Annotated in this window: 82 protein-coding genes, 1 tRNA gene and 1 pseudogene; 54 read left to right on the forward strand and 30 right to left on the reverse strand. The window is 62.1% G+C overall.

The genetic code is table 11. The annotated features are described in order from the left end of the window. Positions 1–2 precede the first annotated feature (2 nt). Positions 3–287 (forward strand): annotated as a pseudogene (locus GJA_RS17760) (IS3 family transposase); the annotation flags it as partial. Between the two features lie 22 nt (positions 288–309). Here the strand turns inward: GJA_RS17760 and GJA_RS17765 are convergent. Further along, positions 310–609, reverse strand: coding sequence for an IS3 family transposase (locus GJA_RS17765; protein WP_038494789.1), 300 nt, complete (start codon positions 607–609; stop codon positions 310–312). Between the two features lie 32 nt (positions 610–641). On the opposite strand from GJA_RS17765, the gene dinD reads away from it, so the two are divergent. Continuing rightward, positions 642–1,259 (forward strand): DNA damage-inducible protein D, encoded by a 618-nt coding sequence (dinD, locus tag GJA_RS17770; protein WP_242404571.1) that lies wholly within the window; start codon positions 642–644, stop codon positions 1,257–1,259. Positions 1,260–1,392: 133 nt separating this feature from the next. Here dinD and GJA_RS17775 read toward each other — a convergent pair whose 3' ends face one another. The 4 genes from GJA_RS17775 to GJA_RS17790 form a co-directional block, all read right to left on the reverse strand. After that, positions 1,393–1,764, reverse strand: coding sequence for a helix-turn-helix domain-containing protein (locus tag GJA_RS17775; protein ID WP_038494792.1), 372 nt, complete (start codon positions 1,762–1,764; stop codon positions 1,393–1,395). A 12-nt stretch (positions 1,765–1,776) separates the two neighbouring features. Then, positions 1,777–2,076 carry a type II toxin-antitoxin system HigB family toxin gene (locus GJA_RS17780; protein ID WP_038494795.1) on the reverse strand — a complete coding sequence of 100 codons (300 nt, stop codon included), beginning with the start codon at positions 2,074–2,076 and terminating at the stop codon, positions 1,777–1,779. Between the two features lie 268 nt (positions 2,077–2,344). Next, entirely contained in the window at positions 2,345–2,836 is a 492-nt protein-coding gene (locus GJA_RS17785) for a YybH family protein (protein WP_038494798.1), read from the reverse strand. Positions 2,837–2,931: 95 nt separating this feature from the next. Further along, complete coding sequence (locus GJA_RS17790; RefSeq protein WP_038494802.1) at positions 2,932–3,669, reverse strand: GntR family transcriptional regulator; 738 nt, start codon at positions 3,667–3,669, stop codon at positions 2,932–2,934. Positions 3,670–3,868: 199 nt separating this feature from the next. On the opposite strand from GJA_RS17790, the gene GJA_RS17795 reads away from it, so the two are divergent. Together GJA_RS17795 and GJA_RS17800 are read left to right on the forward strand one after the other, a co-directional pair. After that, positions 3,869–5,137, forward strand: a complete 1,269-nt coding sequence (locus tag GJA_RS17795; RefSeq protein ID WP_038494804.1) for an MFS transporter — start codon at positions 3,869–3,871, stop codon at positions 5,135–5,137. Between the two features lie 5 nt (positions 5,138–5,142). Then, positions 5,143–6,057, forward strand: a complete 915-nt coding sequence (locus GJA_RS17800) for an amidohydrolase family protein (protein ID WP_038494807.1) — start codon at positions 5,143–5,145, stop codon at positions 6,055–6,057. A gap of 2 nt (positions 6,058–6,059) precedes the next feature. Here GJA_RS17800 and GJA_RS17805 read toward each other — a convergent pair whose 3' ends face one another. Beyond that, on the reverse strand, positions 6,060–6,953 hold the full coding sequence (locus tag GJA_RS17805; protein ID WP_242404572.1) for a bifunctional helix-turn-helix transcriptional regulator/GNAT family N-acetyltransferase: 894 nt from the start codon (positions 6,951–6,953) through the stop codon (positions 6,060–6,062). 570 nt (positions 6,954–7,523) lie between these two features. On the opposite strand from GJA_RS17805, the gene GJA_RS17810 reads away from it, so the two are divergent. The 8 genes from GJA_RS17810 to GJA_RS17845 all read left to right on the forward strand — a co-directional run bounded on the left by GJA_RS17810 (position 7,524) and on the right by GJA_RS17845 (position 16,721). Further along, complete coding sequence (locus GJA_RS17810; RefSeq protein ID WP_081905473.1) at positions 7,524–8,555, forward strand: CysB family HTH-type transcriptional regulator; 1,032 nt, start codon at positions 7,524–7,526, stop codon at positions 8,553–8,555. Positions 8,556–8,641: 86 nt separating this feature from the next. Then, positions 8,642–9,724 (forward strand): ABC transporter substrate-binding protein, encoded by a 1,083-nt coding sequence (locus GJA_RS17815; RefSeq protein WP_038494813.1) that lies wholly within the window; start codon positions 8,642–8,644, stop codon positions 9,722–9,724. Between the two features lie 54 nt (positions 9,725–9,778). Beyond that, on the forward strand, positions 9,779–11,374 hold the full coding sequence (locus GJA_RS17820; protein ID WP_038494816.1) for an ABC transporter substrate-binding protein: 1,596 nt from the start codon (positions 9,779–9,781) through the stop codon (positions 11,372–11,374). After that, positions 11,371–12,354 carry an ABC transporter permease gene (locus GJA_RS17825; RefSeq protein WP_038494819.1) on the forward strand — a complete coding sequence of 328 codons (984 nt, stop codon included), beginning with the start codon at positions 11,371–11,373 and terminating at the stop codon, positions 12,352–12,354. Before GJA_RS17820 ends, GJA_RS17825 begins: the two co-directional genes overlap by 4 nt. A 109-nt stretch (positions 12,355–12,463) precedes the next feature. After that, a complete protein-coding gene (locus GJA_RS17830) occupies positions 12,464–13,351 on the forward strand; it encodes an ABC transporter permease (protein WP_038500297.1) in 888 nt (295 codons plus the stop codon). Then, on the forward strand, positions 13,348–15,135 hold the full coding sequence (locus GJA_RS17835) for an ABC transporter ATP-binding protein (protein ID WP_051781057.1): 1,788 nt from the start codon (positions 13,348–13,350) through the stop codon (positions 15,133–15,135). Before GJA_RS17830 ends, GJA_RS17835 begins: the two co-directional genes overlap by 4 nt. Before the next feature lie 65 nt (positions 15,136–15,200). Then, entirely contained in the window at positions 15,201–16,382 is a 1,182-nt protein-coding gene (locus GJA_RS17840; RefSeq protein WP_038494821.1) for an LLM class flavin-dependent oxidoreductase, read from the forward strand. Between the two features lie 33 nt (positions 16,383–16,415). Next, positions 16,416–16,721 carry a hypothetical protein gene (locus GJA_RS17845; protein ID WP_038494824.1) on the forward strand — a complete coding sequence of 102 codons (306 nt, stop codon included), beginning with the start codon at positions 16,416–16,418 and terminating at the stop codon, positions 16,719–16,721. Positions 16,722–16,790: 69 nt separating this feature from the next. Here GJA_RS17845 and GJA_RS17850 read toward each other — a convergent pair whose 3' ends face one another. From GJA_RS17850 to GJA_RS17860, 3 genes are all read right to left on the reverse strand, one after another. After that, the gene (locus GJA_RS17850; protein ID WP_038494828.1) at positions 16,791–17,810 is read right to left on the reverse strand and encodes an aldo/keto reductase; all 1,020 of its coding nucleotides are present in this window, start codon (positions 17,808–17,810) and stop codon (positions 16,791–16,793) included. Between the two features lie 221 nt (positions 17,811–18,031). Continuing rightward, positions 18,032–19,336, reverse strand: a complete 1,305-nt coding sequence (locus tag GJA_RS17855; RefSeq protein WP_051781059.1) for an FAD-dependent oxidoreductase — start codon at positions 19,334–19,336, stop codon at positions 18,032–18,034. A 331-nt stretch (positions 19,337–19,667) separates the two neighbouring features. Further along, positions 19,668–22,199 carry a TonB-dependent receptor plug domain-containing protein gene (locus tag GJA_RS17860; RefSeq protein ID WP_051781061.1) on the reverse strand — a complete coding sequence of 844 codons (2,532 nt, stop codon included), beginning with the start codon at positions 22,197–22,199 and terminating at the stop codon, positions 19,668–19,670. A gap of 237 nt (positions 22,200–22,436) precedes the next feature. Between GJA_RS17860 and GJA_RS17865 the strand changes: the two genes are divergently transcribed. Both GJA_RS17865 and GJA_RS17870 read left to right on the forward strand, forming a co-directional pair. Continuing rightward, positions 22,437–22,512: transfer RNA gene (locus GJA_RS17865), tRNA-Lys, on the forward strand. A 140-nt stretch (positions 22,513–22,652) separates the two neighbouring features. Then, entirely contained in the window at positions 22,653–23,267 is a 615-nt protein-coding gene (locus tag GJA_RS17870) for an IMPACT family protein (protein WP_038494833.1), read from the forward strand. Here the strand turns inward: GJA_RS17870 and GJA_RS17875 are convergent. Next, positions 23,264–24,397: an ROK family transcriptional regulator gene (locus GJA_RS17875; RefSeq protein WP_174525986.1), complete on the reverse strand. Its 1,134-nt coding sequence runs from the start codon at positions 24,395–24,397 to the stop codon at positions 23,264–23,266. The genes GJA_RS17870 and GJA_RS17875 overlap by 4 nt on opposite strands. A gap of 156 nt (positions 24,398–24,553) precedes the next feature. Between GJA_RS17875 and GJA_RS17880 the strand changes: the two genes are divergently transcribed. The 8 genes from GJA_RS17880 (at position 24,554) to GJA_RS26310 (ending at position 33,138) form a co-directional block, all read left to right on the forward strand. Further along, complete coding sequence (locus GJA_RS17880) at positions 24,554–27,106, forward strand: TonB-dependent receptor (protein WP_038494836.1); 2,553 nt, start codon at positions 24,554–24,556, stop codon at positions 27,104–27,106. Positions 27,107–27,110: 4 nt separating this feature from the next. Further along, positions 27,111–28,280: a YdcF family protein gene (locus GJA_RS17885; protein WP_038494839.1), complete on the forward strand. Its 1,170-nt coding sequence runs from the start codon at positions 27,111–27,113 to the stop codon at positions 28,278–28,280. A gap of 173 nt (positions 28,281–28,453) precedes the next feature. Then, on the forward strand, positions 28,454–28,855 hold the full coding sequence (locus GJA_RS17890; protein ID WP_051781063.1) for a hypothetical protein: 402 nt from the start codon (positions 28,454–28,456) through the stop codon (positions 28,853–28,855). 321 nt (positions 28,856–29,176) lie between these two features. Then, on the forward strand, positions 29,177–30,574 hold the full coding sequence (locus tag GJA_RS17895; RefSeq protein WP_038494842.1) for an L-cystine transporter: 1,398 nt from the start codon (positions 29,177–29,179) through the stop codon (positions 30,572–30,574). A 234-nt stretch (positions 30,575–30,808) separates the two neighbouring features. Next, complete coding sequence (locus tag GJA_RS17900) at positions 30,809–31,540, forward strand: hypothetical protein (protein WP_339325665.1); 732 nt, start codon at positions 30,809–30,811, stop codon at positions 31,538–31,540. Next, positions 31,461–31,784: a hypothetical protein gene (locus tag GJA_RS28620; RefSeq protein ID WP_339325666.1), complete on the forward strand. Its 324-nt coding sequence runs from the start codon at positions 31,461–31,463 to the stop codon at positions 31,782–31,784. Before GJA_RS17900 ends, GJA_RS28620 begins: the two co-directional genes overlap by 80 nt. A gap of 27 nt (positions 31,785–31,811) precedes the next feature. Further along, entirely contained in the window at positions 31,812–32,627 is an 816-nt protein-coding gene (locus GJA_RS17905) for a ferritin-like domain-containing protein (RefSeq protein WP_038494845.1), read from the forward strand. A 154-nt stretch (positions 32,628–32,781) separates the two neighbouring features. After that, entirely contained in the window at positions 32,782–33,138 is a 357-nt protein-coding gene (locus GJA_RS26310) for a hypothetical protein (protein WP_051781065.1), read from the forward strand. A 248-nt stretch (positions 33,139–33,386) separates the two neighbouring features. On the opposite strand, the gene GJA_RS17915 is transcribed toward GJA_RS26310, so the two are convergent. The 4 genes from GJA_RS17915 to GJA_RS17930 all read right to left on the reverse strand — a co-directional run bounded on the left by GJA_RS17915 (position 33,387) and on the right by GJA_RS17930 (position 40,386). Next, complete coding sequence (locus GJA_RS17915) at positions 33,387–36,614, reverse strand: efflux RND transporter permease subunit (protein ID WP_038494848.1); 3,228 nt, start codon at positions 36,612–36,614, stop codon at positions 33,387–33,389. Positions 36,615–36,617: 3 nt separating this feature from the next. After that, complete coding sequence (locus GJA_RS17920; protein ID WP_038494849.1) at positions 36,618–37,793, reverse strand: efflux RND transporter periplasmic adaptor subunit; 1,176 nt, start codon at positions 37,791–37,793, stop codon at positions 36,618–36,620. A gap of 373 nt (positions 37,794–38,166) precedes the next feature. Continuing rightward, the gene (locus tag GJA_RS17925; RefSeq protein WP_038494852.1) at positions 38,167–38,592 is read right to left on the reverse strand and encodes a divergent PAP2 family protein; all 426 of its coding nucleotides are present in this window, start codon (positions 38,590–38,592) and stop codon (positions 38,167–38,169) included. A 138-nt stretch (positions 38,593–38,730) separates the two neighbouring features. Beyond that, positions 38,731–40,386, reverse strand: a complete 1,656-nt coding sequence (locus GJA_RS17930) for a hypothetical protein (protein ID WP_061301626.1) — start codon at positions 40,384–40,386, stop codon at positions 38,731–38,733. Between the two features lie 424 nt (positions 40,387–40,810). On the opposite strand from GJA_RS17930, the gene GJA_RS17935 reads away from it, so the two are divergent. The 10 genes from GJA_RS17935 to GJA_RS17980 all read left to right on the forward strand — a co-directional run bounded on the left by GJA_RS17935 (position 40,811) and on the right by GJA_RS17980 (position 50,200). Then, positions 40,811–41,845 (forward strand): DUF475 domain-containing protein, encoded by a 1,035-nt coding sequence (locus GJA_RS17935; protein ID WP_038494858.1) that lies wholly within the window; start codon positions 40,811–40,813, stop codon positions 41,843–41,845. A gap of 131 nt (positions 41,846–41,976) precedes the next feature. Further along, complete coding sequence (locus GJA_RS17940; protein WP_038494861.1) at positions 41,977–42,552, forward strand: TerD family protein; 576 nt, start codon at positions 41,977–41,979, stop codon at positions 42,550–42,552. A gap of 190 nt (positions 42,553–42,742) precedes the next feature. After that, positions 42,743–43,453 carry a TIGR00266 family protein gene (locus tag GJA_RS17945; protein ID WP_038494864.1) on the forward strand — a complete coding sequence of 237 codons (711 nt, stop codon included), beginning with the start codon at positions 42,743–42,745 and terminating at the stop codon, positions 43,451–43,453. Between the two features lie 103 nt (positions 43,454–43,556). After that, a complete protein-coding gene (locus tag GJA_RS17950) occupies positions 43,557–44,579 on the forward strand; it encodes an ATP-grasp domain-containing protein (protein ID WP_038494867.1) in 1,023 nt (340 codons plus the stop codon). Further along, entirely contained in the window at positions 44,576–45,736 is a 1,161-nt protein-coding gene (locus GJA_RS17955; protein WP_038494870.1) for a phosphoribosyltransferase domain-containing protein, read from the forward strand. Before GJA_RS17950 ends, GJA_RS17955 begins: the two co-directional genes overlap by 4 nt. Beyond that, complete coding sequence (locus GJA_RS17960) at positions 45,714–46,466, forward strand: HAD family hydrolase (protein WP_038494873.1); 753 nt, start codon at positions 45,714–45,716, stop codon at positions 46,464–46,466. The genes GJA_RS17955 and GJA_RS17960 overlap by 23 nt, the downstream gene beginning before the upstream one ends. After that, positions 46,463–47,575: a cysteine protease StiP family protein gene (locus GJA_RS17965; RefSeq protein ID WP_242404573.1), complete on the forward strand. Its 1,113-nt coding sequence runs from the start codon at positions 46,463–46,465 to the stop codon at positions 47,573–47,575. The genes GJA_RS17960 and GJA_RS17965 overlap by 4 nt, the downstream gene beginning before the upstream one ends. After that, positions 47,568–48,575 (forward strand): HpcH/HpaI aldolase/citrate lyase family protein, encoded by a 1,008-nt coding sequence (locus tag GJA_RS17970; RefSeq protein ID WP_051781067.1) that lies wholly within the window; start codon positions 47,568–47,570, stop codon positions 48,573–48,575. Before GJA_RS17965 ends, GJA_RS17970 begins: the two co-directional genes overlap by 8 nt. Then, complete coding sequence (locus GJA_RS17975) at positions 48,572–49,780, forward strand: TerD family protein (RefSeq protein ID WP_038494877.1); 1,209 nt, start codon at positions 48,572–48,574, stop codon at positions 49,778–49,780. The genes GJA_RS17970 and GJA_RS17975 overlap by 4 nt, the downstream gene beginning before the upstream one ends. 45 nt (positions 49,781–49,825) lie before the next feature. Continuing rightward, a complete protein-coding gene (locus tag GJA_RS17980) occupies positions 49,826–50,200 on the forward strand; it encodes a hypothetical protein (protein ID WP_038494880.1) in 375 nt (124 codons plus the stop codon). Positions 50,201–50,254: 54 nt separating this feature from the next. Here GJA_RS17980 and GJA_RS17985 read toward each other — a convergent pair whose 3' ends face one another. Next, positions 50,255–51,514, reverse strand: a complete 1,260-nt coding sequence (locus GJA_RS17985; protein WP_144241584.1) for a hypothetical protein — start codon at positions 51,512–51,514, stop codon at positions 50,255–50,257. Between the two features lie 402 nt (positions 51,515–51,916). Between GJA_RS17985 and grxC the strand changes: the two genes are divergently transcribed. Further along, the gene (grxC, locus tag GJA_RS17990; RefSeq protein WP_038494887.1) at positions 51,917–52,177 is read left to right on the forward strand and encodes a glutaredoxin 3; all 261 of its coding nucleotides are present in this window, start codon (positions 51,917–51,919) and stop codon (positions 52,175–52,177) included. A 3-nt stretch (positions 52,178–52,180) separates the two neighbouring features. Here grxC and GJA_RS17995 read toward each other — a convergent pair whose 3' ends face one another. Continuing rightward, positions 52,181–52,579, reverse strand: a complete 399-nt coding sequence (locus GJA_RS17995; protein WP_038500321.1) for a nuclear transport factor 2 family protein — start codon at positions 52,577–52,579, stop codon at positions 52,181–52,183. Positions 52,580–52,680: 101 nt separating this feature from the next. Between GJA_RS17995 and GJA_RS18000 the strand changes: the two genes are divergently transcribed. Beyond that, positions 52,681–53,583 (forward strand): LysR family transcriptional regulator, encoded by a 903-nt coding sequence (locus GJA_RS18000; RefSeq protein WP_038494890.1) that lies wholly within the window; start codon positions 52,681–52,683, stop codon positions 53,581–53,583. Here GJA_RS18000 and GJA_RS18005 read toward each other — a convergent pair. The 5 genes from GJA_RS18005 to GJA_RS18025 all read right to left on the reverse strand — a co-directional run bounded on the left by GJA_RS18005 (position 53,572) and on the right by GJA_RS18025 (position 58,077). Continuing rightward, entirely contained in the window at positions 53,572–53,790 is a 219-nt protein-coding gene (locus GJA_RS18005) for a type II toxin-antitoxin system RelB/DinJ family antitoxin (protein ID WP_038494893.1), read from the reverse strand. The genes GJA_RS18000 and GJA_RS18005 overlap by 12 nt on opposite strands. A gap of 99 nt (positions 53,791–53,889) precedes the next feature. Then, positions 53,890–56,241, reverse strand: coding sequence for a coiled-coil domain-containing protein (locus GJA_RS18010; RefSeq protein ID WP_038494895.1), 2,352 nt, complete (start codon positions 56,239–56,241; stop codon positions 53,890–53,892). A 166-nt stretch (positions 56,242–56,407) separates the two neighbouring features. Continuing rightward, a complete protein-coding gene (locus tag GJA_RS18015) occupies positions 56,408–56,671 on the reverse strand; it encodes a hypothetical protein (RefSeq protein ID WP_061301625.1) in 264 nt (87 codons plus the stop codon). Positions 56,672–56,766: 95 nt separating this feature from the next. Next, a complete protein-coding gene (locus tag GJA_RS18020; RefSeq protein ID WP_038494901.1) occupies positions 56,767–56,967 on the reverse strand; it encodes a hypothetical protein in 201 nt (66 codons plus the stop codon). 96 nt (positions 56,968–57,063) lie between these two features. Then, positions 57,064–58,077, reverse strand: a complete 1,014-nt coding sequence (locus GJA_RS18025; RefSeq protein WP_038500324.1) for a serine/threonine protein kinase — start codon at positions 58,075–58,077, stop codon at positions 57,064–57,066. A gap of 102 nt (positions 58,078–58,179) precedes the next feature. Here GJA_RS18025 and GJA_RS18030 point away from each other — a divergent pair, with 102 nt between their 5' ends. Next, the gene (locus tag GJA_RS18030) at positions 58,180–58,890 is read left to right on the forward strand and encodes a UPF0149 family protein (RefSeq protein WP_038494904.1); all 711 of its coding nucleotides are present in this window, start codon (positions 58,180–58,182) and stop codon (positions 58,888–58,890) included. Between the two features lie 40 nt (positions 58,891–58,930). On the opposite strand, the gene GJA_RS18035 is transcribed toward GJA_RS18030, so the two are convergent. The 6 genes from GJA_RS18035 to GJA_RS18055 form a co-directional block, all read right to left on the reverse strand. Beyond that, the gene (locus GJA_RS18035; RefSeq protein WP_038494906.1) at positions 58,931–59,734 is read right to left on the reverse strand and encodes an ATP-binding cassette domain-containing protein; all 804 of its coding nucleotides are present in this window, start codon (positions 59,732–59,734) and stop codon (positions 58,931–58,933) included. A 7-nt stretch (positions 59,735–59,741) separates the two neighbouring features. Then, positions 59,742–60,785 carry a FecCD family ABC transporter permease gene (locus tag GJA_RS18040; protein ID WP_051781071.1) on the reverse strand — a complete coding sequence of 348 codons (1,044 nt, stop codon included), beginning with the start codon at positions 60,783–60,785 and terminating at the stop codon, positions 59,742–59,744. Continuing rightward, entirely contained in the window at positions 60,782–61,681 is a 900-nt protein-coding gene (locus tag GJA_RS18045; protein WP_038500331.1) for a heme/hemin ABC transporter substrate-binding protein, read from the reverse strand. Before GJA_RS18045 ends, GJA_RS18040 begins: the two co-directional genes overlap by 4 nt. Next, positions 61,681–62,751 (reverse strand): hemin-degrading factor, encoded by a 1,071-nt coding sequence (locus GJA_RS18050; protein WP_038494910.1) that lies wholly within the window; start codon positions 62,749–62,751, stop codon positions 61,681–61,683. Before GJA_RS18050 ends, GJA_RS18045 begins: the two co-directional genes overlap by 1 nt. Positions 62,752–62,786: 35 nt before the next feature. Next, complete coding sequence (locus GJA_RS27495; protein ID WP_144241586.1) at positions 62,787–63,011, reverse strand: hypothetical protein; 225 nt, start codon at positions 63,009–63,011, stop codon at positions 62,787–62,789. Between the two features lie 247 nt (positions 63,012–63,258). Next, positions 63,259–64,167, reverse strand: a complete 909-nt coding sequence (locus GJA_RS18055; RefSeq protein ID WP_038494913.1) for a DMT family transporter — start codon at positions 64,165–64,167, stop codon at positions 63,259–63,261. A gap of 199 nt (positions 64,168–64,366) precedes the next feature. Here GJA_RS18055 and gcvA point away from each other — a divergent pair, with 199 nt between their 5' ends. After that, positions 64,367–65,293 carry a transcriptional regulator GcvA gene (gene gcvA, locus GJA_RS18060; protein ID WP_038494916.1) on the forward strand — a complete coding sequence of 309 codons (927 nt, stop codon included), beginning with the start codon at positions 64,367–64,369 and terminating at the stop codon, positions 65,291–65,293. A 32-nt stretch (positions 65,294–65,325) separates the two neighbouring features. Here the strand turns inward: gcvA and orn are convergent, their stop codons facing one another. Further along, positions 65,326–65,910 (reverse strand): oligoribonuclease, encoded by a 585-nt coding sequence (gene orn, locus GJA_RS18065; protein WP_174525985.1) that lies wholly within the window; start codon positions 65,908–65,910, stop codon positions 65,326–65,328. A 47-nt stretch (positions 65,911–65,957) separates the two neighbouring features. Between orn and GJA_RS18070 the strand changes: the two genes are divergently transcribed. The 15 genes from GJA_RS18070 (at position 65,958) to ppnP (ending at position 83,830) form a co-directional block, all read left to right on the forward strand. Then, positions 65,958–67,232, forward strand: coding sequence for a M48 family metallopeptidase (locus GJA_RS18070; protein ID WP_038494922.1), 1,275 nt, complete (start codon positions 65,958–65,960; stop codon positions 67,230–67,232). Positions 67,233–67,244: 12 nt separating this feature from the next. Beyond that, complete coding sequence (locus tag GJA_RS18075; protein ID WP_242404574.1) at positions 67,245–67,592, forward strand: 4a-hydroxytetrahydrobiopterin dehydratase; 348 nt, start codon at positions 67,245–67,247, stop codon at positions 67,590–67,592. Then, positions 67,589–68,515 (forward strand): ribosome small subunit-dependent GTPase A, encoded by a 927-nt coding sequence (gene rsgA, locus GJA_RS18080; RefSeq protein WP_051781074.1) that lies wholly within the window; start codon positions 67,589–67,591, stop codon positions 68,513–68,515. Before GJA_RS18075 ends, rsgA begins: the two co-directional genes overlap by 4 nt. Positions 68,516–68,799: 284 nt before the next feature. After that, positions 68,800–69,210, forward strand: coding sequence for a hypothetical protein (locus GJA_RS18085; RefSeq protein WP_038494925.1), 411 nt, complete (start codon positions 68,800–68,802; stop codon positions 69,208–69,210). A 151-nt stretch (positions 69,211–69,361) separates the two neighbouring features. Next, positions 69,362–72,178 (forward strand): ATP-binding protein, encoded by a 2,817-nt coding sequence (locus GJA_RS18090; RefSeq protein ID WP_038494928.1) that lies wholly within the window; start codon positions 69,362–69,364, stop codon positions 72,176–72,178. A 162-nt stretch (positions 72,179–72,340) separates the two neighbouring features. Continuing rightward, positions 72,341–73,270, forward strand: a complete 930-nt coding sequence (argF, locus tag GJA_RS18095; RefSeq protein WP_038500340.1) for an ornithine carbamoyltransferase — start codon at positions 72,341–72,343, stop codon at positions 73,268–73,270. 57 nt (positions 73,271–73,327) lie between these two features. Further along, positions 73,328–74,563, forward strand: a complete 1,236-nt coding sequence (locus GJA_RS18100) for an argininosuccinate synthase (protein WP_038494931.1) — start codon at positions 73,328–73,330, stop codon at positions 74,561–74,563. 166 nt (positions 74,564–74,729) lie between these two features. Next, a complete protein-coding gene (locus GJA_RS18105) occupies positions 74,730–76,541 on the forward strand; it encodes a methyl-accepting chemotaxis protein (RefSeq protein WP_038494934.1) in 1,812 nt (603 codons plus the stop codon). A gap of 3 nt (positions 76,542–76,544) precedes the next feature. Beyond that, positions 76,545–77,021 carry a chemotaxis protein CheW gene (locus tag GJA_RS18110; protein ID WP_038494936.1) on the forward strand — a complete coding sequence of 159 codons (477 nt, stop codon included), beginning with the start codon at positions 76,545–76,547 and terminating at the stop codon, positions 77,019–77,021. Then, complete coding sequence (locus tag GJA_RS18115) at positions 77,018–78,304, forward strand: CheR family methyltransferase (protein WP_038494939.1); 1,287 nt, start codon at positions 77,018–77,020, stop codon at positions 78,302–78,304. Before GJA_RS18110 ends, GJA_RS18115 begins: the two co-directional genes overlap by 4 nt. A gap of 9 nt (positions 78,305–78,313) precedes the next feature. Further along, complete coding sequence (locus GJA_RS18120) at positions 78,314–79,003, forward strand: chemotaxis protein CheW (RefSeq protein WP_038494942.1); 690 nt, start codon at positions 78,314–78,316, stop codon at positions 79,001–79,003. After that, the gene (locus GJA_RS18125; protein ID WP_038494945.1) at positions 79,000–81,351 is read left to right on the forward strand and encodes a hybrid sensor histidine kinase/response regulator; all 2,352 of its coding nucleotides are present in this window, start codon (positions 79,000–79,002) and stop codon (positions 81,349–81,351) included. Before GJA_RS18120 ends, GJA_RS18125 begins: the two co-directional genes overlap by 4 nt. Continuing rightward, complete coding sequence (cheB, locus tag GJA_RS18130; RefSeq protein ID WP_038494947.1) at positions 81,348–82,376, forward strand: chemotaxis-specific protein-glutamate methyltransferase CheB; 1,029 nt, start codon at positions 81,348–81,350, stop codon at positions 82,374–82,376. Before GJA_RS18125 ends, cheB begins: the two co-directional genes overlap by 4 nt. A gap of 78 nt (positions 82,377–82,454) precedes the next feature. Beyond that, complete coding sequence (locus tag GJA_RS18135) at positions 82,455–83,501, forward strand: diguanylate cyclase (RefSeq protein ID WP_051781076.1); 1,047 nt, start codon at positions 82,455–82,457, stop codon at positions 83,499–83,501. Positions 83,502–83,515: 14 nt separating this feature from the next. Then, a complete protein-coding gene (gene ppnP / locus GJA_RS18140; RefSeq protein ID WP_038494950.1) occupies positions 83,516–83,830 on the forward strand; it encodes a pyrimidine/purine nucleoside phosphorylase in 315 nt (104 codons plus the stop codon). 50 nt (positions 83,831–83,880) lie between these two features. On the opposite strand, the gene murB is transcribed toward ppnP, so the two are convergent. Next, entirely contained in the window at positions 83,881–84,909 is a 1,029-nt protein-coding gene (murB, locus tag GJA_RS18145; protein WP_038494953.1) for a UDP-N-acetylmuramate dehydrogenase, read from the reverse strand. A gap of 183 nt (positions 84,910–85,092) precedes the next feature. On the opposite strand from murB, the gene GJA_RS18150 reads away from it, so the two are divergent. Both GJA_RS18150 and GJA_RS18155 read left to right on the forward strand, forming a co-directional pair. Further along, positions 85,093–85,578 carry a YajQ family cyclic di-GMP-binding protein gene (locus GJA_RS18150; RefSeq protein ID WP_038494955.1) on the forward strand — a complete coding sequence of 162 codons (486 nt, stop codon included), beginning with the start codon at positions 85,093–85,095 and terminating at the stop codon, positions 85,576–85,578. A 179-nt stretch (positions 85,579–85,757) separates the two neighbouring features. Next, entirely contained in the window at positions 85,758–87,017 is a 1,260-nt protein-coding gene (locus GJA_RS18155) for a nitronate monooxygenase (RefSeq protein ID WP_038494958.1), read from the forward strand. An 80-nt stretch (positions 87,018–87,097) separates the two neighbouring features. On the opposite strand, the gene GJA_RS18160 is transcribed toward GJA_RS18155, so the two are convergent. After that, complete coding sequence (locus GJA_RS18160; RefSeq protein WP_038494961.1) at positions 87,098–87,535, reverse strand: VirK family protein; 438 nt, start codon at positions 87,533–87,535, stop codon at positions 87,098–87,100. 239 nt (positions 87,536–87,774) lie between these two features. Here GJA_RS18160 and GJA_RS18165 point away from each other — a divergent pair, with 239 nt between their 5' ends. Then, complete coding sequence (locus tag GJA_RS18165; RefSeq protein WP_038494963.1) at positions 87,775–89,349, forward strand: M20/M25/M40 family metallo-hydrolase; 1,575 nt, start codon at positions 87,775–87,777, stop codon at positions 89,347–89,349. The last annotated feature ends 113 nt before the right edge of the window (positions 89,350–89,462 follow it).

Below are 89,462 nucleotides of genomic sequence, written 5' to 3' on the forward strand. Positions count from 1 at the left end.
AATTCAGTAGCTACGACTGGCGCGACTTCCTGGACCAGCACAATCTTCAACAAAGCATGAGCCGGCGTGGCAATTGTCATGACAATGCTGTTGCCGAGAGCTTCTTCCAATTGTTGAAACGGGAACGAATTCGGCGCAAGACCTTTGACACCCGGGAGGAAGCGAAGCAGGAGATCTTTGATTACATCGAGATGTTTTACAATCCAAAGCGCCGGCACAGTTTCAGCAATGGCTTGTCGCCGGTCGAATACGAAAAGCGGTATTTCCAACGGCTCTTGAGTGTCTAGCAGACTCGTGGCGATTCATGGGTCACTTCATTTCGCGAGCAAAGAAGGCCGAGGCCTTTTTTAAGATGGTGACGTCCTGCCGAAGTTGCTGGTTTTCCAGCTCCAGTTGGCGGATTCTTTGCTGCTCGGCGGTGAGCGGCTTGCCGATGCCAGGCTGCCCGTTCTGTTCGGCATGGTATTGCTGCAGCCAGCGACGGATCGCAGTCTGGCCGATGCCCATGCTTTCGCTGACGTTCTGGACGCTCTGGCCCTGCTCATTGATCAGCCGGACCACTTCCAGTTTCAGGGTTGGCTCGAAGGTTCTACGTTTTCTTGTTGTCATGCTTTTTCCTCAGATGATGGATTTTCCACCTATTGAGGTGTCCGGGCAAATTAGACCACTACATTAATGTCACCCGATATGGTGCCTACCTAATTGCTCAAAACGGCGACTCGAAGAAGAAGCAGGTAGCGTTTGCTCAGACATACTTTGCTGCTCAAACACGCCGCCAAGAGCTACAGACGCAGCACAGCGAAGAAATCACCGAGCAGCACCGTCGCATCGCCCTACGAGACGAAATTACGGGGCACAATAAAGACTTAGCCGACGCAGCCAAGGATGCAGGAGTAATTCAGCCGATCGAGTATGCTGCATTTCAGAACGCAGGCTATCGCGGCCTATACGATGGACTGGACGTAGCAGGCATCCGAACAGCCAAACATCTAGGCGGAAACGCCAAGATCCTCGACCACATGGGCAGCACAGAACTTGCGGCCAATCTCTTCCGCGCCACCCAGACCGAAGAAAAACTGCGTCGCGAAGGAATTAAAGGCAAGTTCAATGCAAACGCTGCCCACTATGAGGTCGGCCAAAAGGTACGCAAGGCAATTGCTGATATCGGAGGCACCATGCCTGAAGAACTTGCTCCCGCCGAAGATATCAACAAAGTTCGACAACGGTTAGGCAAAAATAAGCCAAAGGAAATCAAATAATTACGGGGTCGCAAAAAGCTAGTTTTGCGCGGGGTCTAGATAATGACAGTCACTTCCTATGGTAATCCCCCCATTTTTAGATCGCGCTAAAAGTAGAGCTTAAGCCACCATGGCTTTCATATTTTCCGGTACATCAAGCAACCACAGTCGCTGGCTGTTTGATAAGGCACTCTGCAGGAATACCCAGACCTTCATGCAGGCGCCAGATCATCGCAAGCGTCAGCGGTCGAGTACCGTTCAGAATCTCGTAGACGCGGTTCGAGCGGCCAATCATTGGTTGCAGGTCTTTGGGCGTCAGACCTTGCTGCTCCATTCTGAATTTGATCGCATCAATTGGATTGGGCAATTCCATTGGAAAGTGCTTGGCTTCGTAAGATTCAACCAGCGTGGCCAGCACATCCAGGCGATCGCCCTGGGGAGTGCCCAGTTCGGCGGACATCAGCCCGTCTATCTCTTTGAGCACTGCCGCGTGGTCAGCGGCAGTTTTGATAGGTTTGATTTCCATTTTCAACCTCAGTTAAACAGCTTGCGCATCGATGGCGTCGTACTGCTTGTGCGTACCGATAAACTTGATAAATACGATGCCGTGCGGGTAATTGACCGACGTGATAAGCCGATACTTGTTCCCTGCGATATTGAATACGACACGTCCGTTTTTCAGAATGCTGGCGGTTCTGAAGTCAGCCTTAATATCTGCCGGCGCTGACCACTGAGCTTTTAAGACAAATCCGTACCAAGCCGTTAAAGGGATCTTGGCATCTGCGTATGCCGGCTGCTCGTAGAACGATTTTACGGTTGGGAGTGAGAGTATTCTCATGAGTTCAATATTAGTCCCAAAATGGGACTTCCACAAGCGAAATTTGCACTGTAGCGAGGATGACTGCGCCGGGATGGTTAAATTCCTGATCAATCCAGCCAGGCGGGATGGATGTAAGCGCACAGTCAAAGCCGCCCTGCCTCTGGCGCTGACAGCATGTGTACATCAAGATTCGTTCTTATTGCCCCCCTTGGGAAAGTTCCATATTTCTCTCCGCAGTGCCCCCACTATCCTGCTCATCCCAGCAACCAAACCAGCCGCTCACCCGCTACGCCGGCACCGGCACAATCGTCGCGATGCGCCAGCCGTCAGGGGTGCGAATCGCCGTCTCACTCATCAGGAATATCGCGGTCACGGCCAGCTTGCCGGCAGCGCCGAAGGTCACTTTGGTCGGCGCGTAGATATGGGCCGCATCCGCGTTCAGCGGCACGATACGGATCGCGTCCTGCTGCGGCTCGAAACGCCAGGTTCCCTTGAAGATCGCGCGGAAATGCTCCATTACCGCTTCCCTGCCCCAGAACTGATAGGAGCGGGCGATAAAACTGACCGGATCGGGCTGGCCCGGCGCGGCATGGGCCAATACACGATCGATCGCATCGATATCGTGGGCGGTCGCGGCCGCCGCCTGGCGCAGGAACAGGTCGCGGATTTCTTGCGTATCGGCGGCACTGGCATGATCCGCCGCGACAGCCGGCACGGCGGACACGCATGCGCTCATGAAAAGAATGACGCTCGCGGATTGTTTCAGGAAAAATTTCATTTTTGCCTCCCCCAAATATGCTTATATGCCCTTATTCTACATTTATTTACCGTCGACACTACCTGACAAACGACTGCACCCGTTGAGCCCAACCCTTAACGTATCTCGACCTGGTAGCGGAAACCGTCCGCCGGACCGCGCGAGCGGCGCCATTCGAGCGGCTGGCGGTCGTAGCCGAAGGCAAGGCGCTCGATGATCACCACCGGTTGTCCGGCCTGAATTTCCAGCAGCCCGGCCTCGCTGTCGCTGGCGCAAGCCACCGTCAGCGTTTCCTGGGCCGAGGCGATCACCTTGCCGCAACGCTCTTCATAAAAGGGATACAGCAAGTCGGGAAAGTCCGTTATGTCGATCTTGGCCAGCGCGGAAAACTGCGCCTGCGGCAGCCAGATTTCTTCCAGCAAGACCGGCTTGCCATCCACCAGCCGCAGCCGGTCGAGGCGTATCGTATGGGCTTTCTTGCCCAGCCCCAGCGCATCGGCGACGGCGGCCGGCGGCGCCGTCAGCGTCCGTTCCAGGATGCGGCTTTGCGGCGCTACCGGCTGCCCTTCCTTCACTTGATGGCGGAAGAAGCGGAACAGCGATGCGTCGAAGCTGGGCCGGCGGATGAAGGTGCCGCGCCCCTGGTTACGTTCCAGCATGCCGTCGGCGACCAGCGTTTCGACCGCCTTGCGCACCGTGCCGATCGCCACGCCATACAATTTGGTCAGCTCGATTTCGGTCGGAATCGCCAGACCCGTCTGCCACTCGCCGCCGGCGATCCTGGCCAGCATATCGTCGCGCAGACGCTGGTAAAGAGGCAAACGGTCGTCGTACGCGGGAACGGTTTGTTTCATGATGGGTAAACAAGACTATAAGACACGATGCCCAGCACTGTATCTGGATATCGGCCGCCAGTCCATCCCGCGGCGATGAACACAGCCCGATTGACAAAGACTTTTAAGCCGATTACCATTCATATAAACATACATATGTTTAGATGAATAAATAAAATCCAGGCGCACCGTGCGGAGCGCTGGATCCAAGGAGATGGCAATGTTTAACTGGTATCGGCAAGTATCCGCGCGCGAGCGCAAGACCTTCTGGGCCTGCTTCAGCGGCTGGGCGCTGGATGCGCTGGACGTGCAAGTATTTACGCTGGCGATCCCGGCGCTGATCGCCGCCTTCGGCCTCGACAAGGGCCAGGCCGGCATGGTCGGCGCCGCGACGCTGGTGTCGTCGGCGCTCGGCGGCTGGGTCATCGGCGCCGTGTCGGACCGGCTCGGCCGGGTACGCACGCTGCAATTGACGATCGTGTGGTTTTCGCTGTTCACGTTCCTGTGCGCGTTTGCGCAAACCTTCCCGCAACTGATCGTGCTCAAGGCGCTGCAAGGTTTCGGCTTCGGCGGCGAGTGGGCCGCCGGCGCCGTGCTGATGGCGGAATCGGTGCGCAGCGAACATCGCGGCAAGGCGATGGGCACCGTGCAAAGCGCGTGGGCGGTCGGCTGGGCCGCCGCCGTGATCCTGTATACCATCCTGTTTTCGTGGCTGTCGCCGGATCTCGCATGGCGCGCCATGTTCATGCTGGGGCTGCTGCCGGCGCTGCTGGTGGTGTACATCCGGCGCTCGATTCCGGAACCGGCCAAGGTAGCCAAACCCGTCGCGGCGCCATCGGACGGCAAGGTTGCGCTGGTCGGCATCTTTTCGCCGGCGCTGCTGAAAACCACGCTGATCGGCAGCTTGCTGGGTATGGGCGCGCACGGCGGGTATTACGCGCTGATGACCTGGCTGCCGACTTACCTGGGCACCGAACGCCATCTGTCGGTGCTCGGCACCGGCGGCTACCTGGCGGTGATCATCGCCGCGTTCTGGCTCGGCTGCATCGCCAGCGCGCAATTGCTCGACCGCATAGGCCGCCGTCGCAACGTGGCGCTGTTCGCGGTCTGCTCGACCATCACCGTGCTGGTCTATCTGTTGCTGCCGGTGGGCAATACGGCGATGCTGTTCCTCGGCTTCCCACTCGGCTTCTTTGCCGCCGGCATCCCGGCCAGCCTCGGTGCATTGTTCAATGAATTGTATCCGGCCGCGATACGCGGCGCCGGGGTCGGTTTTTGCTACAACTTCGGCCGCATCGCGTCGGCCGGCTTTCCGCTGCTGGTCGGCTACATGAGCCGCTCGATGCCGCTGGGCCAAGCGATCGGCATCGACGCCGCCATCGCCTACGGCCTGGTGGTGATCACCGTGCTGATGCTGCCGGAAACCATGGGCAAGAAACTCGACGGCGCGCCCGATGCGCCGGCCACTCACTCGCACCCCGCTGCCTAGCCACGATGAGCACCCGACGCGATTTTACTTTTACCCTGATGCGCTCGGCCGCGGGGGCGGCGCTTGCGCCGCTGGCCGGCTGCGCGACCACGCAAAGACCGACTTCCATGACCGCTATCGATTGCCATGCCCACGTGTTCCTGCACAGCCTGCCCATGCCGGACCCGCGCCGCGCGCCGGCGGGCTACGATGCCACGCCGGAAACTTACCTCGGCTTGCTCGATGCGCACGGCATGTCGCATGGCGTGCTGGTGCAGCCGAGCTTTCTCGGCCTCGACAATAGCTATCTGCTCAGCGTGCTGCGCGCCCATCCGGACCGCTTGCGCGGCATCGCCGTGGTGGCGCCCGGCGTCACGCCGCAGCAGCTCGACGACTTGCAGCACGCCGGCGTGGTCGGCATCCGCCTGAACCTGGTCGGCTTGCCGACGCCGGACTTTTCCAGTCCGGGCTGGTCCGCGCTGCTGCGGGAATTGGCGGCACGCGACTGGCAAGTCGAGGTGCACCAGCTGGCGCAGGAATTAAAGCCGGTGCTCGATCCCTTGCTGGCGGCCGGCTTGAAGGTTGTGGTCGACCATTTCGGCCGCCCCGGCGCGGCGCTCGGCGTCGACGATCCCGGCTTCCGCTACCTGCTGTCGCTGGGCCCATCGCGGCGGGTGTGGGTCAAGCTGTCCGGCGCCTACCGCAACGGCCCGCATGGCCGCGGAGAAGAAACGGCGCGCGCCGCGATGCCCTTGTTGTTGTCCGCCTTTGGCGTGCAGCGGCTGATGTGGGGCAGCGACTGGCCGCACACGCTGTTCGAGAAAGCAGCGCATTACGGCGCCGAGAAAAAGCTGTTGGAAGCATGGTTGCCGGACCGCGAACAGCGGCAGGCGGTGCTGTCCGACACGCCGGCGCGGCTGTTCCGTTTTACGGCCGCCTGAAGTCACAGATCCAGCGACCAGGTTTCGGCGATCAAGTCCTTGCCGTAACTATGGGTGGCGTGTTGTTCGATCAGCTGGAAGCCGGCCCGTTCATAATTGCGGCGGGCTTCCTGTTGCACATTGTTGGTCCCCAGGATTAACTTTTCATAACCCGCCAGTCTGGCGAAGCGCACGCATTCGGCCACCAGCGTCTTGCCGATGCCGAGCCCCCTGGCGCCCGGTTCGACGTACAGCAGGCGTATCTTGGCGCTCACGGCATCATGCCGGACCACGAACACGGAACCGACGATTTTGCCCGCCTTCTCGGCGATCCAGCCGTGGTCCGAGACGGGATCGAAGTCGCGGATATATTGTGCGGCGATCTCGGCGACCAGCGCTTCGAATTCCTGGTTCCAGCCATACTCTTGCGCGTACAGCACGCCATGCCGGTGCACCACCCAGCCGATATCGCCCGCTTGCGGATCGCGCAGCAGATACGGCGCCGGGGGCTGCGCGCCGGCGTCCAGCAATTGTTCGACCTGCGCCATCGCATCGACCAGTTGCACCTGTTCCGGCACCGACAGCGGTTCCAGCATGGCGATGATTTCAAGCCGCGAAGCATCGCTCAGCGGAACTATCGTCGCCACTCCGTGCCCGGTCAGTTGCAAGGTCGCGATGCGGCCATCGACCGTGGAGCGGGACTTTGTCACCAGGCCCTTTTTCTCGAATCCGCCGACCACCCGGCTCAGGTAGCCGGCATCGAGTCCCAGTTCGCGGCACAGGTCGGCAGTCGCCAGCGCCGGCCGCTGCGCCAATTCGAACAGGATGCGTACTTCCGTCAACGAAAATTCGCTGTCGAGCAGGTATTCATGCAGCAGCCCCATCTGGCGGGTATAAAAACGATTAAAGCGGCGCACGGATTCCGCCCGGGCCACAAGTTGCTGATCTGACATTGCATCGCTCCAATTAATTGCTTAAGGCAATATAATATATGCCAAAAGCAATTAGTTGCGCAAGTACTCCATTGCCGGCCGCTACTCGCCCGTGCAACTTTTCGGCTGACGCCGCAGGCATCGAAAAACCATACCGAAAAACAACATCATTTTTTGGCAACAGTCTACAGTCGTCCCGCGACTATCTTAGTTGGCTCTGCAAAAGGGAAGCTTGCCAATTCAATATATAAACGGCGCAAGCCGGCGGCGCCCACCCCTTTTCATTTCCAAAAAATCAGCAAAACGCGTCCCTGGCGCACGGAGTTTTCGCATATGAATATGCGTTTCCGGAGCCGCGGCGATACGGCCGCCGGCCCATGACAAAAACAGATATGCGGCGCCAAAAAGCTTCGTTCTCATCTGTTGTGCCCGGCTTTAGGCTTGCATTTCGAGACCCATGCGGTATTGCGGCACAGGCTCATTTGCGCACTATTTTGTGACGCACCGTACAGAAGCGAGCCGCTCTCCCGCCGGGTGCGCGATATTGGAACCCCCATGAATTTTCAACAATTACGGACCATCCGCGAACTGCCCCGCCACCGCTTCAACCTGACCCGGATGGCCAGCGCCATGGGCATGACGCAGCCTGGCATCAGCCGCCATATCCGCGACATTGAAGAAGAGATGGGCATCGCCATCTTCGAGCGCAGCGGCAAGCGCATCACCGGCCTGAGCGACTCGGGCCGGGCCATCCTGCCTATCGTCGAGCGCCTGCTGATCGAGGCCGACAAACTGCAAGGCGCCAACCTCGAATATTCGACGCTCGCCAGCGGCGTGCTGGCCATCGCCGCCACGCATACCCAGACCCGCTACGCGCTGCCGCAAGCGGTGCTGGGATTTCGCAGCGCGTTTCCGCAGGTGCGCATCGCGCTGCGGCAAAACACCCCGGAAGACATCGCGAAGTCGGTGATCTCGGGCCAGGCGGACATCGGCATCGCCACCGAAGGCCTGGCGGCCTATCCGGAACTGGCCGCCTTCCCATGCTACCGCTGGAGCCACCAGGTGCTGGTACCGGACAGCCATGCGCTGCTGGAGCGCGGCCCGCTGACGCTGCGCGACCTGGCTGAATTCCCGCTGCTGACCTACGACCATGGCTTCACCGGCCGGCGCCATATCGACCAGGCGTTCGCCGCCACCGGCTTGCGTCCCGACGTGGTGCTGACGGCGATGGATTCCGACGTCATCAAACACTATGTGCAGCTCGGCCTCGGGGTCGGCGTGCTGGCGTCGGTGGCGTTCGACGCCGAACATGACCAGGGCTTGCGGGCGCTCGACGCCAGCCACCTGTTCGCCGCCAGCACCACCTGGCTGGCGGTCCGGCGCGGCGCCTACCTGCGCAGCTACACCTATGAATTCATGCGCCATTTCGCGCCGCAGCTGACGCGCCTGGCCATCGACCGCGAGCTGCGCGGCGAGGCGCACGGCGCATCCGCGCCGGTGGCCCGGGCCGGCGCGCCTGTGCCCTGGCAAATGCTGGCGGCGGCCGCAACAGATATGCAAAAACAGCATATCGACATCGCATTTTAATCGTGGCGATCCATATGCCCGTCACCTGCGCCAGCTCTCCGGCAGCAACCCGCCGATCCACTGAACCTCACACAGGAGCACACCCCATGTCCGCACCCATCGACACGCTCTGGTACACCCGCTGCCCGGCGCCCACGCCGTTCGGCATCGCCATCCAGCAAGGCTGGCTGGCGCAGGAATTCGCCGCCGACGGCTTGCACATCAAGGCCTTGCAAGACGCCGACGACCCGAATATACGGCGCTCGCATTTCACCCACTCGCAACCGCACTCGTTCCGCCAGGGCGGCAATATCCCGGCGCTGTGGGCGCGTGCCTCCGGCGCCGCCACGCGCGTGATCGGCCTGACCTGGGTCGACGAATTCCAGGGCTTGCTGGCCTTGCGCGGCAGCGCCATCGCGAGCCCGGGACAACTGCGCGGCAAGCGCTTCGGCCTGCCGAAAAACCTGGCCTCCGGAGTGGTCGACTTCCACCGCGCCACCGCGCTGCGCGGCTTCAGCACGCTGCTCGACGTGGCCGGCCTGACGCTCGACGACGTGCAACTGATTGACCTGCCCTACGCCCCGCTCGGACTGGCCGACGCCAGGCCGGTCGACGACCAGGGTTTTGCGCGCTTGCTGCGCACTCACGGCCAGCAAGAGTTCAGCCGGGAAGCGCATGCGCTGATCAGCGGCGAAGCCGATGTGGTGTTCGCCAAGGGCGCGACCGGACTGGCCGCCGCCAACCTGGCCCAGGCCGACGTGATTATCGACATCAGCCAGCAAGGCAACCGTTTGCTGCACGCGAATAACGGCGCGCCGCGCCCGCTGACCGTCGACCAGGCCCTGCTCGATGCCCGCCCCGACCTGGTGGCGCGGGTGCTGGCGCAAGCCATCGCGGCAGGCCGCTGGGCCGAAGCCCATCCGGCCGAAACCAGCGCCTACATCGCGCGCGAAACCAAAAGCCCCGAGCTGTGGGTGCGCCATGCCTATGGGCCGCGACTGCACCACAGCCTGCACATCGACCTGGCCCCGGACTCGGTGGCGGCGCTCGACAATTTCAAGCACTTCCTGCATCGCAGCGGCTATCTGCCGGCCGACTTCGACATCCAGCAGTGGATCGATCCGCAGCCGCTGCGCCAGGCGCTGCAACTGCTGGATGCCCGCGGCAACAGTGCCGGGCTGGCCGCCTGATCCGGCTCATCCAACGCATCCACCCCATACGCCAGCAGAAAGAGCCATCCGCACATGCCCTCATATTTACACCGTTCCTGCGCCGCCGCGCTGTTTTTCCTGGCCTTGGCGAGCGGCGCCGCGCCGGCCGCGCCGGTGGCCGGCGGCACGCTCAACTTTGTCGTCACGCCGGAACCGCCGTCGCTGCTGAACCTGGCCACCAGCGCGGTGCCGGTGCTGAAAGTAAGCAGCAAGGTCACCGAAGGCTTGCTGGCCTACGATTTCAATTTCAATCCGACCCCGCAACTGGCGACCGCATGGAGCATCAGCCCGGACGGCAAGCGCTACACATTCACGCTGCGCCGCGGCGTCAAATGGCATGACGGAAAACCGTTCACGTCGGCCGACGTGGCGTTTTCGCTGGAGCTGCTGAAAAAAGTTCACCCGCGCGGCAAGAGCACGTTCGCCAACCTGGCCGCAGTGCGCACGCCGGACCCGTACACGGCGGTGCTGGAACTGTCGCAGCCGGCGCCGTACCTGATCAAGGCCTTCGCCGCATCGGAGTCGCCGATCGTGCCCAGGCATATTTACCAGCACGGCGACGCGCTGTCGAATCCCAATAACATCGCGCCGATCGGCACCGGCCCGTTCAAGTTTTCCAAATGGGTGCGCGGCAGTTACATCGAGTATCTGCGCAACCCGGACTACTGGGACAAGCCACGGCCCTACCTGGACAAGATCATCGTCAAGTTCATTCCCGACGCGGCAGGACGCGCGATCGCGTTCGAGAACGGCAGCGTCGATCTGGGCGGCGACACGCCGGTGCCGCTGGGCGACCTGGCGCGGCTGAAAACCAATCCGAAGCTGGGTCTCGAAACGTCCGGCTACCAGTTCGAGGCCGGCCCGCTGCGGCTGGAATTCAATCTCGACCAGCCGATACTGGGCAAGCTGGCGGTGCGCCAGGCGATTGCCCACGCGCTGCAGCGCGAGATCATCAAGAGCGCGGTGTTCTATGGCTACGCGACTGTGATTTACGGCCCTATCCTGCCGGCCAGTCCCTACTACAGCGACAGCGCGGCGCCGTACCGGTTCGACCTCAAGCAAGCCAATGCGCTGCTCGACCAGGCCGGTTATCCGCGCCGCGCCGGCGGCAACCGTTTTACGCTGACGCTGGACCCGCTGCCGATCGGCGACGCGCCGGCGCGCACGGCCAACTACATCAAGTCGGCGCTGGCGCGGATCGGCATCGGCGTGACGATCCGGGCCCAGGACTTGCCGGCCTACCTGAAGCGTATCTACACCGACCGCCAGTTCGATTTCGCCGTCAACGGCATGAGCAATCTGTTCGATCCGACCGTCGGCGTGCAGCGGCTGTATTGGTCGCAGGGCTTCCGCCAGGGCGTGCCGTTCACCAATGCGTCGCACTTCAGCCATCCCGAAGTCGACCGCCTGTTCGCGCTGGCGGCGGTGGAAACCGACCAGGCCAGGCGGCTGGCCCAGTTCACGCAGATCCAGCAAATCCTCGCTCGGCAACTGCCCGACATCAACCTGGTCGGCCCGCAGCAAGTGACGCTGTTTAACAAGCGGGTGCACGACCATACGCCGACGCCGAACGGCCTCGACGGCAATTTCGCCACGCTGTATTTAACCCCCATGAATTTGACCCCATGAACCGTCTGCCACGCTTGATCAAGGCGCTGCGGCGCGCGCTGCTGTACGCGCTGCCGACCGTGCTCGGCATCGTCATCCTCAACTTCCTGCTGCTGCAACTGGTGCCGGGCGACGCCGCCGACGTGCTGGCCGGCGAATCCGGTTCGGCCACGGCGGAAACGATGGCGATGATGCGCAGCCATTTCGGACTCGACCTGCCGCTCTGGCACCAGTTGCTGAATTACCTGAATCACCTGGCCCATTTCAGCCTCGGCTTTTCGCCGCGCTTCAATATGCCGGTGATGGAACTGATCTGGAGCCGGTTGCCGAACACGCTGCTGCTGATGGCCGGCGCGCTGCTCATTTCGGTGCTGCTCGGCATCCTGTGCGGCGTGGTGATGGCGGCGTGGGCCGGCAAGTGGCCGGACCGCGTGCTGACCTTATTGTCGCTGCTGCTGTATTCGACGCCCGGCTTCTGGATCGGCCTGATGGCGGTGGTGCTGTTTTCGGTGCACCTGGGCTGGCTGCCCAGCGACGGCAGCATGACCATCGGCGCCGCGCTGACCGGCTGGGACGCGCTGCGCGACCGCCTCAGCCACGCGCTGCTGCCGGCGCTGGCGCTGTCCAGCGTGTTCATCGCCATCTATGCGCGGCTGACCCGGGCCGCGATGCTGGAAGTGCAGACCCTCGATTATGTGCGCACCGCCGAAGCCAAGGGCCTGCATCCATTCTTTATCCAGCTGCGCCACGTGCTGCGCAACGCACTGATCCCGGTCACCACGGTGGCCGGCATCCACCTCGGTAATTTGCTGGGCGGCGCGGTCGTCATCGAAACCGTGTTCAGCTGGCCCGGCCTGGGCCGGCTGGCGCTGGAAGCGGTGCAGGGACGCGACTACGCCGTGTCGCTCGGCGTGCTGCTGCTGTCGTCGTTCATGGTGATCTTCGCGAATCTGCTGATCGATGTGCTGCAAGCGTGGCTGGACCCCCGAATCAAGGCTTGAAACGATGGAACCGACGACTATTGACGAACCGGCCCGGACTGCCGCCACGCCCGCGCAGCAGCACAATCCGCACAATCTGCGCATCAATCTGGCGCCGCCGCTACCGGCCATGCGGCCGGCCGTCCCGGCGCCCGCCAGCGCGGTGACACGGCGCCCAGGCAGCCAGGCGCTGCGCCGCTACCTGCGCAACCCCGCCGCGATGGCCGGCGCCATCTTGCTGCTGCTGATCGTGCTGATGGCCCTGGCCGCGCCCTATTGGTATCCGGGCGACCCGCTCGACATGGTGGCGCAGCCGCTGCTGTGGCCGGGCCAGGATACGCAATACTGGCTCGGCACCGACTCGCTGGGACGCGACATGCTGGCCGGCGTCATGCACGGCGCCCGCGCCTCGCTGCTGATCGGCGTCGCGGCGGCCGCCGTCGGACTGTCGATCGGCACGCTGGCCGGCGCCTGCGCCGGCTATTTCGGCGGCCGCATCGACAGCGCGCTGGTGCGCTTGATGGAGCTGTTCCAGGCCACTCCGTCATTCCTGCTGATGATCGTCATCGTGTCGATCGTGCCGCCGACCATCGGTATCATCGCGCTGACCATCGGCATCACCTCGTGGACCACGGTGGCGCGGCTGGTGCGGGCCGAATTCCGCTCGCTGAAACAGCGCGACTTCGTGCTGGCCGCGCGCAGCCTCGGCTATAGCGACAGCCGCATCATCTTCGTCGAAATCCTGCCCAACGCGCTGCCGCCGATTATCGTCACCACCTCGGTGATGGTGGCCAGCGCCATCCTGATGGAATCGGCGCTGTCCTTCCTGGGCCTGGGCGATCCGAACCGGGTCAGCTGGGGCAGCCTGATCGGCAGCGGCCGCGACATGCTGCGCAGCGCCTGGTATTTGACGGCGATTCCCGGCAGCGCGATCATCGTCGCGGTGCTGTCCCTGAACCTGGTGGGCGACGGCTTGAACGACGCGCTGAACCCACGCCTGCGGAGCCGATCAGAATGAGCCTGCTGCTGGAAGTGAACCAGCTGGACGTGCGTTTCGGCGCCCACCATGCGGTGCGCGGCCTGGATTTTTCCATCGCCGCCGGCGAGACGCTGGCGCTGGTCGGCGAGTCCGGCTGCGGCAAATCGAGCACCGCGCTGGCGCTGATGCGGCTGCTGCCGGCCAGCGCCCGCGTCAAAGGCCAGGTGCTGTTCGAGGGACAAGACCTGGTGACGCTGCCGCCGCCGGCGTTGCGCGCGCTGCGCGGCAATGCGATCTCGATGATTTTCCAGGAACCGATGACGTCGCTCAATCCGGTGCTGACGATAGGCCGGCAAATCGTCGAAGTGCTGCGGCTGCACCAGCCGCTGTCGGCTGGCGCGGCGCGCCGACGCGCGATCGAATTGCTGGAACTGGTCAAGCTGCCCGAACCCCGCCGCCGCATCGACGACTATCCGCACCAGTTGTCGGGCGGCCAGCGCCAGCGCGTGATGATCGCGATGGCGGTGGCGTGCCACCCGCGGCTGCTGATCGCCGACGAGCCGACCACCGCGCTGGACGTGACGATCCAGGCCCAGATACTGGAATTGCTGGATGCGCTACGGCGCGAGTTTTCGATGGCGCTGCTGCTGATCACCCACGACCTGGGCGTGGTCGGCCAATGGGCCGACCGGGTCGCGGTGATGTATGGCGGCGAAAAGCTGGAACAGGGGACGACCGGACAAATCTTCACGCGGCCGCAGCACTCTTACACGCGCGGCTTGCTGGGCGCGTCGCTGACGCTGGAGCGCAACCTGCATTATCGCCAGCAGCGGCTGCTGGAAGTGAGCGCCAGCATCGATCCGCTCAGTGGCCAGCGCAGGTTTATCCTCAGCCACGGCAGCCAGCCGCCGGCACGGCAAGCGCAGACCGAGCTTCGGCTGGCCAGCTCCGGGACCGAAGAACCTGCAAGCGCCGGCCAGCCGCTGCTGCGGCTGACCGGACTGGCAACCCACTATGCGTCGGAACAAGGCCTGGTGCGGGCGGTCGATGGCGTGTCGTTCGACATCGCCGCCGGCGAAACCGTCGGCCTGGTCGGCGAATCCGGCTGCGGCAAGTCGACGCTGGGCAAGACCATCTTGCGCCTGATCGAACCGTCGGCCGGCCAGATCCTGTTCCGCGGCGCCGATATCACGCGCCTCAGCCAGCGCCAGTTGCAGCCGTTCCGGCGCCAGGCGCAAATGATTTTCCAGGACCCGTACGCCTCGCTGAACCCGCGCCACAGCGTCGCCGATATCCTCGACAGCGCGCTGCGCGTGCATGGCGTCGGCGATCGCGCGGAACGGCAGCGGCGCGCAAGCGGCATCATCGACCGGGTCGGCTTGCCGGCGGCGGCGCTGCGGCGCTTTGCGCACGAATTCTCCGGCGGCCAGCGGCAGCGCATCGGCATCGCCCGCGCGCTGGTGCTGCAACCGTCGCTGCTGATCTGCGACGAGCCGGTGTCGGCGCTGGACGTCTCGGTGCAAGCGCAGATCCTCAACCTGCTGGTCGACCTGAAGCAGGAATTCGGCTTGTCCTACCTGTTCATCTCGCACGATTTGTCGGTGCTGCGCTATATCGCCGACCGCGTGCTGGTGATGAATGGCGGCAAGATCGTCGAAAGCGGCGACCATCGCAGCATCTGGCATACGCCCGTCAACCCGTACACGCGCAGCCTGATCGGCGCCGTGCCGACCTCGGCCTTTGCCGCCGGCATCGGCCAGCGACAACCGCCGCCCGTGCACGAGCAGACGCTGCCGTTCTCGTATTACCGCTTCGCGCTGTGAACCCCAACGCCTCGGAATCCGGCCAGTCACGACTGGCCCAACTCACCCACCTTACGGAAAACATCATGTCGATCGCCAGCGCCATTCCTTCTTCCACCACCGCCAGCGGCTTTGCCGCGCCGGCCGATTTCCCCGACAGCCCGGTGTCGCAAATCCTGCGCCAGCCGATGATGCTGGGCCTGTTCCTGCCGATCCAGGCCGGCGGCTGGAGCGCCTCGCACCTGCAGCGCAGCACCAGCTGGACCTTCGATTACAACCTGGCGCTGGTGCAGCGGGCCGAGGAATTCGGCTTCGACCTGGCGTTCGCGCTGTCGCAATGGCTGCCCAAGGGCGGTTACGGCGGCGTCTTCAACGGCGAGGCGATCGACTCGTTCACGTCGCTGGCGGCGATGACGGCAGTCACCAAACGCATCATCCTGGTGGCCACCACCCACGTGCTGTACGGTCCCTGGCACCCGCTGCACTTCGCCAAATACTGCGCCACGCTGGACCATGTGTCGAAAGGCCGCTGGGGCATCAACGTGGTCACCGGCCACCGCGCGGTCGAGCATGAAATGTTCGGCTGGCAGCGCATCGAACATGACCACCGCTATGCGATGGCGGCCGAATTCCTCGACGCGGCGCAGCACCTGTGGGCGGCCGACGATAATTATTCGGTGACGCCGGCGCTGTCGTCATGGAAGCTCGACAAGGCCTTCGTCACGCCGCGGCCGCAGTATGGCCGGCCGCTGCTGGTCAACGCCACCGGTTCCGACGCCGGCATCGATTTCGCCGCGCGCCATTCCGACCTGGTGTTCATCACCAGCCCGGGCGGCGGCGCCATCGCCGACGCGCTGGCCTCGCTGCCGGCGCATACCGCCAAGGTCAAGGCGGCCGGCGCCGCCGTCGGCCGCAAGCTGCGCACGCTGATCAACCCGATGGTGGTATGCCGCGACACGGAACAGGAAGCGTGGGCCTACCACGATGAAATCGTGGCCCATGTCGACCCGGTCGCCAGCATGCAGAATTTTAATAGCGACGCGCACGCCTGGCGCGGCCGCAAGGACCATGGCCAGGACGCGGCGCGCGCGGTCGGCGGCAATATCCGCCTGATCGGCAGCCCGGAACAAATCGTCGAGCAGATCATCGCCCTCAAGGAGGCCGGCATCGACGGCATCCAGTGCAGCTTCTTCGACTTCAAGCCGGACCTGGAGTTTTTCGGCGAACGCGTGCTGCCGCTGATGAAGCAAGCCGGCCTGCGCCTGTAACGGAAAATCATCGACCATGACCGCCCTGCCTCAATGACCGTCCTGCACATCTGGCGCAGTAATTTCATCCCGCTGCGCACGCCTGCGGTGCGGCGGTACCTGGCCGGCACCGGCATTTCGATGCTGGGCAACTGGCTGCAGCAGACGGCCCAGGCGCTGCGGGTGTACCAGTTGTCGGGTGGTTCGGCGGCGGCGCTGGGCACGGTATCGTTCTGCACCGGCCTGCCGCCGCTGCTGTTCAGCTTTTTCTGTCGCCGTTCGTCAACCGCATCGCCCGCATGGGCCGCGCTGCTGATGCGCTGTCAGCAGACGACGCTCACTACCGGGACAGGTTCTTAAGAGTGCCTGACAAAATGTTCAGGGCAATGCAACGCCGCTATGGACGTTTTGTCTGGCGCTCAAGCTTCCTCAAGCTTCATTGCGCGGCTTGCGGCCGACAATCACGTGGCTGGGATCATTAAAACCGGGCGTCGATGGATGGCCGGTAACCACCAGGCTGTCGACCAGCGCCTCGTCCTCGGCGGTGAATTGATACTTCAGCGCGGGCAGGTAATCGTCCCATTGCTGTTCGGTGCGCGGGCCGGTGATGGCCGACGTGACCAGCTGGTTGTTCAGCACCCAGGCCAGCGCGAACTGGCCGGCGCTGATGCCGCGTGCCTCGGCGTGCTGCTTGATCTGCTGCGCCAGTTGCAGCGACTCCGGGCGCCACTCGGTCTGGTGGATGCGCTGGTCGTTGCGGCCGGCGCGGCTGCCTTCCGGCGGCGGCAGCGTTGGATCATATTTACCGGTCAGCACGCCACGCGCCAGCGGGCTGAACGACACCACGCCGACGCCATAATATTCCGCCGCCGACAGGTGTTCCGCTTCCGGCTGGCGGTTCGCCAGGTTGTAGCATGGCTGCGTCGCGGCCGGCCGGTCGACGCCGAGCAAGTCGGCGGTGCGCACGAATTCGGCCAGTTTCCAGGCCCGGTGATTCGACACGCCCCAGTAACGCAGCTTGCCGGCCTGGACCAGGTCGCTCAAGGCGCGCACGGTTTCTTCCGGACGCGTTTCATGGTCTTCGCGGTGCAAATAAAACAAGTCGATGTAATCGGTGCCCAGCCGTTGCAGACTGCTCTCGACCGACTGGATCAGGTTCTTGCGCGACGCGCCCTTGTCGTTCGGTCCGCTGGCGCCGGGATTCTGGTTGACGAACTTGGTCGCCAGCACCCACTGCTTGCGCCGCTCGGCGATCAGGCGCCCCACCACCTCTTCCGACTGGCCGCCGTTGTAGACGTTGGCGGTATCGATGAAATTGACACCCTGCTCGAACGCCTTGTCGGTGATGCGGCGCGCCACCTGTTCATCGGTCTGGCCGCCGAACATCATGGTGCCGAGGCACAAGGACGACACCTTGATGCCGGTCTGTCCCAAATTTCTATACGTCATGAACTACGCTCCTGTTGAATGAATGGGCGAAACGGCCAGCCGCCGCTTCAGCTGCGCTGACTATATCGGCAAAGATTTCACGTCCAAACGAATTTTTTCACGCTTGTTTATGATTCCCCGGCGCCGCAACTGCGCGGCGCCGTAACAACATATCCCTATGCCCAATGATTGGTTTCCCGGGCGCCGCGGCTTGACCATATTGATACTCGCCGCCGCGCCAACTAGGCTGCCTGCCTGGTTTTGTTACTTTGAACCCACAGGGACTGGCCCGGCGCGCTGCGCACGTCCGGCCAGTCGTGCCGCGACGTCGCGGCGTGGCCCTGTTCGAATGCGGCAATCGACTTGCGCACCGCCTCGAAGCCGTGCTCCAGCATCTGCGCCTCGTAGTCGTGCAGCGCGTCCAGCAGCCCCTTTCCGCCATCGCGGTGGGCCAGGATCTGGCGCAGAAAAAACGCCGCATCGGCCATCGCCGTGTTGGCGCCCAGCGCGCGGAAATACGTCATGCTGTGGATCGCGTCGCCGAGCAGCGTCACCGCCCGGGTCGGCCACGGCTCGACCGGCAGCGAGGTGCGGATCGGCAGCACGCCGAGGGTCGAGGTATCGCTCAGGTCGAACAACTGACGGTAGGCCGGATGCCACTGCTCCACCACCTGGTTGATGAAGCCGCGCAGTTGCGCACCGTCGTAGCCGAACAGTTCATCGTCCGGCGGCAGTTGCTCGCGCAAGCCGCTGAGCGCCCACATGATGTAGCTTTTGGCATTGTCGAACAACAGGCCGCCGTGCTCGCCGAGGGCGGCCGTGTCCTCGCCGCCGATCACGCCGATGGCTTCGTGACCGGGACGGAATTCATGACTGGTGAAGAACAGGTTGTAGCCGCTGTCCGATTTCACCGACACGGTTTTTTTATAGAATAATTCCGGCACGCTGCGCTTGACCGCGTCCGTCAATGCGATCTTGCCGGCCAGCCGGCGCGCGCCGGTATCGACCCAGCGCGCATGCGGCACCAGTTGCCGCCGTACCCGCGAATTGGCGCCGTCCGCGCCGACCAGCACGTCGCCGACCACGCTGCTGCCGTCGGTGAAATAGGCGACCACCTTGCCATCGGCGCGCTCCTCGTACCGGTCATAGGTTTTCTGGTAGTGCAGCACGCCGTCCAGGCCGGACAGCAGCACCTGGCGCAGCGTGATGCGGCTGACCGATTTTTCGCGCTCGCTGTGTTCCAGTTCCGGGTCCGGGGTACGGCGCGGCAGTTGCTCCAGTTGTTCCGACAGCAGCGCGTATTCGCCCGGCGCGGCGGCGTAGGTCGATGCGAACGACTGGTACAGCGCATCCGGCAGGCAGGCCTTCAGCGCATCGATGCCGCGGCTGCGGATTTGCAGCCGGAAGCCCTGCAAATAATCGGTGCGCGCCGCGTCGCGTTCATACACGGCGACGCCGATGCCGTGCTTCTTCAAGCCTTGCGCCAGCAGCAGGCCGCCCGGGCCGGCGCCGATGACGATGACTTGCAATCCTTGGTACTCGCTCATGCTTTACCTTTCGCTGCTTCAAAAATGCTACTTAGAGCCTATCCCATTAGATGAATACGCCCTCTTCTGGCGCTCCTCAGGAACGGGGACTGCGTTGATCGTCGTCGCGTGGCCCGCCACGCGTCCTCCTCACGCCTGGTCCGCGCTCCCGATGCGCGGCCAGAACAAGACGCTCACTACCGGGATAGGCTCTTAAATGAGCGGAGCCTGTTTCAGCGCGATCAACTGCTCGACCGTTTGTTCATGACAGAGACAGCGCGCCGGCGCCCAATGCGCCGATAAAACTATGCCGCGATATCAGCATGGCGCTCTCCGCTTCGATGCCAGTGCATCACCAGCTCACATCCAGGCGGGCATAGTAATAACCGCCGTCGATGCCGTACGGCGAATACCAGCTATACGACGGACTGGTGACGGGAATCGCGAAAAATTTCTTCGCTTCCGCATTCAGCTCGTTCGGCCGCTTGCCGAACAGGTTGTCGGCGCCAATCGACAGGCGCGCATGTTTATTCAATGCGTAGCCGAGGTTCAAGTTGGTGATCAACGCGGCATCGACCACTTCGTCGCGCGCGGCCGCCACCGAACTGGCGTTGCTGACCTTGGAATAGCGGGTTTCCTTGATCGTCAGGTCGAACTTGTCGACCTTCCACAGCGCGCTCAGCGACGTGATGTTCTTCGGATTGTTTTCCGTCAGCGCGCTGATGGTGGCCCGGTTATAAGAAATGCCGCTGTCGGCCAGCACCGCCGGAATGCCGGCCAGGCTGTTGACCTTGGTCTGGTTCTGGTTGCTGGTGAAGATCCAGTCGATCTTGCCGTAACCGGCCGGCAGCAGCGTGCGGTGGTCGATCACCAGGTCCAGACCACGGGTGACGGTGCTGGCCGCGTTGGTGAAATAGGTCACCGAGGTGATCGCCTCGGCGCCCAGGCCGGCGCTGTTGAGGATATTGTTGACGGTGGCGCCTTGCAGCGTCGGCGTCGAAATGATGCGGTTGCGGATCGCGATCTGGTAGGCGTCCAGGCTGATATTGGTCGACGCCGACGGTTTCAGCACGATCCCGACACTTTGATTGACCGAGCGTTGCGGCTGCAAGTCCTGCGCCCCCAGCGCCCTGGCGACGACGCTGTTGGCCGGCGCCGACAGCGCGAACGACTGGCGCAGCGCGCCCGTCAGCGGATCGGTGGTGTAACCGCCGACCTTGGTGGTGTAATACTGCTGCTGCAGCGTCGGCGCCGAAAAGCCGTTGCTGAGCGTGGCGCGCAGCGCGACCCCATCGCTGACTTCATAACGGGTCGACAGCTTGCCGGTGCGGACGTTGCCAAAGTCGTTGTAATGCTCGAAGCGGGCCGCCGCCGCGCCGCTCCACTTCTGCGTGAAGGCCTGGCTGAAATCGGCGTACAGCGCGTCGTTGGTGCGCGCATGCGAGCCGGCCACGTCGGGCGAGAACCCGGCCATGCCGGACGCGCCCGAATTGGGCCGCTGTCCGGTCAAGGGGCCGGAAGTGAACGCGTAGCCGCCATTCGCATACGAAGCCCACTCGCCGGCCTGCTGCTGGAACTGCTCGCGGCGGTGCTCGTAGCCGGCCGCTACCGACAGCGGCTTGGCGAACCAGCGGGTCTGGACGTTGCGCGTCAGGTCCAGGTTGGTGACCCACTCACCCGATACCAGCGCGCCGTCGTAAAAGTCATGCTGGCCCTGGTAAGCCGGTCCCAGCGAGCCGTTCAGGGAATCGCGGGTAGCGATGTCGGCCTTGTCGTGGCCATAACTGCTGCTCAAGTCCCAGTTCCAGCCCAGCAGGCCGGTGCCGCGCGCACCGGCCACCAGTTGGTAGTCGTTTTCCCGGGTTTCAAACTTCGGGATAAAACCGTCCGGATAAACGTCGGCATAGTTTTGCGGCGAATTCGCCGGCCGGTAATAACCCCAGCCTTGCGAGCGCCGGTTGCCGGCCGTTCCATACGAATACAGCGTCACGTTCGGCCCGACCGGCAGCTCGGCGTTATAAGCCAGGTTATAGGTTTCGCCGGCCGGTTTACCCATGATCATCTTGTAGCGCGACTGGCTGGTCTCGCGCGGGTCGTCGCCGAAATACAGCTTGGTGGCCTGTGGAATCGGGCCCTGGTCGTTGGTGGCGCGGTGCGCGTCGGCGCTGGCGCTGATGCTGATGAAGCCGCCGTCCTGGCCCAGCTCGAAACCCTGGTTGAACAGCAGGTTATTGGTCTTGCCCTTGCCGTCGAAATCGCCGACGGTGTCGCCGTACTGGCCGTACAGATAGCTCAGGGCGCCGCCGCTGCCATTGGTCTTCAGGATGATGTTGATCACGCCGCTGATGGCGTCCGATCCGTACTGCGCGGCGGCGCCGTCGCGCAGGATTTCGATATGGTCGACGGCGCTCGCCGGTATCAGGTCCAGGTCGGTCGGCGACTGGCCATTGATGATCAGCGGCGTCTTGTGGCGGCGCTTGCCGTTGACCAGCACCAGCACGCTGTTGGCGTCCAGGCCGCGCAGCGTGGCGGTGGCCACGGCGATGCCGGTCTGGCCCTTGAAGCCGGGCGTATTGCTGTACGACGGATACAGCGTGGCCAGCGCGTCGCGCAGGTTTTGCTTGCCGGTCGCGGCCAGTTCCCTGGCGCCGACCACGTCGATCGGCGACAGGCTCTTGGCAATGCTGCGCGCTTCGCCGCGGGCGCCGGTGACCACCACCACGTCCTGCGCCCGGACCGCCGTGGCATCGGCCGCGGCGGCGCCCTGCGCACTCTGCCCGAACGCCGGCGCAGCCGCGCACAGGCCGCCGACCAGCATCGACAGCACCGGCAAACGCGGCGCACGAGCGTGAGATTTTTTTGTTGCGACTGACGTAAGCGGCATTGCAAAACTCCCGTGAGAATGTGTGACAATTTGAAGGCTGATCGACTATAACAACAGCTTTTGTCGACGAAAACGAATCTTTTTGTCGCGTCTTATTACATTTCGTTAGCACGGTTTTTGCCGCGGCGACGGCAGCTTGGGGGGGATGGCGCGCGCTTGAAAGCGGCGCTGGATCGCGCCACGATGTGGCGGGCGCTTGCAAAAAATGGCGCGCGGCGCTATCATGGCGGCCCTTCCGGGTCGTTAGCTCAGCTGGTAGAGCAGCGGACTTTTAATCCGTTGGTCGCAGGTTCGAATCCCGCACGGCCTACCAAGAATTTGCAGTACTAAGAGCCTATCCCAGTAGATGAATACGCCCTCTTCTGAGATAGGCTCTAAAAAAGCCAACCGTACGCGGTTGGCTTTTTTTCGTCCGCAGTGCGGTACGCTGTCCCACTCAACCATGCCGATGCCATGCCCCAGACCCTACTCGCCGCCGCGCACAGTGAATTGCTGATCAAGAAAAGCCGCTTCCTCGGCTGCGTGCAGCCGGTGGACGGCCGCGCGGCCGCGCAGCAAGTGGTGGCCGGACTGTGGGCGCGCCATCCCGGCGCGAGCCATGTGTGCTGGGCGCTGCTGGCCGGCGGCCAGTCGGCGGCGGTCGATGACGGCGAACCGGGCGGCACCGCCGGCCGGCCGATGCTCGACGTGCTGCGCCACCAGGACCTGGAGGGCGTGCTGGCCACGGTGGTGCGCTATTACGGCGGCATCCAGCTGGGCGCCGGCGGCCTGGTGCGGGCCTATACCGACAGCGTGGCGCAAGCGCTGTTAACCGCGCAGAAGGTGCGCATCGTCAAGCTGCGCACGCTGCGCTGCCAGTTTCCGTATGCGCTGGAAGGCTTGCTGCGGCGCGAGCTCGAACTGGCCGGCGCGACCCTGCTGCACGTCGCGCATGGCGCGCAGGTCGGCTTCGATTTCAGCCTGCCCGACGATGCCGCGCAGGCGCTGCTGGCGCGCCTGCGCGAAGCGGGACAGGGACGCATCGCCTGGCTGGACGCGGACCAGGATGGATCGTTGAGACGGACTTAAAACTGATTGGCGGACAGCGCATGCGTCAGCGCGTGGATCGGCAGCAAGGCCGCTCCCAGGGCGATCGAACTGCGGCCGAGGTTGGACACCCGCACGCTGCAAGGGGAGCGGTGCTCGCCGACGATCAGGCGGCCGTTGTTCAACCTGGCGGCCAGCCGCGTCAACAGCGAAAAAGGCAGCGAGCCGGACAAGATAATCTCGGCCGGATCGAACCACACGACAGCGCTGTTTAACGCCGTCTCAAGCTGTTGCGCCGCCCGGTCCAGCCAGCCCTCGATCAATGCTTCGTAGCCGCGCGTCTGTTGGTCGAAACTGGCAACCGATTCGATGGCGCAGCCGGCCTCGCGCAGCATCGCCAGCAAATCGAGCGTGGTGGGACGCGGCTGCGTTCCCGGATAGAGCATGCCGATGTCGCCGGCGCCGCCCAGTCCTCCGCGCAGCAGGCGGCCGTCTTCGATCACGCCCGCGCCGACGCCGTAACCGAGCAGTATCACCACCACGGTGGAGGTTTGCCGCACCGGCCCGCCGCGGTAATACTCGGCCAGCGCCGCCGCGTTGGCGTCGTTTTCCAGCATCACGCGCAGGCCCAGGGTGTCGTCCAGAATCTGCCGCAGCGGCACATCGCGCCATCCGGGCAATTCCTTGACCACATGCCAGCGCTTGCCATCGCGCGCCAGGGCCGGACCGGGTATGCCGATGCCGATCCCCAGGAAGCGCCGGCCCAGCAAGCGGTGCTTGACCGATTCGTCGATAATCCTCTGGTCCAGCAGCCGCGCAAAATCGACCGGGTCCGGCGCGACCACGGCTTCGCTGGTCAGCGAGATCAGGTCGCCGGCAAAATCGACGAACGCGATTTCCAGCATCCCTTTATGGACTGCCGCGCCCACCGTATAACCGCCGTCGGCGGACAGCGCCAGCGGAATCGTCGGACGCCCGCGACGCGGCGCATCCGGCGCGGCCAGCTCCTCGACCAGGCCCAGGTTCAGCAGTTCATGCGACAGTTTTGTCACCGTCGAGTTGCTGACATCCATGGCCAGCGACAGTTCGGTGCGCGCCGTCGGCCCCTTGGTCCGCAAATGCCACAGCAGGTGCTTTGCCTCTGAATTCAAGTTCAGGCGTCCAATATTCACACGATTATCCTGTCCGGCAACATGACCATGGTGGGGGAAAAAGAGACATAATAGTTGATTTTTTATTTATTTCGCAAGTAATAAATAAAGCTGTCATATGCCCTCGGTAGTATCGCCATCGACTTCGGTCCACGCTAACTATCACTTGAGGAAATCATGTCTAAAAGAAAGTCGACGCGTACGCAAGGTTGTGCCCTTGTCGCGTTATGTGCGATTGCCGGTCCCGCTCTTGCCCAGGCGACAACGCCCGAATCGGCTGCGCTGCCCCAGCAGCAAGATGTCGTCGCGCAAGCGCCGGCCACCAATACTGCGGAACCAGCGCCGGACCAGCCCGATGCGTCGGTGGTCGTCGTGACCGGATCGGCGCGTCCGCAGCGGCGTTTCGATGTGTCTTACGCGGTCAATGCGCTGTCGCAAAAAGAGGTGCAAAAGCTGGCGCCGCAAAATATGGCGGACTTGCTCGGCAAGCTGCCTGGCATCCAGGTCGAGGCGACCGGCGGCGAAGTGCAGAACATCACCCGCGTGCGCGGCATTCCCACCGACGATGGCCTGGCCTTGTTCCAGCAGGACGGCTTGCCGCTGTTTACTGAAATCAACGGCTTTTTCTTCCGGGGCGACAGCCTGAACCGCTACGACCTGATGACCAACCGGCTCGAAGTGGTGCGCGGCGGACCGGCGCCCATCTATGCCAGCCAGGCCGCGGCCATCATCAACAGCAGCACGGTCACCGGCACCGAAAAAACCAAGGGCAAGGCGCAAGTAACGCTGGGCACCACCGGACTGGCCCGGGTCGACGCCTACCAGGCGGGACAGATCGACGAGCGCACCTTTTACGCGGTGGGCGGCTTCCTGCGCCAGGACGACGGCCACCGCGATAACGGTTTCCCGAACGACCGCGGCGGACAGATTCGCGCCAATATCAAGCGCATCACCGATGCCGGCGTCCTGAAATTGAGCGTCAACTACCTGAACGACCATAACCAGTTTTACCTGCCGATTCCGATTGCCGACCCGCGCAATCCGTCGGTCTCGCTGAACAAGTACATCGATTATTTCGATGGCACGATGAACTCGCCATCGCTGCGGAACGTCAGCCAGAAATACCTGGACGGCTCGGGCAAGCTGCAAACGGACCAGCGCGACCTGGCCAATGGACGACACATTCAATTTGGCAATGTGGGCGTGCAATTCGACGGCGACATCGGCGACTGGCGCCTGTCGGCCAAGGGCGGCTACACCAAGGGCCGCCTGGATTTCGACGCGTACTACTCGACCTCCAATCCGGCGGATGCGGCCACCTTCGCCAACAGCTTTAAAAAGGCCGCCAGCGCCGCCTTCGGCCCGGTCGACCATTTCGGCTACGCGATTGCCGGCAGCAATGGCGCCCAGGTCTACGATCCGGCCGGCGCCTCGGGCCTGGTGGTGCAGGGCCAGTACCGCGCCGCCAGCTCCAGCTTTTACTCGGCGCAGAGCGACGTCAACCTGACCAGGAACTTCCAGACCGCCCATGGCAGCCATGACGTCAAGTTCGGCCTGTATACCAGCGCCTACGGCCAGACCAGCAAGACGGTCTACAACGATATGCTGACCGAAGTCAGCGGCAAGCCGCGCACGCTCGACCTGATCGCCTATGCGGCCAACGGCGCCATCCTCGGTTCGGTGACCGACAACGGCGTGCTGCACTACAGCTCGACCCTGAACCAGGGCGACAGCGACGCCAGGATGGGCGCATTCTATGTCAACGACACCTGGGAAGTGTTTGACGGATTGCGGCTCGACGCCGGCGTGCGCGCGGAACACTATCGCTACAACGGCTATGCGCTGCTGACCACCCAGACCAACCTGGGCGATCCGAAGACGCTGGCCGACGACACCACCCGCTCCTTCACCGGCCTGCGCCAGGATCACACCTATGGCACCAGCACCAAGAACTGGACCGCCGGCGCCAATTACGATTTGTCGGAAAAGCTGGGCGCGTATGCCCGCGTGTCGCACCTGGAAGTGCCGCCGTCGCTGCAGGTCGCGGCGAGCGTCGACCCGCTGGTGCTGACCACCAAGGCCAACCAGTATGAAGTCGGCCTGAAGACCAAGGGCGACCGTTCCTATCTGTACGTGACCGCGTTTTACACGCAGTTCAATCCGCTCAATGCCTCGTTCACCGCCTTCAATCCGGTGACCGGACGCAATGACCAGACCGTGCCGTTCTTTGGCGAGGCCATCGTCAAGGGCGCCGAGTTCGACGGCGCCTGGTATCTGACGAACCGTTTTTACCTGAATGGCTCGCTGACGCTGCAAGATCCACAATACAAGAACTTCGTCAGCAGCGTCGGCGCCGATCCTTCGCAAGTGGTCGGCAACCAGATCATCCGCGAACCCAAGATCTTCGGCAACATCCGCCCCAACTACAGTTTTAATGTCGGCGACAAGCAGGTGGACGTGTATGGCAGCTATTCCTACACCGGCAAGCGTTACGTCGATTTCTTTAACGCAACCGAACTGCCAGCCTACCATTCGATCGGCGCCGGCGTGACCGTCACGCATGGCGACTGGACCTTCCAGCTGGTCGGCGACAACCTGACCAATGCCAAGGGTTTAACTGAGGGCAATACGCGCACCGATACCTTGTCCGGCCAGGGCAGCCAGCAGGCGATTTACGGCCGTCCGGTATTTGGCCGCAGCGCGCGGCTGGTACTGAGCAAGGCGTGGTGAGCAGATGATACGGTCGATCTTATTGGCGGCTGCCTTGCTGTCGATGGCGCAAGCGGGGCTAGCCGCGCCCGTGCATGACCTGCATTGGTCGCGGCTGGGGAACCAGCTGTTTCCCGCCTTGACGGACCTGGGGCTGGGCCGAGCCAACGCAAAACCGGATATGGCGTCCTTGAGCAGCCTGCTCGATAGCCGCACGGTCCGTATCGACGCCTGCCGGCATGTGCCGGGCTGCGTGCTGCACGCGGCGCTCTGGAGCGATGCCGAGATCGCTGGCCTGGCGTCATCGGCCGCCAGCCGCCCCGCAGCGGCATGGCGAAAAGGGGCGCTCGCCGACGATGGCGTACCAGCCCAGGTGGTGCGCGAGCTTCGCGGCCTCAACAGCATCATCCAGGTCTACGGCCTGGGACAGGCGCCACGTTATCCATTGATCGACGGCCCGCTCGAACCGGCCGGCGCAGCGCGATTTAATGATGACGTTGCCGATGCAATACTGTTGAGCGAGGCAAGCGCAAACGATCCCGCCGCCAGCCTCGATCCGAGCATCGGCCTGGCCTTGGCTTTGCTTGACGTCAATGACCGGAACGAGGCGGCGGACTTCGAACCGCTCGACGCACAATTCAATGCCGGGGCGCTGGCACTGGCCCATACGATAGACTGGAAGACATACCGTTACAGCGCCATCGTGGTACCGGGCATGGGGCCGGAGAACTTGTCGACGCCATTGAGCGCGCGCGGCAAACTCCGGGTGCGCCTGGCGGCCAGCCGCTTCCTGCAGGGCGAGGCGGCATTTGTGATGGTCAGCGGCGCCTCGGTGCATCCGAAAGGCAGCCGGTTCGTGGAAGCGGTGGAAATGCGCCGCGCGCTGATCGAGCGCTTCGGCATTCCCGCCAACCGCATCATTATCGAACCGTATGCGCGCCACACCACGACCAACCTGCGCAATGCCACGCGCAGGCTGCTGGCGCTGGGCGTGCCGCTGAACCGCGAGGCGCTGATCATTACCGATGCCGATCAGAGCAGCTATATCGACAGTGCGGAATTCAGCAAGCGCAACCAGCAGGAACTCGGCTACCAGCCGGGTGCGATAGGCGCCCGCCTGTCGCCGACCGAGCTGGTCTTCAAGCCGGACGCGTCGTCCGCGCGAATCGACCCGGCCGACCCGCTCGATCCGTAAAACGCGGGCAGCTTCGCTGGCGATGTTCAAAAGGGGGAGGCGCGCAAGATTGCGCCTCCCCCTTATTTGATTATGCACCGGCATTGAACTTATCCATCTGCATGGCGCCACCGGCGGCGCCACATACGGTATATTAATCGCCGAATTGCTATTTAATTTAGCGGAATCCTGCCATGGCTTTAATGATCATCGCGGTTTGCCTGATGTGCGTAGCGGCATGGCTGGGCGGCGCCGCGCCCACTCCGTATTGCCGCAGAACGTGCCAGGGGCGCGGCTGGCGCAAGACATTTCCCGAAGCATCGAAACAGCAAATCCGCGAATTCCTCGGGCTGTTTGCCCAAGCCTTCGCATTCCGCCACGCCGGCCAATTGCAGTTCCGCCCGGACGATACGCTGCTGCAGATTTACCGCACCGTGCATCCCGGCCGCCGGATACCGGACGCGCTGGAACTCGACACCCTGGCGTGCAACTTGAAACGCCGTTATGCGCTGGACCTGGGCGCCCTCTGGAACGAACACTTGACGCTGGGAGAGTTGTTCGGCCGCTCGCTGGCCGCCAGGGCGTCAGCAAGATAGGCACGCCGCCTGGCATGAATGACTGGACGATGCCTTTCTAAATATCCCATGGAAACCATTTTTTAGTTAATAATAATTTCCAACAAAATTATTTAATATTGGAAATACTCCGCCTATTTTCCATTTTTCACATAAACATATGATTTAATATTCGTAGCCTTATTTCACCATTATCCAAATCATCCTGTACAGTGCCCGGATTTAGTCGCTTGATTTGCGCATCATTGTCGATTTACTGAAAACACCTGCAAAACGCTATTCACATCCAATAGCGGCATCAGCATGTTGACGTTTTTCGGATAAATCAAAATAAGGGCCCTCATGGAAATCAACCTCATCATCAACCTGGCCGTCGCGCTGGCCGTCTGCGGCTGGCTGTACCGCCTGCAAAGCCGCCATGCGTCGTTCACGGTGCGCGTCTTTACCGGCATGGGCCTGGGTATCGCGCTGGGCGCGGCGCTGCAATTCTTCTACGGCGCCAGCTCGCCGGTAGTGGCCGGCACCAACCAATACCTCGGCATCGTCGGCAGCGGCTACGTCAAGCTGCTGCAAATGATCGTGATGCCGCTGATTATGATTTCGATCATTGCGGCGATCCTCAAATTGAAGGGCGCCAGTTCGCTCGGCAAAATCAGCGCGCTGACCATCGGTACGCTGATGGTGACCACCATGATCGCGGCCGGCATCGGCATCCTGATGGCCAGGCTGTTCGGCCTGACCGCCGTCGGGCTGACGTCCAGCGCCGCCGAAGTGGCGCGCGGCCTGTACCTGCAAGGCTCGGTGAGCGCGGCCAAGGCGATTTCGCTGCCGGGCATGCTGATCAGCTTCATCCCGGCCAATCCCTTCCTCGACATGACCGGCGCGCGCAAGACGTCCACCATCGCGGTGGTGATCTTTTCGATTTTCGTCGGCATTTCGGCGACCGGCATCGCCGCCAAAAAACCGGAAATCTTCGCGTCCTTCGAACACTTCATCAAGGTAACGCACGCCATCGTGATGCGCATGGTGACGCTGGTCTTGCGCCTGACGCCATACGGCGTGTTCGCGCTGATGACGCAAGTGGTGGCCGAATCGAGCTACACCGACATCCTGAACCTGATCAGCTTCGTGGTGGCGTCGTATGGCGCGCTGCTGCTGATGTTCGGGGTTCACCTGGCCATCATTTCCGGCGTCGGCCTGAGCCCGGTGCGCTACGTCAGGAAAATCTTCCCGGTGCTGGCCTTCGCGTTCACCTCGCGCAGCAGCGCCGGCGCGATTCCGATGAGCGTGCAAACCCAGACCCGGCGCCTGGGCACGCCGGAAGGCATCGCCAACTTCGCCGCGTCGTTCGGCGCCACCATCGGCCAGAACGGCTGCGCCGGCATTTATCCGGCCATGCTGGCGGTCATGATCGCGCCGACCGTCGGCATCGATCCCTTTACCTTGAGTTTCATCCTGCCGTTGATCGCCATCATCACCATCGGTTCGGTCGGCGTGGCCGGCGTCGGCGGCGGCGCGACCTTTGCCGCGCTGATCGTGTTGTCGGCGATGGACTTGCCGGTGGCGCTGGCCGGCCTGCTGATTTCGATCGAACCGCTGATCGACATGGGCCGCACCGCCCTCAACGTCAGCGGTTCGATCACCGCCGGCACGCTGACCAGCCGGGTGATGGGCGAAACCGACCTGGCCGTGTATGACAGCAACGCGGTGAGCGACCTGGACCAGGCCGAATTCGCCTGATCCCGCCAACGTTGCAGTGCGCGCCGGACAGCCCTGTCCGGCGCCGGTATCCCCCCATCGTTTGCGCTGCATCAAGCAGCCCTTCCCGTTCTGCCGAATATCGTTCAAATCCCGAAAAACGCCGAACCAGCGGCGTCATCCCCAGTCTAATTTTTTGCCAGCCGCATCAGCGCTGTTCAAGACGACGGTAATAACGACGGCAATGGCAACGACAACGATAGGGGAAGCGACGTTATGGCGTTTAATTTGTACGATTCCAAAGGTTGTCCGCTGGAACAGCAGCATTTCACGTGGCGCGAGCTGGTGCAGCAGCCGATCAGCAAGCTCGACGACGACGCCTATACCCGCGTGCGCATCATCCTGATGAACAGCATCGAGCATGCGGCGCTGCGCTTCCAGCACATGGCCAGCCGTTTGTCGGGCGATTTGCAACTGGTGCTGGCGCGCATCCGCCGCGTCGAACAGCAACAGGCGGTCATGACCGGCTGGCTGCTGGGCGCCGACCACTCGCCGCTGGAAACCACCATCGCCAACGAACAGGCCGCCATCGGAGTGACGGCGGCGCTGGCGCAACAGGAACCGGACGCCGCGCTGGCCCAATCCTGCCGCCATACGCTGCTGGAAAACGTCGATCACCTGTACCGCTATTCGGCGCTGCTCGACCGGCTGGAAGGCAAGGACGCCAACAACATTCTGCAAAGCTATACCGACATCCTGCCCGGCCGGCCGACCCGCGAACAGCACCGCGCGCCGCACGACGACTTGCGCCCGCCGTACCAGCGCGACACGGCGCGGCCGGCCACCAAGCTGCATGTGCTGATCCTGAACGCGCTGGCGCAGCGCAGCCGCGATTCACAGTTGCGTGGAGCAAGAAAGCAACCACCATATGAAAGCCATCTGGGAACGTTTCCTCGATTACGAACTGGGCCATTTCCACCTGGTCAGCACGCTGTATGCTCGGCATGAACAGCGCGATCCGGCGCTGCTGATGCCGCCCGAACTGCCGGCGCCGCTGCCCTTCCGCAGCCAGCGCACATTCATCCGCCAGGTACTGGCGCAGGAACTCGGCTTGCCGGCCCGCGCCCATGCCGCGTCGGACGCCTACCGCGCGCAGATGAACCGCGACGGTTCGCCCAGCGATTGCGTGGCCGCCGGCTACGCCTGGGTGCCCGGCACCGAATTGAACCGCACGCTGATCGCCATCGACTGATATCGGTACACTGAAAAGGGAGACAAGATGACATCAAGCGACGCAGCCGGCATCAACCGCACCGGCATCCACATGTCGCCGCTGGACAGCCGCGCGATGCAGCATGCCGACGGCGCCGCCGGACAAGCGTATTTCAACGATGCCGGCAGCAGCGCCTTGCGCACCGGCTACATCGTCGGCGCCGACCGGCTCGGCTCGGTACCGCTGCCGGTGGCCAGGCGCGCGGCGGCGCAAGCCGGCGGCAGGCCGGACGGCACGCCGCTCGTCAAGGATCACCGTCAAGGCGGCCGGCAGGCGGGCCGGCAAGCGAACCGGCAAGATATGCTGCTCGACAAGCTCGGCGAACGGCTGGCGTTCGAACGCACCGCCACCCGCCTGTACGATGCGCTGATCACCAAGTGCGTAGCGATGTCCGACAGCTCCATCGGCATGACGGTCGAGGATTTGCGCGACATCCGCGACGACGAGGCGCGCCATTTCCTGACGGCGGCGCGGGCCATCGAATCGCTGGGCGGCGACGCCACCGCGCAAACCCCGAGCGCGGACATGGTCGGTCTCGAAGCGATGGGACTGGTGCAGGTGCTGGCCGATCCGCGCACCACCATCGCCCAGTCGCTGCACGCGATCCTGACCGCCGAACTGGCCGACCACGTGGGTTGGGAAGCGTTGATCGCACTGGCTTCCGAACATGGGCAAATGGACATGATCAACGATTTCAGCGTGGCGCTGGATGAAGAATTGGGTCATTTGCTGCTGGTGCAAGGCTGGTATGAAGTCGCCATCGGCCTGCCTTCGGCGGCGGCGCCGAACAGCGATGCATTACCGGCGCTGGCGCCCGACTGAGACCGCCGCATGCAGACAAAGTATCACCTGGCACCCTGGATCGAATTCTCACACCGCAGCAGATACATGCACCCCGCAGCATCCTCCCCCTAAGCAAGCGAGGCAATCGCTAAGCAAGCCAGGCAATATTACCCACACCAAGAAAGGAAGCATCATGATAACAATCTCGAATGCGTCGAAAATCATCCTGGCCGCGGCACTGCTGAGCGCAATGCTGGGCGGTTGCCGCAAACAGAATACCGAACAGACCACCGCACCCGGCACCACCGCAACGCCGCCGGCCGACACCACCACGCCAGGCACCGGCAGCGGCACCAGCGGCACCGGCGGTGCAACGGGCACAGGCACGCCACCGGACAATAGCGCCACGCCGGGGACTACGCCCGGTACCACGCCAGGCACGACACCCGGCGCCATTCCCGGCACCACGCCGCCCGGCAGCACCAATCCGGACGGCACGCCCGCCACGCCACCTGGCGGCACGACGACGCCACCACCACCCAGCCGCTGAATGCGCATTGCCGGCCGGTTCAGATGAAGTCTGGCTGCTTTGCCCGGGCGAAAAACCATCAAAGCTGAACCGTTCTCGATGCGCCGGATGGTTCAGTGTTGCATGCAGCCAAGGGCTGAGTCCTGCATGGCACCGGACTCAGCTTTTTAGCATCCGGCCTGTCCATCAAAAAACCCCACAAGTCGGCGGGCAACTTGTGGGGTGTGCGTTTGTGTGCTTGGCAGTCAAGCACCGACTCCGTGACGCGCTTATTGGCTATCGATCACCTGCCCGGAAGCCAGCGTGCGCTTGCCGCGGCCGGTCAGCAACCTCACCAGGGCCACCAGCAGGCGGAAGCTCAGGCGCACGAAAACCAGCGTCAGCACCCCTTCGATAAACGTCAGCAGGAACGCAAGCGACACATGCATGCGCTCGGCGCGCCGGTGGAACTTGGCGATCGCGCCGTCACGCGAAATTTCGATGCTGTCATAGAAGGTCGGCACCACCAGCAAGGTCAGCAGCGTCGATGTGATGGTGCCGCCGATGATGGCGATCGCCAGCGGACGGTAAAACTCGCCGCCCTCGCCCAGCCCCAGTGCGACCGGGAACATGCCGGCGATCAGCGCGAAGGTCGTCATCAGGATAGGACGCAGACGCATGCGGCCGGCGTGCATCAGCGCATCTTCGCGGCTGTAACCTTCCGCTTCGCGCTTGCGCGCCGCATCCAGCAACAGGATCGCGTTCTTGGCCACCAGGCCCATCAGCATGATGATGCCGATGAAGCTCATCAAGTTCAGCGTGTTCTTCGTCACCCACAGCGACAGCACCACGCCGATCAGGCTCAGCGGCAGCGACAGCATCACCGCCACCGGCGCCGTGAACGAACCGAATTGCATCACCAGGATCAGGTACATCAGGCCGATGCCCATGATCAGCGCCAGGAACATTTCAGTAAACAATTCTTGCTGATCCTGGCCGGCGCCGCCCAGCGACAAGCCGTAGCCCGGCGGGAAATCCATCGACTTGGCCAGCTTCATCGCATCCGACGTCACTTCGCCATTCGACCGGCCCTGGGCATTGGCCGACACGGTGATGGTGCGCTTGCCGTTCTTGTGCTCGATGCCGGACGGTCCCTTGCCCATCGTGATGCGCGCGATCTGATCCAGCGGCACCATTTGCGAGGTACCAACGACATTGATCGGCAAGCGCTCGATGTTTTCCGACGCCACCCGGTCGTCCGGGTGCAGGCGTACCGCCACGTCGCGGGTTTCGCCGGTCGGATCGACCCAGTCGCCCACTTCGACGCCGGCGAACGCCACCCGCAACGCCTGCGCCGCGTCATTGACGGAAATGCCCATCGAATTGGCCAGGCCGCGGTCCATTTCGATCTTCAATTCGTCTTTCGGATCTTGCTGCGACAAGCCGACATCGACCGCGCCCGGCACCTGGCGCAGCTTGTCCATATAGGCGTTGGTAATTTCCATCAGCTTGCGTGAATCCGGGCCGGTAAACTCGACCTGGATCGGTTTTTGCGCGCCGTTGTTCAAGTCGTCGAGCACCACATATTCGGCGCCGACCAGGCGCTTCATCTTTTCGCGCAACTCGCCGGCCACTTGCTTGGCGCTGCGCTTGCGCGTATTGCGCTTGCCGATATCGATATAGATGCGGCCGCCGCCGGCATTGATCGAACTATTGGTTTCTTTCGTCTCGGGCAAGGTGCGCGCCAGTTCGGCGGCCTTTTCCATTTTCAGGCGCGCATATTCGATGCTGCTCGACGCAGGCATGCGCACGTCGATCATCAGGTTGCCCGAGTCGGACGCCGGCAAGAAGCTGGTGCCGCCCCACAAACCCTGTATCGTCAGCGCGCCGATGAAGGTGGCGAAAGCGATCGAGCCCATCGCCCGGCGGTGATGCAGCGCCCAGCCGATCACGTTGCCGTAACGGTCGGCCTGGTGGTCGAACCAGTCGTTGAAGCGCCCCAGCACCTTGCTGATGCCGGTTTTCGGCGCATGGTGATGGTCGGCCGGGTCGCCCCAGTAAGCCGACAGCATCGGATCGAGCGTAAACGAAATCCCCAGGCTGACGATCACCGAGCAGGTCACCGTCAGCGCGAACGGCCGGAACCACTCGCCCGAGACGCCGGGCATGAACGCCACCGGGATGAACACGGCAATGATCGAGAAGGTCGTCGCGGCCACCGCCAGGCCGATCTCGGCCGTGCCTTCCAGCGCCGCCTTGCGCCGGTCGGAACCCATCTGCATGTGGCGCACGATGTTTTCGCGCACCACGATGGCGTCATCGATCAGCACGCCGATCGCCAGCGACAGGCCGAGCAGCGTCATGAAGTTCAGCGTAAAGCCGCACAGCCATACCGCGATAAAGGCGGCGATCACCGACGTCGGCAGGCTGAGCGCGGTGATCAGCGTCGAGCGCCACGAATTGAGGAAGGCGTACACCACGAAGATGGTCAGCACCGCGCCCAGCACCAGCGATTCGATCACATTGTTCAAGCTGCTCTGCGCATCCTTGCCGCCGTCGCGGGTCACTTCCAGGCTGGTGCCCTTGGGCAGGGTCTTGTTGATTTCAACCACCATGTCGCGGATCTTGTTGGCCACGCTGACCGTGCTCGCTTCGCGGGTGCGGGTGATCGACAGGCCGACGTTCGGCTTGGCGCTGCGGATGCTCAGGCTGTCGACTTCGGCAAAACCGTCCTCGATGCTCGCCACTTGCACCAGGCGCACGATTTCATTGCCGCTGCGCTTGACCACCACGCTCTGGAAATCGGCCGGCGACACGATGCGGCCGACCAGTCGTATGCTTTTCTCATCCAGCTCGCCGCGCACCTTGCCGACCGGCGCATTGGTGTTCTGGTTGTGCAGCGCATTGACCACGTCGCTGACCGAGACATTGTATTCGCGCAGCTTTTCGGAATGCAGCAACACGCTCAGCTCGCGTTTCAACGAGCCGCCGATATTCACCAGCGCCACCCCGTCGATCGCGCGGAAGCGGTCCGACAACACGTCTTCGGCCAGCCGCGAAATCTCGGCATGGGATTGGCTATTCGACGACAGCGCCAGTTGCATGATCGGCTGGGCCGACGGATCGATGCGCCGCAAGATCGGTTCGCGCATTTCGATCGGCAATTTATAGCGCACCGACGCGATCGCATTGCGGATATCGTCGGACGCCTCGATCAGGTTGGCCTTGAAGCCGAACTCGATGCGGATCACGGCCGAACCCTCATTGGCCGAGCTGTACACATCGGTGACCCCGGAAATGCTTTGCAGCGCTTTTTCAAGCCGGTTGACGATTTCGCGCTCGACCGTATCGGGCGATGCGCCAGGATAAGGAATGCTGACCACGATGAGTGGAATGTCGACGTCCGGGCTTTGGTTGACGCGCAGTTTTTTCAGCGCCAGCAAACCCACGCACATCATCACCAGGATCAGCACGATCGTGGCGAGCGGCCGCTTGATACTAAAGTCGGATAAGAACATGGTTTAGTTTCCCTTGCCGGCCACAGCCGATGCCGATGTCGAGGCGACCGCGGCCGGCGCCGCCTTCGGCGCGACCAGGTCGACTTTCTGGCCGTCCTTGAAATTGGAACCGGGACGCCGCATCACGCTGTCGCCGCCGGCCAGGCCGGAACGCACTTCCCAGTCGCCGGTACGGGCGTCGCGCACGCCGATCACCAGCGCCACCTTGTTCAGGGTCTTGTCTTTCAGGCGCCACGTGTACGCCTTGTCGCCAACCTGCAGCAGCGCCGATTCCGGCAACATCAGCGCCGACACGCTGCTCGTTTCGATGCGGCCTTCCGCATACAGGCCGGCCACGCCGGGCCGCGCGGCATCGCTAAAGTCGACCAATACCGCGACCTGGCGCGTGACCGGATTGGCGGCCGGATCGACGCGCCGCACCTTGCCGTTAAAGCTCTGGCCCGGATAACCGTTGATGGCGAAACGCACCGCCTGGCCGACCTTGACTTCGCTGATCTTGTCGGCCGACACCAATCCTTCAAAGCGCATGCTGCTCGGATCGATCACCTTGATCAATTCCTTGCCGATTTGCGCCGTGTCGCCATTCGACACCTTGCGCTCGCTGACGATGCCGTCGAACGGCGCCCGCACCAGCGTGCGCTGCAATTGCTGGCGCGCCTGCACCGAACGGGTCTTGGCCGCGGCCAGGTCGCTTTGCGCATTGTTGCGGCGGATTTCCGCGTCTTCCAGCGCCTGGGTCGACGTCATGCCCGACGTGCGCAGGGTTTTCATGCGTTCGAACATGCGCTGCGCCTGCTCCAGCGTCTGGTTGGCGGCGCGGGTGGCTTCCTCGGCCGAATTGAGGCTGTCGCGGATCGCCGTTTCATCGAGCCGCACCAGCAAATCGCCGCGCTTGACGGCTTCGCCATTTTCTTTCAATACCTGCAACACCACGGCCGACACTTCCGCCCGCAAATCGGCGTTGCGCTCCGGCTGCACCGAACCGGTGACCGCCGGCCCGGAAGCCAGGGCGTTATTCTGGATCGTCAGCAAGTCTTCCGACGCGATCAACAATACGGCTTCGGCGCTTGCGCTGGCTGTTTTATCACCGGCCTTACCCTTGCCGGTGTCCTTGGCTTCCTTGCCACATGCCACCAGGGCGGAAGCGATCGCCAGGACAATAATAGTTTTGCGCAACATAGGGTAGTTCTCCGAAATTTATTGATCTGTGATTCAGGCGGAATTCAGGCGGAATTTTTTTATTAAAGCAGCAAGCGCCAGAGTATCCATGTCGCTAGTAGGGCTGTCAATCAGCGGATTCCTGGAATGTGGGAATTCATGCCTGAAACGCAGATTTCGGCTACTGAAATGCAATCGAGTGGTTTTTTAGTGAAACCCGCCGCCGGGGAGACGGTTGTAGGCAAGGTATGCAAGATATGCAAGATATGCATACAGGACGCCAGACCCGCCGGGCGGCGGGCTGAATAAGACAGCGCCTGGCAATACGTTCAACAGTACGAATGGTCGGCAAGGCAAGGCAACGCCGCCCTGGACGTATTGCCGGACGCTCGCCTTACCAGCCGCGTCCCAGCACGGCATTGATACCATGCGCAATCAAAATACCGGTGCACAAACCGCCGGCGATCTCGACCAGCGTGTGGCCCATGCGCTCGCGCAGCCATCGATGGCCGCCGTCCTCCTTGGCCAGGCGATTGATCGCGGCCGCCTGCTTGCCGACGTGCTGGCGCAAGCTGTTGGCGTCGATGATGACGATGAACAACAAAGTCACGGCGACGCCAAAGGCCGGCGAACTGATCCCTTCACGCAAGGCGATCAGCGTCGCCATGCTCGACACCACCGCGCTATGGTTGCTGGGAAAGCCGCCATTGCCGACCAGCCCGAACGCCCATTGCCGGGTACGTATGCTGTTGATCAAGAACTTGATCGGACCGACCAATGTCCAGGTAATCAGGGGCGTGACGAGGTAGGCGATATCCATACGGTGTTCCTTGTGCAATATAAATAATAAAAATAATCCACAATTATCGCAGATCGCCTGCCGCTGGCGAACCAGCCGGCGACCTCGCCGCCGCAAAACGCCGCCAACCTGCCTGCGTGCCTACGCGCTGATTGCCGCTTATTGCCTTGCCAGCCACAGTTTAAAGTCGGCAACAAAATCGCTTTCGCTGATGCCAAAACTTTCTTCAAACGCTAGCTGATGATTCTGGCCGGCATGTCCGCTCAGGCGATAATAGTTGGCCAGTCCGGTGAAAAAATGCTCGCCGCTGACAGCCTTCAGATACATCAGCATCAGCGTCGCCATTTCGTAGTTGCCGCGATGATCTTTCATCATCTTCAGCCAGCCGGGACCACTACCGGCATCCACCAGCTCCTCTGGCGTCAACCCGGTCTTGTTACCGGTACGCCACCATTTGAGCGAGGCCTGGCGCCATGCATAGACGGCTTCCGGTTCGCCGTCGCCCAACGGCATTTGTTCCGAAAACAGGTATTCGATCAACTTGGCCGGCCCCTCCATCATCCAGTGCGGCGGACGGAAACCGGACTTGCCATCAGCCAACTGGTACTGGATCTGATGCGTCAATTCGTGCATCGTGGTGCGCACCGCCCGCTGATTCGCCTTATCGGGATTGTCCTTGCTGTTGAACTTGATCGCGATCTGCCCGCGCCGGTTCGACATGCCGCCGCTGACTTCGCTTTCCGTTTCGGCGATCGCCTCTTTGGTGTGCATGTCTTGCGCCAGCACCTGTTTATAGTCTTCGGCCCCGGCCGCCAGATAGACCGTGACATCGTGCCCGACCCGGACATGCCACAGCTCGCCCATCAAGTCATCGAAGCGCACGGTGGCCTGGCGCACCAGCGGCAGCGCGTTTTGCTCGACCCGGTCGGCGTAGCCGTCCCTGACGTAGCCGCCCATGCGCACAGTGATATGCGGGCTCACTGCAGCGCCGCCCGCCTGGGCAGACGCGGCCGGCGCCGGACGCTGACTCCATTGACGCTCAGCCATGGCGGCCAATTCGCGTTCGCTTATGCCGAGCTGGGAAGTGAACGCATCCGACGCATTAAAATCGCTGCGCCCGCTGGCCATCAGATACGACTTCATGGCACGATGAAATCGATCGCCCAGGCGGTCGCGCAAGATGGCCATGGCGATCCGGCTTTTCGGCGAAGGACGCAGCACCACGCGCTCCACGCTGCCGGCTGGCGCCGGCGGCCGGCGCTTCGCCGTATCCCACAAGGGTATGTCCTTTTCGAGTTCCGCCGGCGGCGGCAGGCGCAAGGCGTCGACCGATTCCCGGGCAAGCGTATCGGCCAGCGCGGACGGCAGCCACGCCGGCAATCGGCTCAGATTGCCTGCGCTCAGGCGGTCAAACGCCTGGTACATGACGACCCTGAGCGGATGCAGCAGCGCCCTGTCGCGCAGCTCGGCTTCGGTCAAGCCCGCTTCGAGCAGGATGCGCGCGGCCGCCCCATCCACCACGTCGGCGGCCGAGGTAGCGATTACCCAATGCCGCGTCTGGTCTGGGCTGATGTCGTATTGATCATGCAATAATGCATACGCCGAGGCCAGCGCCGCGTCGGTACGCGGCAGCCAGTCGCGGGCCACGGCCAAGGACCAGCGATCCTTGCCGACGGCCATCTGGACCGTCGACAGGGGAGCCGCGGCAGCGGTGTGCGGGACCAGCAGCGCGCCGGCCAGGTACAGTGAAAACAATACAGGCGAAAGCAACTTGGCGGCGCGGCGCGCTTGCACAGGAAATGAAGGGGACATCATGTGAATTAACAGGTTTATTGTTTTTGGTTTGCAGACCCCATCCCCGCAAGGTCAGGATCATCGTCTCGTCATCAGGCGGCATACGCATCCATGCCGAGCAGCCCGCGCGGCGTCCAGGCATTGGGCGGCCAAGCATTGCCGCGTCAATATTCTACGCGATGCAAGGTGTGCCAATCAGAAATAAATGCGCGAATGGGATTCAATTTTAAGCAGCGCCCTGCCACAAAAAAAAACGCTGCTGCAGCGTCCATGTGTGCTCGAATTTCCGCAATGACGCGCACGCCTCAATCGTTAAATTCGCATGCGCGAACTTAACTAATATAAAATCATGGCGTCATATACAACAATTATTATGTATCAATAAATACAAGTACGGCCGACGGTACATTCATTACGACAACTAATTTTCCAACGGGGTTCATTCATGCGGCATTTCACGCTTTCTTTTATTGTCACCTTCATCTTGATGGCGGTCGCCGGCTGGTGGGGTTACAGCCATGGCGGTGTGTCCGGCATGATCCAGGGGCTGTGGATCGCCGCCGTGCTCGGCGTGATGGAAGTGTCGCTGTCGTTCGATAATGCGGTGGTAAACGCCTCCGTGCTGCGCCACTGGAATGCGTTCTGGCAGAAACTGTTTCTCACCGTCGGTATCCTGGTGGCGGTGTTCGGCATGCGCCTGCTGTTCCCGCTGCTGATCGTATCGGTCGCCACCGGCCTCGGCCTGCTCGACGTGTGGACCATGGCCACCACCACACCGACCGAATATGCGCGTCACCTGACCGAACACCATGCGCAAGTGGCGGCCTTCGGCGGCGCCTTCCTGTTGCTGGTATTCCTGAACTTTTTGTTCGATGAAGAAAAACAATTGCACTGGCTGGGCTGGATCGAAGAAAAAGTGGGCTCGCTCGGTTCCGAAGGCTTTGCCATCCTGCTGACGCTGGGCGCGATCTTCGGCTGCGTCACGCAAGTTCCGGAAGCCAATAAGTACAGCGTGCTGGCGTCCGGCGTGCTGGGCGTGGCGATCTATGTCGCGGTGGGCTGGATCAGCAAGCTGCTGGAAGAGGAGGAATCCGATCCCGCCATCGGCAAGATGATTTCGCGCGGCAGCATCGGCGGTTTCCTGTACCTGGAAGTGCTGGATGCGTCGTTCAGTTTCGACGGCGTGATCGGCGCGTTCGCGATCACCAACGATGTCGTCATCATCATGCTGGGCCTGGCCATCGGCGCCATGTTCGTGCGTTCGATGACGGTGTTCCTGGTGCACAAAGGCACGCTGGACGAATTCGTTTACCTGGAACATGGTGCCCATTATGCAATCGGCATCCTGGCGCTGATCATGCTGGCCAGCGTCAGGTTCCATATCCCGGAATGGTTCACCGGCCTGTCCGGCGTCGCATTCATCCTGGTGTCGCTGTGGTCGTCGATACGTTATAAAAAACAACAGCCGGCACAGGATTGAAAACGGGGACTTCATCCCCACATCGAGGAAATGCAGCGAGCATGCATACACGACATGCGCCGCTCGCCGCATGCCTGACATGACAAACCCCACAGTGATTGTGCGGTGTTATTTAAATAAGGAGATTCACCATGGCAATTAGTTTGCAAAAAGGCGGCAACGTCAACCTGAGCAAGGAAGCACCGAACCTGAAGAAGATCATCATCGGCCTCGGCTGGGATCCACGCTCGACCGACGGCGCCACCTTTGACCTTGACGGCAGCGCCTTTCTGCTGAAAGCTGACGGCAAAGTCCGCGGCGACTCCGACTTTATTTTCTACAACAACCTGAAATCGGCCGACGGCTCGGTGCTGCACACCGGCGACAACCAGACCGGCGAAGGCGACGGCGACGACGAACAATTGGTGATCGACCTGGAAAAAGTTCCAGCCGGTATCGAGCGCATCGCCATCACCGTGACCATCCATGACGCCGACGCGCGCCGCCAGAATTTCGGCATGGTGTCGAAAGCGTACATCCGCTGCCTGAACGCCGATGGCCAGCGCGAAATCGCGCGCTACGACCTGTCCGAAGACAGCTCGACCGAAACCGCGATGATTTTCGGCGAAGTCTACCGCCACAACGGCGAATGGAAATTCAAGGCGATCGGCCAGGGTTTCAACGGCGGCCTCGGACCACTCGCACGCTCGTTCGGCGTCAACGCATAAAGGGCGGCTCTAAAAACCTGCTGCGCGGCCCGATTTCCGGCCTGCGATGCGCAGTGTGCCTGCGTACACTTGCGCTTCTCTGCCGGAACTTGAGCCGCTCGCTACGGTTTTGAGAGCTCCCTGAAGGCAAATTCAATGCTGTTACAGCCGCCGTGACATCGCTCAGGCGGCTTTTTTTTGGGAGATTCCTATGCCAGTATTTACCACCACCGGCGACGTCGATCCATTTTTGCACGTCAGCCTGAAACAGGGCGAAACCATCTATTGCGAATCGGATGCGATGGTGATGATGGAAACCGCGCTCGACTTGAAGGGCAAGATGACCGGCGGCATCGGCAGCGCCATCATGCGCCGCTTCGCCAACGGCGAATCGTTTTTCCAGCAGCATATCGAAGCGGTGCGCGGCAACGGCGATTGCCTGTTGTCGCCGACGCTGCCCGGCGCGATCGAAGTGGTCGACGTCGGCGCCCGCCAATATTTGCTGAACGACGGCGCCTTCGTCGCCGCCACCTCCGGCACCGAAATGAAGGTGCGCACGCAAAGCCTCGGCAATGCGCTGTTCGCCCAGTCGGGCGGCTTTTTTGTCATGGAAACCTCCGGCAGCGGCCAGGTAGTGGTGTCCGGTTTCGGTTCGATGTTCCAGCTCGACGTCGAACCGGGCAAGGATGTGGTGATCGATAATTCGCACGTGGTATGCTGGGACAATACGCTGAAATATGAAATCTCGGTGACCACCGGCGGCGGTAGCGGCGGCATCGGCGGTTTCCTCGGCAATATCGTCAACAGCGTCACCAGCGGCGAAGGCATCGTGCTGCGTTTTTCCGGCGCCGGCAAGGTCTTCGTCTGCTCGCGCAACCGCGATGCGTTCCTGAAATGGACGCAAACCGGCAAGCCCGGTTAATCGAGCCGGCATTCAAACCCTGCCCCAGGCAGGTCGGGTTGGCGTCGACCAAACGCCAACCGCCGATTTTCCCCTACCAACCCGTCCCACTCACAGGTCTCGAATGCAACGCGTCTGGTTCAATAAAACTTTTTCCTCGGTCGGCACGGCCATCAAACTGATACGCGACGCCGATGGCGAACAGCGTTATCACATCGTCTGCAGCAATACCAACGCCCACGCGGCGGCCTTCCTGGCGGCGCATGAATACGCGGTCGAGCCGGCCGGCCTGACCGGCCAGGCTTACCTGGACTGGTGCCTGGTCTTTTGCCGCGAGCGCGGCATCACGATTTTCTGGCCCGGCAAGGAAGCGGGGCTGATAGACGCGCAGCGCGAACGATTCGCCGCCATCGGCGTGCGCGTGCTGAGCGTCGCCAGCGCCGCAACGCTGCTCCTGATGCATGACAAGGCGCGCTTTTGCGCCGGCCTGGATTTGCCGCTGGCGCCGCCGGCGCAATTTCGCGCCGTGTCGACCATCGCGCAATACGATGCCGCCTACGCCGAGCTGCGGCCGCTGCACGATACACTGTGCATCAAGCCGTCCGAATCGGTGTACGGCCTCGGCTTCGCGGTGCTGGATGAAGAGCGCAACGGCGCGCAATTGCTGCTGGCCGGCGCCGCCTACCAGATCAATGCGCAAGAGCTGCGCGCCGGCCTGGCGCAGATGGCCAGCTTCAAGCCGCTGCTGCTGATGGAATACCTGGACGGCCATGAATACAGCGCCGATTGCGTGGCCGACCATGGCCGGCTGGTGTGCGCCATCCCGCGTAAGAAACCGCATACCGGCGGCGCCGGCCAACTCATCGACAGCCGCGCCGACATCCTGGCGTGTTGCGAAAAACTCGCGCGCGACTATCAGCTGAACGGCGTGTTCAACATCCAGTTCCGCGAAGGCCGCAATGGCCTGGCGCTGCTGGAAATCAATCCGCGCATGTCGGGCGGCATCGGCATGGCGTGCGCCGCCGGTCCCAACCTGCCGTATATCGCGCTGGTCGGTTTCGACCGGGGCTTTGACCAGGTCAGCGTGCCGCCGGTACAGGACGGCAAGCGCATCGGCGAACTGGCGTACGCGGTGGAGCTGCCATGAGCGGCCGGATTACCCGCCACATGCCGACCGGCGCACTGACTGTGCAAGTCGACCAGGCGCGCTTCCCGCTCGATGACCTGATCGGTTTTGCCGCGCGCGCCAACGCCAGGCGCGGCTTCCTGTTCCTGTCCAAGGTGCTCGGCAAGCATTGGCCAGTCACTCCCCGCGTCATGCAAAGCCTGCATGACGACCTGGCCGCGCAAATCCCCGGCAGCCTGCAAGGCACGGTGGTGTTCATCGCGATGGCGGAAACCGCGATCGGCCTCGGCCAGGGCGTGTTCGAAGCGTGGCTGCGCGCCAATCCGGGCCGTCAGGCGCTATTCCTGCACAGCTCGCGCTACCGGGTCGGCAGCGTGCCGTTCTTTGAATTCGAAGAGTCGCACAGCCATGCGCCGCGCCAGTTCCTGCACCTGTCGCCGCAAGCGAGCGCGCTGTTCGACAGCGCCTCCAGCCTGGTGCTGGTCGACGATGAGGCGAGCACCGGCAATACCTTCGTCAACCTGGCCCACGCCTGCCGCGCGCGCTATCCGTCGCTGCAGCGGCTGCACCTGGCGCTGATCACCAACTTCATGGGCGAGACCGCCAATGCCGGGTTGTCGGAGCGCTTCGGCATGCCGGTCACGGTCGGCGCCGCGCTGTCCGGCCAATACCATTTCACGGCGGGTGAGCAGCCGGCGCCGGCGGCCGCGCCGGCCCAGCGTTTTGAAGCCGACGCCGAACGCGGCGCCAGCGCATCTTTCGGCCGCATCGGCATCGAACGGCCCCTGGCCGCGCCGGCGGCGCTGGCCGAAAAATTAGCGGCGCAGATCGGCGACGATGAAAGCGTGCTGGTGCTCGGCACCGGCGAATTCATGCACCCGTCGTTCTTGCTGGCACGCGCGCTCGAAGCGCTGGGCAAGAACGTGGTGCTGCAATCGACGACACGCTCGCCGATCCTGTCGTGGGGCGATGTCGGCGCTATCGTGTCGTGCCCCGACAATTACGGCGAAGGCGTGACCAACTACCTGTACAACGTCGCAGCGGGACAATACCGGCACGTCTTGATTTGTCACGAAACACCGGCCAGCGACGCCCTGTTTCAACTCGCCGGCCAATTGCATGGCCGCCTGTTCCACTTTCAGTCAGAGACCCAAATTGAAGAAATTCCTGTTCGTTGACCTCGACGACACCCTGTTCCAGACGCCCAAAAAATGCGCCTCGGAAGTCGACCTGCAAGCGGCCGCCTACCTGAAAAACGGCGACGCCTGCTCGTTCACGACGCCGCGCCAACGCGCCTTCATGGAATTCGCCCACGGCGGCATGACCCTGATCCCGGCCACCGCGCGCAACGCCGACGCGTTCAGCCGGGTCGACTTGCCGTTTTCCAGCTACGCCGTGCTCGATTACGGCGGCATCGTGCTGCAACCGGGCGGCGCGCTGGACGGCGGCTGGCTGTCGCTGATGCAAAACGATATGCAGCTCGCCCTGCCCGGCCTGCGCGAAGCGATGCGCGTCATCGACGACTTCCAGGCCAAGGCCGGCTTGCCGTCGCGCGCGCGCCTGATCGAAGATTACGCGACGCCGTTTTATGTCGTCGTCAAGGACCATGAGGCGCGCGCCGAACGGCTGGCCGACATCGAACAGCAAGTGCTGCAGGACTGGCTCGCCACGGAAGGCGCCGACTACTTCATCCACCGCAACGGCAACAACCTGGCGCTGCTGCCGAAAAGTTTGAACAAGGCGCGCGCGGTATCGTACCTGCGCGCCGAACTGGAGGCGGAGCACGGCCCCATCCTCAGCTTCGGCATGGGCGACAGCCGCTCCGACGCGCGCTTCATGGCGGCCTGCGACTACGCCATCGTACCGAAGGGCACCCAGCTGGCGGCGCTGACGGTGGCGGCCTTATGATGGTGAATAAAAGCGCCGTCGATTTTTCCGGCAGCTACCGCGCCGACGATGTCACCTTCCTGTTGAAACCGATCGCGCTGGAACCGATCCTCGACATCGACGAGAAGGAAAGGCTGATCCAGTCCGGCCAGCGCCACTACAGCGAAATGCTGTCGCCCGAAGCGCTGCCGTCGCCGGCCTACCTGGAACTGTTCCGCAGCGCCTATGCGGCCAACCGCCGGCAAATGGCGCGCGACTGCCTGCGCCTGGCCGCGCTGATCGCGGTGCGCCGCGACGGCCCCATCGCGCTGGTGTCGCTGGCCCGCGCCGGCACGCCGGTCGGGGTGATCCTGGCCCATCTGCTGCGCCGCGTGTTCCAGCGCGACTGCCAGCATTACTCGGTGTCGATCATCCGCGACCGCGGCATCGACGCCGTCGCGCTGCGCCACATCCTGCAACAGGGCCATGCCCCGGAGTCGCTGGTATTCGTCGACGGCTGGACCGGCAAGGGCGTGATTTCGCGCGAATTGCGCCATGCCGTGGGCGCATTCAATGCAGCCCACGGCACGGCCATCGACGGCGGCCTGTACGTGCTGTCCGACCTGGCAGGCACGGCCGCCTGCGCCGCCTCGGCCGACGATTACCTGATCCCGTCGAGCATCCTGAACGCCACCGTGTCGGGGCTGGTCAGCCGCTCGGTGCTGAACGCGGCGATCGGCCCGGACGACTTCCACGGCTGCCTGTATTACGGCCAGTTCGAGGCGCACGACCAGTCGCGCCAGTTCGCCGACGGCCTGGTCGCCGACGCCATTGGATTGGCGCAAACGGAAGGCGTGCCGCGGGCGCAAGCGATCGACGCCGCGGCCATGGCGGCCCGCTCCCACGCTTACATGGCGGCGGCACAATCGCAGTACGGCATCGGCGACATCAACCTGATCAAACCCGGCATCGGCGAAGCCACCCGGGTCTTGCTGCGGCGCGCGCCGCAGCGCCTGATCGTGCGCGACACGCATGCGCCGGACGTGGCACATTTACTGCTTTTGGCGCAAGAGAAATCGATACCGGTGACGGTGGAACCGGCGCTGCCCTACCAGGCGGTCGCCCTGATCAGGAGTGCAGTCGATGGATAATTCCAGCTATCAGCACAGCGCCCATAAACCGGCGCTGGGCGCCTCTTTATATGTGCCGAGCATCCACAAGGATTTGCTGGCGATCGCCAACGGCGACAAGATGGGCCATTTGCGTTCGGTGATCTTTTGCACCGAGGACGCAATCGCCGAACGCGACCTCAGCTACGCGCTGTTCAACCTGTCGCTGGCGCTGCAAAACATGGCCGAGGAATCGGACACGCTGCGCTTTGTGCGCGTGCGCAACGCCGACATCCTGGGGCGCGTGCTGCTGATGCCGGGCGCGCATAAACTGGCCGGCTTCGTGCTGCCGAAAACCACCCGCCACAATTTCGACCATTATTTCAGCCAGGTGCGCCACACCCAGCACTTGCTGATGCCGACGCTGGAAACGGCGGAAGTGTTCGACGACGAGGAAATGAAGCTGTTTTGCCGCCAGTTGAATGTACCGCAGGTGCGCCACCGCATCCTCGCGCTGCGCATCGGCGGCAACGATTTATTGGCGCTGCTCGGCTTGCGCCGCCCGACCAGCGGCACCATTTACCAGACCCCGCTGGGCCAGGTGATCGCACGCCTGGTCACCACCTTCCGGCCGCACGGTTTTGCGCTGACCGCGCCGGTGTTCGAACACCTGTCGCAGCACGCGTGGCTGGACGCCGAAGTGGCGCAAGACATGGCGCACGGCATGATCGCCAAGACCGCCATCCATCCCGACCAGGTGCCGCACATCGAACGCCATTACCAGGTGGCGCAAGCGGACATCGAGCTGGCGTTGCGCATCATCGACCCGGACAGCCCGGCCGTATTCCGCATGCAGGAATCGATGTGCGAAGTGGCGACCCACAGCAACTGGGCGCAACGCATCATCGAACAGGCGCGCCTGTTCGGCATCCGCCACGCCGGTGATACCATGACGGCGGACCACACCATGAACCCGCCAGTACCGAACATTCAGCACATTTCGCACATTCCGATTACCGATCAAGGGGAGATACGACCATGACCAACTTCACGCGCGGCCAAAAAGGCAAACTCGCCGACCTCGGCCTGAACGGACCATTCCAGGTCACACTCGAGATCGCCTCCGGCGCGATGGAAACCGACGTCAGCTGCTTCGGCCTGGATGCTGGCGGCAAATTATCGGACGACCGCTACATGGTGTTTTTCAACCAGAAGAATGCGCCGGATAACGCCGTCACGCTGGACTTGAACGGCGCCCGTTCGGTGTTCCAGGTCGACCTGGCGCGCCTGCCGGCCAGCATCGACAAGCTGGTGTTCACCGCCGCCGCCGACCAGGGCGCGATGCGCTCGCTGGGTCCGTCGTCGCTGCAACTGGGCCAGGCCGCGCAATTCGCCTTTTTCGGCAGCGACTTCCAGGATGAAAAAGCCGTCATCGTCGGCGAGTTGTACCGCCGCGACGGCAGCTGGCGCTTCGGCGCCGTCGGCCAGGGTTTTGCCGGCGGCCTGGGGGCGCTGCTGAAGCATTTCGGCGGCAGCGAGGCGGCCCAGTCGCCAGCACCGGTCCCGGCCGCGGAAGCGCCGAAGATCTCGCTGTCGAAAATCCGCCTCGAAAAACGCGGCGATAAAATCTCGCTCGACAAGCGCGACAGCCAGGGTTACGGCCGCATCCGCGTCAACCTGAACTGGAACCAGGGCCCGGCGCCGGCCCAGCAGCAAGATAGCGGCGGCTTCCTCGGCAAATTGTTCAGCAAGCCATCCAGCCCGGCCAACGGCATCGACCTCGACATCGGCTGCCTGTTTGAAATGAGCAACGGCGCCAAGAGCGCGGTGCAAGCGCTGGGCAATAGCTGGGGCGCGTACGAGCGGCCGCCGTACATCCACCTGGAAGGCGACGACCGCACCGGCAACGTCAGCGACGGCGAAAACATCTTCATCAATGGCGTGCATTTCGACCAGATCCAGCGGGTGCTGGTGTACGCCTTCATCTATGACGGCGTGCCGAACTGGGCCGCGACCGACGGCGTGGTGACCATCGACATCCCCGGCCAGCCTTCGGTCGAAGTGCGAATGGACAGCGACAGCAAGCTGTCGATGTGCGCCATCGCCATGCTCGAGAACCACGGCGGCAACCTGCAAGTGACAAAATTGGTGGAATACTTTGGCGGGCAAGGTAAAATCACGGCGCACCAGGCGATGGATCAACGTTATGGCTTTGGATTGAACTGGACCGCCGGGCGCAAGGACTAAACTGCGAGGACTCGCCTGCAACGCCCTCACCCACTCGACGACACTATGACAACAACATCCAAAAAAGTCACACTGGTTCTGATCGGCTTCATCATCGCCGCCCTGCTGATTTTTGCCGCGTATTGCTGGATCACGCTCAGCTTTTCGTATTCCGAAGGCGAACGGGCCGGCTATCTGCAAAAATTTTCCAAGCGGGGCTGGATCTGCAAGACGTGGGAAGGCGAAATCCTGCTGACCGCCTTGCCCGGCACCATCCCGGAAAAGTTCCAATTCAGCGTACGCAATGAAGAAGTCGCCAGGCAATTGTCGGCGGCCGCCGGCAAGCGCCTGCTGATCACTTACAGCCAGCATAAAGGCGTACCGACGGAATGCTTCGGGGAAACCGAGTATTACGCCGACAAGGTGCAAGTGATTCAATAATCAAGGGGAACAGACGGCGCCGCCGGCTGTTCCCGTCGCTGTGCCGGCTATCGCTCAGGGCTCGTAAAACCGCATTTGGCCCTGACGGAATTGCTGCAATGCTTCTTTGCTGGAACTGCCATCGCTCAGGTTAGGGTCATGGAATACGCCGATCGGCTCGCCCTGGCGCATCTGCAAGGCGTTCATGACGTTGGACGCAACGCGGAAATTTCCATCTGTGAAAGCATGGGTAAATTCGAGCCGGTGGTAAACCTGGAGGGCCAGCAGCGTCTTTTCCTCAGGCGTAATGCGCCGCTTCCTGATGCCGACGTAATAGTCATTCAGGGTTTTGCTGACCATTTCCTTCAAATCCGCTTCCGGCAGCGACTCTCGGGCATATTGCGCTTGATACAGCTTCCCGCCTTCCAGGCCCAATTGGGCAAGCCGGCTTCTCATTTGCTCGGGCGGGATGCTGGAGTCCCATGGCAACGGTTTATTCGAGCCGGGCACCAGCACGTGCCCTCTTCCATGATTTGGCATCCAGATGAACGTGATGTCGCCGACTTTCAGATTGGCCGAGAACTTGTTTCCGCTTTGTGTATGCAGCGCATGCATATCGTTCAGCGCGCGTATGATGCCGTCCGCGGAAAAGTGTGCGCGAAACCCCATGCCGCGTGATTCGATATCGCCGACCGAGTGTATTTTATGCAGCGCGATCACATCGTCGGCGCTGACCTGCCCTGGTTTGGCGGCCAGTTGCGCCGTCCCGATCAAGGAGCTCGCCATGCCGTGGGCATAGCCGGCATCGGTATCGAATAAAAATGCGTGCAAGGGATTGGGCTTGATCCCGTATTTCTGCATGTCCTCCAATTTCCGTCCATCGACCAGCAGTTGCCAGCGGTCGCTGTCCTTGATACCTTCCAAAGGCGGATGATCGTTGAAATCCTTCTTCAGCAGATTGAATGTTTCTTTAATCTTCGGCTTGCAATTATCTTTTTTAATCAGCTCCGACAGCGGTTGCGCATTCGGCGGATATTGGGTCCAGATCGATTCATGCATGGCCTTGAACATTTCTTGCACAGGCTGGTCATCGGACGTGGCCAGCGCGGTCATGCTTTTCTTATAATGCTGCTCCCATAAGACATCGAGCATCACAGCCATCGACAGATGGGACTTGGTAAAAGACCGGCCCAATACGCTATCCCCGATTGCCCACAGTCGCTTGCGCACCTCGGCGATCATCAAGTCCCGATGCTGGGCGCTCAGTTTTTGCGAGACCGCGCGATTACGGTCGGCGGACGAGGTACGCGGCCTACCGCTGGAAGCGGTGGACACCGGAGCTTGCTGCACGACCGGCATCGGATGAGAGGATCGCGAAGAATTGCTGGCCGGAACAGATGGGGGAATCCGGGAATAATTGTTATTAGGGATCATGGTTGGGTTTAAATGCCTGTAATAGATAATCAATAAATGGCGCTACTTTGCAGTGCAAAAAGAAAATATTTTTTTACACACATTGCATTATTGAGTAATCTTTTTTTGATCAAAGTTCCACGACTGGCGCCGGCATAGGCGCGACTGGCATGGACAAGGCCGCACTGGCACACCAGATTTGAGACGATCAGACAATTAATTGACCATTATCAGCATCCAATAATCCATTCCGCTTGCTTATACTATTTTCATGCCGGTGCCACACCGGCGGTACAACCAGTCAACCAGCATAAAGGAATGATCATGAGCAATCTGTCGAGCCACGTTACCGTGTACAGCAGCAATGGCTGCGGGTATTGCGCAATGGCCAAGAAATTATTGGCGGGCAAAGGCGTGACGCCGACTGAAATCAATATCGACAGCGACCGCGGCAAAATGGCGGAAATGATGGCGCGCTCCGGCCGCCGCACCGTGCCGCAGATTTTCATCGGCGAATACCATGTCGGCGGCTTCGACGACTTGCTGGCGCTGGACCGCCAGGGCCGGCTTGAGCCTATGCTGTGAGCGTTAATTGAAGCCGAACGCGGCCGAGACGGCCATGGTGTCTTCGACCATGTTCAGCGCGACGATCTTGCCGTCTTCGATCGTCAGGTGGGCCGCCACGGCAACGGTGAAGGTCTGGCCGGTGCTGACCAGGGTTTGGCGGAAGGTTGCGAACAGCGCTACGTCATTGCCGGAAGCGATCATTTTCGAGTTCAAGACTTCATTCTTGCCGGCCACCGTGTACGGCCACATGGTCTCGAAAAAGTCGCGTACCTGGGCTTTCTCGGTACGCCGGCCCGACCATGGAAAATTACCCGGTACAAACCATTCGATATGGTCGGCGAACAGGGCTACGATGGCTGGCAAGTCGCGTGCGCCTACGCTGCCGAAGAATTGCTGGGTGATGTCGAGAGGAGTGGACATGCTGGTTTCCTTGTTGAATGCATTGAAAAATCCAGTATCGTCCGCCATCATTTATTTGTCTAATCATGGTTTTTTCCAATATACATCATCCATAATGATGTATGCGCGATATCGACCTGCACCTGCTGAATATTTTCGATGCCATCATGAGCGAGGGTTCGATGACCCGCGCCGCACAGCGATTGGCGCTGTCGCAGCCGGCGGTCAGCAACGCGGTGGTGCGCATGCGCCAGTTGTGGAACGATCCGCTGTTCATCAAGGACGGGCGCGGCATCAAGCCGACCCCGAAGGCACTGGAATTATGGGCCGGCATAGGCGCGCCGCTGACGGCGATCCGCGCCGCCGGGCTCCCGGCGCCATTCGACCCGGCCAGCGCGCAACGCCGCTTCCGGCTGTCGGTCAACGATTTCATCACCTATCCGGTGTGGCCGCGCTTGCGCCGCGTGCTCGAAGCGCAGGCGCCGGGCATCGATATTTTGGCCGTGCCATGGCATATCCACGATACGCGGCAAATCCTGGTCGATAACGAAGTCGACCTGGCGATGTCGGGCGCAGCTGTGCCGGGAGCGGAAATCCGCCAGCAAGCGATGTTCGACGCGCACTATATCTGCGCCATGCGCGAAGACCACCCGCTGGCCGGCACGGCGCTGGGAATGGCGGACTTCCTGGCCGCCGACCACTTGCTGGTGTCGCTGTCGGGAAATCCGGTCGGCTTGATCGACGACTTGCTGGAACAGCGCGGCGTGCGGCGCAGGGTCGCCATGACCATCAATAATTTTTATGGCCTGGTCGATTTGCTGCTGGTTAGCGATTTGATTTGCGTGATGTCGGATAATTTCTTCCGCCACCACCCGCTGAGCCAGCATATCCATAGGGCGGCAATCCCGTTCGAGGTGCCGTCCAACAACATCAGCCTGGCGTGGCACCGGCGTCACGAAAGCGACGCCGGCCACCGCTGGCTACGCGAATTGCTGATACCGATGTGTCGCGAACTATTCGCTTAACGCGCCGAGCGCGCGCAGCTGTTGTCCAGCGCCTTGCTGCTCCACCCGGCCGGCCCCATTGGACACCTTGAGTTCGAATGGGATTGCCTGGTCGGCAACCACGCGATGCAAGAACAAACGCACCGCATCCGACACGGTCATCCCCATCGCCGCCAGGGTTTGATGGGCTTGCAACTTCATTTCTTCGTCCACGCGTACATGCAGCATTGATGTTTGTACAGCCACTATTATCTCCAGTGATAAATGATTATGCATCTCCAGGGAGATACCGCGAGCTTACCGTTGGCGGCGCCTTATCGGGTCCCGTTATCGGGTGCGCCAGACACCGCCCACCGCTTCTCCGGCCTGGGTCAGGCGTTCGATGACTTCGCGGGCGATGCTGGCCGACTTGGCTTGTTCGGCCTTGACGCGGGCGGCGGCCAACGTCGCCGAAAAACCGCCCTGGTCTGCCTGTAATTTTGCTTGCAAGGCAGCCAGTTCCTGTTGCTGCTCTTGTTCGAAGCGGGTTTCCCGCTCCAGTAATTGTTGCTTGGCAATCGCCATCAAACGCGTGGTGTCCGCCGCTTTGCGTTGCAAGGCGGCATGCGCTTGTGCACTGGTCAGCAAGTCTTTTTGCGCCGCCAATTTTTCCTGGCTCGCTTGCTGCGCGGCTTGTTCTTCCACTTCGCGCTGTAACATCGCATCGGCCTGTTCCTGCTCGATACGAACTCGCGCGGCGGCGGAGATCGCCAGGTTTTTCTCCGATTCCAGGCGGCTGGCGATCGCTTTCGAGGCGCGCTCTTCGGACGCGGTCGCCTGACGCTGCTGCACCAGCTTTTGTTCGATCAAGGCCAGCGACTCGCGTTCGGCACGCACAAAATCTTGTTCCAGCGCCAGCAATTCAGCGGCGGCAGCCGCTTTTTGATGCTCGATGCGGGCCCGTTCGCTATGCACCTGGCCCAGTTCCACAGCCAAGCGCGCCTGTGCCTGCACGGCTTGCGCAGCGGCAGCTTTTTGTTCGCCTTCGACCAGCGCCTGGTCCATCAGGATGCGCATCGCATCGGCGGCTTTATCGGCGGCTTCCTTCAATGCCTGCTCGGCTTGCCGCTGCTCGCGCAAGACAGAAGCCTGCGCCTGTTCGGCCTGGATACGCGCTTGCGCGGCATCAAAAGCGGCTTGTTCGGCTGCCCGTTTTTCTTTCAGGGCGGCAATCGCTTGCTGCTCCGCGCTAGCGCGGGCTTGCTCAGCATCCAGCAAACACGCCGCTTGCTGCGCCTTTTGCGACGCCAGTTCAGCCTGGGCTTGTTGCGCTTCGACATGGGCCGCGATAGCCGTGATTTCGGCTTGCTCGGCGGCATTCTGTTGCGCCGCCAGTTCGGCAGCCTTGCGCGTCAATTCCGCACGTTCATGGGCCAAACGGGCGGCATGTTGCTGCTCTTCCGATTCCAGCACGGCGGCAGCGGCGGCGGCTTGCTGCGCCGCTTCGCGTTGACGCGCATGTTCCATCGCAATGGTTTCTGCCTCGACCTTGGCGTGGCCCTGGATTTCAGCATCCTGTTCGGCGGCGATGCGCGCCAGCGCAACCGTGCGTAATTGACGGTCGACTTCGATGCGCGCCTCGGTTGCGGCCAAGATACGCAGGTCGGCGTCGCGGCGCGCTTCGGCGCTGGCGGCGGCGATCATTTCCAGGCGTTCGCGGTGGATCGCCGCATCGCGCAATTCTTTTTCGGTTTGCAAACGCAGGCGCAGCGATTGCGCCGCATGGCGTTCGGATTCCGCTTGCGCCAGAGCAATCGCTTCACGCTCTTGCTCCAGGTGTGCCAAGGCGCGGGCCTCTTCCAGCGCGCGCACTTCGGCGGCGGCGCGGTTGAATGCCGATTCCAGCGCGATCTGGTCGGCCCGCTCGCGCTGCATCGTCAATTCCAGCGCTTCGCCTTCCGCTTCGGCCAGCATTTGCGCGGTTTGACGCGCGCCATGGGCGTGACGTTCGCGCTCGCGCGCCAGCACGCTCAGGCGCGCATCGGCCGATGCGATGCCGACCATCTGATCTTTGGCCGCCTGCACGGCGGCAACCCGCTCCACCGCTTGCAGACGGGCTTGTTCGGTTTGTTGCTGCAATTCTTCGGACGCGCGTGCCGCTTGTTCGGCCAGCTCGGAATGCACGGCGATCTGTTCGCTGGCGCGCAAGCGGTTTTCCTGCTCGGCCCGGGCACGCTGTTCGGCGGCCACGCGAATTTGCGTATCGGATTCGACGCGGGCGCGCAATTCGGCGGTTTCCTGCTTCACCGCTTCCAGCCGGGCCACGCTGGCCAGCGCGGCGGCACGCATGGTTTCCAGCCGTTCGCGGTTGGCGGCGATCGCGTCTTCGGCGGCATCGGCATTTTGCTGCGCGGCGGCGGTGGCGGCGGCATCGATCGCGGCGCGGTCTTCGGCCAGCGAACGGACCCGGGCTTCAGCCAGCGCACGGGTTTCGGCGGCGCAAGTGGCCTTGGCTTCCGCTTCGACCCGGGCGATGGCTTCGTGGATCGCCTTCATTTCCATCTGCTCGCGGCCGGCCACGGCTGGTCCCGCTATCGCCACTACATCTTCTTGCTCATGCACCACGCCAGCCACCTGATCGTCCGGCAATTGGTCGATGGTCAGGGTATCGCTGTTGCGTTGATCTTGTTGTGCTTGCATGAGTTTCTCGCTGTCTGGGTATGTTCCGAACGACTGACGGAATTTCTTAGTACCCATTATCGGGCAGCACCCAAACAGACCGAGCAGCAAGCAGAGGGGGAAATGCCCCCCTTTTCATGATTTATCGCGCGTTAACGTTGTCGCTTAAATAATTTCCCCAGCAGAATTATCGAGGACGCTTGGGGAAAAGGTAGCTCATGATGGCGATGAAACCGATGCCCGTTTGAACCACCGTCGCACCGATCAATGCCATCACCACATTGGACGTGATCAAGCGATCAGCCGCTGGCATCGGGGGCGATGCCAGCATCCTGGCGCTATCGTGTGCAAATGCATCACGAATGAATGACATGACGCCCATATTGAGCCAGATAAAAATTCCGCAAACGACCGCGACCATGCAACCGCGAAACCACATGTCTGCTGTCATGCTGCGTGCTGTGGCAGACTCAACTGGCGTCGGTCCCAGCCTGGCTTCTTCGTCACCAAGAATAACCGTTCTACCTTGGCCGGCACGATGCAGGCTCACCGCAAAATGACCTTGACATCTTGTTCCTTGTGCCGAATGGTGACACTGCCATCCTCATTTTCATTGCGGCTAACGACGTTCAACAACGCAATCGCCTTGCGAAGAACCTCAGCCTTCGAAGCAGCACCATAGTGTATCTTGAGATCTTCCAAGGTGTTATCAAGCTTGCTATCAATATTAAATGATGTGATTGCCATAGTTTTTCCTCAGAAATTTCACATAGAATCTACATTGATTCTATATCAAAACCCAATAAAATCAAGATTTACAAGGAAGTGCAGCCGATTCATCCCTTACACGGGCCACAACGGCGCCTCATCCATCAGCGCCACTTGTTCGCGCAATTCCAGGATGCGGTCTTGCCAGTAACGTTGCGTGTTAAACCATGGAAATGCGACGGGAAAGGCCGGGTCATCCCAGCGGCGCGCCAGCCAGGCCGAATAATGAATCAGGCGCAAGGTGCGCAACGCTTCGACCAGGTACAGCTGGCGCGGCTCGAAATCGCAGAAATCCTCGTAACCGGCCAGGATATCGCTCATCTGGCGCACCTGGTCGCTGCGTTCGCCCGACAACATCATCCACAAATCCTGGATCGCCGGTCCCATGCGGCTATCGTCGAAATCGACGAAGTGCGGCCCGGCGTCGGTCCACAGCACGTTGCCGCCATGACAATCACCGTGCAGGCGCAACAGGCTGACCTCGCCGGCCCGCTCATAGCAGCGCCTGACGCCATCGAGCGCCTGCCGCACCACGCTGGAATAGGCGGCCAGTAATTCCGGTGGAATGAAATCGTTGGCCAGCAAAAAGTCGCGCGGCTCGATGCCAAAGGTGTCCGGATTCAGCGCCGGCCGTTCCCGGTAAGACGCCAGGCCGCCGACGGCATGGATGCGGCCGATGAAGCGCCCGATCCATTCCAGCGTCAGCGGATCGTCCAGCTCGGGCGCGCGACCGCCATGGCGCGGAAACACCGCGAAACGGAAATCCTTGAACTGGTGCAAGGTCGAGCCATTTAATGCCAGCGCCGGCACCACCGGGATTTCGCGCTCCACCAGTTCGCCCACAAAGGCGTGCTCTTCGAGGATGGCCTGGTCGCTCCAGCGTTGCGGCCGGTAAAACTTGGCCACCAGCGGCGGGCTGTCTTCGATGCCGACCTGATATACCCGGTTTTCATAACTATTCAGCGCCAGCAGGCGGCCGTCGCCGTGCAAGCCGACACTGTCGAGGGCGTCGAGCACGCAATCCGGGCTCAGTTCGGAAAAGGGATGGACAGGTTTGGCGTCGTCAGTCGGCTGGTTTTTGGTATGCATACGCAGCATTGTAAGGCCCCCCACCCCGCGGTTGCGCAAACTGTTGGTCGTTCGGCCGCCGCAGGGCGTATACTGTCACCTTCCATCCATTAAGAGCACGCCATGCAACTCGACCAGCCTTTATCAGAAAAAGAATTCGACGAACTAGACCAATTCCTGTTGTCGGAGCGCAGCCCCGAAGACGCGATGACGATGGACACCCTGCACGGTTACCTGACCGCCGTCGCGATCGGCCCGGAAACCATCATGCCGGCCGAATGGCTGCCGCGAGTCTGGGGCGAAGACGGCAAGGTTGCGCCACAATTCAAGAACGCCAAGGAAGAAGAACGCATCGTCAACCTGATCATGCGCTTCATGAATGAAGTGCTGGTCACGTTCGAAGTGGCACCAAAGGAATTCGAGCCGCTGTTCGTCGAGCATGAATACGAAGGCCAGACCCTGATCGACGCCGAAGCGTGGTGCTGGGGTTTCTGGGAAGGCATGGAATTGCGTAACGGTTCCTGGGATGAAATCTGGGATTCGGAAGTCGGCGATTTGATGCAGCCGATTTATCTGCTGGGCGCCGACGAAATCGAAGAAGAAGAATTGAAGCTGGTCGAAGATCCGGTCAAGGCCCATAAACTGGCGCTGGACCTGGAAGCGAACTTGCCGAACATCTACCGTTTCTGGGTGCCGCGCCGCAAACCGGCGGTACAAACCATCAAGCGCGAAGAACCGAAAGTCGGCCGCAACGACGACTGCCCCTGCGGCAGCGGCAAGAAATTCAAGAAATGCTGCGGCGCTGAATCGGCGACGGAAGCGGCGGCGGAATAATTATTAAAAGAAGCACGCAGACAGCAATACCGGCGGCCGTTCAGTTGAACGGCCGTTTTTTATTACGCGCAGGAATCACGCACACATCACCGTCAGCGTTTATGGCGGTATTCAACGCGATGCCATACAGCGCTTCCAGCGCCGGCAGCGCCGCCGCATCGCTGGCCATGTCGCCCACCAACTGGCCAGACTTGACCAGCAATAGCCGGTCGAAGCCGAGCAATGCGTGATTAATATCATGCAAGATCGCAACGATGGCGTGGCCATGTTGCGATGCAAAGTTGTCCATGCTTTCCAACAAGTCGAATTGCAAGCCCGGATCGAGCGAAGCCAGCGGTTCATCGACCAGTATCAAGCCCGGCTCGGCATCCCACAGTTGCGCGAAGATGCGCGCCAGTTGTACCCGCGCCTGCTCGCCGCCGGACAGGCTATCGAGCCGGCGTCCCAGCAAATGGCCGGCGTGGGCCAGCGCCGCCGCGCCGCGCACGATCTCCGGCAAGTACGGATCGTGTTCGCGCACCACCCGGCCCAGTCCGATCACCAGCTCCGCCATCAAGCCGAAGGCGACGTCGCCGGCTTGCGGCAGCACCGCGCGGCGCCGGCTCAATGCGGCCAGATTCCAGTCCGCCAGCGAGCGGCCGGCAAACAGTACCTGGCCCGACTCCGGCTTCAATTCGCGCGCCATCAACTTCAGCAAGGTGGACTTGCCGGCGCCGCTGGGGCCGAGGATCGCGATGCGTTCACCGCCGGCGATGGCGATGTCGAACGGGCCGAAGAACTGCTGGCCCAGTTTAGCGCTGGCAAATTTCAGGCGCAACAGTGATTGGCTATGGTGTTCTGTCATGTGCACATTAAATGGTTTTGTGGCGGAAGCGGCGCAGCAGCATCAGGAAGAATGGTCCGCCCAGCAGCGCCGTGAAAATCCCGACCGGCACTTCGGCCGGAATGGCCACGGTGCGCGCCAGCGTGTCGGCCACCAGCAGCAGCAAGCCGCCGGCCAGCATCGACAACGGCAGCACCTTGCGCTGGTCCGCGCCCAGCCAGGTGCGCACCAGGTGCGGTCCGATCAAGCCGATGAAACCGATGCCGCCGCACCAGGCGATGGCGATCCCGGTCAGCAGGGCGACCAGCAGCACCACTTGGGTGCGCAGCCGGCCGACGTCGATCCCGACATGCATCGCCGCCGCTTCGCCCAGCGCCAGCGCATTCATCGCGCGGGTCAGGTAGCGCACCGCCCACAGCGCGGCGGCCAGCACCAGCAGCAGCGCGCCGACTTGCAGCCAGCTGCCGGCCGCCAGCGATCCCAGCGTCCAGAAGGTAATCGTGCGCAACTGGTCGTCGTTGGCGATGTAGACGCACAAGCCCATCACCGCCACCGTCACCGCGTTCAAGGCGACGCCGGTCAGCAGCAAGCCGACGATGGAACCGGGCGTGGCCCAGCGCGCCACCTTGTCGAGCACGGCGCAAATCAGCATCGCGCCGCAAAACGCCGCGGCCGGCAACAGCCAGATCCGCATGCCGGGCGCCAGGTGCAGGCCGGCCGACAGCACGATGGTCAGCGCGCCGGCGCACGCGGCCCCGCTGCTGATGCCGAGCAGGCCGGGATCGGCCAGCGGATTGCGGAACAAGCCCTGCGTCAGCGCGCCGGCCAGCGCCAGCGCGGCGCCGATCAGGATGGAAAACAGCGCGCGCGGCAAGCGTATATTCCACAGCACATAACTGCCGCCGCCGGCCTGGGCGTCTTTCAAGAACGGCGCGCTCCAGTCCTGCCACGACACGGCCACCGCGCCGGCCTGCACCGCGACCAGCAGCACCAGCAGCAGCGCGACGATGAGCAGCAGCGCCGGACGCGGACGGATCGGCATGGCCGGCCGCGCCAGGGCCGCCTGGCTCATGCCGGCATCGCCTTGACGAGCGCGGCGTCGAGCGCGGCGACCGCGGCCGGCAGGCGCGGACCGAAGCCGAGCAGGTACATCGCTTCCAGCGACACCACGCGGCGGCTGCGCCCGGCCGGGGTTTGTTCCAGTCCCGGCAGTTTGAGGATGCCGTCGACGCCGCCGGACGCCTGCACGCCCTGGTCGGTGACCAGCACCACGTCGGGCCGCGCGGCGATCACCGCTTCCGGCGTCAGCGGCTTGTAGCCGGCAAAACCGGCAGGACCGCCCAGCACGTTCAGCGCGCCGGCATAGGCGATCATCGCGTCGGCGCCGGTATCGCGTCCGCCGACCATGATCTGGTTCGGCGCATGCGCCAGCACGAACAGCACCCGCACCGGCGCGTGCTTGCGGCGCGCCTGCTCTTGCCGCGTCGCGCTCCATTGCTGCTGCAGCGTTTGCGCCAGCCGTGCCGCCGGTTCATCGCGGCCGATGATCTGGCCGACCCGCCTGATGCGTTCCAGCAGTCCTTCAAAGCGGTAATTGGAATTCATCACCGTCACCGGGATGCCGGCCGCCTTCACCTGCTGCAAGACCGTCGGCGGGCCGGCTTCCTCGGTGGCGATGACATCGGTCGGCGCCAGCGCCAGCACGCCTTCGGACGACAGCGTGCGGGCATAACCGACGCTGGGCAGTTTTTGCGCGCTGGCCGGATACAGCGAGGTGGTGTCGACGCCGACCAGGTCGGCCTCGGCGCTCAGCGCGTAGACGATCTCGGTCAGCGCGCCGCCGACGCTGACGATGCGGCGCGGCTTGCCGGCCGCCGCCAGCGCCCGCAGCGGATCGGCGCCGGCCAGCGCCAACGCGCCCAGGCCCAGCGTTTTCAGCGCGTTGCGGCGCGCACGGAGGGTGCTCATCACGCTGCGCATAATTCATGCTCCCGCACAACGTTATCGACTACCGCGCGCCATTCGCACAATTCGTGCGCGCCGGGTTTGCGTTCGCCAAAGAACATCACGATGGTGTCGCCCTTGTCATCGAATAATTCCAGCGACGTGACCAGGCCGTCGACGGTCGGCTTCCTGACCACCCAGGCGCTGGCGATATGGTCTTCGCGCAAATGCAGGTTGAAACCGGGATCGAGCACATTGATCCACGGCCCCATCACGGCGACCTTGTGCACCGGCCCGGAATGGATCTGGATCATGCCGGGATTGCCGACAAACGCCATGATGGACACGCCCTCGCGCACCGCGTCGTTGAGCAGGTCGAGCACGCAGGATTGGTCGACTTGCTGCACGAAGCGCGCTTCGGCCAGGCGCAAGCCTTGCAGGCGCGACACCGAGAATTTTTTCAGCAACATGAAAAATTCATGGGTGTCGCGCAAGTCGGCCCAGGCCGCGCGGAAACCGGCCACGTCGATCTGCTCGTCCGGCAGTTCCGGCGCGCTGGCCGGCACGACGCCGACTGCGATGCCGGCCGTTTGATTGTCGTCGGCAAAACGGCTCACCAGCGTCTCATACGCGGCCAGGTCGCTATGCGGTTTCAAGAAAATCTTGTGCACGGCGGTGCCGCTGGCGTCGAAAAACTGCAGGCTGCGCTGCGGCTCTTTTTCACCCTGCTCGCTGACTGCGAAACCGAAGGCCCACAGCCGGTAAAACACCCGCAGGTCGATCGCGCCGCCCAGCACCAGGCCGATATGGCCGCTGTTGCTGGCCTTGCGGTAGACCCCAATCTTTTCATGCACGCACGAGGCGTTGCGGGTCAGCGCCATCACTTCGCCGAGCGGTTCCAGCGCCTCGATGATGGTCGGCCAGTCGGGCAGCAAGCGCTGCGCCGTCATGGCGCCGGTGGCGCCGATATGGGCGGCGATCAATTCGCCTTCGGAAATATCGAGTTGTTCGGCGATGTCGCGGTGGCGCGCTTTCTTTTCGCGGCGCAAGGTCGCGAAACTGGCCTGGATGGTATTAATCTGCGTGGATTGCATGACGGTTCCTTTTAAAAGTCATACCGAGCGGAAACTTACGAATGCTGGCTGGGAGCGGGACTGTCGGCGTCGAGCTTGTTGAGCTCGGACAAGTGCCAGTATTGTTTATCGAAGACATTCGGCATCCTGGCGCTTGTCGCCAGGTGGTGCATGAAGGCCAGCACCGTGCTTTCCGGCGAAGGGGGAACAGTGCCGCCGGTAGCCGGCGTCGGGGCGCTTCCTGGCAGATACCCCCAGGACAAGGGACATTGATGCAGCACGGCGTACTCCTTTGCAGGTGAACACTGGCTGGCTGAAGCTGGCTGGTGGCGAATAATCGACCGGATCAACGCATATCAACGCATCGCTGCATCGCCGTGCAGGCATGCTGATGCCGTCGGGAGCGCTGATCCTTGAAATCAATTATAAATGAGAATCATTCGCAACTAAAGGCTTATTTTAATTGGCGTGCGCAACAACTAAACCGAGGGCAAGATAAGCCGGCGGCGAGCGCCGCCGGCGGACGGATCAGGCGCCGGCTTGGGCGGCCTGGCCGGCCGTGACGGTATCCGGCTTGGACGCCGGCCGCTGGGCCAGTAAGATTACCGCCGTCAAGACCATGACGCCGCCCAGCAACTGGCTGGCGCTAACCGATTCATGCAGCAGGGTAATGCCAAAGCCCATCGTGATGACCGGCTCGAAAGTCGACAGGATCGATGCCTTGGCGGCGCCGATTTGCTGCACGCCGGCAAAAAATGCGGCTATCGCAATCGCCGTCGAAAACAGCGCAATGGCGCCGACCGCCAGCCAGCCCTGAGCGGTCGAAGGGAAAGACAAGCCCTGCCACAGCGCCACGCCGCTGTTGCTGACACCGGCGGTGCCGAGTATCACCACGCACGCCGCCAATGGATGGATGTTCTCCTTACTCCTGGACAGGCTATTGCCGTACAAAATATACACCGCGTAGACGCCGGCCGCCATCAAGGCCAGCACGATGCCGATCGGCTTGCCCTGCAACTTGCCGCCCAGCGTGATCGCCATGCCGCCGATCGCCAGCGCCATCAGGATCAGCAGGCGCTTGTCGAGTTTTTCCCAGCCCAGCATCAGCGCCAAAATCGTCACCAGCACCGGATAAACATACAGCAACATGCCGACCAGGCCGCTGCTGGCATACATCAGGGCATTAAAATAGCCTTGCGACTGGGCCGTGTACATCAGCCCCATCAGCATATAACCGGCCAGCAGACGACCGCGCGGCAAGCGCCAGCCGCCCAGCCACACCAGCGGCAGCAGCAACATCGTCGCCATCACGAAGCGCAAGGCCAGCATCGTCGACGGATTGACGCCGGACGCATACGCCGCCTTGGCAAACACAGCCGAACTGCCAAAACCGGCGGCCGACAGCAACACCAGCGCAATCGCGCGGCGATCAGACATGACTTACCTCTTCATATTTAAGGGAACTGGCGCGCCCGAGTGGATGCTTGCCACGGCGCCTGGCAGCTACTGATAAAGAGTCAATTAATTTGCGGGTATAAAGTTCGCAAATAACTCATGGTTGGAATCATAGCTACTTGCGCGAAATCAAACAAACCAATATTCTTTACGGACAGGCTCAATAATATTAAGGCTCATCATGTCCCGTCACTTACCGCCGCTGGCCGCCCTGCACGCCTTCGACGCCGCCGCCCGCCACGAAGGCTTCCAGCGCGCCGGCGAAGAATTGCATGTATCGGCCGGCGCCATCGGCCATCACGTCAAACAATTGGAGGCTTGGCTGGGCATCGTCTTATTCCAGCGCATGCCGCGCGGCGTGGTGCTGACCGGCGCCGGCCAGCGCTACGCGGCCGCGCTGCGCCCGATCCTGAACCAGCTGGCCGACGTGTCCGAGCAGGCGCGCCGCCAGGGCGATGAAAAAGTGGTGACCGTCACCGCCACCAGTTCGCTGGTGACGCGCTGGCTGATGCCGCGCCTGGGCCGCTTGCGCGACCGGCATCCGCACATCGAATTACGGGTGCTCGGCTCGACCCATCCGGTCGACTTCGCGCGCGACGGCGTCGACGTGGCGATCCGGCTCGGACCGGGACGCTATCCGGGCATGAAGGTCGACCTGTTGATGGAGGAATGGTTTTCAGCCGTGTGCAGCCCGGCCTTCCGCGCGACCGCCAGCAATTTGAGGACGCCGGCCGACTTGCTGCGCTATCCGCTGCTGCACGACGAACCGGAAGTCAAGCTGCCGGGAGAAATCGACTGGGCGCGCTGGATGCAAAGCTGCGGCGTGCCCTACAGCGGCAATAGCGGCGCGCGCTTTTCACATACCTATTTATGCCTGGACGCGGCGGCCAGCGGCCAGGGCGTATCGATCGCGGCGGGACCGCTGATCGGCGACGACTTGCGTTCCGGACGGCTGGTGCGGCTGTTCGAGCACAAAGTGCTGGGCCCGCACCGCTACTACCTGCTGCGCACCGCCCAGGCCGAAGCCCGGCCGCTGGTGCATGCATTCTGCGAATGGGTCATCGCCGAAGCGCGCGCCGACCAGGAAGCGGCGCTGCCGCCGGTCTAGGCCGGCGCGGACAGGCCACGTTTCAAGAAGCCTTACAGCTTGATGAAATGCTCGCGGTAATACTTCAATTCTTCGATCGATTCGATGATGTCGGCCATCGCGGTGTGCTTCTGGTGTTTCTTGAAGCCGCTGACGATTTCCGGTTTCCAGCGTTTGCACAATTCTTTCAGTGTCGAAACGTCCACATTGCGATAGTGGAAAAACGCTTCCAGTTTCGGCATGCCGCGCACCATGAAGCGGCGGTCCTGGCCGATGGTGTTGCCGCACATCGGCGACTTGCCGGCCGGGACGTATTTTTTCAGGAAGGCGATCAGCTCGGCTTCGGCTTGCGCTTCGGTCACGGTCGACGCCTTGACCCGCTCGATCAAGCCGGAACGGCCGTGGGTGCCCTTGTTCCATGCATCCATCTTGTCCAGGGTTTCGTCGGACTGGTGGATCGCGAATACCGGGCCTTCGGCCAGCACGTTCAAGTGCATGTCGGTGACCACCACCGCCACTTCGATGATGCGGTCGGTATCCGGTTCCAGGCCGGTCATTTCCATATCCACCCAGATCAAATTCATTTCATTTGGACGGGGGATGCTCGCTGGTGCTGCTAAATCGGTCGCTTGTGACATAATTCTCTCTAGGCCTAATCAATCCGTCATTTTCTCACAGGCATAGAATGTATTCACTCGCGTTTTCCATTTTGTTTGTATCTTTCCTTATTTTGACGCTGGTCGTGCGCTTTTGGCTCGCCACGCGCCAGATCCGCCACGTGCTGGCCAACCGCGCCGCCGTGCCGCCCGAATTCGCCGCCAGGATCCCGCTGGCCGCGCACCAGAAGGCCGCCGACTACACCGTCGCCAAGACCAGGTTCGGCTTGCTGGGACTGGTGGTCAACAGCGCGGTGCTGATCGGCTTCACCTTGCTGGGCGGCTTGCAGTGGCTGGCCATCGGCGTGCTGCACCTGACCGGCCCCGGCATGCTGTACCAGATCGGCCTGATCGTCGCCTTCGCCGCGATTTCCGGCCTGATCGACTTGCCGTTCGATTACTACAAACAATTCGTGCTGGAACAGCGCTTCGGCTTCAACAAGATGAGCAAGGGCCTGTTTTTTGGCGACATGCTCAAGGGCGTGCTGCTGGGCGCGGTCATCGGCTTGCCGTTGATCTGGGTGGTGTTGACGCTGATGGGCCAGACCGGCGACCTGTGGTGGCTGTACGCGTGGCTGGTCTGGAGCGGTTTCCAGCTGCTGATGATGGTGCTGTACCCGACCGTGATCGCGCCGCTGTTCAACAAATTCGTGCCGCTGGCCGACGCATCGCTGAAGGCCCGCATCGAAGGCTTGATGCAGCGCGTCGGCTTCGCGTCGAAAGGCTTGTTCGTCATGGATGGCTCGAAACGCAGCGCCCACGGCAATGCGTATTTCTCGGGCTTCGGCGCCAACAAGCGCATCGTGTTTTTCGATACCCTGCTGTCGCGCCTGGCGCCGCAGGAAATCGAGGCGGTATTGGCGCATGAACTGGGCCATTTCAAGCTGAAGCACATCGTCAAGCGCATCGCCGTGATGTTCGTCGTGTCGCTGGGTTTCCTGGCGCTGCTCGGCTTCCTGAAAAACCAGCTGTGGTTTTATACCGGCCTGGGCGTCGATCCGGTCGCGCTGATGCTGGCCGGCCAGTCCAACGATGCGATGGTGCTGCTGCTGTTCATGCTGGCGCTGCCGGTATTTACTTTCCTGCTCGGCCCGTTGACGTCGCTCAGCTCGCGCAAGCATGAATTCGAAGCGGATGCCTTCGCCGCCACTCATACCGACGCGCGCGACCTGGTGTCGGCGCTGGTCAAGATGTATGAAGACAATGCCTCGACACTGACGCCGGACCCGCTGCATTCCGCGTTTTACGATTCGCATCCGCCAGCCAGCGTGCGCATCCGCCACCTGAACCTGGCAGCCACCTGATTGATGACCACCATGACCACTCTCGCCACACAAACTTGCGCGCCGCGCAGCGATGCCCTGGACGATGCGGCGCTGGCCGCGCTGCTGCCCCATGTCCCTGACTGGACCGTTTCCGGCGGCCAGCTCAGCCGCGCCTTCACGTTCAAGAATTATTATCAGACCATCGCTTTCGTGAATGCGCTGGCCTATATCGCGCATAGCCAGGACCATCATCCGGAACTGACGGTCGGCTACCAGCTGTGCACGGTGCACTACCGTACCCACTCGGTGAACCAGGGCGGCGGCGGCTTGTCGGACAACGATTTCATTTGCGCGGCCAAGGCCGACTTGCTGTATGCGCAGCGCGGGACGGCCGCATGAAGCATAAGGGCAACAATGAGGGCAACCACAGTGGCAAGCAGCTCAGCGGCGTCATCATCGCGGCGCACGGCCGGCATTACCTGGCCGACGCCGATGGCGTGAAACTGCAATGCGTCACGCGCGGCAAGAAGACCAATGTGGCGGTCGGCGATATCGTCCAGCTGACGCTGACCTCGCCCGACCAGGGCGTGATCGACAAGATCGAGGAGCGCCGCACGCTGCTGTACCGCTCGGACCAGTATAAATCGAAGCTGCTGGCGGCCAATCTGAGCCAATTGTTCATCGTGGTGGCGACCGAACCGGGTTTCGCCGACGACCTGATTTCGCGTTCGCTGGTGGCGGCCGACGCGGCCGGCATCGAGGCCCATATCATCCTCAACAAGACCGACGTCGCCGCCTCGCTCGACAAGACCCGCGAACGGCTGCTGGCCTATGCGTCGCTCGGTTATCCTGTCCATGAAGTGTCGGCCCGCACCCGGCCCGAAGAAGCGGTGGCGACCCTGATGCCGCTGCTGGCGAAGCAGTCGTCTATCCTGATCGGCCAGTCCGGCATGGGCAAGTCGTCGCTGATCAACCTGCTGGTGCCGGACGCCGACATCGCGGTGCGCGAAATCTCGGCCGCGCTCGACACCGGCAAGCACACCACCACCTTTACCCGGCTCTACAAACTGGGCCAGCAGGCGTCGATCATCGATTCGCCCGGCTTCCAGGAGTTCGGCCTGTACCACTTGAGCGAAGGCATGCTGGAGCGGGCTTTCCGCGAATTCCAGCCCTACCTGGGCGGCTGCAAATTCTACAATTGCCGCCACCTGATCGAGCCGCAATGCGCGGTGCTGGCGGCGGTCGCCGACGGCAAGATCGCGCGCATGCGCCACACGCTGTACGGCCAGTTGCTGCACGAATCGGCGCAAACGCTGTATTGACCATGCCGTTGCCACCCCGACCCTGCGCCGGGGGCAACGGCATCGCAAATCGATCGCTTTCATTCAAAAGATCGCATTTTATTTCATAAAGATTGCTCTTCAGCACATACAGGAGCAATCCGCCTGATCGCGCCATAACGCAGTTCATCCCGCAAAATCCCCGCTTCATCGCTTTGCCGTGGCTAAACGCCGTCGCCCTGATTATCTTGCCACTGTCCCCGCCAGCGCGTGCTGCCGGAGACGCCCTGCCCCTTCAACCAGCAAGCAAGACTCAAGGTAAAATCATGCATCTGACGATCGTCAAAACCATCAGCGCCGCCGCGCTCGCCGTCATCAGCCTGTCCAGCCCGTACGCCATGGCGCAAACGTCCAGCCCGGGCAGCGCGTCGATCAGCAACGCCAGCAACGCCTACCGGCCGAGCGCCGAGGAAGTCGGCGACTTCGACAATGTGTACCGCCTCGACAATCATCAAATCATGTCGCTGCGCATCGAAAACGGCCATTTCCTGGCCAATATCAAAGGCAAGAGGGAGGTGGAACTGTATCCCAAAGGGCCCGGCCTGTTCATGACCAGGGCCGGAACCACGCTGGAATTTCTCAACGGCCGCGAGCAAGTCATCCTCACCGATGCCGACCTGCTGCCGGGTATATTTATCGCGCCGGGCCAGGCGCACCGCACCATCGCATCGCGCTGACCTGGCGCCGAAGGCGCCGGATGGCACGGCGCACTATCGATATCCACCAATCAATCTGTTCATTCCGACAAAATGCAGCATACAATACGATCCAGTATTGTCCGGCCTGTTGGACTTGCCGGCGCGGTGTTTTGGCTCGGGAGATTGTTAGATGGACATGTTCGCAATCGACGACGACGTGGTCTCATGGGAGCGCGGCTTGCCAGCGCTGCATGGCGCGGCGCGCTTGCCGCTGCTGCTGCCGCTGGCCTGGCACTTGCGCCAGCGCAACAGCGCCCGCGCCGCCGCCTGCGCCGCCGAGGCGCGGGAACTGCTCGCGCTGGCCGACATCGATGCGCAGGTCCGTGCCGCCGGCGCCGCGCGGCTGCAACTGCTGCAAGCAGAACTGACCTGGCTGCATGGCGAGCTGGACACGGCCGAACAGCAGGCCGGGCTGGCCTTCGACACGTGCTGCGCGCTGGACGACGGCGCCGGCTGCGCCGATGCGCACTGGCTGCGGGCCTGGATCGCGGTCGACCGCGGCGACCATGCGCGCCGCGACAGCGAACTGGAACAGGCGCTGCAGGCGGCGCGCCGCGCTGGCGACGCATTGCGTGCCGGGCTGGCCGAAGCGGCCATCGCGCGCTGGGACCTGCTATGCCGGCAGCCGCCAGCGGCGCGGCGCTGGGACGACCAGCCGCAACCGCCGGCGCTGGCGGCCTGGGTCAACGACTTGCTCGGCTTGACGGCCAGCCTGTCCAGCGACATCGGCGCCGCCGCCGGCTTTTATATCCGCAGTTATGAAACCGCGCTGGCCACCGGCCAGTTGCGCGCGGCGATCGGCGCCGCGATCAATATCGGCGACTGCTTCAGCCGTCTCAACGATCACCATGCGGCGCTGGAATGGATGCAATCCGCACTCGCCCTGGCGCGGCCGACGGCCTGGCCGCGTAGCATCGGCGCCTGCCTGACGCATGCCGCCGACGCGCTGCGCCGTCTCGGTCAACTGGACGCGGCCGGACAATTGCTGCGCGAATCGCTGCACATCCTGGCGCCGCTGCCCGGTGTGCACGGTTACGCGATGACACTCGGCCAGCTGGGCGACCTGAGCCTGGAGCAAGGCGATTACAGCGCCGCGCTGGACGCTTTTTCAGCATTGGCGCAGCGCGCAGCGGCGCCCGGCCACTCGGATTTCCAGAGCGTCGCGCAACGCGGCCTGGCGCATGCGCTGTGTTGCCTGGAACGTCCGCACGAAGCATTGCCGGCGGCGCTGGACGCGGCCGCGCTGGCGCAGGCGCAGCAGCAGGCGCGGCACCAGGTGGCGGCGCTGCGGGTGCTGGCGCTGCTGCATGCGCGGCACGACTTGCCGCCGCCACAACCACTGGAACGGCGCAACCCGGCGCTGCATTATCTGCACCGGGCGCTGGACGCGGCCGGCGGCCTCGATGAGGTGGCGCCGCCCGGCGAATTGCTCGATGCGCTGGCGCGCGCCTATGCCGACGCCGGCGACCATCGGCGCGCCTATGAGCTCGCGCTGGAAGCCGCCGCCGCGCGCGAAAAAAGCCAGCGCCAGCAAGCCGCCAGCCGCAGCATCGCGGCACAGGTGCGGCGCCAGGCCGAGCATGCGCGCGCCGAGGGCTATCATCACCGCGAACTGGCGGCGGCCGAGGCGCGCCGCGCCGCCGTGCTGCAACAGACCAGCGACACGCTGGAACGGCTGTCGGCGATCGGCCAGGAAATCACCACCCACCTGGACGCCGAAGCCGTGTTCCAGGTGCTCGACCGGCATGTCCATGCGCTGCTGCCGGCCAATACCTTCGCGGTCTACATGACCGACCAGGCCGGCACCGCGCTGGGCCGCGCCTATGGCGTCGAAAATGGCCAGCCGCTGCCGGGCAATTCGATTTCGCTGAGCCATCCGCACGCCTATTCGGTGCGTTGCCTGCGGCAGCGGCGCGAAGTGTATATCGCGCAAATGCCGCCCGAACGGCGCGCCTATACCATACCCGGCACGGTATCGAATGTCAGCGGACTGTACGTGCCGCTGATGGTCGGCGAACGGGTGCTGGGCGTGATGACGGTGCAAGTGGGCCAGGCCAGCGCCTACGGCGAGCGCGAACGGCTGATTTTTCGCACGCTGTGCGCGTATGGCGCGATCGCGCTCGACAACGCCAACGCCTACCGCCAGTTGCAGGATGCGCAAACCCAGCTGGTGTCGCAAGAAAAACTGGCGGCGCTGGGCGCGCTGATGGCCAGCGTGGCGCATGAATTGAATACGCCGATCGGCAACAGCCTGCTGATCGCCAGCACCATGCAGCAAAGGGCCGAAGAAGTGGAACGGCTGCTGAACGGCCCCGGCCTGCGCCGCTCCGACCTGGTGTCGTATATCGACGACGCCTTGAAAGGTGCGCAACTGGTGATGCGCGGCCTGACCAGCGCGGCCGACCTGGTCAACAGCTTCAAGCAGGTGGCGGTCGACCGCACTACCGAACAGCGGCGCCGCTTCGACTTGCAGCAAGTGGTGCACGAAGTCATCGCCACCGTGATGAACCGCATCCGTGGTTCCAGCCACCGCATCGACGTCGACGTCGGAGCGGGCATCGCATTCGACAGTTATCCGGGACCGCTGGGCCAGGTGCTCACCAACCTGATCCACAACGCGCTGCTGCACGCCTTCGAGCGGGTCGAGGGCGGCCACATGTGGCTGGCCGCGCGGCCGGCCGGCGGCGGCCGGGTGCGCATCACTTTCCGCGACAATGGCGGCGGCATCGCCGAAGCCAACCGCAAGCGCATTTTCGATCCCTTCTTCACCACCAAGCTGGGACAAGGCGGCAGCGGGCTCGGATTGTCGATCAGTTACAACATCGTCACCTCGCTGCTGGGCGGCCAGATCGGCGTCGACAGCGGCGCCCAAGGCACCACGTTTACGCTCGACTTGCCGCTGGCCGCCCCGCAGCACGACCCGGCGCGGCCGGCGCACATCTATTAAATCCGGTGCCGCCAGGTCGTCATCGTCTAAATATCCAGACTCCGATTAACGACGTCCGGTCATGCCATCTTTCCAATCTAAAAGCAAAACCCTTATAATTGATTCGCTTAACCGGCGGGAAAGGCACGCCGTCGGCGGCCTGCGCATCTTCAAGTGGTCAATATGTCACCAAAAAAACCGATCAAGCATTACCTGCAATTTTCCGACTTCACCTTGGCCGAATACGATTATGTGATCGAACGCGCCCATCTGATCAAGCGTAAATTCAAGAATTACGAGATCTACCACCCGTTGATCGACCGCACCCTGGTGATGGTGTTTGAAAAGAATTCGACCCGTACCCGTTTGTCGTTCGAGGCCGGCATGCACCAGCTGGGCGGCGCCGCGATCTACCTGAACACCCGCGATTCCCAGCTGGGCCGCGGCGAACCGGTGGAAGATGCCGGCCAGGTGATGTCGCGCATGTGCGACATCATCATGGTGCGCACCTTCGGCCAGGACATCATCGAGCGTTTCGCCGCCAATTCGCGCGTGCCGGTGATTAACGGCCTGACCAATGAACACCACCCATGCCAGGTGCTGGCCGATATCTTCACCTATATCGAACACCGCGGCTCGATCGCCGGCAAGATCGTGGCGTGGGTCGGCGACGCCAACAATATGCTGTACTCGTGGCTGCAGGCGGCCGAAGTGTTCGGCTTCCACGTCAATGTGTCGACCCCGAAGGGCTACGACATCGACCTGTCGCAAGTGACGACGCGGCGCTACACCTTCTTCGACAACCCGTCCGACGCCTGCCAGGGCGCGCACCTGGTCAATACCGACGTGTGGACCAGCATGGGCTACGAAACCGAAAACGCGGCCCGCATCAAGGCATTCGACGGCTGGATCGTCGACGCCGCCAAGATGGCGCGCGCCGCGCCGGACGCGCTGTTCATGCATTGCCTGCCAGCCCATCGCGGCGAAGAAGTGGCGGCCGAAGTGATCGACGGCCCGCAATCGGTGGTGTGGGAAGAAGCTGAAAACCGTTTGCACGTGCAAAAAGCGCTGATCGAATACCTGTTGCTGGGTAAAATCGACAGCGCCGAATGACACGCATGAATTGCCTGCACTGTATTTGAATTGAACCGACCTACGAATGGAAGCAATATGAGCGATATTAAAAAAGTAGTCCTGGCCTATTCCGGCGGACTGGACACCTCGGTGATCCTGAAATGGCTGCAAGATAACTACCAGTGCGAAATCGTCACCTTCACGGCCGACCTGGGCCAGGGCGAGGAACTGGAACCGGCGCGCGCCAAGGCGATCAAGTTCGGCATCAAGCCTGAAAACATCCATATCGAAGACGTGCGCGAAGAATTCGTGCGCGATTTCGTGTTCCCGATGTTCCGCGCCAATACCGTCTACGAAGGCGAATACCTGCTGGGCACCTCGATCGCGCGTCCGCTGATCGCCAAGCGCCTGATCGAGATCGCCAACGCCACCGGCGCCGACGCGATTTCGCACGGCGCCACCGGCAAGGGCAACGACCAGGTGCGTTTCGAACTGGGCGCCTACGCGCTGAAACCGGGCGTCAAGATCATCGCCCCATGGCGCGAATGGGACTTGCTGTCGCGCGAAAAACTGCTGAAATACGCGGAAGACGCCGGCATCGAGATCGACATGAAGCACAAGAACGGCGGCGCGCCGTACTCGATGGACGCCAACCTGCTGCACATCAGCTTCGAGGGCCGCCACCTGGAAAACCCGAGCGCCGAAGCCGAGGAATCGATGTGGCGCTGGACCGTCAGCCCTGAAGCGGCGCCGGACACCCCGGAATACGTCGACATCGAATACAAGCACGGCGATATCGTCGCGCTGAACGGCGTCGCCATGTCGCCCGCCACCGTGCTGGCCGAATTGAACCGCCTGGGCGGCAAGCACGGCATCGGCCGCCTCGACCTGGTCGAGAACCGCTACGTCGGCATGAAGTCGCGCGGCTGCTACGAAACCCCGGGCGGCGCTATCATGTTGAAAGCCCACCGCGCCATCGAATCGATCACGCTGGACCGCGAAGTGGCCCACTTGAAGGACGACCTGATGCCGCGCTACGCATCGATGATCTACAACGGCTACTGGTGGGCGCCTGAGCGCGTCGCGCTGCAAACCCTGATCGACCACACCCAGCAGACCGTCAACGGCTGGGTACGCGTCAAGCTGTACAAGGGCAATGTGATCGTCGTGTCGCGCGATTCGAAGACCGATTCGCTGTTCGACATGAACATCGCGACCTTCGACGAAGACGGCGGCGCCTACAACCAGGCCGACGCCGGCGGCTTCATCAAGCTGAACGCGCTGCGCATGCGCATCGCCGCCATCGCGCGCGAAAAACGCGGTCAACAGTAAGCACCTGAAGACGGCGCCGGTTTGGTCTGGCGCACTCAGCGGGCCGCCTTCGGGCGGCCCGTTGTGCTTTTTGGCGCGATAAGCGCCGAACTTCGCGCCCAAGCCCGCGCCGGCATGGCAAAATGCTAAAGTGCAATGAATCAAGCTGTTTTGACCCGGAGACACCATGTTTAAAGACGTGAGCATCAAAAATAAACTCTATCTTGGCTTCGGCTCCATCGTGGCGATCATCCTGATCTTGCTGGCCATGGCGTATAACAATTTCACGCGCCTGTCGGACGCCAACAACTGGGACCGGCACACGATGGAAGTGATGATCGAAATCGACAAGGTGCGCAACACGATCCTGCAAATCCAGGTCGAAACCCGCGGCTTCATCATCAGCGGCAATGAAATGTCGCTGACGCCGGAACGCGACGACCAGGCCCTGCTGCGCACGCATCTGCAAAGATTGATCGCGCTGACGGTCGACAACAAGCCGCAAAGCGAACGGCTGAAGAAAATTGAACAGCTGGCCAACAACTGGGTCCATGACTGGATCCTGCCGCTGATCGACAAGCGCCGCGCGCTGGGCAGCACGCCGAATGCCACCGACATCGTCGGCCGCACCATTCCGCCGGGCGGCTACCCCGCCATCGCCGAAGCCAACAAGCTGCTCGACGACGCCAACGCGGAAGAAAGCCGCTTGCTGGCCGAACGTTCGGCCACCTCGGCCAAGCTGCAAGACACCATGCTGCTGACGCTGGCGCTGGGCGGCCTGGGCTGCATCCTGCTGGCGCTGGGCATTTCCTACCTGCTGGGCCGCGCGCTGCTGGCGCCGCTGAACAACCTGACCCATGCGGTCGGCCGCATCGCCGGCGGCGAACAGGGCGCGCGCGCCGAGATCCTGTCGCGCGACGAACTGGGCCAGGTGACCACCGAATTCAACCGCATGGCGCAAACCATCCAGGATAACCAGGCCAATGAACTGGCGGCCACCAATATGCTGAAATCGAAAGTCGATTCGCTGCTGGAAGTGGTGTCGAAAGCCGCCTCGGGCGACCTGACCGGCAAGGTCACCATCGGCGGCAGCGACGCCATCGGCCAGTTGGGCAACGGCCTGGCGAAGATGTTCGAGAACCTGCGCAGCCTGCTCAACAATGTGCAAAAAGCCGGCATCCAGGTGACCACCTCGGCCACCGAAATCGCCGCCTCGGCGCGCCAGCAGGAAGCCACCGGCATCGAGCAGGCCCAGACCAGCGTCGAAATCCTCAGCACCACCAAGGAAATCTCGGCCAATACCAGCCAGTTGCTGAAAACCATGGAAGACGCGACCCAGGTCGCCGACTACACCACCAACGCCACCGCCGAAGCGCAAAACAATTTGAAGCGCATGGACGCGACCATGCAGCACATGGTCACGGCGACCGATTCGATCAACGCCAAACTGGCGGCGCTGTCGGAAAAGGCCAGCAATATCAATAGCGTGCTGATCACGATTACCAAGGTGGCCGACCAGACCAACATCCTGTCGCTGAACGCCGCGATCGAAGCTGAAAAGGCGGGCGAGGCGGGCCGCGGCTTTTCGGTGGTGGCGACCGAAATCCGCCGCCTGGCCGACCAGACGTCGGTATCGACCTGGGATATCGAACAAATGCTCAAGGAAATGCAGTCGGCGGTATCGGCCAGTGTGATGGGCATGGATAAATTCTCGGAAGAGATACGCCGCAGCGTCGGCGAAGTGCGCCAGGTGGCCGAACAATTGTCATCGGTGATGGACCAGGTGCAAAAACTGACGCCGCAATTCGACGCCGTGCTGCAAGGCATGCAGTCGCAAGCGATCGGCGCGTCGCAAATTTCCGACACCATGATGCAGCTCAACGACGCCACCCAGCAAACGGTCGAGTCGCTGAAAGCCACCAGCGAGGCGGTGCACCAGCTGCAATACGCGGCCGGCGACCTGCAGTCGAGCGTGTCCAATTTCGCGGTGACGATCTAGATCATGAAAGTCCTGGTCTTCCACATCGGCGGCGACCGCTACGGCTTGCGGCTGACCAGCATCATGCGCGTGCTGCCGCTGCTGGAATTGAAGCAATTGCCGCTGGCGCCAGACCATGTGGCCGGCCTGATGGACCTGCACGGCACGAGCGTGCCGGTGATCGAACTGTCGCGCCTGGCCGGCTTGCCGGCGGCGGCCGACCATTTCGACACCCGCATCGTGATCGTCGACTACCGCGGCCCGGATGGCGTAGCCCATCCGCTGGGTTTATTGGCCAGCCAGGTGCGCGGCATCCGCGACATCGCACCGGCGGCGCTCAGCGACAGCGGCGTGCTGTCGGCGCCCTTCCTCGGCCAGGTGGCCAGCGATGCCGACGGCATCCTGCAATTGATCGAACTGGAGCAATTGCTGCCGGCGGCGCTGCGCGCGATCCTGTTCCAGCCGGCCCCGGCCAGCTCCGCCGGCGAGGCGGCGGCATGAGTATCCAGTCGCTGCTGCGCCAGGCCAGCGGCCTGAGCGTGTCGAAATCGGTGGCCGAACGGGCCGTGCGGCAGCGCATGGAACACTACCATTTCGCCGACATCGACGCTTACCTGGAAGCGCTGACGCCGGGCGAACTGAGCCAGCTGATCGAACTGGTGGTGGTGCCGGAATCGTGGCTGTTCCGCGACCCGCAAGCGTTTTACGCGAGCGTCGAACTGGTGCGGGAACGCTGGTCGCAGCAGCGCATCACGCGCATCCTGACGATTCCCTGCGCCGGCGGCGAGGAACCGTATTCGATGGTGATGGCGCTGCGCGACGCCGGCGTGCCGAAAGAGGCGTTCAGCATCGACGCCTACGACCTCAGTCCGGCCTGCATCGAACGGGCGCAGGCTGGCGTATATGGCCGCAACGCATTCCGCTCGCAAGACCCGGCCTTCCGCGAACGCTACCGCGACCGTTATTTCACGCATGTCAACGAGGATGACTACCGCATCCTCGACTCCTTGCGGACCCAGGTCAAGTTCAGGCAAGGCAACCTGCTGCACTTCGACACGGCCACCTACGCCAAATATTACGACGTGGTGTTTTGCCGCAACCTGCTGATTTATTTCGACAAGCCGACCACCCGCAGCGCGATCGCCAAGCTGTCGGCGCTGCTGGCCGACGACGGCATGCTGCTGGCCGGTTATGCAGAAGTGCCGTCGTTTTGCCAGAACGGTTTTACGCCACTGCAGCACCGCCAGGCGTTTGCGCTGAAAAAAGACTCCGGTGTGCCGGTAGTCGCGGAAGCGCCCAAACTGCCCCTGCCGAGGAGCAGCCCCGCACCACGGCCGGTATTGACATCGGTGCCGCCAACGGTGCCTGGCGTCCCCCGCGCCGCGCCGCCGCAGGCCAAGGCCAAGGCCAAGGCCAAGGCCGTGGCCGTGGCCATGCCGGCGCAGCAAACCGCCGCCAATGACGATCTGCTGCAGCAGGCGCGCCGGCTGGCCGACCTGGGCCGCTTCAAGGAAGCCGGCGAACAATGCCACGCCCACCTGGCCCGTCATCCGGACGGCAACGGCGCCGCCGACGCTTATTTCTTGCTCGGCATCTTGAATGAACACGGCGGCAAGATGGACCTGGCCGAAGACTATTGGCGACGCTGCATTTATTTGCAACCCGACCATTACGATGCGATGTGCCATTTGGCGCTGCTGGCCGAAAAAAACGGCAACCGCACCGCCGCGGCCAACCTGAAAGCCCGCGCGGCGCGCATCTACCAGCGCCGGCTAGCCACGTAAGAACCCACCATGACGATACCCGCCTCCCCGATCGAGACGCTGGTCACCATCACCGATTGCTGGAACAGCATCGGCGTGGTCGGCGACCAGAGCTGCGACAAACTGGTCCAGCATATACACTGCCGCAATTGCGCCGTGTATGCCGACGCGGCGCAGCGCAATTTGCAGCGCGTGGTCGGCGACGACTACCAGCAGGAATGGGCCCGCCATTTCCGCGCCGGCAGCGCCGCGCGCGACCAGAGCGACAGTTCGGTGCTGGTCTTTCGCATCGGCCGCGAATGGCTGGCGCTGCCGACCAAAATCTTTCTGTCGGTGGCGCCGCAAGCCAAGCCGCATGTGCTGCCGCACCGTGGCGGACGCGGCCTGACCGGCATCGTCAATGTCGGCGGCAAGCTGTATCCGTGCATGTCGCTGGCCACGCTGCTCGGCATCGACGAGCACGATGTGGCGCCGGTCAAGGGCCGCCACACCTTTGCGCGGCTGCTGCTGATGACCTGGGAAGAGCAAACGTTCGCGCTGCCGGTGGCCGACTTGCACGGCATCGTGCGTTATGCGTCGAGCACGATGCAGTCACCGGCGGCGACCATCAACAAGGGCTTGTCGCGTTTCCTGTCGGGCGTGATCAGCCATGACGACATGCACATCGGCTGCCTCGACGCGGCGCTGATCGGCCACCAACTTGCGAGACTGTTACGATGAGCCAGGACCAGAACGGTGACCTCAGCAATTTCTCGATGCTGGACTTGTTCCGCATGGAGGCCGACAGCCAGACCCAGTTGCTGACCGACGGCTTGCTGGCGATGGAGCGCAGCGCCGGCGACGCCGGGGCGGTCGAGTCGATGATGCGCGCCGCCCACTCGATCAAGGGCGCGGCGGCGATCGTCGGCCTGGACGTGGTGGTGCAACTGGCGCACGGCATGGAAGACAGCTTTGTCGCGGCCCAGCACGGCTTGCTGAAACTGACGCCGGAACGGGTCGACGTGCTGCTGTCCGGGGTCGACCTGATCATGCAATTGTCGCGCCTCGACGATACCGGCGCCGAAGTATGGCTGCTCAAGAACGCGGCCCAGATCGACCGCACGCTGAACGCCATCGCGACCCTCGCCGACTTGCCGGAATTGCCGGCCCTGCCGCCGCCGGCCACGCCGCAGAAAGCCTCGCCGGCCGCGTTCCGCGCTGTGGAAACCGTACCGGCTACCGTACCGGCTACCGCACCGGCTATCGCGCCGGAGGCCGTGCCGCAAGCCGCGCCGGAAAACCCACCTGGCACGCCCGCGCCAGCGCCTGAAGAACCGGCCAGCGCGCCGCGCGCGGCGCAAAAAGGCCAGGCGCAAAACTTCGACCGGCTGCTGTCGCTGGCCAGCGAATCGCGTATCAATGCCCATTTGATGCACCCGTTCATCGCCTCGCTGCAACGTTTCAAGCGCAACCAGAGCAGCCTGTTCGCGGCGGTCGAACAATTGCATGAAGCCATTTCGCGTTCCGACGACGCCGGCCTGAAAGAAAAATCGCTGCTGGCGCTGCAAAAGACCCAACCGCTGAAACAATTCATGCTGGAACATATCGCCGACATCGAAACCTATGAGCGGCGTTTATTGTCGGTATCGAAAGGCATGGTCGATGAAGTGCTGGCGCTGCGCATGCGCCCTTTCCGCGACGGCATCAACGCATTTCCGCGCATGGTGCGCGACCTGGCGCGCAGCTTGGGCAAGGACGTGCAGTTGCAGATCGATGGCGAAGACACGCTGGTCGACCGCGACATCCTGGCCAAGATCGAAAGTCCGCTGAACCATATGCTGCGCAATGCGATCGACCATGGCATGGAAACGCCGATGGAACGGATCGAGGCCGGCAAGGAACCGTTGGGCACGATACGGATGGACGCAAAACACCGGGCCGGCATGCTCAGCATTGAAATCAGCGACGACGGGCGCGGCGTCAATCTGGAAAAAATCCGCCAGTCGGTGATCGGCCGCAAGATGGCCAGTCCGGCGATGGCGGCCGCGCTGTCGCCGTCCGAGTTGCTGGAATTTCTGTTCTTGCCGGCCTTTAGCCTGAAGGAATCGGCCAATCAATTGTCCGGGCGCGGCGTCGGCCTCGATATCGTGCATGAAACGATACGCCAGCAAAACGGCACGGTGCGCCTGGAATCCGATCCGGGCCGGGGGTTCCGTGCCTTGATTACCTTGCCGCTGACGCAATCGATCGTGCGCGCGCTGGTGGTCGATATCAAGGGCGAGGCCTACGCGATCCCCATCGTCAAGGTGGAAAGTGTGGTGCGGGTGCCGCAAGCGGCGATCCACACGCTGGAAAACAAGCAATTCTTCGACCTCAAGGGCGAGCACCTCGGGCTGGTGTCGGCGGCACAAGTACTGGAACTGGGCGACAGCGACGCCGGCATGGACGAATTGCCGGTGGTGGTGATCGGGCGCGGCAAGCAAAGCTACGCGCTGGTGGTCGACCAGATCCGCGGCGAGCAAAGCCTGGCGGTGCAGGCGATCGACCCGATTTTCGGCAAGATGCGCGACATTTCCGCCGCCGCCCTGCTCGACGATGGCGAACCGGTGCTGATACTCGACGTGCCCGATTTGCTATTATCGATAGAGAAATTGCTGCACGAGGGCGGCCTGCACCGGCTGGCCCGGGCCGACCAGTCGGACCGGCGCAAGATGAAACGCATCCTGGTGGTCGACGATTCGCTGACGGTGCGCGAAATGGAGCGCAAGCTGTTGCAGGCGCGCGGTTTCGAAGTCGATATCGCGATCGACGGCATCGACGGCTGGAACGTGGTGCGCAGCGGCGAGTACGACCTGGTCATTACCGACGTCGACATGCCGCGCATGGATGGCATCGAACTGGTGTCGCTGATTAAAAAGGATTTGCATTTGTACAAGCTCCCCGTGATGATCGTATCGTACAAGGACCGCCCGGAAGACCGCGCGCGCGGCCTGTCGGCCGGCGCCGATTATTATTTGACCAAAGGTAGTTTCCACGATGAAACACTGCTCGAAGCGGTAGCCGACCTGATCGGGGATGCGCGCCGATGAAGATCGCGATTGCCAACGATGTCGCGATGGCGGCGGAAGCGCTGCGCCGGGTGGTCGCCAGCACCCAGGAACACCAGGTGCTGTGGATCGCCCGTACCGGCCAGGAAGCGGTCACGATGTGCGCCGAGAACCGGCCCGACCTGATCCTGATGGACTTGAACATGCCGGAAATGGATGGCGTCGAAGCAACCCGGCTGATCATGGAGCAAACGCCGTGCGCCATCCTGGTGGTCACCGGCCGGCCGCAAGACAATGTCAACCAGGTATTCCGCGCGCTGGGCGCCGGTGCGCTGGATGTCACCGCGACGCCGGTATTGCAAGGAAAACCAGGCGGCGATATCGAATTATTGACCAAGATCAAGACTATCGGCAAGCTTATCAGGCATAGTGGCAGCGACGATGGTCCGCTGCCAAAATCGGGCTGGGGTAATCTGCCGGAACGGCGCGACAGCCAGGTCACGATGCTGGTGGCGATCGGCGCCTCGACCGGCGGCCCGTCGGCGGTGGCCAGGGTATTGGCTGGCTGGACCCCGCCGCCCGGCTGCGCCATCGTGGTGGTGCAGCACATCGATGAAACCTTTGCATCGCATTTCGCCAAATGGCTGGGCGACCAGTTGACCATCCCGGTGCGGGTGATCGCCGATGGCGATGAACTGGTGGCCGGCACGGTGCTGATCGCCAAGACCAACGATCACTTGGTGCTGGATCAAAATTATCGCTTGAGTTACGATGCTGCACCACGGGATTATGTGTACCGGCCATCGGTCGATGTGTTCTTCCACTGCGTGGCCTTGCACTGGCGCGGCGACGCGGTCGGCATTTTACTGACCGGCATGGGCCGCGACGGCGGCGAAGGTTTGCTGGCCTTGCGCCGCGCCGGCAAAAGCACTATCGCGCAAGACCAGGCCAGCAGTGCCGTGTACGGCATGCCGCGCGCGGCGGCCGAGCTCGATGCGGCACAGTTAATATTACCGTTAGATAAGATCGGCCCCAGTTTGCGCAGCAGGGCCGGCGGCAAGCCATGAATAATCTGCACAGTCAGCAATAATGAAAAGGCAATACCGGGCGTCCGCCGCCCGCACTCACCTCTGAAGAGAGTCTAGATGTCCGATATCACTACGAGCAACGCTCAGCAAGACCCGGCCCTGATGGATTTCAAAGTCTGTGTATTATTGGTGGATGACCAGTTGATCATCGCGGAAGCAATCCGCCGCATGTTAAGCGACCAGCAAGACATCGAGTTCCATTATGTGACCGACGCTGCGCAGGCGCGCACTACCGCGATCAGCCTGCAGCCGACGGTGATCTTGCAAGACCTGGTGATGCCCGGCATCGACGGCTTCGGTTTGATCCAGCAATATCGCGAGACGGAAGAATTGAACCATACGCCGGTGATCGTGCTCTCGGCCAAGGAAGATCCAAAACTGAAGGCGCACAGCTTTGCCGTCGGCGCCAACGATTACGTCGTCAAATTGCCGGACCGGCTGGAGTTGCTGGCGCGCATACGCTACCACTCGGCGGCCCATATCAGCCGCTTGCAGCGCGACCAGGCATTCCGCTTCTTGCGCGAAAGCCAGAAAAACCTGGCCGACGCCAATATCGAACTGCAAAAACTGGCGGCGCTGGACGGCTTGACCGGCATCGCCAACCGGCGCCGCTTCGATGAAGTGCTGCAATTCGAATGGCAGCGCGGCCAGCGCGAGCAAGAAGCGTTGAGCTTGCTGCTATGCGATATCGATCATTTCAAGAATTACAATGATACTTTTGGCCATCTGGCGGGCGACCTGTGCCTGAAGAAAGTGGCGGCGGTGCTGACCGAGCACCTGAAACGCCCGGCCGACCTGGTTGCCCGTTACGGCGGCGAGGAATTTGCCCTGGTATTGCCGGGGACTGAACTGGCTGGCGCGCTGGTGCTGGCGGAAGCGTGCCGGCGTCACCTGGAAGGCCTGGCGCTGGACAATCCGCAAGCGCTGCCGGCGGGCATCGTCACGATGTCGATCGGCGTGGCGCGCATCGTGCCATCGCCGTCGTCGAGCGTGGAGCAACTGATCCACCTGGCCGACCAGGCCTTGTATGCGGCCAAGCGCAATGGCCGCAACCAGGTCGGTAACGCGGCCGAACTGCCGGAAACTTCAAACGAAAAAATTTAACCTAGGATCGTTACATGAGCACACAACTGGACAATGTCAGCGTCGTCAAGAAATCGAATGTCTATTTCGACGGCAAATGCGTGTCGCACAACGTCATCTTCCCTGATGGCACGAAAAAAAGCGTGGGCGTGATTTTTGTCTCGTCGCTGCGTTTTAATACCGGTGCGCCGGAAACCATGGAAATCGTGGCCGGCAAATGCAAGGTGCGCCTGGCCGACAGCGAAGTGTGGACCAGCTACGAAGGCGGCCAGCAATTCCAGGTGAGCGGCAATTCCCACTTCGATATCGAAACGGTCGAAACGCTGGACTACGTTTGCCACTTCGGCTGATCAGCCTGACAGGATGACGCTCGCTACAGTGTCATCCCTGTTCTCCATCGTCACACAAAAATCGGTTCCGGCGACAACAGCACGCCATAACGAGCCGACACATCGTGCTGGATCGCCTGCGCCAGGTCCGTAATATCGGCCCCGCTGGCACCGCCGTGATTGACCAAGACCAGGGCTTGCTTGGCATACACGCCAGCCGGCCCCAGGCTTTTGCCCTTCCAGCCGCATTGATCGATCAGCCAGCCAGCCGCCAATTTTTCCGTGCCGTCGGGCTGGGCATGGTGCACCAGCGCTGGAAATGTTTCCAGTAAAGCTAGACATTGCTCGCGCGATACCACCGGATTCTTGAAAAAACTGCCGGCATTGCCGATCACCGCGGGATCGGGCAATTTGCGGCGCCGGATCGCGATCACGCTCCGTGCCACCTGCTGCGCGCTCGGCGGCTGTTCTCCCTGTTCCGCCAGCGCCTGCGCCAGCTCGGCGTAGCGCAGATTGGCCGACCATTGTTTAGGCAAGGCAAACGTCACGTCGAGGATCACCCAGCCGCGCCCTTCGGCTTGCTTGAAGATGCTGTCGCGGTAAGCAAAACGGCAAGCGTCGCCCGTCATCGTAAACGTGGTGCCGCGCTGGCTGTCGAATACAGTCACGCTGTGCAACACATCCTTGATTTCGACGCCGTAGGCGCCGATATTCTGGACCGGCGCGGCGCCGACGGTACCCGGGATCAGGGACAGGTTTTCCAGCCCGCCCAAGCCTTGCTCCAGCGTCCAGCACACAAAACCGTGCCAGCTTTCGCCGGCCGCCGCGCGCACGTAGGTGTATTGGTCGTCGTTGCCGGCGATCTCCATGCCGCGTATCGCCATATGTAATACCAGCCCGGGAAAGTTGCCGGTCAGCACGATATTGCTGCCGCCGCCCAGCAGCAGGCGCGGCAACGCGGCCAGCACCGGATCGGCCAGCGCGGCCTGCAAATCGGCCAGCGATATGACCCGCAGATAAGCGTGGGCGCTGGCGGCGATACCGAAGCTGTTCAGGGACTGGAGCGGGAAATTGTGCTGGATGGGGAGCTGTGGATGCATGGCGTACCGATATTTTTGCTTGATTATAGAGCGAAACACACAAAAAACCAGCTCTGGACAAGGGCAGCCCGCCCGTTGTCCGTTAAAATGTCGCATCTTTAACGCGGCTGCGCCATTCTTGCAAGAATATGCGCGGCCCGGCGCGCTGAATCTACGCGCCCGCCACACACAAAGGAATAGACCATGCCGTCATTTGATGTAGTTTCCGAAGCCGATATGATCGAAGTAAAAAACGCCGTCGAGCAAGCCAACAAGGAAATCTCGACCCGTTTCGACTTCAAGGGCAGCGATGCGCGCGTCGAACAAAAGGAAAACGAATTGAGCGCTTTCGCCGATTCCGATTTCCAGCTGAGCCAGGTACGCGACGTGCTGACCAATAAACTGGCCAAGCGCAAGGTCGACGTACGCTTCCTTGACGAAGGCGATATCAAGAAAATCGGCGGCGACAAGGTCAAGCAAATCATCAAGATCAAGAATGGCATCGAGACCGACGACGCCAAGAAAATCGTGCGCGTCATCAAGGATAGCAAGATGAAGGTGCAAGCCAGCATCCAGGGCGAAGCCGTGCGCATCACCGGCGCCAAGCGCGACGACTTGCAGGCCGCCATGGCGATGCTGCGCAAGGACGTGCCGGACATGCCGCTCGAATTTAATAATTTCCGCGATTAATCGCAAAATAGCAATCTGTGCGCAGAATACCAATCTGTGCGACCAGCCTCGGGGAGCCTGCCTGCATAAGGTAGAATTGAGGCTGCGCAAAGTTCGTGCACAGCGCCTGCCGCCTATGATGGCAGCGGGGGCAAACGCACATCTGGCTCAGTGATAACCACGGTAGTCTAAGGATAGCAATGAAACGTGTTGATGATTTCCGCCTGAGATTTGGCAAAAAAGAATATGTGCCCATCATGATAGGCGGAATGGGTGTGGATATTTCCACTTCGGAGCTGGCGCTGGAAGCGGCCAGATTGAACGGCATCGGCCATATCTCGGATGCGATGGTGGAAGATGTTTCGGATCGCCGCTTCGATACCACTTTTGTCAAAGACAAGACGAAGCTGTACAAATTCAACATCAATAATAGCGACAAGGCGGTGGTCCAGTTCGACCTGGGCCGCCTGGCGGAAGCCCAGCGCTTGCACATCGGAAAGACCATGGAAGCGAAAAAAGGCGATGGCCTGATTTTCGTCAATTGCATGGAAAAGCTGACCATGAACGGCCCGCGCGAAACCTTGCGCGTGCGCCTGAACGCCGCGCTGGACGCCGGCATCGACGGCATCACCCTGTCGGCCGGCCTGCACTTCGGCTCGTTCGCCTTGATGGCGGATCACCCGCGTTTCCGCGACGCCAAGCTGGGCATCATCGTCTCGTCGGTGCGCGCGCTGCAAATCTTCTTGCGCAAGAACGCCAAGCTCGACCGTTTGCCTGACTTCATCATCGTCGAAGGGCCATTGGCCGGCGGCCACCTGGGTTTCGGCATGGATTGGGCAAATTACGATTTGCATATCATCACGGCGGAAATCCTTGCCTACCTGAAAGCTGAACAGCTCGATATCCCGCTGATCGCCGCAGGCGGCATCTTTACCGGCAGCGACGCGGTATCGTTCCTGGAAGCAGGCGCGGCCGGCGTGCAAGTGGCCACCCGCTTCACCATCACTCACGAATGCGGCTTGCCAGCCAAGGTCAAGCAGGAATACGCCAAGGCCCAGGAAGAAGACATCATCGTCAACGGCGTGTCGCCGACCGGCTACCCGATGCGCATGCTGAAAAACACACCGGCCATCGGCGCCGGCATCCGTCCGGGCTGCGAATCGTACGGCTACCTGCTGGATGCGACCGGTAATTGCGCCTACATCAATTCCTACAACCGCGAAGTGGCGGCCCATCCGGAACAAAAGACCGTGGTGGTGATGGACAAGACGTGTTTGTGCACGCATATGCGCAATTTCAATTGCTGGACTTGCGGCCATTACACCTATCGTTTGAAAGACACGACACACAAGCTCGACAATGGCGATTACCAAATCCTCAGCGCCGAGCACGTCTTCAAGGATTACCAGTTCAGTGTCGACAACCAGATCGCACTGCCTGAAAAAGAAGTCCAGGGCTGAATCTGGCCATAAAAAACCGGCATACGTTTTGCAGCGTATGCCGGTTTTTTTATGTCTGCACGATCAGCAAGCGATGCCGGTCAGCCGTGGACGAAGCGCAGTCCCTTGCCCAGCGTGCATTGGAATACTTGCGCGGCTGATAGCGGCTGATACGTCACCGGTGACAAGGAACGCACCGTCACGGTTCCGGTATCGTCGGGCAGCGCGCGGTATTGCACCAACTCAAGCACCGTCGTGCCATCCGCACGTACCGTCAGGTGCTGATTGGCAAAACCAATATTCTTGCCAGCGACTTCGAAGAAGTCACGTATCGCCAAGCCACCGGACAAGGCCCGCGGCGCGGCGGTGCTGGCCGGATTCTGGCATTCGGCAGGGCTGAAGATCGCGGTAGTGGCCACGCCGGCAAAGAGTTGGGTACGCAATTGCTCGTACTGGCTGACGGGCTCGGCTTTGACAACAGCGATACCCAGCAAAAGATTAGTTGCCAATATAATAGCAAGGGATAAACGGATACGCACTTGATGTTTCCTCCATTCAATAAAGTATAGAAATATGCGATAGCCGTGATGGCCCTGTCAATGGATAGAAAGCAAGTTTGCCATGATTGAATGAAACCCGATCAAGGTCAAATACTGAAGTTTTTAAAAAAAATACGCCAATAGAATCAATTGGTGATTTTTCAATCTTTTTTATCAATAATAATAGCGGGTCAATCGAAAATTTGATTGATCAAAATTAACTGATAAAAAAGGAAAAGATGGGAATTCATCAAAATGTCGTCCTGCGTCGTTGCTTCTGGTTCGCCTTATTCAGCGCCAATCTATTGGGTGTAAGCCAGGCTGTAGCGGCGGATACGCCCAAAAGCTGGATCACGCTCGGCGACGCCGCCTACGCCCAGTTACAAAAAGCGGCGCCGTTAGCGATTGCCAGGGAAAGCCGGCTGATACAGGCAGGCACAAGCAGTCTGTCGGGCAGCGAAAAAGTTCACCTGGTCGAAGTCGACGACCAGCAGATGCGCCTGCTGTCGGCGGCGATCCACCAGGAACTCAAACGTTGCGGCGGCTTCATGTATCACGCCAGCGAAAGCGCCGGCAAGCAGGCATTGACAAAAGCCCCGGCCAGCCTGGCCGCATCGAGCCGGCCATCGTATGCGATCGACCAGCAGGCGCTGGTGACACCGGTACTGGCTCAAATGCAAGATAGCAACATCGCCCAAACCATCGTCGACTTGTCCGGCTTCACCAACCGCTACTACAACACCAGCGGCGGCGTGAATGCTTCCAATTGGCTCAAGCAAAAATGGAGCACCATGGCAAGCGGGCGCAGCGATATCAGCGTCAGCCAGTTTACCCATGCCGGCTACTCCCAGAAATCGGTGATCCTGACGATCAATGGCAGCGACAATGGCGCCGAGGTAGTGGTGCTCGGCGCGCACCTGGACTCCATCAATCAAAACGGTTCCGGCGAAAGCATGCGGGCGCCGGGCGCCGATGACGATGCCTCCGGCATCGCCAGCATGACCGAAGCATTGCGCGCGATGCTGGCAAATGGCTATGTTCCGCGACGTACCATCAAATTGATCGCCTATGCGGCCGAAGAAGTCGGCTTGCGCGGCTCGCAAGAGATTGCGCAAAACTTCAAGGCCAATAATGTCAATGTGGTTGGCGTGATGCAGTTGGACATGACCAATTACAAAGGTTCGCCGAACGATATTTATATCTACACCGACTATACCGACAGCCAGCAAAATGCCTTTGCCGTGAAACTGATCAACACTTATTTACCGACGCTGAGTATCGGCTACGACACTTGCGGTTACGGCTGCTCCGACCATGCCTCCTGGACAGCGCAGGGTTATGCCGCCTCGATGCCATTTGAAACCGCGTTTTCGCAAGACAATCCGCATATCCACAGCGCTAACGACACTTATGCCAACTCCGGCAACCAGGCGCTGCATGCATTGAAATTTGCACGCCTGGCGGCCGCGTATGCGATCGAGCTGGGCAGCGATGGGCCAGGAGCCTTGCCGCCGCCGGACAAGGTCGAAACCTTCAGCGGCAGCCTGGCCAAGAACCAAAAGAAAACCTTCGGTCCGTTCAAGGCGGCAGGCGGGAGTTTCAAGGCAGTGCTGAGCGGCAGCGGCGACAGCGATTTGTATGTGCGCAAAAATACGGCGCCGACCACCACCAGCTACGATTGCAAATCGGATGGTCCAAGCAGCGCGGAAACCTGCAGCATCAGCCTGGCAGTGAACGGGGATGTGTATGTATTGCTGAACGGCTACGCGACGACATCGTCGTATACGCTGACGGTGACTTATCCGCCGCAATAAAGAAGCAAGTTGGATTCGCCGGGCCGGCCCGGCGTCATAAAAGGGGGAGCAGGCCTGCGGCCTGCTCCCCCTTTTATGTTTTTCACGCCAGCCGGTTACGCATAAAAATCCGC

The sequence above is a fragment of the Janthinobacterium agaricidamnosum NBRC 102515 = DSM 9628 genome (assembly GCF_000723165.1).
Taxonomy (GTDB): domain Bacteria; phylum Pseudomonadota; class Gammaproteobacteria; order Burkholderiales; family Burkholderiaceae_D; genus Janthinobacterium; species Janthinobacterium agaricidamnosum.

Excerpts from the sequence above, each read along its gene's own strand:
- GJA_RS17925 (WP_038494852.1), bottom strand. The coding sequence starts at position 38,592 with ATGGATATCGCCTACCTCGTCACGCCCCTGATTACCTGGACATTGGTC.
- GJA_RS17955 (WP_038494870.1), top strand. The coding sequence starts at position 44,576 with ATGAGCGGCCGGATTACCCGCCACATGCCGACCGGCGCACTGACTGTG.
- GJA_RS17995 (WP_038500321.1), bottom strand. The coding sequence starts at position 52,579 with ATGTCCACTCCTCTCGACATCACCCAGCAATTCTTCGGCAGCGTAGGC.
- GJA_RS18135 (WP_051781076.1), top strand. The coding sequence starts at position 82,455 with ATGTCCGATATCACTACGAGCAACGCTCAGCAAGACCCGGCCCTGATG.
- GJA_RS17845 (WP_038494824.1), top strand. The coding sequence starts at position 16,416 with ATGACCGTCCTGCACATCTGGCGCAGTAATTTCATCCCGCTGCGCACG.
- GJA_RS17885 (WP_038494839.1), top strand. The coding sequence starts at position 27,111 with ATGATACGGTCGATCTTATTGGCGGCTGCCTTGCTGTCGATGGCGCAA.
- GJA_RS18040 (WP_051781071.1), bottom strand. The coding sequence starts at position 60,785 with ATGAGCCAGGCGGCCCTGGCGCGGCCGGCCATGCCGATCCGTCCGCGT.
- GJA_RS18010 (WP_038494895.1), bottom strand. The coding sequence starts at position 56,241 with ATGCAAGCACAACAAGATCAACGCAACAGCGATACCCTGACCATCGAC.
- GJA_RS17880 (WP_038494836.1), top strand. The coding sequence starts at position 24,554 with ATGTCTAAAAGAAAGTCGACGCGTACGCAAGGTTGTGCCCTTGTCGCG.
- GJA_RS28620 (WP_339325666.1), top strand. The coding sequence starts at position 31,461 with ATGAAAGCCATCTGGGAACGTTTCCTCGATTACGAACTGGGCCATTTC.
- GJA_RS18005 (WP_038494893.1), bottom strand. The coding sequence starts at position 53,790 with ATGCTGCATGTACGCGTGGACGAAGAAATGAAGTTGCAAGCCCATCAA.
- GJA_RS17785 (WP_038494798.1), bottom strand. The coding sequence starts at position 2,836 with ATGAAATTTTTCCTGAAACAATCCGCGAGCGTCATTCTTTTCATGAGC.
- GJA_RS17820 (WP_038494816.1), top strand. The coding sequence starts at position 9,779 with ATGCCCTCATATTTACACCGTTCCTGCGCCGCCGCGCTGTTTTTCCTG.
- GJA_RS18075 (WP_242404574.1), top strand. The coding sequence starts at position 67,245 with ATGACCACTCTCGCCACACAAACTTGCGCGCCGCGCAGCGATGCCCTG.
- cheB (WP_038494947.1), top strand. The coding sequence starts at position 81,348 with ATGAAGATCGCGATTGCCAACGATGTCGCGATGGCGGCGGAAGCGCTG.
- GJA_RS18015 (WP_061301625.1), bottom strand. The coding sequence starts at position 56,671 with ATGACAGCAGACATGTGGTTTCGCGGTTGCATGGTCGCGGTCGTTTGC.
- GJA_RS17930 (WP_061301626.1), bottom strand. The coding sequence starts at position 40,386 with ATGATGTCCCCTTCATTTCCTGTGCAAGCGCGCCGCGCCGCCAAGTTG.
- GJA_RS18045 (WP_038500331.1), bottom strand. The coding sequence starts at position 61,681 with ATGAGCACCCTCCGTGCGCGCCGCAACGCGCTGAAAACGCTGGGCCTG.
- GJA_RS17905 (WP_038494845.1), top strand. The coding sequence starts at position 31,812 with ATGACATCAAGCGACGCAGCCGGCATCAACCGCACCGGCATCCACATG.
- GJA_RS18085 (WP_038494925.1), top strand. The coding sequence starts at position 68,800 with ATGCATCTGACGATCGTCAAAACCATCAGCGCCGCCGCGCTCGCCGTC.
- GJA_RS18090 (WP_038494928.1), top strand. The coding sequence starts at position 69,362 with ATGGACATGTTCGCAATCGACGACGACGTGGTCTCATGGGAGCGCGGC.
- GJA_RS18105 (WP_038494934.1), top strand. The coding sequence starts at position 74,730 with ATGTTTAAAGACGTGAGCATCAAAAATAAACTCTATCTTGGCTTCGGC.
- GJA_RS18035 (WP_038494906.1), bottom strand. The coding sequence starts at position 59,734 with ATGACAGAACACCATAGCCAATCACTGTTGCGCCTGAAATTTGCCAGC.
- GJA_RS17810 (WP_081905473.1), top strand. The coding sequence starts at position 7,524 with ATGAATTTTCAACAATTACGGACCATCCGCGAACTGCCCCGCCACCGC.
- GJA_RS17825 (WP_038494819.1), top strand. The coding sequence starts at position 11,371 with ATGAACCGTCTGCCACGCTTGATCAAGGCGCTGCGGCGCGCGCTGCTG.
- murB (WP_038494953.1), bottom strand. The coding sequence starts at position 84,909 with ATGCATCCACAGCTCCCCATCCAGCACAATTTCCCGCTCCAGTCCCTG.
- GJA_RS17975 (WP_038494877.1), top strand. The coding sequence starts at position 48,572 with ATGACCAACTTCACGCGCGGCCAAAAAGGCAAACTCGCCGACCTCGGC.
- GJA_RS17900 (WP_339325665.1), top strand. The coding sequence starts at position 30,809 with ATGGCGTTTAATTTGTACGATTCCAAAGGTTGTCCGCTGGAACAGCAG.
- GJA_RS17800 (WP_038494807.1), top strand. The coding sequence starts at position 5,143 with ATGAGCACCCGACGCGATTTTACTTTTACCCTGATGCGCTCGGCCGCG.
- GJA_RS17840 (WP_038494821.1), top strand. The coding sequence starts at position 15,201 with ATGTCGATCGCCAGCGCCATTCCTTCTTCCACCACCGCCAGCGGCTTT.
- GJA_RS18020 (WP_038494901.1), bottom strand. The coding sequence starts at position 56,967 with ATGGCAATCACATCATTTAATATTGATAGCAAGCTTGATAACACCTTG.
- GJA_RS17890 (WP_051781063.1), top strand. The coding sequence starts at position 28,454 with ATGGCTTTAATGATCATCGCGGTTTGCCTGATGTGCGTAGCGGCATGG.
- GJA_RS17765 (WP_038494789.1), bottom strand. The coding sequence starts at position 609 with ATGACAACAAGAAAACGTAGAACCTTCGAGCCAACCCTGAAACTGGAA.
- GJA_RS17950 (WP_038494867.1), top strand. The coding sequence starts at position 43,557 with ATGCAACGCGTCTGGTTCAATAAAACTTTTTCCTCGGTCGGCACGGCC.
- GJA_RS17780 (WP_038494795.1), bottom strand. The coding sequence starts at position 2,076 with ATGAGAATACTCTCACTCCCAACCGTAAAATCGTTCTACGAGCAGCCG.
- GJA_RS17915 (WP_038494848.1), bottom strand. The coding sequence starts at position 36,614 with ATGTTCTTATCCGACTTTAGTATCAAGCGGCCGCTCGCCACGATCGTG.
- GJA_RS26310 (WP_051781065.1), top strand. The coding sequence starts at position 32,782 with ATGATAACAATCTCGAATGCGTCGAAAATCATCCTGGCCGCGGCACTG.
- GJA_RS17830 (WP_038500297.1), top strand. The coding sequence starts at position 12,464 with ATGCGGCCGGCCGTCCCGGCGCCCGCCAGCGCGGTGACACGGCGCCCA.
- GJA_RS18100 (WP_038494931.1), top strand. The coding sequence starts at position 73,328 with ATGAGCGATATTAAAAAAGTAGTCCTGGCCTATTCCGGCGGACTGGAC.
- GJA_RS17790 (WP_038494802.1), bottom strand. The coding sequence starts at position 3,669 with ATGAAACAAACCGTTCCCGCGTACGACGACCGTTTGCCTCTTTACCAG.
- GJA_RS17850 (WP_038494828.1), bottom strand. The coding sequence starts at position 17,810 with ATGACGTATAGAAATTTGGGACAGACCGGCATCAAGGTGTCGTCCTTG.
- GJA_RS18110 (WP_038494936.1), top strand. The coding sequence starts at position 76,545 with ATGAAAGTCCTGGTCTTCCACATCGGCGGCGACCGCTACGGCTTGCGG.
- rsgA (WP_051781074.1), top strand. The coding sequence starts at position 67,589 with ATGAAGCATAAGGGCAACAATGAGGGCAACCACAGTGGCAAGCAGCTC.
- GJA_RS17775 (WP_038494792.1), bottom strand. The coding sequence starts at position 1,764 with ATGGAAATCAAACCTATCAAAACTGCCGCTGACCACGCGGCAGTGCTC.
- GJA_RS18125 (WP_038494945.1), top strand. The coding sequence starts at position 79,000 with ATGAGCCAGGACCAGAACGGTGACCTCAGCAATTTCTCGATGCTGGAC.
- GJA_RS18055 (WP_038494913.1), bottom strand. The coding sequence starts at position 64,167 with ATGTCTGATCGCCGCGCGATTGCGCTGGTGTTGCTGTCGGCCGCCGGT.
- GJA_RS17795 (WP_038494804.1), top strand. The coding sequence starts at position 3,869 with ATGTTTAACTGGTATCGGCAAGTATCCGCGCGCGAGCGCAAGACCTTC.
- GJA_RS18150 (WP_038494955.1), top strand. The coding sequence starts at position 85,093 with ATGCCGTCATTTGATGTAGTTTCCGAAGCCGATATGATCGAAGTAAAA.
- GJA_RS17965 (WP_242404573.1), top strand. The coding sequence starts at position 46,463 with ATGATGGTGAATAAAAGCGCCGTCGATTTTTCCGGCAGCTACCGCGCC.
- GJA_RS17940 (WP_038494861.1), top strand. The coding sequence starts at position 41,977 with ATGGCAATTAGTTTGCAAAAAGGCGGCAACGTCAACCTGAGCAAGGAA.
- GJA_RS17860 (WP_051781061.1), bottom strand. The coding sequence starts at position 22,199 with ATGCCGCTTACGTCAGTCGCAACAAAAAAATCTCACGCTCGTGCGCCG.
- argF (WP_038500340.1), top strand. The coding sequence starts at position 72,341 with ATGTCACCAAAAAAACCGATCAAGCATTACCTGCAATTTTCCGACTTC.
- ppnP (WP_038494950.1), top strand. The coding sequence starts at position 83,516 with ATGAGCACACAACTGGACAATGTCAGCGTCGTCAAGAAATCGAATGTC.
- GJA_RS17920 (WP_038494849.1), bottom strand. The coding sequence starts at position 37,793 with ATGTTGCGCAAAACTATTATTGTCCTGGCGATCGCTTCCGCCCTGGTG.
- GJA_RS18120 (WP_038494942.1), top strand. The coding sequence starts at position 78,314 with ATGACGATACCCGCCTCCCCGATCGAGACGCTGGTCACCATCACCGAT.
- GJA_RS17935 (WP_038494858.1), top strand. The coding sequence starts at position 40,811 with ATGCGGCATTTCACGCTTTCTTTTATTGTCACCTTCATCTTGATGGCG.
- GJA_RS18000 (WP_038494890.1), top strand. The coding sequence starts at position 52,681 with ATGCGCGATATCGACCTGCACCTGCTGAATATTTTCGATGCCATCATG.
- gcvA (WP_038494916.1), top strand. The coding sequence starts at position 64,367 with ATGTCCCGTCACTTACCGCCGCTGGCCGCCCTGCACGCCTTCGACGCC.
- GJA_RS17855 (WP_051781059.1), bottom strand. The coding sequence starts at position 19,336 with ATGAGCGAGTACCAAGGATTGCAAGTCATCGTCATCGGCGCCGGCCCG.
- GJA_RS17835 (WP_051781057.1), top strand. The coding sequence starts at position 13,348 with ATGAGCCTGCTGCTGGAAGTGAACCAGCTGGACGTGCGTTTCGGCGCC.
- grxC (WP_038494887.1), top strand. The coding sequence starts at position 51,917 with ATGAGCAATCTGTCGAGCCACGTTACCGTGTACAGCAGCAATGGCTGC.
- GJA_RS17970 (WP_051781067.1), top strand. The coding sequence starts at position 47,568 with ATGGATAATTCCAGCTATCAGCACAGCGCCCATAAACCGGCGCTGGGC.
- GJA_RS18155 (WP_038494958.1), top strand. The coding sequence starts at position 85,758 with ATGAAACGTGTTGATGATTTCCGCCTGAGATTTGGCAAAAAAGAATAT.
- GJA_RS18115 (WP_038494939.1), top strand. The coding sequence starts at position 77,018 with ATGAGTATCCAGTCGCTGCTGCGCCAGGCCAGCGGCCTGAGCGTGTCG.
- GJA_RS17980 (WP_038494880.1), top strand. The coding sequence starts at position 49,826 with ATGACAACAACATCCAAAAAAGTCACACTGGTTCTGATCGGCTTCATC.
- orn (WP_174525985.1), bottom strand. The coding sequence starts at position 65,910 with ATGTCACAAGCGACCGATTTAGCAGCACCAGCGAGCATCCCCCGTCCA.
- GJA_RS18070 (WP_038494922.1), top strand. The coding sequence starts at position 65,958 with ATGTATTCACTCGCGTTTTCCATTTTGTTTGTATCTTTCCTTATTTTG.
- GJA_RS17945 (WP_038494864.1), top strand. The coding sequence starts at position 42,743 with ATGCCAGTATTTACCACCACCGGCGACGTCGATCCATTTTTGCACGTC.
- GJA_RS17870 (WP_038494833.1), top strand. The coding sequence starts at position 22,653 with ATGCCCCAGACCCTACTCGCCGCCGCGCACAGTGAATTGCTGATCAAG.
- GJA_RS17895 (WP_038494842.1), top strand. The coding sequence starts at position 29,177 with ATGGAAATCAACCTCATCATCAACCTGGCCGTCGCGCTGGCCGTCTGC.
- GJA_RS17815 (WP_038494813.1), top strand. The coding sequence starts at position 8,642 with ATGTCCGCACCCATCGACACGCTCTGGTACACCCGCTGCCCGGCGCCC.
- GJA_RS18165 (WP_038494963.1), top strand. The coding sequence starts at position 87,775 with ATGGGAATTCATCAAAATGTCGTCCTGCGTCGTTGCTTCTGGTTCGCC.
- GJA_RS18030 (WP_038494904.1), top strand. The coding sequence starts at position 58,180 with ATGCAACTCGACCAGCCTTTATCAGAAAAAGAATTCGACGAACTAGAC.
- GJA_RS18050 (WP_038494910.1), bottom strand. The coding sequence starts at position 62,751 with ATGCAATCCACGCAGATTAATACCATCCAGGCCAGTTTCGCGACCTTG.
- GJA_RS18025 (WP_038500324.1), bottom strand. The coding sequence starts at position 58,077 with ATGCATACCAAAAACCAGCCGACTGACGACGCCAAACCTGTCCATCCC.